We start from the raw sequence: 112,745 nt of genomic DNA, 5'->3' as shown, positions 1-112,745 counted from the left end.
TAAGCGCGGCGAAACGGATGCTGTGCATCGCGCATGCGCTCGAACGTGAACACGACGTCGTCGGCGTTGAATTCGCGCGTCGGCGTGAAGTAGCCAGTCGTATGAAACTTGACGCCGTGGCGCAGATAAAACGTGTATTGAAGGCCATCCGGCGAGCGTTCCCACGACTGCGCGAGCCCCGGCTCGATATCGCCGTTTTCCCGATCGAACTCCACGAGCCGGTTGTAGACGGTATAGCCCGCCGCGCTCGCTTCGATCGACGACGTGAATTGCGCATCGTCGAATCCGGCGGGGCTGGCTTCGGAGCAGTACACGAGGCTTTTGTCGGGCACGCGCTGCTGCGCGGCGGCGAAATCGGCGATGCAGGCTTGCGCGACCAGCAGCGCATGAATCGCCCGCCATGCGTGCTTGCTTTTGCCTGTCATATGCGTGGCCTCGCAGTGTGCCGATGGCGAATGCAGTATAGGCAGCGCAGCACGCTCTTACAATTTGCGCACGGCATGCGCGCTTCGCATGACGAACGTTCGACCATCGCGCATGAGCGCGCGAGTCGGTATAGCATGCATCGCATGAAGATACTGTTGACCGGACCGGCGGGGCTGTTTCGCGAGGGCGTCGCGGCGCTCCTGCGGGGATTCGCGCAGGATGCCGAAGTGCACGCGGCCGACCGTCTTCCCGATCGATGGCCGGACGAACGCAAGCCCGATTGCATCGTCATGGACGGCGATCGTCTGAACGATGTCCGCGCGCAACTCGACGCCGCGCGCGAACGTGTCGGAACGACGCCCGTGATCGTGCTGTTGAGCATGGCCACGCGCGAGCAAGTCGATGAACTGATCGCGACGGGCGTCGCGGGATGTGTCGAGAAATCCGCTTCGGCAGAGCTTCTTTTTGGTGCGATCGGCCTCGTGCTGGCAGGCGGCGTTTCGCTGCCGCGCTCGCTGCTTTCGTCGGAGAGAAGCGAATTGCGCATGCCGTCCGGAAACGTCGCGCCGGACCCGAACCTGCATCTGACGCCGCGTCAGCTCGAAGTGCTCGCGCTGCTCGCTCGCGGACGCTCCAACAAGACGATCGCGCGCGAACTCGATGTCGCCGAGGCCACGGTCAAGACGCATCTCACGACGATATTCAAGGCGCTGAACGTATCGAGCCGTGGCGAAGCGAGCGCGGTTGCGGCGCGCATGGCGAAGATCCGCGAGACGCAGGTCGATCACGCCATCAGCGGTCAGCTTCCGGTCGCGCGCCTGCTCGCCAGAATGGAAAGCCAGCGTTTCCGGCCCGGCGAAGTGCTGTTTCGCAAAGGCGATCCGAGCGGCCAGATGTTCTACGTCGAGAAGGGCACGGTGCGGCTTTCGGAGCTCGGCATCGAACTGGGCGCGGGCACGGTGCTCGGCGAAATCGGGCTCTTTTCGCCGGAGCATCGGCGCACGTCGACGGTGATCTGCAAGACGGACTGCGAGATGCGAACCGTTTCCGCCGCCGATGCCATTCGGCTCTACTATCAGGAGCCCGAATTCGCGCTTTATCTGGTCCAGCTCATCGCGAGCCGGCTGCAGGCCGACAAGGATCGAGGCGCTTAGGAACGCTTCCGTACATAGTGCGGAAAAGGCGCCTTGCTATTCACCGATGCAATGACTACGTTATGGTGTGCGGCAGACATTTCGTGACCCGAAACATCGGACGCGAGTAAAAGATGCCGGGCGTCGCGGCCATTCAAATCATCATCAAACACCGCGCGAGACCCGCGTCTGCCGTCCTGCTGCGCTTGATGCGATCCCTCGGTGAGAGCATGGGCCATCCGTTATCGAACGGACGCGCCGTCGATCGGTCTTGAAAGTATGAACGCGGAACTTGCCGGTACGGCCAATGTGTTGCAACGCGTCGTGCGTACGATCCTGTTCGCCGATCTCGTCGAGTCGTGCCGGCTCGCCGAAGCGGACGAAGCGGGAACGGCCGCGCGCTGGCGCAATCTGCGCGCGGTCATTGAAAACCGCATCGTGCCGGAGCATCAGGGGCGGCTGATCCGCACCGAAGGCGACGGCCTCATGATGCTGTTCGAGCACGCGTTGCCGGCGGCGCGTTGCGCGCTCGACATTCAGGCGGCGTGCAGGGCGAGCGCGGCCGATCGCGGCGACGGCAACGCCGCGGCCGAGCCGCTCATGTTGCGCGAGAGTCTGCACGAGACCGAGCTTTTCGCGGACGAGCGCGACGTCTACGGACGCGGCGTGAATCTGGCCGCGCGTCTCTACAACCTCGCCGGACCCGGCGAAATCGTGATGTCGGATTGCGTGCAGGCGCGGCTCGCGGGCGTTTTCGACGCGTGCATCGAGGATCTCGGCGAGTGTCATCTGCGGCATCTGGCGCATCCGGTGCACGCGTTCCGTCTCGGCGGACCGGGGCCGCGTCCGGTGATCGCGCCTAACGCCATCGGCGCGGCGGTGCTGCGGCCTTCGATCGCGGTGATTCCGTTCGCGTCGCGCTGCCTCGACGCGAGCCATGACGTGCTCGGGGAGATTCTCGCCGACGACATCATCATCGGTCTCTCGGGCAGCGACGAACTGCGCGTGATCTCTCGGCTATCCACGAGCGCGTTGCGTGACCGGAGCGCGAACGCGTCGCAGGCGGGCGCGCTGCTCGATGCGCGCTACGTGCTGTCGGGCGCGTATCGCACGCATGGCGGCAAGATCGTGCTCGCCGTCGAACTCGCCGATACCAAACTCGCTTGCGTCGTCTGGGGCGAAACGCTCACCGACAGCATCGACGCCGTCATCGCGGGCGAAAGCACGCTCGTCGCGCACATTCATACGTCGGTTAGCACGCGGATCGTGTCGCACGAGCTCGAACGCACGCGCAGCCAGTCGCTGCCGACGCTCGAAAGCTCGACCTTGCTGCTCGGCTCGATTGCGCTGATGCATCGCGGCGTGCGCGACGAATTCGAGCGCGCCGGCCAGATGCTCGACGTGCTCGCGGAACGCGCGCGCGGCCAGGCGACGCCTTACGCATGGCTCGCGAAATGGCATGTGCTGCGCTTCAATCGCGGCTGGACGACGGACCGCGTCGGCGAGGCGCATTCCGCGCTCGCCTGCTCGCGGCGCGCGCTCGACGCCGATTCGCGCTCGTCGATGGCGCTCGCGGTCGAAGGTTTCGTCCGCACGAATCTGCTCAAGCAGCTCGATGCCGGCGAGGATTGCTACGAGCGCGCGCTGGAGGCGAATCCCAACGATTCGCTCGCGTGGCTGCTCAAGGGAACGCTTCATGCATTCAAGGGCGAGGGCGACGAAGCCGTCGCGGCGACGGGACATGCGCTCGCGCTCTCGCCGCTCGACCCGCTGAAGAGTTTCTACGAGTCGCTCTGCGCGACGGCGGCGCTTTCCGCGCGCCAGTACGAGCGCGTGATCGAACTCGCGGAGCATTCGCTGCGCAACGGGCCGAATAACACGTCGACCTTGCGCGCGCTCGCGATCGCGCAGGCGGAACTCGGTCTCGTCGACGATGCGCGGCTCACGATCCGCAAGGTGCTCGCGATCGAGCCGCATCTCACCGTGCGCGGCTTTCTGGAGCGTTCGCCGAGCGCGGCGTTCGAGACGGGCCGCATCTGGTCGGACGCGCTGCGGCGCGCGGGTTTGCCGTTGCAGTAGCCCGCAGGCATTCCTGACGAAGCAAAGAGGTGAACAAATGGCGACTCTCGGCGGAGTGGGCGGCGTAGGTGGTGTCGGTGGCGTGGGCGGCGTCGGTGGCGTGGGCGGCGTCGGGGGAGTGGGAGGCGTCGGCGGAGTCGGCAGCGCCGACATGCTCGGCGGCGCCGAATCGCAGACGATGGGTCTCATCGGCCATCGCGACGGCATCTGCGGGCCGTGGCAGCCGGGTCAGCCGTTTGGGATCAATCCCGAAGAGGACGAATTCCGGACGGACGCGAACGGCAATCCCGTTCGCAATCTCGACGACAACGGCCAGCTCTGGCGCTGGGACGACTGGGTGCGGGCGAGCGTGTTCGACTTCGAACTGGTGTCGAATCTCGCCTTCACGCTCTCGCCAAAGGATGCGGAAGAGGAGGCTGGCGGGACCGGCGTGACGCTGTGGGATCGCGGTTTCAGGATCGACCCGAACGACACCGCGCCCAAGTTCGATCCGCCCAAGCTGATCGTTCAGATGCATCGGCCGGGCAAGGACGTGTTCGTCAAGCAGCTCACGTTCATGGATCGCTACTCCGACCTGCGCGCCGAACGGGCCAACGAAACGCTGCTGCAGATGGGACCGCAAGCAGCCTTCTGGAGCTCGATTCTTTTCCTGAGTCCGCAGCGCACGCCGAAGACGCTCGAACTGCTCGCGACGGCGGTGCGTTTCGCGATCGCCGTGGAAATGCGTTTCAAGCACGCGCTCGCGTGCAGCCGCGCGATCGACTATTCGCCGCAAGTTCAGCCGATGATCCCGACGCCCGGCCACGGCTCGCTGCCGAGCGGACATTCGACGCAGGCGTACATCGTCGCGGGCGTGATGAACGATTTCTTCCGAGATTTACGCAACGCGCCGATGGCGACCGGCGCGCAGCCGTCGACGGCGCTGCACACGCAGCTTTACGCGCAGGCGCGGCGCGTCGCGCTCAACCGCACGATCGCGGGCGTGCACTTCCCGGTGGACACGGCGGCGGGGCATCTGCTCGGGACGACGCTCGCGGAGTATTTCGTGCATCGCTGCAAGATTGACGGCGATCGGGGCACCTTCACGCCGCGCACGTTCCGGGGCGACCAGTTCGACGGCGAAGAGGACTTCAACGATCAGGAGCCGCTCCTCTGGCCCGCCAACGCCACCGCCGCGCAGCAGTCCGATCCGCCGACGATGGTGTCGCCCGATTACCCGCATATCTGGCTCGGCAAGCCGAAGCCGACGGGCGCAGGCTCGCCGATTCTCGCCTGGCTATGGAACGAGGCGAAGAACGAGTGGAACGGCAAGGGCTTGAGCGGAAATCGCGTGCCGACATGAACGCGATCTGGCAGGTCCATTCGGATGCCACGCCGCTGCTGGACGAAACCGAAGCCGGCGTGCTGGGCGTAACGCGCGCCGATCCATACCTCGTGTGGGCCGTTCTCACGCGATTCGCAGACCTGGGCGGCCCGCCGCCGGGCTTCGTGCCGATCGCCATCGAGACGGCGCAGGGCACGACGGCGCGCAAGCTCGCCGAGACGGTGCAGGGCAAGAGCGGGATATGGATGTCGGCGCTCTATCGTCATCCGGCCGCGGGTCTCGAAAACACGCGCTTTTGCACCGCATTCGTGACGGCGGCGTTTCTCGATCATCTGAAGACCGATCTCGCCGGCATGATCGAGCGCTTCACGCTCGCGATGCCGGTGCTGGCCGGCGAGCCGCCGCGCAGCGATCCCGTGCCGGTCACGAATCAGGACAAGCTCGCTCACGCGCCGCGTCGCCATGGCGCGCCCAAGGTCGTCGTGGTCGGCGCATGCGACGACGCCATCGCGTTCGCGCACGCGCATTTTTACGCCGATGCGGCCGGCACGGACTCGCGCGTGCGCTGTTTCTGGAATCAGGACGATCCGGCCAACGACGCGCAAGGGCTCGGATACGGGCGCGAGTTCCTCTCGGCGGACATTCACAAGCGGATGAACGACGCGCGGCGCGACGGCGTCATCGACGAAGAGGCGCTCTATCGCGATGCGGGCGCGACGGCGCTCGCCCGCGGATGGACGCACGGCACCGCGACGCTGGACCTCGCCGCGGGCGTCGATTTGCGGCGGCCCGATCTTTCGGCGCCGAATCCGAATCGAGCGCCGGATCCGCCGCCCGAACTGGTCGCCGTGCAATTCCGTCAGCCGGGCCGGACCGTGCGCGACACGTCCGGCCTCTGGCTCGACGCGCAGGCGCTCGATGCGTTGCGCTACATCATCGCGCGCACGCGGGACATCGCCGGCGATGTGAGCCGCGCGTTCATCAATATGAGCTATGGCTATTTCGCCGGTCCGCACGACGGCACGTCGATGCTCGAATGCGCGATGGACGAGCTCTCGCAAACGCAAGCCTGCTCGATCACGCTCCCGGCGGGCAACAGCAATCTCGACCGCTGTCACGGCACGCTGTCCATCGCAAAGGACGCGACAAAAGAACTGCGCTGGCGCGTGTTGCCCGAGTGTCTGACGCCGAGTTTCGTCGAAATCTGGCTGCCCGATATCGGAGATTCGAACATCGAAGTCGCGGTGCGGCCGCCCGGCGGCGGCGCGAGCGCGGGAATCCAGCCCGGCAGCGTCGCCGCCTGGACGCTCGGCAGCGAGCGCCTGTGCACGGTCGTGCATCTCGGCCGCGGCGCGCGCGGCAAACCGCCGATGATTCTCGTCGCGCTCGCGCCGACGATGACGCGCGACCCGAACCGGCGTCCCGCGCCGAGCGGCGACTGGATGATCGAGCTGAAGAATGCCAACCAGAACAGTGACATCGAAGTCCAAGCCTGGGTGCAGCGCAACGAGACGCCCTTCGGCTTCCCCGTACGCGGACGCCAGTCCCGCTTCGACGACGATGCTTACGTGCGCTTCGACAAATACACCGCGCCACAGGACTACGACGGCCCCAATCCGCCGAGCTGGATCCGTCGCGAGGGCACGCTCAGTTCGATCGCGACGGGCTTTCAGACGTGCGTCGTCGGCGGCTATCGCAAGCAGGACCTGGCCACCGCGCCGTACTCCTCGTCGGGCTTCGACCGCGCGGGCAAGCCGCCCGATCGCGCCGGGCCCGACGTGGCCGCCGTATCGGATCGCTCGATCATCCGCAAAGGCGTGATGGCGGCGGGCACGCGCAGCGGCTCGGCGCTTGCGTTCGAGGGCACGAGCGCCGCCGCGCCGCAAATCCTGCGCAAGATCGCGGTGTCGCCGCCCCAGGGCGCCACCTTTTCGACGACGCCCCGTCAAGACACGCGCAACAAGGCGACGTTGCAGACGATCACGTCCGCCGGCGTCACCGAGCAAGGCCGCAAGCTCGACGCGGACGAGCGGGGCCGGCGCGTGTCGCAGGGCAACGTCGGCGCGGGCATCGTGAAAACGCCGCCGACGGACATCGAAGACCGCTGACGCCCGCTCATTCGTGCGCTTCTAGCGCGAGCAGATTCAGCACGATCAGGATCGCGTCGCGGTTCTCCGGCGCGATCGCGATGCCGAGCGTGTCCTCCATCCAGCGGCCGATTTTCGTCGCGGCGAAGGATTTCGGCGTCGCTCTCTTCTTCATCGTCACGCCGAGCTTGCGCGCGCGATAGTGATACGACGGCACCTCGTACCGGTCCGCGACGGCCTTGAGCCCGCCCTTGCGTTCGCCGCACGCGCCGAGACTCCCCGCGAGGACGATCCGGTCCGGCGCATCGAGCGCCGCGACGAACGCGCGCGCGAGACCGCGCACGTCCGCCTCGCTCAGACCGAATTCGGCGAGCGCGGCTGCCACCGGATCGTCGGGAGCGTGCGCGCGCGAATCGACTTCGGCCTGCACGCCGTCGATCTCGATCGACAGATTGCGCTGCAGGCTCGCGCTGCGCAGACAGTCGATCAGGAAGCGGCGAAAGTACGCGCACAGCGCATGCGCCGTGGACGGCGCGCTCTCCGGCGACGCGTGCGACGGGCGCTGCTCGAAGTCGAGCCGCAACACGCGCGAGAAGAAGAATTGCGAGATCAGCTCCTCCTTGTCCTCGGGCAGTCCGCGCAACTCCGACGGGTAATAGCCGCGCAGCGCCGCCAACACCAGCTTGTAGATCTGGCCGATTTCGCTGTCGGAGAGACTCGTCCGGCGATGCCACAGTTCGGCGAGCGTCGACGTTTCGAGCGCGAAGGCGCTTGCGTCGCGATGAGTCAGCGCGTCCATGATGACGCTCCCGTTCCCCTGAATCCTCTGTGCGTGAACATGGCCCCTCCTGCGTTTGCTGCGCCGCCCGGCGCGTGGCCCGAGGCGTGTCGGCTTTTCAGCCGTTCCTGCGAGCCGGCGCTTTCAAATTAGTCACGGCGGGGCGCGCGCAAAATCGGCTGGATGGCCTACATCGAAAGTCGTAGAAAGGGGATGGCCATAAAGTTTTCGGCTGACCGGCCGATAGCGCATGAGGAATCGAGCGCCGGGCGTCATCTCGGCGTGGGCCTGAGGCGGTCGAACCGCAAGAAAAAGCAGTCGCAAAAGACTGACAAGAAACGAGAGAGGGCCGATGACTGGTGTCTACAATCCGCTGCTGGTCTGCCTGTCGCTGGTGGTCGCGTTCCTCGCGTCCTACACGGCGATGGAGCTGTCCGGCGGCCTGAATGCGCTTGCGAGCGCGAAACGCCGCCCCGCCTGGCTTGCCGGCGGCGCGGTGTCGATGGGCGTCGGCATCTGGTCGATGCACTTCATCGGCATGCTCGCGTTCTCGCTGCCGATTTCCGTCGGCTACGACGTGTCCATCACGGCGGCGTCGCTCGTGCTCGCGATCGGCGTGTCGTTCATCGCGCTCGCCACCGCGAGCCGGGGCGCGCTATCGTGGCCGCGCCTCGTCGTCGGCGGCACGATCATGGGCGTCGGCGTCGCGGCGATGCACTTCACCGGCATGCGCGCGATGGAGATGTCGCCGGGAATCGACTACACGGTCTGGAAAGTGGCGCTGTCGGTCGCGGTCGCGATCTTCGCGTCGATGGCCGCGCTCTGGCTCGCGTTCACGCTGCGCGCGTCGAACGTGGAGAACCGCGTCGTCAAGCGGCTCGGCGCGGCGATCATCATGGCGGTCGCCATCACCGGCATGCACTATCTGGGCATGGACGCGGCCAATTTCGCGCCGGGCAGCCTCTGCCTCGCCGATGCCAAACTCGACGCGAACTGGCTCGCGCTCGTCGTCACGGCGATGTCGTTCACCGTGCTCGTCGGCACGCTCGCGCTGTTCGCGCTCCACACGAGCAGCCTGTCGATCTCGCTGAAGCGCGCGAACCGGCAACTGCGCTATCTCGGCACGCACGACGCGCTCACGAGGTTGCCGAACCGCCAGCAACTCACGCTGCGCATCGCGCAGGCGATCGAAGACGGCGCGCGCCGCGCGTCGCCGTTCGCGGTGCTCTTCATCGATCTCGACGGCTTCAAGTCGATCAACGATTCGCTCGGTCATGGCGTCGGCGACGATCTGCTGCAGGTATGCGCCGAGCGTCTGCGCGAGGATTTGCGCCATACCGACATGGTCGCGCGGCTCGGCGGCGACGAATTCGTGATCGTGGTCGGGAACGCGGCGGACACCTCGGCGGCAATGACGGTCGCCAATGGCGTGCTGGGGCGTCTCTCGCAGGAGATCGTCGTCAACGGCTTGCCGCTGCGCGTGAGCGCGAGCATCGGCATTGCGTTTCATCCGCGCGACGGCGCGAACGCCGACGAACTGCTCCACAGCGCCGACGCCGCCATGTACGCCGCGAAGCAGAGCGGGCGCAATACGGTCCGCGTGTTCGAGCCGCAGATGAATCACACGGCGCTCAGGTCGCTGATCCTTCAACGTGACCTGCATCGCGCGTTGAGCGACGACCAGTTGAGCCTGTCGTTTCAGCCGAAGTTCAGCGTCGCGTCGCAATCGGTGACGGGCGTCGAGGCGCTGATTCGCTGGCGTCATCCGGAGCTCGGCGAAATCGCGCCGCTCGAATTCATTCCGATCGCCGAGCGCTCCGGCCTCATCGTCGAAATCGGCGACTGGGTGTTGCGCGAAGTGTGCCGCAACATCGCGCGATGGGACGCGGACGGCCTGCCGGCGATCTCGGTCTCGGTGAATCTGTCGCCGATCCAGTTCAACGTGCCCGATCTCGTCGCGCGCGTCGATGCGCTGATCGCCGCGTCCGGCGTCGATCCGTCGCGCCTCATGTTCGAGATCACCGAATCGACGGCGATGCAGAACATCGAACGGACGAGCCGCACGATCGAGGCGCTGCAAGCGCGCGGCTACGCCGTGGCCATCGACGATTTCGGCACCGGGTATTCAAGCCTCTGTTATCTGCAGCGCTTTCGTTTCGATCAGATCAAGATCGACGGCTCCTTCGTGCGCGATCTCGATTCGTCCGGGCAGCGCGGCAGCGCGTTGCTGTCGGCGGTCGTGACGCTCGCGCGCGCGTTGCAGATCGAGGTCGTCGCGGAAGGCGTCGAAACGCAGTCGCAATTCCGCACGCTCGGCGAACTCGAATGCGATCAGATGCAGGGTTTTCTGCTGAGCCGGCCGATGCCCGCGGCGGAACTTCCGGGCTTCTTGAGCAGCATGGCGGGACGGATCGTCGCGTCCGGCCGCGCCTGCGCCGCGCCTATCGGCTGACGCGCGGCGCGCCCGCCCACAACGCGATCGCGCTCAGATTGTCCGCGCCGGCGGGCGCGTTGCGGCGCGCACGAGCCGCGAGCGCGGCGAGCCAGCTTGCGGCGTCGCCGGCATCGTCGATCGAATCGATCATCGACGCTTCGTCGAGATGTTCCCAGAAGCCGTCGCTGCAGACGAGAAACGCGTCGCCATCCTCGATCGGAAAGGGCACGCGCGCGGCTTCGATCTTCAGTTCGTCGTCGGTGCCGAGCGCCGTGTGCATCACGCTGCGCAGCCGGTATGGCTGCGCGCTGCCCTGATCGAGCGTCTGCAGGACGATGCGTCCGTTCCTGAAACAGTAGATGTGCGTGTCGCCGCAATGCGCCCAGTTCGCGTGTGCGCCTTGCGGGTCGATCGTGAGGATCGCGGCGGTCGAGCGCATGCGTTCGCGCGTGCCGCCGGCCGATTGCGCATCGACGATCGCGCGGTTCGCGGCGAGCATCGCATCGGCGAGTTGTCCCGTTTCGACGCTCTCGCCGCGCGTCGCGCAATCGCGCAGCACGTCGCGCATGGTGTCGACGACGAGTTGCGCCGCGACGTCGCCGCCGCCGAGACCGCCCGCGCCATCGGCGACGATGCCCGCGATCAGCCGGCGATGCGCGACCAGCACGAGCCGGTCTTCGTTGCTGTTGCGACCGCCCGGATCGGTGAAGCTGGCGAGATCGAATCGCATGGGGCTACCTTGAAGGCTTGTCATGGTTGGCGAACGTCGATGAGCGATGCGCGGGCCTTCCGCGCGGGCTACGCGATCAAGACGAACGCGCGTCCGCGCTTTTGAAACTCAAGGCGCGAGCCAGCCACGGCGAATCGGCCACGACGCGGCCTTGCGATAGAGCGCAATCAGCAAGCGCATCAGCGCTTCTCCGGCACGCGCCCAGAGCGGCGCGACGAGCGCATACGCGATGCACGCGACACCGATTGCGCCCGCCATATCGAGCGGAAAATGCACGCCGATGCGGACCCGCGCCCACGCGACCGCGACGCCCGCGAGCGCGGCAAGCAGGCCGTCATGCCAGAGACGCGCAAGCAGCAATGTCAGCGCGACGCTGGCGAAGAGCGTCCCGTGATCGCTCGGAAACGACGAATCGGGCACATGCTCGATGAACGTATGGCCGAGGCCGATCATGAACGGCCGCGGATGCATCCACAGCATGCCGATCAGCTGATTGAGCCCGAGCGCGAGGAACGTGACGCAGCACGCGCGCACGGCCGCGCCGCGTTGAAGGCGGCCGCCGAAGAGCCACATGAACGCGAGCAGCGCGGGAATGAGATAAACGAGATCTTCGGCGATGGCGATGGCAACGTCGATTTGCCATAGCGGCGTGGCGGCTCGCGCGTTGATCGCAAGGAACCACGCGCGGTTGAGCGCTTCGAGTGCATTCATGCGGCAGTTTCGCTGGTTACGATGATCCGGCCGATCGTATCCGGCGAAACTTATGCGACCCTTAGCCGTGGCTCGCGCGCGCTATTTGCCCTTTGAATTCTGCGCGATGGCTTCGTCGGTTTCCCAGCCGCCGCCGAGCGCGCGAAAGAGGTTGACCTGATCGATCGCGACCTGACCTTCGGCGGCCGCGACCTGCGCCGCGACGCCGGTGAGCGTGCGCGTCGCATCGAGATCGTTGAGGAAGGACTCGCGTCCCGCGCGATACAGGCGATTCGTCTCATCGGCGGATTCGATCGCCGATTTATACGCGGTGCGCAATGCATCGGCGCGCGTGGTGTCGGATGCGTAGGTCGCGAGGCTGCTTTGCGTTTCCTGCAGCGCCTTCAGCACGACGCCGTCGAAATGCGCGAGCGCGCCGCTCGCCGATGCTTCCGCCTGCGTCACGCGCGCGCGCTGACCGTTGATCGGAAAGCTCCAGCTGATGAGCGGCCCGAACGCCCAGCGGTTCGTGTTCGCGCCGAACAAGTCTTCCGCGATGCCGACGGAACCCACCGATGCGCCGAGACTCACCGACGGATACAGCGCCGCCGTCGCGACGCCGATGCGCGCCGTCGACGACGCGAGCTGCCGTTCGGCCTGACGCACATCGGGACGGCGCTTCAGCAGCGCAGCGCCATCGCCGACCGGAATCGGCGCGCGCAGCTTCGGCAGCTTCTTGCAGGCGAGCGCGGCTTTGGGCAAGTCGGACGGCGCGCGCGCGAGCAGCATCGCGAGCCGATACTGCGCGACGCGGCGGCGCGCGACGAAGCGCGGAATGTCGGCGGCGAGCGTATCGGCCTGAGTCTGTCCGCGCGTGACTTCCGACTGATTGCCGCGGCCCGCGTCGCGCAAACGCTGCGTGAGCTTCACGCGCTCTTTCTGCAGGTTGAACGACTTCTGCGCGATCTCCAGCTCTTCGCCCGCGGAGCACGATTCGACATACGCGCGCACGACATCCGCGACCACCGTGATGCGCGCGAGATGCTGCGCGGCCTCGACGGCTTCATCGTCCGCGTTCGCTGCTTCGACACCGCGCTTCAGCTTGCCGAAGAGATCGATCTCGTAGGAAATGGACAGATCGAGCGCGCCTTCGTTGACGACCGGAAGCTTCTCCGACAACAGATATTGCTCGGCCGATTCCTGCGCGCGCTGAAACGCGGCCGAGGTCTTGCCGGAGAATCCGCCTTGCTTGTTCGCGAACTCGACTTCGGCGCGCGAACGCGCGAGATTCGCGGCGGCGACGCGCAAATCCGTATTCGATGCGAGCGCCTGCGTGACGAGCTGATCGACGACGGGATCGTCATAGAGACGCCACCATTTCGCGGGCACTTCGCCTTGCGTGACGGGCGCGCGATCCGCGCCGTCGATGGCCGCGTTCGCGTAGGGCGCCTTGATCGCGGCGTTATCGGGCAGCGTGTAGTTCGGTCCGAGGGTCGTGCAGCCGAAGAGCGCGAAGGCCGACGAAGCCGCGATGGCGATCGCTTTCATGATGCGCGTGCCGTTCATCGCGATGTGCCCGACGTGCTCGAAGTCGGCGCGGGCGCCGATGCGGGCGACGTCTCCGACGCCGCGCGCTTGCCGATCTTCGGCCCGATGCCCCGCACCGAAACCGTCGCCGTGCGTCCCGCGATCATGCGGAAGTCGGCGGGGATCTCATCGAGCGTGACGCGTACCGGAATGCGCTGCGCGAGACGTACCCAACTGAACGCGGGGTTCACGTTCGGCAGGAGACTCGGGCTTTGCTGACGGTCGCGGTCTTCGATCGCCGCGACGATGCTCTGCACATGACCGCGCAAAATGTTGGCTTCGCCCATGACCTTGATATCGACGGGCTGGCCGATATCGATGCCGCCGAGCTTCGTTTCCTCGAAGTAACCCTCGACGCGGAACGATTGCATGTCCACCACCGACAGCACCGCGCGTCCCGCCGACACGAATTCGCCGGTGCGCGGCGCGCGATCGTTGAGATAACCGTCGACGGGACTCACGATCTCCGTGCGCTGCAGATTCAGGCGCGCGGTATCGATGGCGACTTCGGCATCGGCGAGGGCGGCTGTCGCCTGCTCGACGCGCGAATGCGTTTCCTCGACGACTTCGCGCGCGACGAGATTGCCGAGCGCGCGATTGCGCGCATCTTCGCGACGCGCCTGATCGAGCGTGGCGCGGCGTTGCTGCGCGGTCGCCTGCGCATTGCGCAGCGCGAGCGTGTAGCGCGCCTGATCGATCACGAAGAGCACGTCGCCTTTCTTCACCTGCTGATTGTCGGCGACCTTCACGTCGGTGATAAGGCCGGACACGTCGGGCGCGACTTGAATGACATCGGCGCGCACGTGGCCGTCGCGCGTCCACGGCGCGAACATGTAGTAATCGACGAGCTTCCACAACACGACGCACGCAATCGCGACGACGATGAGCGTAAGCAGAATCTGTCCGAGAGAGAACCAGGTTTTTTTCACGAGATGAGCCGCTGCGAAACGATGACGACAACGCCCAGCACCAGAACATAGATGCCGAGATCGAAGATGGAACGGTGCCACACGAAACGATAAAAGCCGACGCGCGCGAGCACGTTGCGAATCGCCAGATTCAACAGATAGGCGATGAACATCAGCACGAGCACGGCGGGCACGAAGACGCCGAGAATGTCGATTTCGCCGATCATGTATGGCGTTCCGATGAAGAATGAGTGACGAAGATCATGCCGGCTCTTCCTGCGTCGCGGGCGGATGCAATGAGAGCCGCATGCCGACGAGCGCGTGCAGCGTGTCGCGCAGCCATCTTTCCGCGGCCGCATTCTGCGACTGCTCGAGCGCGCGCGACGTGACCTGAGCGCTCGTCACATCGATGCTGCGAATCAGCTCGGGCGGCACCGGCTGTCGTGCGCGCCGCGCGATGCAGGATTCGAAGTAACGGCGCAGTGCGTCGAGCGTATCGTCGACGGATGTCTGTATGTCCAGCGGCAGCTTGCGGCGCGTGCGGCGCAGATCGAGTGCATTGAGCGCGACACGAAAATCGCGAAAGCTTTCGATCGACGGATGACGATGCGAGTCCGTCGCGGCATGACGCGGCAAGAGCTGCATCAGACGGTCGAGCATGCGTGCGTAGAGATTGCGCTGATCCGCGATCAGCACCGAAGGCGACGCGCTCAGCACGATATCGGCCCACGCCGAGCGCGTGAGACGCGCGGCCGCGAGTTCGGCGCCGAACGGACGCGTCATGCGCGTCCAGATGAATGCGAAGAGCAGGCCCCCGACGCCCGCGAGATTGCTGTTGGCGAACACGAAGAAGTCCGCTTCGTAGGCGCTCTGGATGCTGATGAAGGTTGCGGTGTTCACGGCCGTGAGCATCGTGACGAGCGTGAAGCGCGGGCGCGGAATCAGCGTGCCGATGATAAGGAACGGCACCGCGAAAATCACGACGAGCATCGGGAAATCGTGTACGTGCGGCAAGACGGCGAACACGTAGAGTCCGGCGAGCACGACGCTCAGACACGTCGCGAGAAAGAACGTGAACACTTGCGGCGCGGGCTCGTCGAGCGCGGCGAAGAAGCAGCACGCGACGGCGGCGAGCGTCACGGCGGCCGCGCCGTCGTTCCATCCCGATTCGATCCACAACCCGCATGCAACGATGATCGCGCTCACCGCGACGCCGGTCGAAAAGAGCATCATGCCGCGATCGAAAAAGCGCGCGGTGCCGCCCAAACGCCAGTGACGGAAGTGCGGACGCCATTCGCTCGTCTCGTTGAGAATGGCCGCACGCAACGCGCGAATGTCCTGCCATACGTCGATGACCTGACCGAGACGCCACAGCGCATTCGAGAGCAGCGCGCCGTCCGCGCTCGCGAGCGCTTCGACGGGCGGACGCATCGCATTGATGCGCTCGCGGAAGGCATCGGGCGCACGGTCGTTTGCGACATCCTCTTTGGCGCGCGGCGTGGGCGAGCCGACCCACGCGGCGACGTCCTTCAACAGCGCTTCGAGCCCTTCAGGATGCTCGCCGTGCTTCCCGATCAGTTCGATGAGCGGATCGGCCATCGATGAAATCAGCGGCAGAAAGATCTGCATGCGTCCCTGCAACGCGCGCGCACGCCGGATGATGTCGGGCCGCGTGTGATCGTAGGTCAATTGGCTCAGCAGGAATTCGAGTCCGTTGACGGTCGCCGCGAGCCGCTGCCGCGCCGCCGATATGGAGGCGCCCGCGATATGCCCCGAGAGCGTTTCGCTCGCGTAGAAGGCGGCGTCGCGGAACCATGCGTCCGTTCGTTCGATGAGCGTCGGCGCGAGGCGGCTCGGAAACACCACGCTGCCGACGACGCTCGCCACCACGATGCCGAGCAGGATCTCTTCGGTGCGCGTGATCGCGAGATCGAAGACGGCCGTCGGATTCGTGACGGCGGGCAGCGCGATCAGCGGCAGCGTGTAGCCCGCGAGCAGAAACACATAGCTGCGCGCGCTGCGGTCGAACATCGAGAGAAAGAGCAGCGTGCCCGTCCACAACGCGACGCTCACGCTGAAGAGATACGGCGATTCGACGAACGGCGGCACGATCAACACCGCGCCCGCCGCGCCGATCATGGTGCCGAGCGCGCGATACAGCGCCTTCGAGCGCGTCGCGCCGACGAACGGATTCGACACGATATAGACGGTCGCCATCGCCCAATAAGGACGCGGCAATTCGAGTCTGAGGCCGATGTAGAGCGCGATCATCGCGGCGGCGAAGGTCTTGGCGGAAAAGAGCCACTCGCGCGCGGATGGAAAGGACATGGCGCTATGCTCCGCGCTTTGCGGCGGACCGCGCCGGCTTTGCGGTTTGATCGCCGGCTTCGAGTGCCGCGAGCAGCTTCGCATCCGGCGACGCGCTGAACACGTTCAGCACGCGCAATGTCGTTTCCAGGTCTTCGCGGCTCACGCCCTTCAATAACCGCGCGCGCAGCGCGACGAGACGCTCTTCCATGCGCGCGGTGACGGCGCGGCCTTCGTCGGTAAGCGTGATGGTCTTGGCGCGCTTGTCTTCGGGATCTTCGTCACGGCGCACGAGTCCGGCCGCGCAAAGCTGATCGAGCAGCCGCACGAGCGATGGCCCTTCGATGCCGACATGCTCCGCGAGCGTCACCTGACGCACCGCCTCGCCGAGCCGGTTGGCCGTGAGCAGCGGCACGGCGCATGCTTCCGACACGCCGTACGAGGCGAGCACGCCGTGGCTCGTGCGGCGCCAGCGTCGCGCGGCAAGCACGAGCGTGCTGCTCACGGAGCGGCGCAGAAAGTCGAGATGAGTCATGCGGCGGGATTATAGCGAGAACTCTATTCGTTAGCATGCTATCGACTTATGTTTTTTCTTTCAGATTGCGTACGGTAGGCATGCCCGGAGAGGCAAATTGGCGTGCTATCTTTTCGGCTCGATCATCCTGCCCGAGCCGCCATGCCGATTGCCTATATCCGTGGCTTGACTTCGCCCAGCCGCACCGATTCCGCCAACCGGCGTCTAGGCTGCGCGCTCGCCTTCGTCGCGGGCGCCGCGAACGCGGGCGGCTTTCTCGCGGTCGGACAATACACGTCCCATATGTCGGGGCTCGTTTCATCCATCGCCGATAACCTCGTGCTCGGCCAGATCGCCTTGGTCTTTTCCGCGATCGGCGCGGTCGGCGCGTTCCTCGGCGGCGCGGCGACTTCCGCGGTGCTCATCAACTGGGGACGGCAGCGGCGCGCGCATAGCGTGTTCGCAACGCCGCTTTTGCTCGAAGCGGCGCTTCTGCTCGTGTTCGGCATGCTCGGCGCCAATCTGGAGACGCATCGCGTGTGGGATGTGCCGTTGACCGTCGCGCTGCTTTGCTTCGTGATGGGCCTGCAAAACGCGATGATCACGAAGATATCGAAGGCGGAGATCCGCACGACGCATGTGACGGGTCTCGTGACGGACATCGGCATCGAGATCGGCAAGAGCCTTTACTGGAACCGCGGCGTCGCGCGCGACGATGCCTCTTATGTGCGCGCGAATCACGCGCGTCTCGCGCTGCTGAGTTCGCTCTTCGCGATGTTCATGCTCGGCGGTTTCGCGGGCGCGATCGGCTTCGCGCATCTCGGCTTCGCGACGACCGTGCCGCTCGCCGCGTTGCTGCTGCTGTTCTCGTCCGTGCCGCTCGCGGACGATCTCGCGGCAGGCAGACGCCGCCTGCGCCGCTAAACGGCCTCGGCCGCTTCCCGGACGATCCAGTCGCGAAAGAGCTTCATGCCGTGCGAAAGACGCCGTGACTTGAGCCACGTGAGCCAGTAGCTGCCGGTTCTCACTTCGACATCGAACGGACGCACGAGCAGCCCGGCCTGCAACTCGCGCACGAACATGCGCGGCGGCGCGAGCGCGACGCCCGCGCCTTGCACGGCGGCTTCCACCATCAGGCGCGACGAATCGAAGACGGGACCGTTCATCGTCCATGCGTCGAGGCCCGCGGCGTCGAACCAGTCGCTCCAGTCGTCCGCGCGATAGGAGCGCAGCAACACTTCATTGACGAGATCGGATGGCGTGTAAAGACGCCGCGCGATGTCGGGCGCGCACAGCGCGGCGAGCGGCGCATCGAGCAGCAGCGCGTTATGCGTCGCCGGCCAGACGCCCGCGCCGAAGCGGATGGCGAAGTCGAGCCCTTCGGATGCGGGATCGACGAGATTGTTATGCGTGAAGAGCCGCAACTCGACGAACGGATGCGTCTCGCGAAACGCCTTCATGCGCGGCATCAGCCAGCCGACCGCGAACGTGCCGACCACGCCCACCGTCAGCACTTCGTGAAAGTGTCCCCCTTCGAACTGCTTGAGCACGGCTTCGATGCGGCCGAACGCATCGCTCAACACGGGCAGTAACGCGCGCCCTTCGTCGGTGACGCTGAGGCCGCGCGGGAGGCGTCTGAAAAGCGGCGTGCCGAGCCGTTCCTCCAGCGCGCGCACTTGCTGGCTGACGGCCGCCTGCGTGACGTTCAATTCCTGCGCGGCGCGCGTGAAACTCAGATGCCGCGCCGACGCTTCGAACGCGCGCAACGCATTCAGGGGAAGATGAGGTCGCATGGCTCGCATAAGTTTTTCTATTGCCAGCGGCAAATTATCCTCGATTGTCGAGGCGCGAAAAAGAGCGGATATTTCGCTTCGTTCCAATCATGCAAACCAGAACGAAGGATCAAGACAATGAAGTTTCGCGCGCTGAGTCTTTTGGCAGCAGCCATTTTTTCTTTTGGCGCGATGTCCGGCGCCGCCTATGCCGACGATGCAGCGAGCATCAAGTCGACCGTCGATCAGACCATCGAGCCGTTGATGGCGCTACACGGCATTCACGGCATGGCCGTGGGCGTCGTCGTCGACGGCAAGCCTTATGTGTTCGAGTACGGCGTGGCGTCTAAGGCGACGAAGCAGCCCGTCACGCGCGATACGCTCTTCGAACTCGGCTCGATCAGCAAGACGTTCACCGCGACGCTCGCATCGTATGCGCAGATCGAAGGCGATCTTTCCTTGAACGATCCGGTGAGCAAGTATCTTCCATCGCTCGATGGGACGGAGTTCGGCAAGGTGACGTTGCTGAATCTCGGCACGCACACGCCGGGCGGCTTGCCGCTGCAAGTGCCCGACGAGATTCACGACAACGAGCAACTGATGCAGTACTTCAAAACATGGCGTCCGGCCCGGCCGCCCGGCACGATCCGCACGTATGCGAATCCCGGCATCGGCACGCTTGGCCTCATCACGGCGAAGAGCATGAAGCAGGACTTCGCAGCGCTGATAGAGACGCGTCTCTTTCCCGCGCTGGGACTGAAGCAGAGTTACATCAACGTGCCCGCTTCGAAGCAGCGCGATTACGCGCAAGGCTATACGAAAGACGACGCGCCGATACGCATGAAAGGTGGCGTGCTTTCGCCGGAGGCTTATGGCGTGAGATCGACGGCTGCGGACATGACGCGTTTTCTGCAGATCAACATGAACCTGGTGCGTATCGATCCGGCGTTTCAGCGCGCCGTCGATGCCACGCACACGGGCTATTTCCAGGCCGGCCCGATGACGCAGGATCTCATCTGGGAACAGTATCCGTATCCGGTCGCGTTACAGCCTTTGCTCGATGGAAACTCGTCGTCGATGATCCTGAACGCGACGCCCGTCACGCGCATCGATCCGCCGCAAGCGCCGCGCGACGACGTGTGGATCAACAAGACCGGCTCGACCAACGGCTTCGGCGCCTATATCGCGTTCGTGCCGAAAGCGCGCGTGGGCATCGTGATGCTCGCGAACAGGAACATCCCGAACGAAGAGCGTGTGAAGGCGGCGTATGCAATCATCACGTCGTTATCCGGCGGACGATAAACACGACAGCCATGCGAATCGATCCCTACAGTCTCGAACTCTTCATCGCGGTCGTCGAGGAGGGATCGATTGCGCGCGCCGCGAGCCGCAGTCACATCGCGCCATCGGCGTTGAGCAGGCGCATCGCCGATCTCGAAGCGGCCATCGGCGTCGCGCTGCTCATTCGCTCGCCCTCGGGCGTGCAACTGACCGAAGCGGGGCAGCATGCTTATGCGAGCGCGCGTTCCATTCATGGACAGCTCGAGAGCATGGCGCGCGAAGTTCAGTCGATGAGCGGCCAGATCGCGGGCGTCGTGCGGCTCTATGCCAATGCGTCGGCGATCGTCGGCTTTCTGCCTGAACGTCTCACGTCGTTCAAGGCGCGCTATCCGCTCGTCGAGATCGCGTTGACGGAACAGATCAGCGATGAAGTGATTCGCGCGTGTCTCGACGATCGCGCGGATGTCGGGATATCGGCGAGCACGAAGGCGCATGCGGGTCTCGATACATGGCGCTTCGTCGACGATCCGCTGATGGTCGTCCTGCCGCCCGGTCACGAACTCGCGCAAGCAGACGCGTTGAGCTTCGCCGAAGTGACGCGCTTTCCGCTCGTCGCGTTGCAGGCGGGCGGTTCGCTCGATCAGACCTTGAAGGAACACGCCGATGCCGCGCGCGTGCCGCTCAACGTGACCGTCACAGTCAACAGCTTCGATGCGCAATGCCGCATGGTCGAAGCGGGACTCGGCATCGGCATCGTGCCGACGAGCGCGGCGTCGGCGTTCGCGGGTTCGCGCAATTTCGTGCGCGTGCCGTTGCGCGAAACGTGGGGCAGCGGACGATGCCTGCGCGTTCATGCGCCGCGCAAGTCTTCGCGGCTGAAGGCGGTGCAGGCGCTGATCGATACGCTCATCGGCGAGGGTTAACACGGACATCGCGTCTCGCGATGGCCCCAGTGCCGAACGAACACTTCATGCACGCGCGCGGGTGCGTCTAGATTGGCGTCGAGGAGAATGCGATGGCCAATCTGAATGTAAGCGGAAGAATCCTGTTTCTGAGCGCGGACGCCGCGAAGGTCGAGCAGCAACTCGCCGGCGAGGATCTCACGCTCGATGAAGCGGGCGCACTGCGCGACGATGTGTCCACCGACGAAATCACGCCGATCAGCGTGCTCACGCGTTTCGACGAGCGGCTCGGTCAATGCCCGTATGTCGGGTTTCATGCGGGCGGGCGCAATCCGATCGGCCACGATGCCGTGCGCGCGGGCCGCTTTCAGGTGACGGTCGCGGGCAATCGCTATGGCAAAGGCTCGTCGCGCGAACATAGCCCGCTCGCCGAATATCACGCGGGCATACGGCTCGTGATCGCGCGGAGCTTCGAACGCATCTATCGGCAGAACGCGGACAATCTCGGGCTTTTCACGTCGACGGATTTCGGCCTGATCGAACGCATCCGGCGCGGCGAGGCTATCGATATCGATGAACTCGTTGCGGATCGCGATCCGTTGGCGGCGGCGATCCTTACGAGCGGCGGACTGTTGCGCTATGGAAAGTTGCATATGCAACGAGTCAGCATCGGCGAAGCATCGCACGATGAAGCGCCGCGCACGCTCGTAGAGAAAATTCTCGCGCGTCACACATTGACGACCGATGTGACCAACGCATCGCTCGAAGCGGGCAACGGCATCTTCGTGCGCGCGGACTGGCGCTTCATCCACGAGTACTACACGGGCATGGCCGCGCATATGCTGCACGCGGCATTCGGCCGCCCGCTGACGCTGCACGAACCGCGCAGCATGCTCGCGTTCGAGGATCATCTGTCGTATTCGCATCGCAGCGAACTGCATATCGGGAACGGGCTGCTGCCGAACGTGCGCGAGTTATCGGACGCGCATCGCACGTTCGCGCATGACTACGATGTGCGCAATCACGGCTATCTGAGCGAAGCGAACAGCGAGCTCGACGAAGGCTCCGAAGGCATCTCGCACGCAATGATGGCCGAGCGCTACGCGTTGCCCGGCCACGTGATCGTCGGAACCGATTCGCATACGCCGCATAGCGGCGCGCTCGGATGTGTCGCGTTCGGCGTCGGCACGACGGACATGGCGAACGCATTCGTCACCGGCGCGGTTCGCATGACGGTGCCGCAATCGTTGCTCATCGAACTATCGGGACCGATTCCCGCGGGCGTCACCGCGAAGGACATCGTGCTTCACTTGCTTGCCGATTCGCGCATACGCGCGGGCGCGGGCGTCGGCAAGGTGTTCGAGTTCGCGGGCACGGCCATCGCGAGCCTCTCGACCGATGCGCGCACGACGCTCACCAACATGACGGCCGAGTTGGGCGGCTTCACGGGCATCGTCGCTCCCGACGATGAAACCGTGCGCTTTCTGAAGGCGCGGCGCGGCATCGACTTCAAGATCGAGCCATGGATGCGAAGCGATGAAGGCGCGCGCTACGCCGATGTCATCGCGATCGATTGCTCGCGTCTCACGCCGATGCTCGCCGCGCCCGGCGATCCGGGCAACGGCATCGCGCTTGAAGCGCTCGATGAAAGGCCGGTCATCGATATCGCGTATGGCGGTTCGTGCACGGCAGGCAAGCGCGAGGACTTCGATCATTATCACGAAGTGCTTTCGTGGGCGGCGAAGCGCGGCTTGCGCGTGCCCGGCAATGTGACGCTCTATTTGCAATTCGGCACGCAGGACGTGCGCGACTATTGCATCGCGCAAGGCTATGTCGATGCGTTCAAGCGCGTCGGCGCGATTCTGCTGCAACCGTCGTGCGGTGCGTGCGCGAACTGCGGACCAGGTTCGTCGACACAGGCCGAACAAGTCACCATCAGCGCGATCAATCGCAATTTTCCGGGCCGCTCGGGTCCGGGGAAAGTATGGCTCGCAAGCCCGCCGACGGTAGTTGCAAGCGCAATTATCGGCCGCATCGCATCGTTCGCGGAGTTGCAAGAACGCTTCACGCAGTAAGCACGCAGCATGACAGAGCCGCCATCGATGCGGCTTCAAAATACATTCAGGAGACAAGCAATGGCCATCATGCAGGGCACTTCGCGTCTGCACGACGCCGCCGGCAGCGCGTTCACGGACGCGCCCGCCATCGCGGACACGGCGGGCATCTCGGCACGCCTCGACCGGCTTCCCGCCACGCGCGCGGTGTGGAAACTCGTCTTTCTGCTGAGCCTCGGCTTCTTCTTCGAGCTATATGATCTGCTCTTCACCGGCTATATCGCGCCGGGTCTCGTGAAGAGCGGCATTCTCACATCGACGACCGCGGGTCTCTTCGGCACGACGGGCGTCGCGAGCTTCATCGCCGCGCTGTTCTGCGGCTTGTTCATCGGCACGATCGCGTGCGGCTTTCTCGCCGATCGCTACGGACGTCGCGCGATCTTCACGTATTCGCTGCTCTGGTACGTCGCGGCGAATACCGTGATGGCGTTTCAGGACACGGCACTGTGGCTCAACTTCTGGCGCTTTGTGTCGGGGCTCGGCATCGGTGTGGAACTCGTGACCATCGGTACTTATATGTCCGAGCTTGCGCCGAAACATCTGCGTGGAAGGGCGTTCGCCGTGTGTCAGGCGATCGGCTTTTCCGCCGTGCCGGTGGTCGCGTTCCTTTCGTATCTGCTCGTGCCGCGCGCGCCGTTCGGCTTCGATGGCTGGCGCTGGGTCGCATTGGCGGGGGGCGTGAGTGCGCTGTTCGTTTGGTACTTCCGGCGCAATCTGCCGGAAAGCCCGCGCTGGCTCGCGAGCAAAGGCCGCATCGACGAAGCCGACGAAGTGCTGCGCCGTCTCGAAGACACGGTCGCGCTTCAGTACGGCAAGCCGTTGCCCGCGCCGGGTCCTTCCGATCCCATTGCAAGAAAGGCCGGGTTCGCCGATATGTGGAAGCCGCCGTATCGCAAGCGCACGCTCATGCTGATCGTCTTTCATATCTGTCAGACGGTCGGTTTCTACGGCTTCGCGAACTGGGTGCCGACACTGCTCGTCAAGCAGGGCGTGACAGTCACGTCGAGCCTGCTCTATACGACGGTGATCGGGCTTGCCGCGCCCATCGGTCCCTTGCTCGGCTACTGGATCGCCGATCGTTTCGAACGCAAGCATGTGATCGTGTTCATGGCGGCCGTGAATATCGTCGCGGGCCTGCTGTTCAGCCAGGCGTCGGCGGCGGTGATGATCGTCACGCTCGGCGTGTTGCTGACGCTCGCGGGCAACATCATTTCGTTCACGTATCACACGTATCAGCAAGAGCTTTATCCGACGACGATCCGCGCACGCGCTGTCGGCTTCGTGTATTCGTGGAGCCGGCTATCGGCGGTGTTCAGTTCGTTCGTGATCGCGTTCGTGCTGAAGGAAGCGGGCGTGACCGGCGTGTTCGGCTTCATCGCGGGCGCGATGCTGATCGTGATGATCTGCATCGGATCGATGGGACCGCGCACGCTCGGGCGATCGCTCGAAAGCATTTCGCATTGAGTTCGAACTAAGCACCACAGGCATGAATCAGGAACTGCTGCACGGCGGTCGACGGGGCGCTCAACGTCGCGCCCTTGCGCCAGATCATGCCTGCTTCCATATGAGGAATCGCGTCGTTGACGGGCCGCGCCTCGATGCGCTTGCCTTCGAGCGACCACGGCCGAAACACCATATCCGATAGCACCGTGACGCCGAAGCCATGCGCCACGAGTCCGCGCAGCGCTTCCATCGAACTCGTGCGAAACGCGATGTTCGGTTCGATGCGCTTCTTGTGCCAGTAGCGCATCGTCGATTGCTCGCCTTCATCGACGGTAATCAGAATGTAGGGATGCACGGCGATATCCTTCAGCGATACCGCGTGCTGCTGCGCGAGCGGATGCATCGGCGCGACCCACAGTTGCCGGCGCGAACGCATCAAGACCTGGCTGTCGAAACGATTCGGACGCTGCAGATTCGATAGCAGCACCACGCCGATATCGACATCGCCATTCGCGACTGCTTCTTCGATTTGCGGCCGCTCCATGTCACGCAGATCGAAATCGATGAACGGATACGTCGCACGAAAGCGCGCGAGCAGTTCCGGCAAAAAATACCCGAGCACCGTATAGGACGCCGCGATTCGCGCGACGCCGCGCATGTCGTGCGCGCGAAACGGCGGCATGTGCATCGCATCGCGCGCGGCGTCGAGCACGCGGCGCGCATGGTTATGAAAATCCTGACCGTCGGGCGTCAGCGCGACGCCTTGCGGCAGGCGCTCGAACAGCTTCGTGCCGAGCGCGCTTTCGAGCGCGAGCACCGCATTCGTGATCGCCGACTGCGATACGTGTTCGTTGGCCGCCGCCATCGAGAACTGGCCCGTTTGCGCGGCGGCGACGAAGTAGCGCAACTGCCTGAGCGTGAGATCGAACGCCATCTGATTTTCAGATACCGGAGTTGTGTATTCGTGATTTTACGATCGCAAATCGGCTTCCTATACTCGGCAAAAAAAACTAATTCCCGAATTCCGGAGACATGCCCTCATGAACGCACCCGATCGCGCCGCACTAGCCGCTGCAACCGTAACGCTCGACGATAAATACACGCTGGAGAAAGGCCGCGTCTATATCAGCGGCACGCAGGCGCTCGTGCGTCTGCCGATGTTGCAGAAAGCGCGCGACCGCAAGGCGGGGCTGAACACGGCGGGCTTCGTTTCGGGCTATCGCGGATCGCCGCTCGGTGCGCTCGATCAGTCGCTATGGAAGGCGAAGGCGCATCTGAAGAATAACGACATCGTGTTTCAGCCGGGCGTGAACGAGGATCTCGCGGCGACGTCGATCTGGGGCACGCAGCAGATCAATCTGTGGCCGGGCGCGACACGCGATGGCGTGTTCGGCATGTGGTACGGCAAGGGACCGGGCGTCGACCGCACCGGCGATGTTTTCAAGCACGCGAATTCCGCAGGCACCGACAAGCATGGCGGCGTGCTTGTCCTCGCTGGCGACGATCACGCGGCGAAGTCGTCCTCGGTCGCGCATCAGTCGGATCATGCGTTCATCGCGGCGGGCATTCCGGTGCTGTATCCGTCGAACGTACAGGAGTATCTCGACTACGGTCTGCACGGATGGGCGATGAGCCGCTATTCGGGCCTGTGGGTCGCGATGAAATGCGTGACCGATGTGGTCGAATCGACGGCATCGATCGATCTCGATCCGGATCGCGTGGAGATCGTCACGCCGGACGACTACGCGATGCCCGAAGGCGGCCTCAACATTCGCTGGCCAGATTCGCCGCTCGCGCAGGAAGCGCGTCTGCTCGACGAGAAGTGGTACGCGGCGCTGGCCTACGTGCGTGCGAACAAGCTCAATCGCGTCGTCATCGATTCGGACAAGCCGCGCTTCGGCATCATCACGGCGGGCAAGGCGTATCTCGATGTGCGTCAGGCGCTCGTCGATCTCGGTCTCGATGATGACACCTGCGCGCAGATCGGCCTGCGCGTGCTGAAAGTGGGCTGCGTGTGGCCACTCGATGCGCAGGACGCACGCGCGTTCGCGACCGGTCTCGAAGAGATTCTCGTCGTGGAAGAGAAGCGGCAGATTCTCGAATACGCGCTGAAAGAAGAGCTTTATAACTGGCGTGAAGACGTGCGCCCGCGCATCTACGGCAAGTTCGACGAGCGCGACAACGAAGGCGGCGAATGGTCTGTGCCGCGCGGCGACTGGTTGCTGCCGGCGCATTACGAGCTATCGCCCGCGTTGATCGCGAAGGCTATCGCGCGTCGTCTCGCGCGCGCGGATCTTCCCGAAGACGTGCGTGCGCGCATGTTGTCGCGCGTCGAAACGATCGAAGCGAAAGAGCGCGAGGCGACCAAGCCGCGCGTCGATGTCGAGCGCAAGCCATGGTTCTGCTCGGGATGTCCGCATAACACATCGACGCGCGTGCCCGAAGGATCGCGCGCGCTCGCGGGCATCGGCTGCCATTACATGTCGATGTGGATGGACCGCAAGACCGAGACGTTCAGCCAGATGGGCGGCGAGGGCGTCGCGTGGATCGGCCAGATGCATTTCTCCGGCGATAAACACGTCTTCGTCAATCTCGGCGACGGCACATACTTCCATTCGGGCCTGCTCGCGGTGCGCGCGGCGATTGCGGCGAACGCGAACATCACGTACAAGATTCTCTATAACGATGCGGTTGCGATGACCGGCGGCCAGCCCGTCGACGGCATATTGACTGTGCCGCAGATCGCGCATCAGGTCTATGCGGAAGGAGCGAAGCGCATCGTCATCGTGACCGACGAGCCGCAGAAATACGATGCGAACGTTGCGTTGCCCCAGGGCGTGAACGTGCATCATCGCGATGAGCTCGATCACATTCAGCGCGAGTTGCGCGATACGCAAGGCACGACCATCCTCATCTACGACCAGACTTGCGCGACGGAGAAGCGCCGTCGCCGCAAGCGTGGCACGTATCCCGATCCGGCGCGTCGCGCGTTCATCAACGATGCGGTTTGCGAAGGCTGCGGCGATTGCTCGGTGCAATCGAACTGCCTGTCGGTCGAGCCGATGGACACGCCGCTCGGCACGAAGCGCAAGATCAACCAGTCTTCGTGCAACAAGGATTTCTCGTGCGTGAAGGGCTTTTGCCCGAGTTTCGTCACCGCTGAAGGCGCGCAGGTTCGCAAGCCCAAGGCGGCCGCAGGCGTGAAGCCGGACTTCGATGATCTGCCGATCCCTTCGTTGCCTGCCTTGTCGAAGCCTTACGGCATTCTCGTGACGGGCGTTGGCGGCACGGGCGTGGTGACGATCGGCGGATTGATCGGCATGGCCGCGCATATCGAACGCAAGGGCGTGACCGTGCTCGATATGGCGGGTCTCGCGCAGAAGGGCGGCGCGGTGCTGAGTCACGTGCAGATCGCGCCGAAGCCGCAAGCGCTGCATGCGACACGTATCGCAACGGGCGAAGCGCGGCTCGTCATCGGTTGCGATGCGATCGTGTCAGCATCGAACGATGTGCTGTCGCGCACGCGTCACGGCATCACGCACGCGGCGATCAACAGCGGCGCGACGCCGACCGCCGAGTTCGTCACGAATGCGCAATGGACCTTTCCCGCTGCGCAGACGGAGCAGGCGTTGTCGGAGAGCATCGGCGCGGGATGCGAGTTCGTCGATGCCAATGCGCTCGCGTTGAAACTGCTCGGCGACACGATCTATTCGAATCCGCTGCTGCTTGGTTTCGCGTGGCAGAAGGGCTGGTTGCCGCTCGAACTCGCGAGCCTCACGCGCGCGATCGAACTGAACGGCGTGGCCGGCGAGAAGAACGTGCTCGCGTTCAACTGGGGCCGCTTCGTTGCGCAGAACGGCGCCGGCGATCTGCTCAAGTCCACGCAGCGCGCGGTCATCGTGAAGATGCCGGAGTCGCTGGAGAGCGTGATCGCGACGCGCGAAGCGTTGCTCGCGGCGTATCAGAGCGAAGCGTATGCGCGTTCGTATCGCGATGTCGTCGAGCGCATTCGCGAGAAGGAAAAGCTGCTGAACGCGAAGTTACCCCTTACGCGCGCCGTCGCGGTGAATCTCGCGAAGCTGATGGCTTATAAGGATGAGTATGAAGTTGCGCGTCTCTATGCCGATCCCGCGTATCTCGACAAGCTGCGTGAGCAGTTCGAGGGCGAACCGGGCCGGGATTACAAGCTGATGTTCCATCTCGCGCCGCCGCTTTTCGCTAAACGCGACGAGCGTGGCCATCTCGTGAAGCAGCGTTTTGGTGCGTGGATGCTGCCGGCGTTTCGCGTGCTCGCGAAGATGAAGGGTTTGCGCGGCACATCGTTCGATGTGTTCGGCAAGACGGAAGAGCGCCGCACCGAACGCCGGATGATCGCGGATTACATTGCGCTCGTCGATGAATTCGTTGCGACGCTCGATGCGCGACGATGCGATGCCGCGTTGAAGCTTGCGAAACTACCTGATGAAATCCGCGGCTTCGGGCATGTGAAGGAGCGCAACATCGCGGCCGTCGCGAGGAAGCGCGAACGGTTGATCGAAAGTTATCGCGCGCCGGTGGAGGTGGCGGCGACTGCGTGAGCGGGCGATAGGGTATCGCGAGGTGACGAATCGGAAGCTGTATCGCGGATTTGTCACCGTAACTTCAAGTGACGAATCAATTCGGATGGGAAAGTATTCTGTTAGCTCGCTATGTTCGAGAGTCAGAATATGCAATCGTCGTTGCCGTATAGCAGAGACGAGCCGTCGTTCGATTGGAAGCCTGCAAAGAAGCCGATTGAGGTGGGTCGCTTCGAAATCCGTCCACCGTCCGTGCCCTTCAATGCGAAGCCAATCTATGACGCGGAGCTGGATGCCGTCATTGACTATCGCGAGGAAAACGCGGGCGTATCGCGCATCTATGCGCTCGACGGGCGAATCGCGATAAGCGAGAGGCGTATAGAGTCGCCGCTTACCGTCGTTCGAGAGCGCGACTACACCATTCTTCACTTCGCTTACAGACACATCCTATGAAGCAGCCCACCGTTCATACCACGGCGCATATTGATTCCAGTGCGACAGTGCAATGGGACAGCGATTGCTTCACTGTGCGCTGCGCAATCGAGTATGCGGCTTCGTCCACTTCCGTCGAAAGACGGTCAACCTAAGCGAAGAGATCGACCGGCGCTGCGATATCCATCCGCCGGTGTATGTCATTACTGCGGGAACGCTATCGATGGTGTTAGATTCGGATAAGCGTCTCAAGGGGTTCGACCTCTACACAATCCCGAAAAGTGGGTTGCATGCTCGCTGCCTTTGCGCGGCGCGGTTCAGGAAACGCCGCATATCGAGACGTCGTTCGATGCAAACGGTCACGGGAACGGGCATCGGGGTCGATGAGAATCTGGCGCAGATTTGCGTAGAGGGTTTATTTCTGAAAATAACGAAGCCGAAGCATGAAACGCTTTGGGCCACGCTGTTCGGCCGCGGTCACGCGGAAACGTGATGCGGTTCCACGGAAAGGAGGAGACATTCGCATGAAAGCCGTACACAAGCTCGCCGTCGTCGGCATCGGCAAGATCGCGCGGGATCAGCACTTGCCCGCGATCGCTGCGCAGCCGGGGTTCGAACTCGTCGCGTGCGCGAGCCGCAATGCAAGCGTCGAAGGCGTGCGCAACTATCCGGATATCGGCGCGCTGCTCGCCGCCGAGCCGTCGGTCGATGCAGTGTCGCTCTGCGCGCCGCCTCAAGTGCGTTATGCGCAAGCGCTCGCCGCACTCGACGCAGGCAAGCACGTCATGCTCGAAAAGCCGCCAGGCGCGAGCGTGAGCGAAGTCGAAGCATTGCGCGACGTTGCACGCGCGAACGGCTGCACGCTCTTCGCCTCGTGGCATTCGCGCGCGGCGAGCGCAGTCGAACCGGCGCGCGCCTGGCTCGCGTCGAAGGAACCGGGCGCGATTCGCTCGGTAGAAGTGCGATGGAAGGAAGACGTGCGGCGCTGGCATCCGGGGCAGCAATGGATCTGGGAGCCGGGCGGTCTCGGCGTATTCGATCCGGGCATCAACGCGCTATCGATCGTCACGCGCATCCTGCCGCATGAAGTCGCGCTGCGCGCCGCCACGCTCACGATGCCGGCCGATACATCCACGCCGATCGCCGCCGAACTCGATTGCGTCGCGACGAACGGCGCGCCGGTGCGCGCGGTGTTCGATTGGCGTCACGGTCCCGTCGAGGAATGGGACATCGACATCGAAACGGACGCGGGCCGCCTCTCGATGCGCGAAGGCGGCAAGCGTCTGTCGATCGCGGGCAAGGAGATCGATGTCGAAGCCGAGCGCGAATATCCCGCGCTGTACGAGCACTTTCACACGCTCATCGAAACGAAAACGAGCGATGTCGATGTGCGACCGCTGCGACTCGTCGCCGATGCATTCCTCACCGGACGGCGCATCGAAACGGAAGCATTCGGCCGCTGACGCGCGCGCATCACGAAGCGCGATACGTCGCGCTTCGAATCGCATTGATCGCGAATACATCGCCCTCGGGCGCGGCGCTCACGTTCCCGTGCCGCGCGACGAGCGGAATGCGACGCGTGCTTCCCGGCGCGAGATGAAACCAGTCGATGCGTGCGAAGTAGTTCGGATCGGCGATATGCACCCAGCGCGCGAGCTGCGCCGTTTCGACAATGAGACTGAAGCCCTCGTCGTCCTTCTCGACGGTGACGCTCAAGCCGATATCGCGCCGCTCCCCAATCGACGGATCGGGGAAGTGGAACGCTTCGGACAGCACTTCGTTCGTGTCCGCGTCGCGCAGAACGACATGCGTCGCATCGTGCGCGCGCGGGCCGAAGCGATACGCATATGCGATATCGAAGAATGCGCCGATCAGCGCATTCGACGACACACGTTGTACGCTGCGCGGTTGCAATACGACATCGCGCGAACCGCTCGCGACCTTGATCGCGCCTTCACGCAGGCACGCCAGTTCGACCCGTGCGCGAATCTCGCGCGCGGTATCGTTGACGAGATGAACGTCGAGTCCGTCGAGACCTTCATCGAGGATCAACGCCTGCACGGGTTGAAGCACGCGCGCGAGTCCATGCAGCGCGCTCTTCGGTGCGCCGAGAACGTCGATGATGCCCCAGCCCGCGCCCGGACGCACATCGAGCAGATTCCATACGATGCCCCCCGCACAACTCGATCCTTCGCGACGCCATTCCGAGAACACCGCGCCGATCACATCCGCGACGACCGCGCGCGACAGTTCCAGATAGCGCTCGGGATTTTCATAGCGCAAACGCGGCACGTCCATGCGATAGAGCGATCGCATGTAATGCTCGCGTACATCGTCGAAATCCCACGCCGAGCCGGGATCGCGCGGCACGCCTGCTTTCCAGCGCGGTTCGTGCGCGCGCGCATTCGGTATCGCGCGCAGGGCGACATCGTCGGGAACGTTGGCGAACGCGAGACATTCGGAGGCGAAGCGCACTTGCGCGCGACGCACATCGTCGAACGGGCGCTGATACGCCGGCACGCCGTAGTAATGCGTAATGCCGCCGCGCGTGCCGAAAGGCATCGACTCCTTGTCGCCGGGCGCCGCGCTCGGCGAGTTCACGACATACGCGACGTCGGGCCGCTGCGCTGCAATCGCATTCGGCAAGAGTTCGGTGAAGAGGCGCTGCTGATACGCGTCGAAGGGCAGGCCGAGCATCGCCGCCTGCTGATGCACTTCGCTTCCGCCACACAGCACCGCGAGCGATGCGAAGCGTCGCGTGCGTGAAAGGAACTGCTCGGCTTCGCGTTGCGCGCTCTCACGAAATGCTTCGTCGTCCGGATAATCGAAGTTCGCGAACGCGAAGTCCTGCCACACGAGCACGCCGTATTCGTCGGCGAGTTGGTAGAACGTGTCGGATTCATAGAGCGTGATGCCGCTCACGCGAATGATGTTCAGGCCCGCATCGCGAATCAGGCGGAAGACGTTCTCGAGTTTCTCGCGCGGCGCATCGAGCGCGACGATATCGGCCGATGTCCAGCACGCGCCGCGCGCGAATACAGGCACGCCGTTCACGACGAGCTGAAAGCCTCGGCCGTCCACACCACGATCGACTTCTATCGTGCGAAAGCCGACTTCGCCGAGATCGATATCGCCGAGCTTCACGGCATAGCGCGATGGCTCGCCATGCGTGTGCGGATACCACAAGCGCACATCGGGCACGCGCACGCGGCCTTTGAGCGTGCGCGCGTCGTGCCATTCCAGCGTGGCGTGCGCGTCGCCACATTCGATGCGAACCGGCGCCTGTTCCTGTGCATGAAAGTAGCGCACGGTGACATCGAGCATGCCATCGTTGCCGTCGATGCTCGTGCGCAGATCCACGTTGTCGATGCACGCGCGCGTTTCGCCGATCAATTCGATGGGGCGCCACGGACCCGCCGGTTGAATCGTCGGACACCATCCGGACATATGCCCGAGCAGCGTCGTGCGAACGTTGCGCAACGTGGCGGGTTGCGCGAGCTTCGGACGCCAGCGCGCACGTCCGCGTTTGGCGGCAAGCGCGGGCGCGATCGAACGGAAGCATAGATGAAGCGTATGCTCGCCGTTGAGTTCGACGTCGAGATCGTGCGCGACGAACATCGAATCCGATTCGAGCAGCTTGCGATCGTCGAGCCATATTTCGGCGATGGTCGCGAGCCCATTGAAGCGCAAGCGCCGCTTGCCGTCGCCCGCGAGCTTCACGCGATACCAATGATCGGAATGCGCGAACGGCTGCGCGAGCGCTTCATCGCTGACGCCTTGCGCGCGCAATGCGGATGCGATCGTGCCCGGCACGGGCGCGTCGATCCACTGCGTGACGGTGTCGAGCGATGCGGGCATCGCGCATGAGCCGGCGGGCGTGCTCACGCATTGCCAGCCTTCTGAAAGACGCCGCGCCGCGTGCGCGCACTGGTCGTGCATGAACCTACCTCGTCGATGGAATGCGAAGAACGACGCCAAAGCCGCGCGGCATGTGCGCGGCTTCGGCGTTCACAGAAAGCGCGCGGCGAGCGGCTCGATAACCTTGTCGTACGAAGCCTGCATCGAATCGAGGCAGTCTTCGCACAGGTCCGAGCGCGAGCGCATGCGGGCGCGCGCGAGTCGAAACTGCATGACCATCGCTTCGCTCGCGATCGCTTGAGCGCTCGTCTGAATATCGCTCGATACTTCCACGCCGTGCCGGTTCAGCCAGCCGAGATACTTCGACAGCAACTCGAAGTTCGAGCCGAGCTGACGCATCACGTTGAACGTGTAGAGGTGATAGTACGCGGGATCGCGTTCGAGCAACGCACGCAGATGCTCGGGAAATTCCGCGCGCCATTGCGCAACGGGATTCACCGCGGGACGTTCCGCGAGACGCAGCTTGAGCAGCTCGACCGAGCGTTGCACCATCGCATCGCCTTCGAGCGGTGCACGCGCGCGCTTCACGAACTCGACGTACGGGAAGAGCGCGTGCACATCGCTTGCGAGGCCCGGCATCAGACGGAACACGCCATCGTAGTCCTCGCCCGCCAACGCGAAGTAACCCGCATTATGGAAGTACGTGATGCGCTTCGCTTCCGTGTCGATGGCGTCGATCGCGATGGTCGTCTTCGTATGCGTCTGCCGATACGCGGTCGCGCGTGTGTCGGGCAGATAGTACGAGTCCATCTCGACCACCACGATCTGCCCGCGGCGCGTCTGCTCGCGTACGTGCGCTTCCAGCGTGTCGTAGATCGCGAGCTCTTGCGCCTGCAGGCCATAGAGCCGCGCGATATCGTCGAGCGAGAACTTCGGGAACGTGAACTGATCGCCCTCGAATGCCTGCGTCACCGTGAAACCGAGCGCCGCATGCGGATCGCAGCCGTAGTGATGCAGCAACTCGATCCACAAGTCGACATAGCAGTTCGTCTCCAGCCAGACGCGCTCTTCGCGATGCAGCGCGTGCTGGATGTAGGCGGTGTCCGCAGGCATGGACGTGTCGGTCACGGCTTCTGCCGGCGAGCGTGCGTTCATGCCTTGTTTCCCAGGTTCGCGAGGCCTTCCTCGATGAGCGGCGCCTTGTCGCCCCAAAGCAACTGACGCACTTTCTCCGGCCACGCCTTGACATCGAGACCGTGGTGACGGAAGAGCGCGAGCGTCGTGCGCTCCATGCCGAAACCGACACACGCGGTATGCGCGACCTGATCGTCGGCCTGACGGATGTGCCACAGCTCGCCGAAGTGGTCCTGGTGATAGTTGAACGACAGGCACGCGGTCGGACGGTCGGGCGTCGCGACGGGAACGAGCAGTTCGAACTTCAGTTGCTGCGCGCGCTGGCTATCGGCGACGATCATGCCGCCGCGACCGAAGAACGGATCGTTGGCGAGATCGATTTCGAAAGGCAGTTGCAGCAGATTGACGAGCAGCGAACCGCGGTCGATCCACTTCTGACGGAACGCCATCACTTGCTCGGGGCTGCCGACGCGGATGTATTCGCGCATCCGGAACATCTGCATGCGGCCCGGATCGATCGACGGCTCGTGGCGGAAGCAGTACGAGAACGCATCGAAGATCGCGCCGTCAGCCGCGAGATTGCCGCGCTTCGCGACGAGCGGATAGATCGGATAGCACGCGGCCGGCGTGAGCACGAGGCGCGTCGGCTTTTGCTGATCCATCCATTCGTCGGAGCGCTCTTCCTCTTCACCGATATGCACGATCTTGTCGAGCGCTTCGAGCAGGCGATGATGCCCGCGATCGTTGCCCTGGAACGAGTGGATCGTGCCCGCCAGATTCGGGAAGCTCTTCAGATACTCGCTGTCCTCGAAATCGCGGCGGCGCATCGCGGGCGGAAAGCGCAGCACTTCCGCGTGTTGATCCGCGCCGAGCATCGTGATGGCCTGATTGAGCCGTTCGACGACATCCTCGAATACTTCGCTGCGGCCATAGAGACCGTCTTCGCCGGTATCGAGCAGAATGCCCGCTTCGATCAGGCGATCGCGCAAGGTCAAGTCCGATTTGTCGTACGGTGCCTGTGTCTCTTGTGATTGTGCTTGTGCTTCGGCCTGCATCATGGCGGCCTGTTCCGTCGGCATGTTCATCGTCAAATGGTCCCCGTTGCGGCGCGCTGCGCAAGCAGCAGGTTCGCCGTGTTCAATTCGATGCGATCGTTGCTGATCATGAGCGGCGCCGAATGCAGATCGCGCAGATGGCGCCCCACGCTGAACGGCGTGTCGTTCTTGTAGCCCGCCATGCCGCAGATCATCAGCGTCTCTTGCACGACATGCAAAGCCGACTGCGAGATCGCCAGCTTGAGCATGTTCAGATCGGCGTTGATGCCGATCGACGCCGCGAGCGGTGCGTCGTCGTCATTGCTCTGGTTCGCCTTGCGCGCCGCGCGTTCGGCCTGCGCCGCTTCGACATTGGCGAGCGATTCGCGCAGCCGCGCCTGCATCATCTTGATGAGCGTGAGCACTTGCGAAAGGCGCGCGGCCGAAGGCGGCAACGCGGGCTTGCCGCGCGCCTGATTGCGGAAGAACTGATGCCCGCGATTCGCCGCGTCGCTCGCGATGCCGCACCATACCGACGACCACAAGGTATGGGATACGGGCAGCATGCTTTCGTCGGCGATCTTCGAGAACGGCGTCGGCAGAATCTGTTCCGCGATGCCGCTCGCGACCAGTCGATGTCCTTCGCTGCATGTCCCGCGCATACCGAGCGTGTCCCACGTCCCACGCTGCTCGAGCGTGAACGTTTCGCGCGGCGCGACGATCAGCACCTGATCGGAGGGCGGCGCGTCCGGATGACGGCGCGCCGTCACGAGAATGGCGTCGGAATACTTGCCGTACGAAATGGTCGGTGCGAGCTTCTCGATGCGAAACGCGTTGTCGACGAGATCGACCGCGCACGCGCTCGTACGCATGTTGCCGCCGATGTTCTCTTCCGACGTCGCCGATGCGAGCAGCAACTGTTCGTTGACCATGCGAGCAAGGAAAGCGCGCTGCCACGGCACGTTCACGCCATGATCGACGATGCAAACGACCTGGCTCTGATGCATCGCATAGATCATCGCGGACGATGCGCAGCCTTGCGCCAGTGCCTCGCACAAGCGCGCGACGCCGGTGAGCGACAGACCGTCGCCGCCGTATTCCGTTGGGATCATCGCGGAGAAGAGACGCTCCTTGCGCATCGCTGCAACCGCTTCGGCGGGAAAGCGCGCTTCGCGATCGACCGCGTCGGCGTACTGGGCCGCAACGGCCGCGACGCGCTTCGCGGCTTCGATCAGTTCGCTTTCGCTACGCAAGATTGCGCTCTGCGCGAGCTCGGCGACTTCAAGCTCCTGAGCGGGCGCGTTCATGCTGCCGCCTGCGAACGACGCAGTTCGTCGACCGCCGATGCGAGCGAATCGACGCTCGAAAAGAGACGGCGCGTGAGCATGTGATCGGGAATTTCGATGCCGAACTCGTCTTCGATCGCCAGCATCACATGGACCGTGGCAAGCGAAGAGAGACCGGCGGCGTAGAGATCGTCGCCGTCGGCGAGCGTATCGATGGGCACGTCGAGACGAGCGGACTCGGCGAGGATGCGGCGCAATTCAGTTTTCATTGTCTATGTTTTCCCTTGTACCCGGCCATTGGTGCAACTAACCCGGGTCGCGACGATGAGTTCTTATCGAATGTCGCTAACCCCGGTGCGAATCGGCAGTGGTGTTGTTGTTGTCTCGCGAAGACGGTTCCACGAGAGCCCTCGCACGCACTGTTTTCTTATAGCTATTGTTTGATCGTATTTAACGAATTTGCGGGCCTATGCGTCCGTGCGATGGCGCACGGAGGGCTTCGTCGAGAAAGCATCGTTTTGTGCGATATCAAGCACGTCGCGATCGGATGCGATGATTCACACTCACGTCAGCGCTTCATATTCGATAAATAGGTAACTCCTTCGCATGGTCGAATGAGTGATAAGCAAAAACGATGCGTACACTGAAAGCATTTTGAAACGATAACTTTCCGGAGTGAATTGATTGGTTCTGATATCGCTGCTGCTTCTATTCATCGCGCTGTTCCTCGTTTGGAGAAAACGGCGCGGCATGATTCTGGTGATGACGGCTATCGTCTTCTGGGGGCTCGGAAGCTGGTTTCCGGGGCCGCTCGTGCGGCTCGCGAACGATCACTACGCGTCGATGAAGGATCCGACGTTCGGCCCGCGCACGGCGATCATCGTGCTGGGCGGGGGGACCTGGTACGACCATAACCGGCGTCTCGTGCCCAAGGGTGACGCGATGACGCGCATCGATCTTGCGGCGTCGCTCTATAAGCGTTGCGTCGAGATGGAGAAGGCGTGTTTTGTCATCATGAGCGGAGGCAACCCGCAGCATCACGAGCAAAGCGAAGCAGACTTATATGGAAGCCTGCTTCTCGACGCAGGCGTGAAGCGCCAAGATCTCATCCTCGAAAATCAGAGTCTCGACACTTATGAGAACGCGCGCAATACGGAGAAGATACTGCGGTCGCGGCCCTACGATACGTCGGTTTTGATAACGTCGTCGCTTCACATGCGTCGCGCGATGCTCGCGTTCGAAGCCTTCGGTTTGCATCCGCAGCCGACCGTCGCTTATGTTCGTCCGCAGTTCATGTGGTGGCGTCCGCATCGAAGAGGATGGTTCGATTCGAACAGCGCGTTGCATGAGCTGGTTGGTATCGTGCGGTTTTATGTATGGAGGTGGGTCGGGTTGTATTGAGACTGGCGCGTCGGCGCAAGACCTATACTTCCGGTAAAGACGACACGGAAGGCCATCCAGTGAATCAACTCATCCACGCCGTCGCGTTCGCGGCCGACAAACATCGCAAGCAGCGCCGCAAGGATGCGGACGCGTCGCCGTACATCAATCATCCGATCGCGCTCGCTCATGTGCTCGCGAACGAAGGCGGGGTCGAAGACGAGCGCGTGCTGATCGCCGCCATATTGCACGACACGATCGAAGACACGGACACATCGCGCGATGAACTCGTGCGGCGGTTCGGCGCGGAGATCGGGCGCATCGTCGACGAAGTGACGGACGACAAGTCCTTGTCGAAGGCCGAAAGGAAGCGTTTGCAGGTCGAACACGCGGCGCATATCAGTCACGGCGCGAAGCTCGTGAAACTCGCCGATAAGATTTGCAATTTGCGCGATATTCTCGCCGCGCCGCCGTCCGGCTGGAGCGATGAGAGAAAGCGCGAATACTTCGATTGGGCGAAGCGTGTCGTCGATGAATTGCGTGGCACGCACCGGGAACTCGAAGCCGTGTTCGATGAGGTCTATCGCAAGGGCATTCCTTCAGGACACGTGGTCGCCTGAGGCCAGCGCGTCGCTCAAATAACGCGCCGTGCGGCTTGCAGCATGTTCGGCGATACGTTGCGGCGTGCCCGTCGCCACGATCCGGCCGCCATCTTCACCGGCGCCCGGGCCGATGTCGATGATCCAATCGGAAAGCGATGCGACGCGCATGTCGTGCTCCACGACGACGACCGTATTGCCCGCATCGACGAGCCCTTGCAGTTGCGCCATCAGGCGATCGACGTCTGCGGGATGAAGCCCCGTCGTCGGCTCGTCGAGAATGTAGAGCGTGTCGCCGCGATGCGCGCGCTGCAGTTCGGTTGCGAGCTTGATGCGCTGCGCTTCTCCGCCTGATAGCTCCGTCGCGGGCTGCCCGAGCCGCAGATAGCCGAGGCCGATGTCGCGCAACACGGCGAGCGCGCGCATGACGCTGGCTTCATCGGCGAAGAAGTCGCATGCGCTATCGACGGTCATGCCGAGCACATCCGCAATGTTCTTCCCATGCCATTCGATTTCCAGCGTCTGCGGGTTATAGCGCGATCCGTGGCATGTCGCGCACGACGTGTAGACGCTCGGCAGGAACAGCAACTCGACGCTGACGAAGCCTTCGCCTTCGCATGTCGGGCAGCGTCCTTGCGCGACGTTGAAAGAGAAGCGTCCTGCGCCATAGCGGCGCTTGCGCGCGGCCGGCGTGTCGGCGAAGAGCTTGCGAACGTGATCGAAGAGGCCGGTGTAGGTCGCCAGATTCGAACGCGGCGTGCGGCCGATCGGCTTCTGGTCGACGCGCACGAGACGCCGGATCGTCTCCATGCCTTCGACGATGCGTCCGCCCGCCGAAGCGTCGGCTCGAGCGAAGAGCGGGTCCTGCTCGTCTTCTTCTGCATCGTCGAGCGCGCGTCCGAGCCGCTCCGCGACGAGTTCCGGCAACGCCTGACTCACGAGGCTCGACTTGCCCGAGCCCGAAATGCCGGTGACGGTCGTGAAGGCGCCGAGCGGAAACGCGGCATCGATGCCATGCAGGTTATTGCGCGTGATGCCTTCGAGCCGCAACCATCCGCGCGGTTCGCGTGCGACGCGTTCGATCGTTTGCTTCGGCGCGAACAGATGCCTGCGCGTCTGCGATTCCTCCACCGATGCGAGGCCTTCCGGCGGCCCGCTATACAGCACATGTCCGCCTCGCTCACCGGCGGCCGGACCGACATCGATCAGCCAGTCCGCGCGCCGCATGGTGTTCAGATCGTGCTCGATGACGAACAGCGAATTGCCTGCTGCCTTCAATCGCTGCAACGCGGCGAAGAGCGCTTCGCTGTCGGCCGGATGCAAGCCCGCGGATGGCTCGTCGAGCACATAGACGACGCCGAAGAGCTGCGACGCGAGTTGCGTCGCGAGCCGCAATCGTTGCAGTTCGCCGGATGAGAGCGTCGGCGTCGCGCGATCGAGCGAGAGATAGCCCAGGCCCAGATCGATGAGCGTGCCGAGCCGCTCCAGCAAATCCGCCGCGATGCGCTCGGCGGCGGCGCGTTTCTCGTCGGAAAGATTGGCCGTGCGACGCACGTCCGGCGCGGCCTTGTGCGCCGAGCCGCCTGCCGCGACGCGCTCGGCCGTCGCCGCGATGCGGTCTTTCCTCGCGAGCGCGGGAGCCGGCGCTTCATCACTGGCGGGCCATTCTCCGCGTGCGATGGGCGCAAGTAGATCGGCGAGTCGGATGAGCGGCAGACGCGCGAATTCGGCGATGTCGAGCCCTGCGAACGTCACCGATAGCGCTTCCTTCTTGAGCCGCTTGCCGTGACATGCCGGACAATCGCTGCCGACCATGAAGCGCGACACGCGCTTTTTCATGAGCGCGCTTTGCGTGTGCGCGAAGGTATGCAGCACGTAGCGGCGCGCGCCGGTGAATGTGCCCTGATAGCTCGGTTCGGCGCCGCGTTTCAGCGCGGCTTGCGTCTCTTTCGGCGTGAGACCGGCGTACACCGGCACCGTCGGCTGCTCTTCGGTGAACAGAATCCAGTCGCGATCCTTCTTCGGCAAGTCGCGCCACGGCGTGTCGACGTCGTAGCCGAGCGTCACGAGTATGTCGCGCAGATTTTGTCCGTGCCACGCGGGCGGCCAGGCCGCGACGGCGCGCTCGCGGATCGTGAGCGAGTCGTCGGGCACCATCGACTTTTCCGTGACTTCGTAGACGCGGCCGAGGCCATGGCACACGGGACACGCGCCCTGAACCGTGTTCGGCGAAAAATCTTCCGCGTACAGCATGGGCTGCTTCGGCGGATAACTGCCGGTGCGCGAATAGAGCATACGCACGAGGCTGGAGAGCGTCGTCACGCTGCCCACCGACGAGCGTGCATTCGGTGCGCCACGCTGCTGCTGAAGCGCGACGGCGGGCGGCAAGCCTTCGATTGAATCGACCTGCGGCACGCCGACTTGTTCGATGAGCCGCCGCGCATACGGCGCGACCGATTCGAAATAGCGGCGCTGCGCCTCGGCGTAGAGCGTGCCGAATGCGAGCGAGGACTTCCCGGAACCGGATACGCCGGTGAAGACGACGAGGGCGTCGCGTGGCACGTCGACATCGACGTTTTTCAGGTTGTGCTCGCGCGCGCCGCGCACGCGCACGAAACCTGCTCTCGATGCAGGCGCGGCATCGTCGCGATAGGCGGATTCGCGTTGGGTTTTGCGGGCATCCATGAGTCGGGCGGGTTGTCTGGCCGGGCGCGGCGGCGGAAGTAAGGAATTCGCATGCAGCATGCCATATACCAGATGGCATTTTGAATTACGCATCATGCATGCGATTGCATTCAGACCGGTGGTGAACCTGATCGACGAGGGAAAAAATGAGGACAATGCCGGTGCGGGTTCCGGTCGCGCTGACGGCAGGTGTGACGATAGGCGGGTCGGGCGTTGCGATGGCGCAGTCGGGCGGCAACGGCAATGGCGGATCGGGCAGGGGCAACGCTCACGGCGCGGCAAACGGCCGGGCCGACCGTCGGCGGCGACAACACGTCCACGCCCGGCAGTACGCGCCCGGGCAGCTTCCACTCCAAGCACAAAAAGAAAGCGAAGCCCGCGACGACGACCCAGTGACGGGCCGATCGTAGCGGCGGGCGTTGCCGATCAGACCGCGACGCTTTCGATGTCGATATCGTCGGTGCCGAGGCGCGAGAAGATGTCGCAAACGGCCCGCATCTCCGCTTCGTCGCGAATGCTCACGATGACGCGTGTAATGCTGCATGCCACGTCAGCGTCGCCGCCGTCCGCGCCGAACGAGGGGAGGATGTCGTCGCTCGACATGTCGAGTCCGTAGGGATAGTCGTGCGTATCTACCACGCCCAGATGTTCCCCGTGCCCCGCGTATTCCGCCGCGATCCATTGTGTCTGCGCATTGTTGCTCTGCGTTTGCGAAGTATGGAAATCCGCGAAGCCGCTCATGCTCGCCACGCGCACGCGGTCGGCCGCGATTCCTTCCGCGCGCAGGTCTTCGAGTGCTTCATCCAGCTTACGGGAGCCGTAGAACGCTCCGCTTACTTCACGCATCATTTGCTCGTCTCCTTGCCTGCCAACCTCGATGCCGCGTCTCAGTATCGCTGTGAAAATTGCGAATGTGAATACGGATGTCCACCGGTTGAGCGCCTGTCCGATGAGTGACTTGCGCGAGAGGCGAAAGACGTGTGGTGCAACGCATAGACATGCGTGGCGATTAACCGGTGAACCGCTGTGATCGGGCTCGCGACTGCGCGAGTCGATGGCGAATCCAACGGATGCGGCATGGACTCGCGAGCCGGACGATGAAGCGAACCGCCAATGCGCGGACAAAAAGGATATTTGCCGACGTTCGGCTGATGCCGTCTGGCGGGCGCGTTTCACTTCATGCGGTACATGAACTTTACGCCGCAACGAACGGTTTATCAACGCTTTGCTTTGTCCCTATTCGGACGTTTTCGATAGGGATTTCCATCATGACCGGCACAGCGTCGAACAGAGCTCGCCGCGTCATGCGGCTCGCTCAATGAAGCGATTATTGGTTCTAGAAATTGCCTCGATGGAACGTCGAATTTCGCGCTGAAAACGATAGTCATCGTACAAGCTGTCCCGCGCCCTATAATTGCTCATCGAGCATACAAAGATCGGCCTTTCAATGTCCCAAGCACTCGCGTCCGGCGCGCTTCGCCGCTCCCGAAATCTCACCGAGGAAGTCGTCGCCGAGTTATCGGAGCGGATTCGCAGCGGCGCGCTTCAGCCCGGCGACAAGCTGCCGACCGAATCGGAAATCATGGCGCAACTCGGCGTGAGCCGGACTGTCGTGCGCGAATCCATTTCGCGATTGCAGGCTGCGCGCCTCGTTCAGACGCGGCACGGCATCGGTACATTCGTGCTCGAAGCGGGCGATCAGGAGCGGTTCCAGATCGAGGCCGCCGGCGATCTCACCGTGCGCGACGTGATGGCGATTCTCGAATTGCGCATCAGCCTCGAAGCCGAGGCGGCCGGTCTCGCGGCCATGCGCCGCACCGATGAAAACCTCGCGCAGATGCGCCGGGCGCTCGACGAATTCGAGCGGCTCATCGAAGCGGGCGAAGGCAGCGCGGTCGCGGCCGATGTGGCCTTTCATCTCGAGCTTGCGAAGGCTACCGGTAATCGTTACTTCCATAGCATCCTGAGCCAGCTCGGCAACACGATCATTCCGCGCACGCGCGTCAATTCGGCGGCGCTTGCGCATAACGATCCTTCTGGCTATCTCGATCGCGTGAATCGCGAGCATGAAGATATTTTCGATGCGATCGAACGCCGCGATCCCGAAGCAGCACGCGCGGCCATGCGGATGCATTTGTCGAACAGCCGGGAGCGGCTGCGGCGCGCGCATGAGGCGGCATCGAAGAATGACTGATCGCAGTGGCGTCGTTTAATCTTCTTCGAGCATGACCGAAAGCGTGCCGGCTTCGCTTTGCACGCCGGCATCGAGATCGATCTCGTGCGGCGCCATCCTGGCAATCGCGCGCAGAAGACGCGGCGAGAAGCGCGCGCCGAAACGCGCGATCTCGGCTTCGCGTGTAGCGTCATCGGCATGTGAGAGCGCGCGCAACTCATTCAGCGGCAAGCCAACGAACAGATCGAGCGCGTAAGGCGGCGCATCCGAAGCGGCCGTCGTCCGCGACGAATCCGGCGCGCGTATGCGCAGGCCCGGTTGCAAATGCGATTCGAGCTCCATCGTCACTTCATAGTTCGCTTCCAGCTCGAGTGCCGCGTGCGCTTCGTTTCGTAAAAACGGCGCGACGGATTGCAAGCGGGCCAGTTCATTGTCTGAGAGCAGCATGATTTTTTCCTCCGGATATCGGTTGAAGTTATCACGCTCGAATGATGCTTGCCGGCCGAGAAAAATCGACCGAAAGACGGCGTTGCGGTTCGTTCTAAACGCGCCTAATTACTGTTGCGATGGGTTGTCGAGCTATCGTCCAAAAGGCTTGCTTGAGCGCGTGCGCATCAAACGTTTGCGCAATCGGCCCAATTCTTATCGCATGCTTAAGCACCCGCATGTCCGACGGGTTAGTTCGGAATCCCCCAATTCCACGCTAGGATCCGAATAGCTAAGCTGACGAAATTGCCAGCTACGAGTCAACCGAACGCGTAAGTGAGCCGTTAGCCTTTCACGCACTCGGTTCACTTCGTCGAAGAATCGTTATCGACGGATCGCCACTTCGGCGCGCGTTCATCTGCTTGCATTCTTTCTTTCGATAAGCCTCGTTCGAGGCCATATCAAATTCCTTGCGTTTTTTTACGAATCGCCAAGGCCAGTAAGGTAATGTGAATATTACGAAATATTTCCGACAGGAATGTGTCGGACGTGGAGACCAGGCGTTTGAAGATCCTACATAGCGAGTCCTCGAAGGGATGGGGCGGTCAAGAAATACGGACGTTGAAGGAGATGGTCGCGTTGCGCGAAAGCGGCCATACCGTCGAGCTGATTTGCCCGAGCGATGCGCGGCTCGGGCAACGTTGCGCCGAACTTGGGTTCGCCGTTCACCACGCGCGCATGCGCAGTGGCGGCGACATGCGATCGATTCTGGCCATCAAAGCGCTTCTGCGTCGCCGCGCGTTCGACGTGCTCAACACGCATAGTGGCCACGACAGTCTCGTTGCCGGCGCGGCGGGGCGGCTGGCGCGCACGCCGCTCATCGTGCGTACGCGGCATCTGGCATTGCCCATCTCGTCGCTCGCAACTTATACATGGCTTCCGCATCGCGTGATCGCCGTGAGTCATTACGTGCGCCGCTATCTGATTTCGGCGGGTGTTGCGGAGAAGCGCGTGCAGACTATTTACGATGGCATTCCGAAACCTCAGCATGTCTCGCATTCGACTTTGCGCGCGGAACTCGGTCTCGGTGAGGACGCATTCGTTGCGTGCATGGTTGCGATCATGCGCGACAAGAAGGGACATGAAGATCTTATTGCGGCAGTGCGCCCGCTCGTCGACACGCATCCCAACCTGCATGTTGTGATGGCGGGCGATGGTCCTTTGTTCGAACGCATCAAGGGAATCGTCGATAGCTTCGGCCTCGCCGATCGCATTCACCTGCTGGGCTTTCGCACCGATATCCCCAATATCTTTCGCGGTTCCGATCTATTCGTTCTTCCCACGCATCAAGAAGCGCTGGGCCAGGCTTTCATCGAAGCAATGGCGGCGGGCTTGCCGGTCATCGGCACGCATGTCGATGGCGTGCCGGAACTGATCGAAGACAACGTGAATGGACTGCTCGTGCCGCCGCACGATCCCGTTGCATTGCGTGCGGCGATTGTCCGCATGATCGACGATCCGGCGTTGCGCCAGCGTCTGCGCGACGAGAGCCTTCGCATCACCGAACGTGGCTTCACCATAAGCGATATGGCGGACGAAACGGCCAGTTTCTATCAGCGCGCATTGCACGAACGAGGTCATCGCAGATGAGCGCGAAGTATGCACGCGCCGTTCCCGTGCTGATGTACCACCACGTCAGCACATCGCCCGGCATGATCACAGTGACGCCCGATAACTTCGCCGCGCAAATGGACTACCTTGCGCGCGCGGGTTATCGCACCATCGGCGCGGCGCAACTCGCAGGTTTTCTGAGCGGCGAGGACGTGCCCGCGAAATCGTTTGTCATCACTTTCGACGATGGTTATCTCGACAACTGGGTGCACGCGCATCCGGTATTGAAGCGCCATGATTTTACGGCGCTGTGCTTTCTTGTCAGCAGTTGGCCCGGCGAAGGCGGCGTTCGTCCGAATGCATCGGATAACTTGGCAACGATGCCGAGATTGCTCGATCATCGTGCGGGGGAGCGCGCAATCGAAAATGGATACGCCGATGATGTGATCCTGCGCTGGTCCGAAATCGAAGCGATGCGTGAAGCCGGCACGTTCGAATTTCATAGCCATACGCATTCTCATGTGCGCTGGGATCAGGTTGCGGGTTCGCGCGACGAGAAACGCAAGGCGTTGCAGAACGATCTGAGCGCCGCGCGTGGCGCACTGCGCACGCGTCTCGGCGAAGTATCCGATCATCTGTGTTGGCCGCAAGGTTATTACGACGACGACTATCGGGAAGTCGCGTTGAATGCGGGATTCAGGCACTTCTACACATGCCACACTGGAACGAACGTCGGCGCGAATCCGCTGGATCGCGCTGCATCCGACGATACCGAACGTACGATCAAGCGGCTCGAAGTGCGCGACCGGCCGGCTTCGTGGCTGGCATCGCGTTTATGGGTGCATACGCGGCCCGCGATAAGCCGAGCTTATCTGAAGATCAAACGCTGATTCACTGCTGATGCGTTCGCACGAAAGCGGCGATCGCATCGTTCACTGCATCGGTCGCATCGCGATGCGGCGAGTGGCGGCACTGCGGGAGCTTGACGAGCTGCGCGTGCCCGACAGCCGCCGCGATCTTGTCGAGTTGCAGCATCGACGCATATTCGTCGTCCAGGCCTTGAATGGCGAGCAATGGCCGTTTGATCGACGATATTTGTTCCGTGATGTCCCAATGCAAGAACGCGGGATTCAGCCACGCATCGTTCCATCCGTAAAAGGCTGAATCCACATCGTCGTGATAAGCCTCGAGCTTTTCTCGGAACGACGTCGTTTCATACATTTCACGCGCCTTTGTGATGCCTTCCACGGTCATCGGTTCCACGAACGAATGCGGAGCGAGGACGGCGAGACCGGCAAGCGATTCGGGAAATGCTCGGGCGTAGAGCAGGGCGATCGTGCCGCCATCGCTATGCCCGACGAGCCACATGCGCGCACGTTCCCGTGCGTCGATGTGGAGCGCATCGAGCAATGCGGGCAATACTTTTTGCGCTTGCAGATGCAGAAACTCGACCGGCCACTTTTCTTCGGCGCGCCGTGGCGTGGATCGGCCATAACCTGGCCGCGAATAGACGAGTCCCCTGCAGTTCAGGCGATCGCAAAGCATTTGCGGCCAGCCTTTCCATAGCGCGATCGAGCCCAGTCCTTCATGCAGGAACACTGCGATAGGCGCATCGGCGCGCTCCGGATTCAGCCACTGATATTCGATGCGCACCGAAGAAGCGGCGCCATTCAGTTCGACGAAGCGCGTCGTGTCGATGCTTGCTGCAGGGTCGGTCATCTGTTTGCGAATGCTGAGCGTGAAGTACAAAGATTATCAGACGGCGCGCCTGCAGCTTTGAACCCACTGGCGAATGCATCATTGGTCCTGCGCGATCTTTCAAAAAAAATAAATTTATTTGTCTGTTTTTTTCTCTGGACAGCGCTGAACTTTTTCTGCGAAAGTTATTCGTAAGAATCTCGCTGCACTGCAACGCAGATGCGGCCCTTATTCGAATACTTGCGTGTGCAACTATGGCGCGCCCGTTCTGGAGAGATCTGCATGAATCGACCGAAACGAATGCTTCTGGAAAACATTGCCTGGGCGCGCGAGACCGCGCACGCCGACGCGCAATTTTTTCCGCGTCTCGCCCAAGGACAGAGCCCTAAAGTGCTGTGGATAGGCTGCGCGGATAGCCGCGTGCCCGCCGAGACTGTGACGAACGCCAATCCTGGCGACCTCTTCGTACATCGCAACATCGCTAACCTTTTTTCTCCATCCGATGACAACACGTTGAGCGTGCTCGAATACGCGGTGCGCGTTTTGAAGGTCGATCACGTAATCGTTTGCGGCCATTACGGATGCGGTGGCGTGCGCGCCTCGCTCCTGCCGAAATCGAGCGACCTGCCGCATGTGAATCGCCGGATCGCGCCGCTGTGCGCGCTGGGCGAACGGCATCGGCACGAACTCGATTCATTCGGCGAGCTCGACGCGCGCGCAAATCGACTCGCCGAACTGAACGTGCTCGAACAAGTGCGGCTTTTGCGAGAACACGCCATCGTGCGAGAGCACGACGTGCCGCCACGCGTTCATGGCTGGATCTTCGGCCTGCACGACGGGCTCATCAAAGTGCTCGCTTCGGGCTATGCCGAAGAGAGCGACAGTCGCGACATTGCGAGCGCGCAGGTCACATCGCTTCGGGCCGCCTAAGCCCGCTCATTTCCAACGATCGCTTATCGATGCGAGGTCGCTTTCGCGACATTCGCAGGACCCAACTCGTTCGAAAAAAACCATGAACTCGCATAACCGTCTAGCCACTTTTCCGCGAGACATGTTCGCGGGCACTGTCGTGTTTCTCGTCGCGATGCCCTTGTGTCTCGGCATCGCCAATGCATCCGGCGTGGAGCCGTTCGCCGGTCTGCTGTCGGGCATTATCGGCGGCCTCGTCGTCGCGTTGCTGAGTGGCTCGCAATTGAGCGTGAGCGGCCCTGCCGCGGGCTTGATCGTCATCGTCGTCGATGGCATCGCCGGGCTTGGCAGCTTCTCCGCGTTTCTGCTCGCGGTGCTGCTTTCAGGCGCGATTCAATTCGGCTTCGGCATGTTGAAAGCGGGGCGCTTCGCGGCCTATGTGCCTTCGTCGGTTATCAAAGGCATGCTCGCGGCTATTGGCCTATTGCTCGTCATCAAGCAGATTCCGCTTGCTGCGGGATTCGCGAATGCAGGCGCGACTGCAGCGAACGGTCCGGGCATGCTCGACACGCCCTTCGGTCCGATATCCGCAGCGGCGTGCATTGTCGCCGTAGTCTCGCTTGCGATGCTCGCAGGCTGGGAAACACGCTCGATGCGTCGCTTTGCGCTCGTGCGCGCCGTGCCCGCGCCGCTCGCAGTGGTCGCGTTCGGCATCGGTGCGACTCTGCTGCTCGATCTGTTCGCGCCTGGCTTCGCACCGCCCGCGCAACATCGCGTCGCGCTGCCGTCGCTGGAGTCGTTCACCGCGTTCACGAATGCGCTCGAATTGCCGAACTTCTCGCAGTTCGCGAACCCCGATGTGTGGCGGCTCGCATTCACGCTTGCTATCGTCGCAAGCCTCGAAACGCTGCTGAGCCTCGAAGCTGTCGAGCAACTCGATCCCAAGAAGCGCGCGGCGCATCCGGATCGCGAGCTGAAGGCGCAGGGCATCGGCAATATGATGGCAGGTGCGATTGGCGCGCTGCCGATAACTTCCGTCATCGTGCGCAGTTCGGCGAACGTGCATGCGGGCGCGCAGAGCCGATGGTCGTCGTTCATGCATGGCGCATTGCTACTCGTGAGCGTGTTCGCGCTGACGAGCGTCATCAACCTGATTCCGCTGGCCTGTCTCGCGGCGATCCTGATCTTCACGGGTCTCAAGCTCGCCAAGCCTTCGTTGTTCGCAGCGGTCGCGAAACAGGGCATCGAGCGCTTCGTGCCGTTCATCGCGACGATTGCCGGCGTGCTGTTGACCGATCTGCTGATGGGCATTCTGCTCGGCATTGCATGCAGTCTTCTGCTTGCCATGCGCGCGAACCTCAGCCGTCCCATTACGATTGCGCAGCACGACGATCACTATCTGGTGTCGTTCAGAAAAGACGTTTCATTTCTTGGCAAGGTCACGCTGAAACATCATCTGCGCACGATACCCGACGGCGCGACGGTGATCTTCGACGCTTCACGCGCGGACTATATCGACCCCGACGTGCGCGAGGAGATCGACAGGTTCGTGGCCGCGGCGGCTTCGCGCGACATGCATGTCGAATGCAGAAAGCTGCCGCATCCTCGCTCGCAAAGTGGTGCGCCCGCATTGCGAGGCAGATGGCTCGGCTTGCGCAGGCAGGAGATGTCGTCGGAGTAAGAGGAAGTCGAACGAGGCGTCTCGATGCACCAACCGTTGCGGGCGCCGTTCACGAGACGATCGAGATCGAGAATCCGTCCCACCCTTTGCTGCCGACCGTTTGAATCGCCGTGGACGTCACGTGGGTATCGGCTGCGAGCATGTCGAAGAACTTGCGCACGCCGATGACGTCGGGGTCGGCGCTGCCGACGTCCGCCACGCGGCCACTGCGGATCACGTTGTCCGCGACGATCACCGTGCCGGGCCGGCTCAGGCGCAACACGAGGCGCAAATAGGCGGGATAACTTTTCTTGTCGGCGTCGAGAAAGATGAAATCGAAAGGCGGAATGCCGTCGCGCACGAATGATTCGAGCGTATCCACAGCGTCGCCGACAATCACCGACGCAACGCCCGACAATCCGGCGCGTTCAATGTTCTTGCGCGCGACGGAAGCATGGTGCTCGACGGCTTCGAGCGTGATGAGCGTACCGTCCGCAGGCAGGGCACGCGCGAGCCAGATCGTGCTGTAGCCGCCGAGCGTGCCGAGTTCGAGAATGCGTCGCGCGCCGCGCAACTGCGCGAGCATCTGCAGCAGCTTGCCCTGGTTTGGCGCGACGTTGATCGCAGGCAGCCCTTCGTCCGCGCTGGATTTCAATGCGGCTTCGAGTGCGGCGTCCGGCGTTTGCGTTCGATCGCACAGGTATTCGTCCATCGCCAGCCATTGCTGTTCGTTCATGGCATCTCCTTGCCGTTGCGGTTATCGCGTTCTCTCGAACGATACAACACGAATGGAGCCCAGTACAAAACGCGTCTGCGCGATAAACAATTCAGATGACCTTGAAAGCAGTTCGCAATCAAGGTGACACATTTGCGCCGACTGTCTTGACGATACTGCGCGACTCGCGCCGCAACTCATGCCCGAGTTGATCGACGGTCAAGCGGATTGCGTCGATCAATGCACGCGCGGCCGGCGAGGGCGTGCCGCCTGCGCGCATCGTAAGCCCGATCTCGCGGCGCGTGGCTTGCAGCGGAATGTCCATTACGGTTAGCTGACCCGACTCGCATTCGTAGTGCAGTTGTTGTGCGGATACGGCAGCGAGCATGTCGGTATGCATCAGGAGCCCGCGAATGACCGCGAGATCGGCGGTCTCGACGGTCGGCATCGGCGGTTTCAGTTTCCATCGCTTGAACTGCGCTTCGAACATTCCGCGCGCGGGTGCCTGGCTACGCGGCAGAATCCATTGTGCAGCGATCAGGTCCTTGAGCGTCAGGGCACTTCGCGCTGCAAGCGGATGCCCGCGACGCGCGATCACGACGATATCTTCCGACATGAGGCGCTCATTGACGAGTCCGCTCGACGCATCGTTCTGACGCAACGCGCCGAGCACGAAATCGATATCGCCGGCACGCAGTCCCGCGACCAGCGTTTCATACGAGCTCTCATCCGTCACGACGCGCACGCCTGGATATTGCGCGGCAACGCGCGCGATCGCGCCAGGCAGGATCAACGTTCTGCCAAGCGGCAGCGCGCCGACCGTGACATAGCCTTGAATCGTGCCGCGCAGCGCCGCGAGATCATCAGGAATGTGGCGCAGTTCGTTCAGCGCGCGCCGCACATGCAGCACGAAAGTTTCGCCTTCGCTGGTGAGCAGCAACCCGCGCGGACTGCGATAAAACAGTTGCATGCCAGCGCCGGTCTCCATGATGCGGATCGCGCTGCTGACGGCCGGTTGACTGAGCCCCAACGTCTGCGCTGCGCTCGGCATATGCCGATGGCGCGCGAGTGCCGAGAACAACTGAAGCCGCCGTGTATTGAGCAGAAAGGCCGGGAGCGTGCCGCCTGTCGCGGTCCGACGCCGTGACTGGCGCGTGGCGCACCACTGCGCCAGTTCTTCGAGTTCGGCGAAGATGCGCTGGCAGCGCAACAGCACAGCGCGTCCCGCAGGCGTGGGCAACATGCCCGACGGACGACGCTCCAATAAAGTTTCCCCGACCGCCGCTTCGAGTTCCTGCAGCGAGCGTGTGACCGCCGATTGCGCGCGGAACAGCGCCGCTGCGGCGCGCGTGGCGCTGCCCGTTTGCGCGACGAGCCGAAATGCGCGCAGATACGCGAGATTGAGCAGTTCCCGATTGTCCATGTGAAGGTGCCCGATGGCATCAGTTTGATTTATCGCATCGTACAGGCTCGTGCGCTTCGCGCTCACTTTCCCCTAATTGTCGTCGCCGATCATGATGTCATGCATAGAGCGATGGATGTCATCGATTGATCGGAGGGTTGCGCCATGTATCGACATATCCTCGTCGCAGTGGGCGCGAGTTTCAGCGAAGCCGCTCTGTCGACCGCGATTGCGCGGGCGCGCGAAAACAACGCGCGTCTGACCGTGCTGCATGTGATCGAATCGTCGCCGTGGTGGGCGGGATGGCAGATGGAATGTCTATCGGACCTGCCCGCGCTCGTGAATCAGCTCGCGCTCTTGATTCGCGGCAGCAGCGAGAAGATGCTTCGGCGTGCGGGCATCGATGCGGACTGGCAAACGCGCACGTTGCCGCGAGACGGGCGCAGCGTCGGCCGCATCATCGCCGATGAAGCCAATCGCCTCGATGCGGATCTCGTCGTGCTCGGTGCAAGGAAGCGCGGCGTCTTCAGCTTCGGCATGGACCGTGTTCGTAACGTGGTGTGCCGCCATACGAATCGGGAGGTGCTGATCGCAACCGCATGCGTCGCTGATTCGGCGGACGTGATTGAGATTCGCGGCGCGGCGTTGCAAACGCATCACGCCTGATGCGCTTATGCGACGGTATCGGAAACCGCATCACCCACGCGTAGAGAAACGCGTGCTGCGATATGTCGCGGTACAACCAGAAGTGGCTGATCGACAACCCCTCGGAGAGCGTTGATAATCGCATCGCTTCAATTTTTGCGACGACTTCGTTTTAAGAGGGATAGGGAGTGCGTAGTTTCTGTTTGGGCCAGCGCCGTTGGAAATGGCTGGCTGTAGGTGTCGTGGCTGTGCTGGCGTTAGGCGCGCTAGCCGCAAGCGTCAATGTCATGCCTTCTGACGCGGCGGCAAATGTATCGATGGAAGCGGTCGCGTCGAGCCCGGTGCTCGCTTCGGATCCCTTGAAAGGGCTGTCTGTAGTCGATGCAATCGAGGTGATTCAGGCTCAGGCCAGTGCATCGTATGCTGCGAATCCAGCCATTGAACCTCACGATGGAAAGACGGCCGGCCCCGTCGTCCCGGATGGTTTCAGCTTCGATACGGCACCGACACCCGCATCCACGACGGTGCCTTCCATTTGCTCCAAAGCCAAGCACATCATTTGTGTCGATAAGACGACTTTCACCGCAACGGTTTATAAAAATGGCATAGCGCAGTGGTCGTATTATGTGCGTCCCGGCGATGCCCGCGGTGCGCGATATGCCACAGGCGAAGGTCGCGGACGCATAGCTTTCAAGAGCCGCCATCACATTTCAAAGGCCTATGGAACGCCCATGCCCTATGCGATGTTCATTGCATGGGACAGGGATCAAGACAAGCACTCCGGTCAGGCCTTCCACCTCTCATACGATTTTCAGAACCAAGGATATGAGGGCGCCAGCCATGGCTGCATGGGAGTAGGATCAGAGGCAGTCATGCAGCGACTGTGGGAGACAAGTCCTGTGGGCACGCAAGTGTATGTCTATCGCAGTTCCAAAGATCCTTCGGAAGCCGTGGCTGACGGATCGAGTCCCGGTTGAAAAAAAGGCCACGCTCAAGTGGCCTTTCGAGCCTATCGGCGCGGTATCACCCCGCGGGTCTGCGTAGCTCGAAGAAAGTCGAAGTCGACGCCTTTGTCCGCCTGGGTGACGGTGTCATAGAACAGCTTGCGATAACCGCGATCCGCAGTGGGAATCGTGACCGGCGACCCTTTAGCGCGCGCTGCGAGTTCTTCATCGCTGATGAGCAGACTGATCTCGCGTTTCGATACGCTCAGGCGAATGCGGTCGCCCGTTCGAACATGCGCGAGCGGACCGCCCACCGCCGCTTCAGGCGTCACGTGCAACACGATGGTGCCGAACGCAGTACCGCTCATGCGTCCATCCGAGATGCGGACGATATCCTTGACGCCCTTTACCGCGAGCTTGCGCGGGATAGGGATATAACCCGCTTCGGGCATGCCCGGCGCACCCTTCGGCCCGATGTTCTTAAGCACGAGGATATCGTCGGGCGTGACATCGAGATCATCCGAATCGATGCGGGCCGCGAGATCGGCGCCGTTCTCGAACACGACCGCGCGCCCTTCGTGTTCCATCAACTTCGCATTCGCCGCCGATTGCTTGATGATCGCGCCGCCCGGCGCGAGATTGCCGTCCAGCACCGCGATGCCGCCTTGCGGATAGATCGGCTTGTCGAAGGGGCGCACGACATTCTGCGCGAAAGCGGGGCCCGCAGCATCGATCTCTTCGCCGAGCGTGCGGCCCGTCACCGTCAGCGCGTTCAGGTTCAATAGCGGCTTCAATTCGCGCAACAGCGTAGCCATGCCGCCGGCCTTGTGAAAGTCCTCCATGTAATGCGATCCGGACGGCTTCAGATCGACGAGCACGGGAGTCTCGCGTCCCATGCGATCGAGCGCTTGCAGATCGATGTCATAACCCATGCGTCCCGCGATCGCCGTGAGATGCACGATGCCGTTGGTCGAGCCGCCTATCGCGAGCAGCACGCGCATTGCGTTCTCGAATGCTTCAGCCGTGAGGATCCTGTCGATGGTGAGATTCTCGCGCGCCATCTGCACGGCCTGCGTGCCAGTGAGCTCGGCAACGCGCATACGATCCGACGTCACCGCAGGCGGCGAGGCGCCGCCTGGCACGGTCATGCCGAGCGCTTCGGCGATGCACGCCATCGTGCTCGCCGTGCCCATCACGGAACATGTCCCCACGCTCGCGACGAGTCGATTGTTCACCGCTGCGATTTCCGCTTCGTCGATCTCCTCCGCGCGAAAGCGGCCCCAATAGCGCCGGCAATCGGTGCATGCGCCGACGCGCTCGCCGCGATGGGCTCCTGTAAGCATCGAGCCGGTGATGAGTTGAATCGCGGGAACGCCCGCCGATGCCGCGCCCATCAACTGCGCGGGCACGGTCTTGTCGCATCCGCCGATCAGCACGACCGCGTCCATCGGTTGCGCGCGGATCATCTCTTCGGTGTCGATCGACATCAGATTGCGCAGATACATGCTCGTCGGTTGCGAGAACGATTCGGCGATCGATATGGTCGGGAAATCCATCGGCAAGCCGCCCGCGAGCATCACGCCGCGTTTGACGGCTTCGATGAGTTGCGGCGCATTGCCATGGCACGGGTTATACGCGCTGCCCGTATCGACGATGCCGATGACGGGCCGATCGAGCGCACTATCGGTATAACCCGCGCCCTTGATAAACGCCTTGCGCAGAAAAAGCGAGAAGCCATTGTCGCCATAGCTCGTCAGCGATTTGCGCAGGCCGCTCGGTTGCGCGGGTTCGTCATCGGACTTTTTCTTGAACGTGTCGGTCATGGTCGCCCTGCCGTGTGATAAGCGTTGAACGTCTCCGTGCCTCGATTATCACCGGTTTATCGTCGGGCGATCACGAATCAACCGTCGATCGTTTCGTGCACGCCTTGTTCGCCGCGTTTCCAGTAAGCCGAAGCGCGAATGCGTTTCTTGTCGATGCCGCGTTCGTCGCATAGCAGCTTGCGCACTTCGCGCATGAGCGTGGCTTCGCCCGCCGCCCACACATAGCCTTCGCCATCGGGCACATAGGTTTCGCGAAGGGCGAGCAGCAACGCGCCGCCGGGATGTGAGCTTTCGTTGCGATAACGCCATTGCGCGTACAGATCGGCGCGCGTGTCGAATTCGATACGCGCGGAAGGATCGGCCACTTCGATGAGCGTCGCGACGCGCGTGCCTTCGGGCAGTTCTTCGAGACGACGCGCGATGGCGGGCAGCGCGGTTTCATCGCCGATCATCAGATGCCAGTCGAAGTTAGTTGGGATGACGAACGAACCGCGCGGTCCACCGATACCGAGATGCTGACCGGGCGCGGCCTGCGCGGCCCAGGCCGTTGCTGGACCGGCTTCGTGGAGTGCAAATTCGATATCGAGCTCGCGCGCATCACGGTCGAAACGACGCGGCGTGAAATCGCGCGCAATCGGACGCGGTTTGGCCGGATCGAACTCGGGACCGTTCGGACCCGCTTGCGGCAGCGCGGGCAGGGTCTCGCCCGGCGCGGGGAAAAACAGCTTGACGTGATCGTCGAACGATGCGCTGACGAAATCGTCGAGCGAGTCACCCGTGAAGGTCACGCGCACGAAGTGCGGATTGAGCGCCTGGACGCGCGTGACTTTCAGCAGCCGAAACTTGAGCGCGTGGCGCACACGCGTGACTTCGAGATCGGGCCGGTCTTGCAGGATGGAATCGGTCATCGTCTTTGGCTCCTTACGCCTGCTTCGGCGCCGGGTTTTGTTCGATTTCGGCCGTCGCGCGCGCGAGGATCGCGGCGATGCGGCGTTGTTCTTCCTGCGATGCGTCGGTGCGCAAGAGCAGCGCCTTCTTCAGCGCGCGGCGAGCGGCGATCAGCTCGGGCGCCCAGCCGTTGTCGGCGGCGGCGTCGTCGACTTCTTCGCCCATGTACGCGCGGCGCACGAGATCCATCTTGCGGGCGAAATGCGTGAGCTTCGCGAGCATGATGTCCACGCGTTCGCGATTGGATGCGAGGTATTCGCGGCCCGCGTCGGAAAGGGCATAGCGCTTGCGGTTGCCTTCCAGCTCGACGGTCGTATAACCGAGCTCTTCGAGATAGGTGAGCGCCGGATAGACCATGCCGGGACTCGGCGCGTAGAAACCGTTAGAGCGGTCTTCGAGCGCCTTGATGAGTTCATAACCATGACGCGGTGCTTCGGCGAGCATTGCGAGCAGCAACAGTTGCAAGTCGTCCGACGAGAACTTGCGGCCGCGCGGCATGCCGTCTTCGCCGCCGAACCCGCCCATGCCACCGGGGCCGCCGCCGAAGCGACCGCCGCCGCCATGGCGATGACGGCCGATCATTCCCCAACGTTCGAAAGCGAATCGTTCGTGCCACTCTGGGGCGTCGAACGCAGAACCATCAAAGCCGAATGCGCGGAAACCGCCGTCACGCGCACGTTGAAAGCAGCGGGATTTCATAGGGAACACTCCAGATATGTCGTAAAACATATCTAAAGATATATATCGTAAGAGTGTCTGTCAAGAAGATCTTCTTAGGATCGATCGGCGGACGCGCGCATTTTGAACGCCGCATACAATGGCCCGCACTGTCTTTTGCACACATAAAACCATGAGCCATTTCCGTCCCGTCAAGCTGGAGCACGCCAGCCGCCTTATCAACCACGGTCCGACCGTTCTCGTCACCAGCGCGCACGGCGCGCGCCGCAACGTGATGGCCGCCGCCTGGTCGATGCCGGTGGAGTTCACGCCGCCGCGCATCGCCGTCGTGATCGACAAGCGCACCTACACGCGCGAGCTCGCCGCCGCGAGCGGCACGTTCGGCATCGTCGTGCCGGGTGCGGCGATGATCGATCTCACGTACGCCGTCGGCTCGACGAGCGGGCGCGAGATCGACAAGTTCGAGGCCTTCGGAATCGACATCGTGGAAGGGCCGGTGCTCGGTCTGCCGCTCATCGAAACGAATTGCGCGGCTTGGCTCGAATGCAGGCTGATCGACGAGAAGCACACGGAAGACGCCTACGACACCTGTTTTGCCGAAGTCGTCGCAGCCGCTGCCGATTCGCGCGTGTTCGTCGACGGCCACTGGATCATCGACGAATCGAATCAGCCGCTACACACGATTCACCATCTCGGCGCGGGGAAGTTCGTGCGCGCGTCGTCGATGGAGCAGGCGAAGCCGCTTGCGCGCTGACGCCGTCGATGCGCCCCTGGACACGGCTAGCAAACCTTGCCGCGCGGCAGAAACGGCATCGAATTATGGTATTAAGCACGTTGCATCCAATATTCAAAACCGTTCCATGCATTCGAGCTCCCAGGCCGCGCTCCTTTTGCTCGGCATCGTCATCATCCTGATCACGCCCGGACCGACCAACACACTGCTCGCGACCGCGGGCTTGCGTCGCGGCGTCAGGCGCGCCACGCCGCTCATGGCCGCCGAGCTCGCCGGCTACCTCATCGCAATTTCCGTCTGGGGCTATCTCGTCACGCACGCGGCCGGCTTTCTCACTTGGCTCCCGACATTTCTGCGCGTCGCGTGCAGCGTCTACATCGCCTATCTCGCCGTCCTGATGTGGCGCACTGCCGTCTCCCTGCCGACGTCCGCGCAAAAGACGGTCGGCATGCGCACCCTCTTCGTCACCACATTGCTCAATCCAAAGGCGATGCTCTTCGCGAGCGCGATCTTTCCGGCCAGCGCCTTCGGCAATGCCGTCGTTTATCTTCAGACGATGTCGATCTTCGCCGCCGCGCTGATTCCGATCGGCTTTCTGTGGATCACCTTCGGCGCGGCGCTCGGCACCGGGCGTCTCGCGTGGCTGAGTCCCGAGCGCGTTCAGCGCGGGGCATCGATCGTGCTGGCCACGTTCTCCATCGCGCTTGCGTGGACGACGCTCCACTGAAGCGATAAAACGAACAGCGAAATCTGGAGACTGAATGACCTCTCATCGGCGCGATCCCCTCGACAAGAAAGCCCCGCACGAGCCGCTCACCTCCTACTACGCCGACGAATCGAAAAGGCGCGTCTGGCTGCGCGGCATCTTCGACCGCACCGCATCCGACTACGACGCGATCGAACGCGTGATGGCGCTCGGTTCCGGTTCGTGGTATCGAAATCGCGCGCTGCGATCGGCGGGACTCGCGCGCGGCATGCGCGTGCTCGATGTCGGCATGGGAACGGGGCTCGTCACGAGGGAAGCCGTCGCGATCACCGGCGATCCGGCGCTCGTGACCGGCGTCGATCCGAGTCCGGGCATGGTCGGCGAGGCGCATCTGCCGATCGGCGTGCAAACGCGCATCGGCACGGCGGAAGATCTGCCGTGCGAGAACGCCGCCTACGATTTTCTGAGCATGGGCTTCGCGCTGCGTCATGTAAGCGATCTTTCGAAGGCCTTCGACGAATACTTCCGCGTGCTCGCGCCCGGCGGACGGCTCTGCGTGCTGGAAATCACGCGGCCCGGGCATGGTATCGGCATCGCTGCACTGAAGTTCTATATGCGCGGCGTCGTGCCGACGATCGCGCGCATCGTCGGCAAGAAAGGGGAAAGCGTCGAGTTGATGCGCTATTACTGGGACACGATCGAGGCCTGCGTGCCGCCCGCCGATGTGATCGCCGCGATCGAGCGCGCCGGTTTCATCGACGTGCGCCGCGACGTCGAGCTCGGCATCTTTTCCGCTTATTGCGCGACGAAACCGGCGCGCTGAGCGGCGTCGAGAATCACCGCAGCGCGGCCGCTCAGCAGCAGCCGGCCTGCGCAGTGAACGGTGAAGCGGTAGAGCACGGTGTTGTCGTCGCCGCCCATGCGTTGGGCTTCGATATCGAGCGGGGCGTCGAGCGTGTCGAGCCGGTCGATGTGCGTTTCCACGCCACGCACGCTGGTCAGCATCCCGACGCGCGGTCTCGCTTCGTTCGATGCGACGAGCGCGCCATGCGCCGCCATCGCCTGCGCCGCGTATTCGATGCCGCATACCGACGCGAGACGTCCCTTCGAGCGCAAAGGATTATCCGGCGAAACATGACTCGTCGCGGTGCAGCGGATGCGCTTTGCATCCCACGCGACGACGCCATCCAGCAGACACATGGAGCCGCTATGCGGAATGCGCGCGGCGATCCAGTCGCGGCCGAACATCATGACGGCTCGACGCTCACGGCGAGCTGCGTGCCGTCGAGATAATCCAGCACGACGTTCGCCGCCCGCCGATGCGCCAGCGCGTCGAGCAACGGCAGCGCGCGCGCGGCGGGATTCGACAGGCGCAGCGCTTCGAGACCGGCATCGGCGAAAGCGGAAGCGTCCTCGTCCGACAGATGCGCTTCGATGCGCCCGAGCGTCCGCTCGCTCTCATGCGGCGCGAGCACCAGCGCGACGCCGAACGCATCGACGATGGGACGCACTTGGCGCAACGGCTCGGGATAGTCCGTGTCGTAGGCGACGAGCAGCGTCGCGGCGCCATCGACGCTCACTTGCGCGAGGCTTTCCAGCAAGCCGGCCGCGAAGCTGCCGTCGTACGCGCACAGCACATTCGACGCGGCCATTGCGCGCGTCGCGATGCTCCAGTAGCCCGCGGGCGCGTTGTGGACCGAGTTGTGGAAGCGCGTCGGCGAGAGCTGCGGTTCGGCGCTCGCGAGGGTTTCGCAGATCGCGTGGAAATTCCCGCCATCGCCGCCGGATGCCGCGAACACGGCAGCGAGCGTCGCGGCGTCGCGGCCGCTCTGCGCGACCGCTTCGTGCGCGGCAGCGAGCGCCGCGCGCACGACCGGCCCGGTGCGGCGGCGTTCGGCCGGCGGCAGACCGGCGGGCGCGGGCAGCACGGTTTGAGCGGCGTCGCGAACGGCGCGCTGCGTCAGCACGTCGGCGGCATGGGGCCAGCCGGCCAGGCCCGGACCAATCACGCCGATGCCTTCGATAAATGCACGCAATGGAGTCATGCCGATGCCGCTCCCTTGCGTCCGAACACGAGACTGCAGTTCGTCCCGCCGAAGCCGAACGAGTTCGACAGCACAGCCCGCAACGGCGCGGCGCGCGTCGTCAGCACGTAGTCGAGGCCGAGCGCCGGGTCCGGCTCGGTGGTATTGGCGCCTGCGGGAATCATCTGGTGCTGCAGCGTCAACGCGGCGATCACCGCTTCGAGCGCGCCGGCCGCGCCGAGCGTATGCCCCGTCGCGCCCTTGGTCGAGCTGCACGGCACGCGCGCGAACAGGCTCGTAAGAGCGCGGCTTTCGGCGGCGTCGTTGCTGGGCGTCGCCGTGCCATGCAGATTCACGTAGCCGATGTCGCTCGCATCGAGACCGGCGCTCGCGAGCGCCTGTTCCATCGCGATCCGCGCGCCGAGTCCCTCCGGATGCGGCGACGACATGTGATACGCATCGCTCGATTCGCCGATGCCGAGCAGGCGGATCGCGTCGTCATCGGCGGGATCGGCCAAATCGCGTTCGAGCAGCGCGAACGCCGCCGCCTCCCCGATCGAAATGCCGTCGCGCTTCACGTCGAACGGCTTGCACGGACCCGGCGCGAGCAGTTCCAGCGAATTGAAACCGTAGAGCGTCGTGAGACAGAGCGTATCGACGCCGCCGACGATGGCCACATCGATCACGCCGCTTTCGAGCATGCGCCGCGCCGACCCAAACACCTTCGCGCCCGACGAACACGCCGACGACACCGACGCCGCCGGCCCGCGCAGCCCGAAATAGGCGCGCACGAAAGCGGCGAGCGAATAGGGGTTGTGCGTGTTGGCGTAATTGAAATCGGCGGGCAGCGCGCCCGTCCGGGTGTCGCGACGCCGGTAGGCGAGTTCGGTTTCGAGGATGCCCGCCGTGCTCGTGCCCATGAACACGCCGACGCGCTCCAAGCCGTAACGCGCGATCGCTTCGCGGACGCGGTCGTCGAAGCCGTCCTGCGTCATCGCGAGTTGCGCGAGCCGGTTGTTGCGGCAGTCGAACGCGGCGAGATCCGCGGGCACCGGCGCATCCTCGATGCCCGCGACGCGGCCCGTATAAGTGGCAAGCGCGGCGCCCTCGAAGTCGCACGGCGCGAGTCCGCTGCGTGCGTCCGAGAGCGCGGCGAGCGTCGCGTCGAGCCCGCGGCCCGCGCAACTCGTCGCGGTGAAATGCGTAAGCAGAAGAGGATTCACTACGGGCTCGTTTCCCTTGAGTCGGGAGCGTTCGAAAACGATGAATTGTAACAAACGAGGCCTTTGGACGATGCCGCCAATCAGCCGACGGGACGCGCAATCAACAGACGATTGGCGTCGTGCGCGCCGTGGCCCATCTGACGGATGGAGACCGCGAATCGCAGATCGCCGAGCAGCGCGAGCCATTGCGCCTCGCTGCGGACCGTCAGACCGTTCGCGCGCCCCGAACGCGCGATCTGCATGCCGAAATCGATGGCGCGATCGAGGCGCGCGTGCCAGCCCGCGGCGGCATCGCTGACGCGCAGCAGGAGCACGCCGTTCGCCGCGAGGCCGGCGCGCGCGCGGCGGAGGATCGACACCTGCGCGTCGGCATCGACGTAATGGAGCATATCGCAGGCGACGACGACATCGGCATCGGGAAACGGCGCCGCGCGAATGTCGTCGCACACGAATCGGATGCGCGCCTCGTGCGCCTGCAACGCGATGCGCGCCCAGGCGACGTCGCGCGGCGTCAGATCGATGCCGTGAATCGAGCGCGGCACGGGCGGCGCGGGCCAGCGCGCGGGCCACGCACGCTGGGCGTGTTCGCGATGCCACGCGTGCGCGCCGACGAGGCACGCGGCGAGCAAGCCCTGGCCGCTGCCGAGATCCAGGATGCGCGCGCCATCCGGAATCAGGCCGTGCGCGAGGATATGGGCGAAGAACGGATCGCGACGCAGCTTGGCCGATGCGAAGTGCCACGCGAACCGGCCCGCCGCGCGGTAGGGGCGGCTGGCGGTTTCGATGAGCGCGGCGGGCAGCATTCGGGCGAGGGTGAGTTCACGTATGCAACGGCCCCTGACGGGTCAGCCCTCGACTATAGATTCAATCTTTCGAAAGCGCCGGAGATCGTTGAACATGTTCGAGTCTGAACACGTTGTTTTTTTCCGCATCGCGACGAAGCACATCCGCGCGCGGATCGATCGTTGCGCGAAGATTTCGGCCCTCACAGACCGTCTGCGCTCGCGGGATTCTCGAAGTGATCGACGCAAAAGAACCTGACGTTTATTCCGTTTCGCGACGCGTCAAGTGCAAGTTGCACGCGGTTTTCGACGGTCCTGCTAACCGCGGTCGTTGCTTGCTCGACTGCCGCGTCTATATCCGCTTGCGCGGCCCGTTTTTGCGTGGCCAGCATCCTGAGCGAGCTCCGCAGATGCAAGAGATCCGCCTCGGCTCTTGCGAGATATCCGTGACTTTGATGCAAGCGTTCAATGATGCTGTCGAGCTCAGGCGTCGCTTCAAGTATGGCGACGGCTTTTGCGTCGAGCAAAGACCACAGCCTCGCTTCGGCGACGGCATCCGGATTCTGAACCACGTTGCCTCGAGTGCGAAGGGGCACTGGAAATCGTGATGCTTCTTGCGCTGGCACCTTTCATTCTCCTGTTTCGGTTTTGGCTTCGAAAAATTCGCTGACTGAAGGTCTTCGCTCAAATAGGACGTTGTCTATCGATCGTTCTTGGATGTTTAGAATTGCGAAGATTTAATAAAGCGAAGCGTGACACGCTACGGCACACAAATTGGTGTCTCATACATCAGATACTTCGGGTTGACGGAGAAAACGCTGCTGGATACCGTGTTGTCAATATTAAATAGGTATGTTGACCATTCGATATTCGGGAGGCATTTTTGGAGCGTCAGGAATTTGGGCCGCAGGTCATTCGAACGGTGATGTGGAAGATCGTGCCGTTCGCGTTCATTCTTTACTTCTTCAACTATCTCGACCGGGTGAATGTCGGTTTTGCGGCCCTGCAAATGAATCGGGAGTTGGACATTTCCCCGACCCAGTTCGGCACGATCGCATCGATGTTTTTTGCGTCGTATCTGCTGTGCCAGATTCCGGCCAACTTCGCGCTTCAGCGCCTGGGCGCGCGCCGCTGGATCAGCTTCATCGTCATAGTGTGGGGCGCGGTTACAGCACTGACATTCTTTGCCCAGACTGCGACCCACGTCGCGATCGCGCGCCTGCTGCTCGGCGTGTTCGAAGCGGGTTTCTTCCCCGGCATGATCTTCTATCTCGCCTGCTGGTTCCCTGCTCGCGAGCGAGCCAAGGTCACGTCGCTTTTCATGATGGCGATTGCCTTTTCCTCGGTCGTCGCGGGGCCGATGTCCGGCTGGATCGTCGAGCACGTCCACATGGCCGGGTATGGCGGCTGGCGCTGGCTATTCGCGATCGAAGGCGTGCCGACCATTCTGCTGGGCGGTCTGGCTTTCTTCATTCTGGTCGACGCGCCTGCGGATGCCAAATGGCTGAACAAGGATCAAAGAGCGTGGCTCGTAGCGGAGTTGCAGCGGGAAAGAAGCGCGCAGGGCGCCGACGAACAGCCGACGCTGAAGATGGTGTTGGGCAATTCGACGATCTGGAAACTGGCGCTCTCATACATGCTGATTCAAGCGGCCTCGCAAGCATCGAATTACTGGCTTCCGGGGCAGGTGAAGGGATTCGCGGCGTCCCTGACCGATACGCAAACCGGGCTCATCATGGCGCTGCCGTATGTCTGCGCGATGATATCGATGCCGCTTTGGGGCGCGCACTCCGACCGCACGGGCGAGCGCAAATGGCACGCCGCGCTACCGATGCTGCTTGCGGGTGTCGGCTTCTTCGTCATCGCGAGCGTTCCGTCCATGTCGCTTCGCATGGCTGGCATGGCGTTGTTTGGCGTTGGCATTCTGAGCTTCTACGGCCCGTATTGGGCCATTCCCCCTGCAATGCTGTCCCCGGCCGGTCTCGCGTTGAGCATCGCTTTTATCAACTCGTGCTCCAGTCTCGGCGGCTTTCTCGCGAACCAGGCGCTCGGACATGTCTCTCAGGCTTACGGATCATATGGCGTGTTCATGGTCGAGGCGGCTTTGTGCGTCGCCGCGTTCTGTGTGCTGGTCACGATGAGCATTCCTCGCCAGACACCGAAGGTCGGTCCGTCGGCGCAAACCGCGAACGCTTGACATCGTCGCATCGGGCTCCATCGAAGTCTCTCTGGAATATTGATAAATGAAAATAACGAACGTCGAAATATTCGATTGTGAAGTCAGCCGAACCGATCCGCGCATGGCGCGCTTCAATCCGGTCCTTATCCGTATCAATACCGATGAAGGAATCAGCGGCATCGGCGAAGTCGGCCTGGCCTATGGTGCGGGCGCAAAGGCGGGCGTCGGCATCGTGCGCGACCTGGCCCCGCGCATCATCGGCAAAGATCCGATGAAGGTCGAAGCCATCTGGGAAAACCTGTTCCGCGCAACGTTTTGGGGCATGGGCGGCGGAAACGTCTTCTACGCGGGCATGAGCGCGATCGATATCGCTCTGTGGGACATTCGCGGCAAAGCCCTGCGCGCGCCGGTCTATCAGTTGCTCGGCGGCAAGACAAACGAGCGGTTGCGCGCCTATGCCAGTCAACTTCAGTTCGGTTGGAGCGACACGCATCAAATGCTCACACGCCCCGAGCAGTACGCCGACGCAGCACGCAAAGCCGTCTCGCAGGGTTATACGGCGATCAAGGTCGACCCGTTGCAAGTCGACCGCAACGGCGGCCCGCCGCTCGATTGGGAAGTCAACCAGAACTACTTCGGGCTGTTACGAGCGGACCAGTTGCGCATGGGTGAGGAACGGATCGCGGCCATGCGCGAAGCTGTCGGGCCGGACGTCGACATCATCATCGAAGCGCATGCGCTGCTTGGGGTCAACGCAGCAATCCAGTTCGCGCGGACTGTCGAGCCGTACAACATCCTGTTCTATGAAGAGCCGGTTCATCCGCTCAACATGGACAACATGGCGATGGTCGCGCGCAATACGTCAATCCCGATCGCAACCGGCGAACGCTGCTATACGCGTTGGGGTTATCGCGATCTGTTCGAAAAACAGGCCGTGGCCGTGATACAGCCGGACATTTGCCTTTGCGGCGGACTGACGGAGGCGAAGAAAATCTGTGACTATGCAAACCTGTACGACGCGACGATGCAGGCGCATATCTGCGGCGGGCCGGTCTCGACTGCGGCAGCGCTCCACCTCGAAGCCGCGGTACCGAACTTCATCATTCACGAGCATCACACGCACAGCCTGAAGGATTGCGTGCGCGAGTTGTGCATTCACGACTATCAACCCGAGCGCGGCGACTTCTCAGTCCCGGATTTGCCGGGGCTTGGGCAAGAACTGAACGATGACGTCGTGAAGCGGTATCACGCCTTCACGATCGAATAAGCGCACCACGCGCCCAGCGTTACTGCATTCGCGCGATGTCTGTCAACAGACGTCGCGTGCGCTCCGTGAAGCCACAGTTGACGTGTTCTGCAAGAATGATGCAGGCTCCGTCGACATCGTTTTCGACCAGCGCGCGGGTGACTGCACGATGCTCGTCAATCGATTTATTGATGTACTCGCGCGAGAACGTCAGGCGATTGCGCATCGCCAATACCTTCGTGCTTATCGTCGAGTAGCAATCGATCAGATAAGGGTTGTCCGAATGCCTGACGAGAATCTGATGAAACTCATGATCGAGCGCGCGATACGTTGCCAACTCGAACGTTGCGTGCAAGGCGCGTGCAGCGTCGAGGTTCCGGTTCAGTTCTTCCATGAGGCGGGCAGCGTTCTCGCGCATGGCGGAGCGAATGGCGGCCTGTTCGAGCGTAATGCGTAGCGTACTGATGTCGCAGATGTTCTTGTCCGTCAGCGAGAACACATACGTTCCCGACCGCGCTTTTATCTCGACGAGGCCGGCAATGCTCAATCGAAGGAGCGCTTCACGGACGGGCGTTTTGCTCAAGCCAAAAAGGTCGGACAGCCTGGATTCCGTGACTTGTTCCCCAAACTCCAGTTCTCCATTGACGATCAACTGTCGTAGCCGCTCCTCGGTGATCTCCGCCAGTGACTTCGGTGCATCAAAAGCAATTCGTTCAAGCCCTCTCACAGTCACCCCTTATCTTCGTCATCCGACATATTGTTTACGGAAAAAGACACATCGCTTCGGATCCAAGCATACTTTGCGACTGTGGCTTTTCTCTTCCGGAAGATTCTTATTTGCAATCCGAAATAATAGTGTGCGCGGAGTGAATGGGGTGCTCACCAGAATCGAGCGGAGGGGCCGCGCCGTCTATCCGACGATCGCCTCGCGCAATGTGACGGTGACAAGCCCGCGATCCGCCGCCGCGCGCAACACGGTGTCGAGCGCGGCGAGCAGGACGGGCGCGCCGTTTGCGTCCCTTGCGGCGTGGCCATCGTGGACGAGCAGAATGTCGCGCGCAGCGAATCCGTTCAGCAAACGTCGCGAAACGAGCGATGCGTCGCCGGTGCGCGTATCGAAACCGCGCCGCGTCCAGCTGGCGAGCTGCAGGCCGAGCGCGCACAGCACCGGTTCGAGAAACGGATTGCGCAAGCCCGCTGGCGCGCGAAAGAAGAGGGGCCGCGTGCCTACGATTTCCTCGAACGTGGCTTGCGCAGCGTCGATCTCGCGCCGCAACGCGCCCGGTCCCATCAGCGAAAAATCATGCCGATGCCGCTGGCTGTGATTCTCGACGGCATGTCCGCGCGCGACGATTTCCCGAACGATGTTCGGATAGGCGCGCGCCCGCTCGCCGATGCAGAAGAACGTCGCCCGTGCCCGATGCGCGTCGAGCAGATCGAGCACGCGCGGCGTCACGTCGGGATCGGGGCCATCGTCGATGGTGATGGCGATGCACGCACCCGCCGATTCGGGGAGCGTCGTCCAGTTGTGGCCGAGCAGGGCGCTTCGCGGCCAGAGTCCCGCCGCCGTCAGCGCGAGATGCGACGCGATCACGCCGCCCGCCGCCCACGGCCAGGTCGCGGGCGCGAGGATCAGCGATGCCAGCGCGCCCGCGTGCACGGCCGCCGCGCCGCCGATCAAGGGCGTCGGCGTCCAGCGGCGCGGCTCGCCGGGCGCGTTCATCGCGACAATCCCGAGCGCGGCGCGAGAATCGCCGAGAACAGCAGCGCCAGAATCGCGCCGGGACCGACCGTCAACCCGAAGGTCTTGAGCATCGGCACGTTCGACAGCGCGAGCAGCCCGAAGCCGAGCACGGTCGCGAGATTCGCGATCACGAGCGAGACGAGCGTCTGCGGCGAAACCGCGTCGTTTTCGGCGTGCGCGCGATAGTTGAAGAAGAGCGCGTAATTCGAGCCGACCGCGACAATCAGCAGCATGCCGATCAGATGCAGGATCGTCAGCGACTTGCCCGCGAGCGCGAGGCTCGCGATCACGACGATCACCGCCGCGACGAGCGGCGCCAGCGTGCGCGCCGCGCGCAGCGGTGAGCGCAGCGCGAGCACCAGCAGCACGACGATCGCGGCGAATCCGCCGAGCGACAGGCGAATGTCCTCGTGCACGTAGTTCCGGTAGAGGCGATCGGCTTCCGCTTTCATGTCGACGAAAAGCGCGTCCGGCACGCGCGCCGCCGCGACCGCCGCGCGAATTTGGTGCACCTGCACGTCCGAGCCTTCGGCCGCGCGCAAAGGCAGCATCGCGGTCCAGCGGCCGTCGCGTTCGGTGAGAAGCGAATCGACGGCGAGCGCCATCGACGTGCCGCGCAGATCGGCGCGTCGCAAGAGCGGCTGCGCGCGCGCGGCTTCGACATCGGCGATGAAAGGCTCGAAAACCTCGGGCTTTACCTGGATCGTCTGATTGCGCAAAGCGGGCGCGAGACGCGCGCGCAAGGTATCGGCATCCGGCAGGCTCGCGATGCGCGCGCGCTGCGCGGCGTCGCTCGGCAGATACGTCGCCGGGCTTTCGAAACCGGCGATCACGCGGGCATCGACGAGCGGCTGCAATTGCCGCGCGACGGCTTCCGCGCGCTCGAGCGCGGCCTGCTCGCTCGCCGCCGACACCACGACGAGATAGCGCACGTCCGGCGCGCCGACATCCGCGCGCAGGCGTTCGTCGAGATCCTGGCTCGCCTTCGGAACCGGGCTGAGCGACGACAACTCCTGGCTCCACAAGCCGTGCCGCTGCATGAGCAGCGTCGCGAGCGCGGCGAAAAGCAGCACCGCGAGCGCCACGCGCAAGTGCGACGCGCGCGCGGCGAAACGCGCGAGCACATTGCCGAGGCGCGAGACATCGCGAATCGCGAAGCCTTGCGGCAGCAGATGCGGCAGCACGAAGCGCGTGACGATGCCCGCCGTCGACAAACCGACGATCGAATACAGCCCAAGCTGCACGAGGCCCGGAAAGCCGGAGAAGAGCATCGAGGCGAAGCCGCAGATCGACGTCAGCACGCCGAGACGGATCGTCGGCCAGAAGCCCGCGACCCAGTCCTTCAGCGATTCGCGCCGTTGAACGCCCGCCGATTGCACGAAGAGATAGATCGAATAGTCGACCGCCTCGCCGATGAGCGTCGTGCCGAAACCGAGCGTCAGACCGTGGACCGTGCCGAACGCGAGGCTCACGGCGGCCACGCCCGCCGCGACGCCGGAAAGCACCGGCATCAGGCCGAGCAAGAGCGTCGGCACCGACCGATACACCGCGAGCAGCAGCACGACGATCAGCACGATGCTCGCCGCCGACAGCCAGCGCACGTCGCGCATGATCGTGTCGCGCGATTCGACGGCGATGACGCCCGGCCCCGTCAGCAGCAGGCGAAAAGGCGTCGCGCCCGGCGCGGCCTTGTCGAACGCGGCGCGGATCGCGGCCATCGCGCTCGCTTGCGCGTCGGTGTCGGAACCGGGGCTCGCGGTCTGCGCGAGCAACACGGCGCGCTGGCCGTCGCGCGATGCCCACACGCCGCCGTGCATCGCGGGCTGCGCGCCGCTGTCGAGACGGCTGACGAGCGCGGTGACTTCGCCGGTCGGATCGTGCGGCAGCAAGTCCTTCGTCATCATGCCCGCGGACGAGGCGAGCAGGTCGAGACTGTCGGCGAGCGCGTCTTTCAGGCCGGATTCGCTGAAGCGCTCGGGCGTAACCGATGGACTCAGCCGATAGCGATGCTCGAACACGAAGCGCTCGTCGCGCGCCTGTCCGACCGGCTCGCCGTTGTTGATCGCCGAAAAGCGCTTGTCCTCGCGCAGCGTCGCCGCGATTTTGCGCGAGAGTTCGGCGCGCGCATTAGCATCGCCGCCCTCGATGCCGACGAGAATCAGCCGCGACACGAGCCCGTCGCGCAACTGCTCGACGAGCACGCGCTGCTGCTCACTCGGCGTGCGCGGAAGGAAAGCGGAGAGATCGGCGGAAAAGCTCGCGCGCGCGATGATCGCCGCGCACGCCGCGAGAAAGCACAGCCAGACGATGACCGCCGGCTGACGCAAGGACCGCGAGACCGCGCGCATGCCGCGGTCAGTGCGCCGACGCGTCTTGCAGGCGCATCAGCGAGCGGTCGCCGTCGGCCTGGCGAATCTCGACGCGCGCGAGCGCCGCGCCCGTGCCTGCGAGCGTGATCGAGCTGACTTTCTGCTGCATGCGCGAATCGATCGGCACGAGCGTCATCGTCCAGTCGTTGCCTTTGCCGTCGATCGAAACCTTGTACGCATTTTCGAGCGCGAAGCGGTTGCCCGCGAGCGTCGCGCGAATGCTTTCGATGAACGCGCCCAGTTCCGGATAGTTGCGCAGCGGGATCGTGATTTTGCGGCCGTTGCGGTCGACGGTGAGCATGTCGCCATCGACGACAAGATTCTCCGGCTTCGGACTCGTCGTGTGCTTTTCCAGATGATCGGGCGCGACGAACACGAGCTCGCCCGACGATTCGAGCGGCGCCTGCGCGATCTTCAGATAACGCGTCTCGGTGAAATGCGCGCGGCCCGATTTCTTCGCGCCGAGCGTGTTCATCAGGCGATCGAGCGTCCAGGGGGCGTCGGCGGCGACACTGATCGTCGATGCAGCCGACAGCAAGGCGGCCGTCAGAACGGCGGCGAAAATTCGCATGAGTTCAGGAATCCCTCGTCGCTTCCCGCAGCGGCGCCGCGCTCGCGGGCGCGTGGTCCTGCGCGGCGCTCGTCTGCCAGAAATCGAAATAGTTGAACCAGTTGTACGGCGCGGCGCGGCAATACTTGTCGAGCAGCGCGACATAGCGCGTGAGCGCGGCATCGACGGCGGCGGCGCGCTCGCCGCGCTCGATCGTCGAGAAATCGGCGAGCGTTTCGAAATGGATGTCGTAGCGATTGCCGCCGAGATACAGCCCCGTCATGAAGACGACCGGACGGCGCAGCACCGCCGCCATATGCAGCGGCCCGAGCGGAAACGCGGCGGGCGCGCCGAGAAAGTCGCGTTCCCTGAGCGCGTCGCCGGCCTGGGGCAGCGTGCGGTCCGCGAGAATGCCGACGAGGCTGCCCGCATCGAGCCGCTCGCGCACCTTGAGCATCGCATCGACTTTGCCGAGACCGATCACATCGTGATGCGCGGCCGGATTCACGGCGGCGAGGATCGCGTTGATCTTGCGCGCGTTCTCTTCATACATCGTGATCGCGATGCGGATATGCGGCTGCGCCCGCCCGATCGCGCGCACCACTTCGAAGCTGCCGAGATGCGCGCCCATCAAGAACGCGCCGTGTCCGCCGGCGAGCGCCGCTTCGACATCCTCGACGCCGTGCGTGCGGATATCGAACAGATCGAAGCGCTCGTTGAGCAGATAGATGCGGTCGTGAATCGTCGATGCGAACGAAAACACATGCCGATACCCGTCGCGCCAGCCCGCATGCCGCCCGAGCGCGCGATTCAGATAGCCGCGCGACGCACGCCGCGCGCGCGGCGCGAACACGACGAAATACGCGGTGATGATCCGCAGCAGCACGCGCCCGATGCGCCGTCCGAAGCGCAGCGATATCCACGTCATGAAGCGCAGCAACGCGAGGTTGCTGCGTTCCTGGCGGTCGGCCCAGTCGTCGCGGTTGCGCGGCTTGTTCACGATGCTCGGGCGTCCCCGGCGGACGGCGCCGCGAGCGCGCCGCTCGCCACCGCGCGTGCGCCCGCGCGAATCGTGAAGCGGATCGCGCCGCTCGCCGCCGTTTCGTAGGCGATATCGAGCGCCTCGCCCGGTTTCGCCGGACTCAGGAATTTCGCCGATTCGATCCTGCACGCGTCAGCGCTCGTGCCGAGCGCGGCGCCGATCGCGTCGAGCGCGTGATCGAGCAGGACGACGCCCGGCACGATCGGATGGCCGGGGAAATGTCCGGCGAGCGCGGGATGATCCGGCGGCACGGTGAAGCTCAACGCCGCGCGCCGCTTGCGTTCCTGCTCGATCAGTTGCGTGAGCACGTCGCGCGGCAGCTTGCCGGTCGCGTTGCGCGGCAGCGTTTCGACGAACAGCAGCGGACGCGGCATGAACGCGGCGTCGATGCGCTCGCGCAACGCGCGCTGCAAGTCCGCCACGGCGAGCCTCGGCGCGACGACGAGCGCCATCAGACGGCGCACGGGTTCGCTGTCGGCTTCCGTTTCGTCAGGCATGTAGAACACGCCGTCGACCACGCCCGGCACCGCGTTCAGCTGATGATTCAAATACGCGAGCGACGTGCGCTTGCCCGCGATGTTGATGAGATCCGCCTTGCGCCCGTGCAGCAGAAAATGCGTCTCGTCGATGAGTTCGAGCGCGTCGCCCATCGGCACCGGCGTTTCGACGTGTCCGCCCGACGCCCACATCGTCGGTTCGCCGGGATCGTCGGCATCGTCGGCGCGTGGCGTCAGCGCGATGTCGGGAAACAACTCCCACGCGGCGGTGCGCGCAGTGCGGCGCGTCGCGATCTGGCCCGTTTCGGTGCTGCCGTAGATTTCCATCAGCGGCGCGTCGAGGCGCGCTTCGGCGTCGAGCGCGAGTTTTTCCGAAAGCGGCGCGGTCGCCGACAGCACGAGCGATGCGCGCGGCAACGCTTCGTCGTTGGCAAAGAGCGCGCGCAGATGGATCGGCGAGCTGACGAGCACGCGCGGTTCCGGCACGGCGTCGAGTTCCGCGCGGATATCGACGGGATAGAACGGCTGACGGTTGCTGAACGCGAGGCCGCCGATGAGCGCGAGCAGCACCGTCGATTCGAAGCCGTACATGTGCTGCGGCGGCACCGTGCCGATGAGCGTCGCGCGGGCTTGCCCGAGCAGGCCGAGCCGGTCGGCGGCGGCGCGCACGTTCTTCACGAGAAAGCCCCACGTCTTGCGATGCGGCACCGGCACACCGGTCGAGCCGGACGTGAACACGTACGCGACGACGCGCGCCCCGTCGATATGCGGAACCTGCGCTTCGCCGGAAACGTCCACGTGCGCAACCTCCGGATAGCGAAAGCGCGGCAGATCGATCGCGCAATCGTCGCTGTCGTGCAGGCAAAACGCGTCGGGCGCGAACGAGGCGAGGGCGCGCACCATTTCCGGCGTGTGTGTCGAAGGCAGCAGGCTCGTCTTGCCCGCGACGAGCGTCGCGCACAGGCTCACCGTGAAGCGATACCGGTCCGTACACACGTTGAACACATGCCCGCCTTCGGGAAGCGCATCGGCGAGCGCGCGGACATCGGCGAGAAAGTCGCGCACGGAGACGCTCGCGCCGTCGCGCCAGGCGATGGTCTGATCCGGCGATGTGTGGAAAACCAGCGGAAAAGTCTGCATGTGCGATGAATTCGACGGCATCACTGCGCTCCGCTGCGACGCATCTGCATCGAATGCGCGTAGGCGCGAACGGCGTCCATGATGCTCGACGGCTCCATGTCCGGCAGCGCGATGCGCCGGCACGCGTATTCGGCGACGAACATGAGCCCGACGAGCGGCAGCGCGAGATAGTTGGCGAACGTGGACCACGTGACGATCGATGCGAACGCGAACAGCATCGTCGATACGAACGCGGTCGCGACGAAGAAGAGCGTCCATGCCAAGGTGACACGCCGCGTGTAGCGCGCGACGCGCGACTCCAGCTTGCCGTGGACCATCGTCGCGAACTGCGTGCAGAGCGGCTCGCGGCCCGGTCCGAGCGTGCGGCCGAACATCCACGCGAGCGCGAGATTGAAGCTCGTGTGTTCGATCCACAGCCCCCAGCCGAAATGCGCGGTGAGCGGCGCACGCGCGAGCCAAAGCGCCATGCAGCCGAGCGCCCAGAGCGGCAAGAGCCACGCGCGCGCGTTCGAGCGCACGGCGGCGTTCAGCGCGATCAACAAAAGGGGTGCGAGCACGAGCGCGAGGCCGAGTCCGTGCGCGCCGGGCGTGGACGCGGCATGGTGCGCGCCAAGCTGATACGCGACGATCGCGGCAACGACGCCCGCCGCGCGCAGAAAGCGGGTGGCGTTCATCGGCGCGCTCCCGCGGGAGGCGACGGGCGCTCGAAAACCGCTCGTCGATGAAAAAAGGTACGCAACATGGGATGCGGCTGCGGCGCTCTTTAGTGAACGCTCGGTTGTTGAAGAAAACTCGGCAGTCGCCCGCCTGACGATCATTCTCCCGCGCCGGTGCGCGGGCGGTCTGTAACCGATTGTTCGATGATCTTACATTCGTCAGACGCGCGAATTTTACCCTACCGACGCAGGGGTCCCGTCACGCGGCGAACTCCCTGATTTTTCTCAAAATTACACCGGTGCAGGATGCCATGCGGCCAGTTACCTTTCCTACTAGGCGTCCCAAGGGGCATCGTCTAGAATTTCGCCACTGCAATTATCTCGATAACAGGCAGCCGACGACGTGCGGATAAGCGGGGCGCACATTTTCCGAGCCGCCCTTGGCGCCTCCCTGCGCTGGCCTGTACACACGATGAATGAACTGGAAAGAGAGCTCGCCGAGCTGATCGTCGCCGAACTGAATCTCGAGGACGTCGATCCCAAGGCCGTCTCGGCCGATACGCGGTTGTATGAAGAAGGTTTCGGGCTCGATTCCATCGATATTCTGGAGATCGCGCTCCTGATCTCGAAGAAGTACGGCTTCGAACTCCGCTCGGACAATCCGGACAATCAGAAGATTTTCGCGAGCCTCGGCGCGCTCGCGGCGCACGTCGCCGCGCATCGCACGCGATAAGGCCATGCGCGCGCTCGTGACAGGCGGCAGCGGCGCGATCGGACAAGCCGTCGGCCGGTCGCTCGGCGCGGCCGGACACGAAGTCTGGATTCACGCGAACGGCGGCATCGAGCGTGCTGAAAGCTGCGTGCAAGCCATTCGCGCGGCGGGCGGCACGGCGCATGCCATCGGTTTCGACGTGACCGATCCCGACGCCACCGACGCCGCGCTCGCGCGCATCCTCGCGGACGGCCGGGTGCAGATTCTCGTGAACAACGCGGGCATCCACGACGACGCGCCGATGGCCGGCATGACGCGTGAGCAATGGAAACGCGTGCTCGACGTTACGCTCGACGGTTTTTTCAACGTCACGCAGCCGCTTCTGATGCCGATGATCCGCACGCGCTGGGGACGCATCGTCAACATGTCGTCGCTGTCGGGTTTAATGGGCAATCGCGGGCAGGTGAACTATGCCGCCGCGAAGGCCGGGCTGATCGGCGCGACGCGTGCGCTGGCGCAGGAACTCGCGTCGCGCGGCATCACCGTGAACGCGGTGGCGCCCGGCGTCATCGATTCGCCGATGCTCGGCAGCGCCTTTCCGCCCGAGCGCATCAAGCAACTGGTGCCGGCGCAGCGCGCGGGCACGGCGGAAGAAATCGCGGGCATGGTCGCGTATCTGGTGTCGGATGCGGCGGCTTATGTCACCGGGCAGGTCCTGTCGATCAACGGCGGGATCGCCTGACCAGCACACCGAGGGACGCAGATGAGTGAAACGACGCAAACCTGGGATGTCGTCGTGATCGGCGGCGGACCGGCCGGATCGACCGCCGCGACCCTGCTCGCGGACCGCGGCTATCGCGTGCGCGTGCTGGAGAAGGCGCGGCATCCGCGTTTTCATATCGGCGAATCGCTGTTGCCGGCGAACTTGCGGCTGTTCGAAAAGCTCGGCATCGCGGATGAAGTGCGCGCCATCGGCATGGTCAAGCTCGCGGCCGAGTTCGTATCGCCGCAGCACGACAATCGCATGCAGCGTTTCCTTTTCGCCGATGCGTGGGACAAGTCGATGCCGAGCGCGTATCAGGTGCGCCGCTCCGAGCTCGACGACATCCTCTTGCGCAACGCCGCGAAGCACGGCGCGCAGGTGAGCGAAGGCTGCCGCGCGCGCGATGTCGCGTTCGCGCCGGATGGTTCGAGCGCGACGATCGACGCCGAACACGACGATGGCCGCATCGAGCACGTGCGGGCGCGTTTCGTCGTCGATGCTTCGGGGCGCGACACGCTGCTCGCGAATCACTTCAAGACGAAGCGCCGCAACGAACGGCACAACTCGTCGGCGCTGTACGGCCATTTCCGCAACGCGCGCCGCAACGAAGGCGAAAACGAAGGCAACATCACCGTGTTCTGGTTCGAGCACGGCTGGTTCTGGTTCATTCCGCTCGCGGACGGCGCGACGAGCGTCGGCGCGGTCGTGTGGCCTGCGTATCTGAAGCAGCGTCCGAAGGGCACGTCGGTCGAGACGTTCTTTCGCGAGACCATCGCGATGTGCCCGCCGCTCGCCGCGCGCCTGAAGGATGCCGAACTGATCAGCGAAGTCCACGCGACCGGCAACTACTCGTACACCGGCGACATGACGCACGGACGCAACTTCCTCTTGCTCGGCGATGCGTTCGCGTTCATCGATCCGGTGTTCTCGTCCGGCGTGATGCTTGCGATGCAGAGCGCGTTCGCGGGCGCGGATGCGATCGACGCCGCGCTGACGAATCCCGCGACCGCCCAAGCCGCGCTCGCGAAGTTCGACCGCGACGTGCGTCACGGTCCGCGCGAGTTCTCGTGGTTCATCTATCGCATGACCTCGCCGACGATGCGCAATCTCTTCATGGGCCCGAGAAATCCGCTGCGCATGAAGGAAGCGCTGCTGTCGCTGCTCGCGGGCGATATCTTCGGCTCGACGCCGATCTGGCATTCGCTGCGTGCATTCAAGGGCATCTATTACATCTCGGCCGCGCTCGACTGGCGCAATTCGCTGCGCGCGTATCGTCAGCGCCGCCGCAATCTGCGCGATGCGCAACGCGCGGAGCTATCGGCCAATTGATGATGCTCGATCGGGTGGCGCGATGAGTGACGCTCATCGGAAATTCGGCGCGGCGGACGGCAAGGGTTCGCTTGCCGGCGCGCTCGAATCCGCATGGCAATGCGTGGCGTTCTATTTCGCGCTCGTCGTGCTCGCGCTCGTCTGTCTCGCGTGGTTTCCGTTCGCGTGGATTCTGCGCCGCGTATTGAGCGTCGATGCGGGCCGGCGCGTCGGACGAGCCGTCGTGCAGCGCGTGTGGCACGGCTATTTCGTGCTGCTGCGCACGCTCGGCGTATGCCGCTTCGATCTCTCCGGACTCGATGCGCTCGCGGGCCAGCCCGCGATGATCCTCGCGCCGAATCATCCGTGCCTGCTCGATGCGCTGCTGATCGCGTCGCGCGTGCCCGACACCTGCTGCGTCATGAAGGGCGATGTCGCCGGCAACGTGTTTCTCGGGCCGGGCGCGCTGCTCGCGGGTTATATCGTCAACGATACGTCCGTCGGGCTGATTCGCGCCGCCGTCGCCGAACTGCAGCGTGGCAGTCCGCTGTTGCTTTTTCCCGAAGGCACGCGCACCGAAAGCGCGGCGGTGAATCCGCTGAAGGGCGGCATCGCACTGATCGCGGCGCGCGCGCAGGCGCCGGTCCAGACGTTGGTTATCGAAACGGATTCCGGTTTTCTCGGCAAGGGCTGGCAGATCTTCAGGAAGCCCGCGCTGCCGATCACCTATCGCGTGACGCTCGGCCGCCGCTTCGCGCCGCCGGGACGCGATCACGCTGCGCTGCAGGCGTTCATCGCCGAATTGCAGCGCTTTTATGCGGGCGAACTCGATGCGCATCGCATCCGCGACTGAAAGCATCGGCATCGGCAGACTTTAAAATTCGTCGCAACTCATTCCGCTTTTTTTTGCAATGCCTTCCACACGCGCATCGTCCACGCACTTCGTCCTCATTCCGAGCTACAACCCCGGCGAGAAAGTCGATGAAACCGTGCGCGGGGCGCGCGAGCAGTGGAATCCGGTGTGGGTGGTCGTCGACGGCAGTACCGACGGCAGCGCCGAACGCCTCGTCAAAATGGCCGAAGCCGACGACGGGCTGCGCGTGATCGTGCTGCCAGAAAATCGCGGCAAGGGCGCGGCAATTCTCGCGGGCATCGACGAAGCGGCGAAGCTCGGCTTCACGCACGTCCTCACGATGGACTCGGACGGACAACATCCCGCCGCGCTGATCCGCACGTTCATGGAAACGTCGATGAAGGCGCCCGATGCGATGATCCTCGGCCGCCCGAAATTCGATGCGAGCGCGCCGCAACTGCGCGTGCAGGGACGGCGCATCTCGAACGGCTGGGCGAATCTCGAAACGCTGTGGATGGGCATCGGCGATTCGCTCTACGGCTTTCGCGTCTATCCGATCGCGCCGCTCGCCGCGCTGATGCATGCGCAGACTTTCATGCGCCGCTTCGACTTCGATCCGGAAGCGGTCGTGCGCCTGTGCTGGCGCGGCGTGCGCCCGATCAACGTCGACGCGCCCGTGCGCTACTTCACGGCCGAGGAAGGCGGCGTCTCGCACTTCCACTACGGCCGCGACAACGCGCTGCTGACATGGATGCACATGCGGCTTTTCCTCGGCTTCCTCGCGCGCCTGCCCTGGCTTGCGTGGCGTCGTTTCAGCGCGCGTCGCTGACTGTCGAGTTCATCGCGACGCCCGCGATCAGCGTGTTCGCAAGCACGATGTCGTGAACGTTGTACGCGTAGATCGGGCCGGGCGTCGTCGCCGTTGCGGGTCCGGCCGCGACCGGTGTGCCGAAATCGCAATCCGTGATCGTGACGCCGGTGATCGCCGGAATCGCGGGCGTCGGCGCGGGGCCGTTGTAATCGAACGCGACCGGGCCTTGCGCGACGATTGCCTGAAAACACGATCCGCTCGCGCCGTTCAGCGACACGTTGCTCGCCTTCAGGTTCGAGATGTTCACGTTCTGCACGAGCGCGGGCCGCGTGCGGATCGCGTCTTTCGACGGCTGATAGTCGCAATCGAACGTGATGATGCCGCCCTGCGCCGCCGATGGATTCGCCGCCGTCGCCGTCGCCACGCCGAGCGGCACCGTCGCGTTGATCGGGCTGCCCGCGAGCAGACTGCTGCCGTAACCGGAAGGCGTGAGGCTCACGCCGTTGGGCAGCGTCACGTTGTCGACGTAAAAGTCCTTCACGAAGCCGCCGCGATTCATGTTCGTCTTGATGCGGATCGCGATGTTCAGCGAATTCGTCGCCCAGAACTTGTTGAGCATCTGCAGGTTGCGCGCGTAGATTTTCTGCACGCCGCCGCCCATTTCGCTGCCGAGCGTGATGCCGCCGTGGCCGCTGTTCATCGTGCAGTTCTGGATGACGTGGTTCTGCGCCGGGCCGTACTGCGTGTCGAGATCCTTGCCCGACTTGATCGCGATGCAGTCGTCGCCGGTGTTGAACGTCACGTTCTCGCAGAGGACCGTGTCGCAGGCGTCGGGATCGAAGCCGTCATTGTTCGGGCCGATGCTGTCCACCGTCACGCTGCGCATCACGACGTTGCGGCAATCGGTCGGATGATGCTGCCAGAACGGCGTGTTGTTCGTGCGATAGCTTTCCATCAGCACGTTCGTGCAGCCGATGAATTCCACCATGCACGGCCGCAGATAATGGCCGATGCCGAAGATGCGCTTTTCGATGGCGACGCCCGCTTCCGATAGCGCCGGCAGATAGTTCTGGTCCTGCTGCCACGGCGTGGCCGGATCGGTGAGCTTGGTGTAGAGCGCATCGGCGATGCCGGGCACGGCGGTCTTCAGGTCGACGTTGTTCGCATTGACCGATGCCTGCGATGGCGTCGACGAATTCACGCAGCCGTAGACGCCGCTATTGCCCTTCCACGTCCACCAGCACGTCGCGGTGTTGCCGCTGCCGGCGAATGGCGTCATCGCCTGGCCGTTGAGCACGGAGCTGTCGCCTTCGCCCGTCACCGCGATGTTCGTCTGATTGCGCGCGTAGACCGGCGGGCCGTAGTTGAGGCAGTCGTTCGCCTGCCAGCGGCTGTAGTAGAGCTTGCCGTTCGCGCCGCAATCTTCCGGGCCATCCTTCGCGTAGTCGGCGGGATTCGGGCTGAAGTAGATCGTGCAGTTCGCGGACAGATGAAAGTCGACGTTCGACAGCAGCACGATCGGTCCCGCGCAATACCACGTTCCCGACGGCACGACGACGTGTCCGCCGCCCGCCGCGTTGCAGGCCGCGATGGCCGCGAGAAACGCGGGGCGCGAATCGAAGGAGCCGGGCGCGTGGGTCTGGTCCGCGCCGGTGCTCAATGGCGACTTCGCCGGATCGGTGTATGGATTCGCCGCCGCGACGACCGCGCACGTTTTCGCGCCGTAATCGGTGACGAGGAACTGGCGGCTCGGAAACATCGACGTCGAGACGCTCTGCAGCGCGTTGACGATCTGCGTCGCGGAGCCGGACGGGCCCCAGATCGGGTCTTGCGCGGCGGGCGGCGTCGGCGAGCCGGAGGCGGAATCGGAGTCGTCGTGGCCGCCGCAACCGGCGAGCGCGCCGAGTGTGCTCATCGCGCCGAGCAGCGGGGCGCCCGCCGACAGCCCCGCGAACTTCACGAACGCGCGGCGCGCGCGGTTTTGTGGGTGCTTCATCGATCGTCTCCTGATCGTTTATTTATCGGATGTCGTATCAGTTTGCGTACAAGGCAAACGTTATCCAACACGCAGGAGACGCGTCAACTCGGTGCAAACGCGTAAGGAAATATAAGACGTCGTATGTGATGGATCGGAAAAAATGTCTCAAGCGGTCTTCTTGAGCGCGAGCCGCGCTTCGAGCCCGCCGCCTTCCCGATGATGCAGCGTGAGCGACGCATCCATCGCGAGCGTGAGCTGGCGCGCGATCGCGAGCCCCAGTCCGGTGCCGCCCGTTTGCCGGTTGCGCGAATCTTCGAGCCGCACGAAGGGCTCGAACACCGCGTCCAGCGATTCTTCCGGAATGCCCGGCCCGCGATCGAGCACGGAGATGACGGCGCGTCCGTCGTCGCGCGTCGAGACTTCGATTTCCGCCTCGCCGGCATACTTGATCGCGTTATCGACGAGATTGCCGATAACGCGCTTCAAGGCCTGCGGCGGCGCCATCAGTGCACCGCCGATGTTGCCCGACAACCTCACCGATTGTCCTGCATCGAGATAATCGTCGACCATGGTTTCGATGAGCGCGTCGGCATCGATGCGGCGCGGCGCTTCGTTCGTGCCGTGCAGCGTGCGCGCGTAGGTCACGCCTTCCTTCACGAGCGATTCCATCTCCTTCAGATCCTGCTGCAGCTTCGCGCCGGTCGATTCGTCGTCCATCACGTCGACGCGCAGCCGCATACGCGTGATCGGCGTCTGCAAATCGTGCGTGATCGCCGCGAGGATCTGCATGCGTTGGGCCATGTACATCGAAACGCGGTCCTGCATCGCGTTGAACGCTTTGGCGGCGCGCGCGACTTCCTCCGGTCCCGATTCCGGCAGACGCTCGGCCTTGAGATCCGGGCCGAGCGTATCGGCGGCTTTGGCGAGGCGCTTGAGCGGGCCGGTTGCGAGGCGCACCGCGAGCCAGCAGCACGCGCCGAGCACGATCAACTGCAACGTCAGCACGAGCGGGAGCCAGCCGGACATCGGCATGCCGGCGACCGGACGCATGTCGATGGTGAGCGGCGAGCCATCCGACAGCTTCAGATGCACCTGAAAACGCTCCCTGGGACCGGGAACGGCATTGACCGTCATCGGATAACGATTGGCGATGCCCGCGCCGATCGAGTTCGCGAAGCGTTCCGACAACTCTGCATCCGGCTTCGCGCCGGTCTGATCGCCCGGTCCGAGGATGAACTCGTAGCTGCGACGCGCGAGACGCGGCAGCCACTGCGCACGCTCCTCCGGCGGCAGATGATCGAGCAGCGCGACCGAGCTCGCGACCTCGCGCTCGACGTAACCGACCATCATGTTGGTCATCGATTCGTCGCGCTCGCGCATGGTCAGAAGAAACGAGAATGTCTGGGCGAGCGCGAGCCCGACGACGAGTATCAGCGCGAGGCGCGCGAACAGCGTGCGCGGCCAGTGCAGCGGTGAACTGGAGGAAACGGTGCTCATTGAGAAGACTCGACCGGTTTGACTTCGGCGGAGAAGACGTAGCCTTCGCTGCGCAAGGTCTTGATGTAACGCGGCTCGCGCGCGGTGTCGCGCAGCCGTTGACGCAAGCGCGACACGAGCAGATCGATGGAGCGATCGAATGCATCGGCCTGGCGGCCTTGCGTCAGGTTCAGCAACTGATCGCGCGTGAGCACGCGCTGGGCGTTGTCGAGAAACACGCGCAGCAGGCGGTATTCCGCGCCCGAGAGCGCGACCATCGTGCCTTCCGCGTCGAGGAGATGGCGCGCGGTCGTGTCGAGACGCCAGTCGCCGAATCCCAGCATCTGCGAGGTTTCGGTGACTTCCATGCCCGGCGGCAGCATGCGCGTGCGGCGCAATACGGATTTGATGCGCGCGAGCAATTCGCGCACGGCGAAGGGCTTGGGAAGGTAATCGTCGGCGCCCATTTCGAGGCCGAGAATGCGGTCGGCTTCCTCGTTGCGCGCGGTGAGCATCAGCACCGGCACATGGCGGAACTTGCCCGCGCGCAGCTCGCGGCACAGCACGAGGCCATCCTCGCCGGGCAGCATCAGATCGAGCACGATCAGATCCGGCGCGCCTTGCTGCTCCAGCACGGCGCGCATCTGCCGGCCGTTCGCGGCGAGCGATACACGCATTCCGTTTTTTTCGAGGTATTCGGCGAGCAGTTCGCGGATGCCGCGATCGTCGTCGACGATCAAAACGTGATCAGTGGTTTCCATCGATGGATCGTTGTCGTTGACGCTTGAGTTGCATCCGGCTCGGGCTGACCAGCAGACACTGAACCGGATGGGCCATTTCCGTCGCGATCCCGCCGATGAGAAAGGCGAAGACCGCCAGCATGCGTTTCATTCGAAGCTCCCGCCGATTGCGATGACTGCGTTATAGCGCGCTTCGGCGGACGTTTTGTATCGCAGTGTATCCCGCATGTCGCGCGATACATAACATTGCGCAGCGCGCCTTTATCCGACACAAGCGGGATACGCGCGCGCAGTCCAATGCGGTCATGCCGATGCGAACGTCGGCCTGCCGGAGCGATGTGGCGATCTCACCAGCCATCTCACGCCGCTCCGATATTCACCGCATTCAAGAGGACTTCGTCATGCTCGACGCCATCAGAAACGCCGCCGTGTGCGCCGGAATCGCCGCGTGTGCGGCCATCGCGCCCGCGCAGGCCGCCGCACCCGCAAGCGCTCACACGAGCGACAACGTCGCGCCGGAATTCGCCGGCATCGACAAGTGGATCAACAGCGAGCCGCTCTCGCTCGCGCAATTGCGCGGCAAGGTCGTGCTCGTCGATTTCTGGACCTTCGCGTGCGGCAATTGCCTCAACACGCTGCCGGCCGTGAAATCGTGGAATCAGAAGTACAAGGACAAAGGGCTCGTGGTCGTCGGCGTGCATACGCCCGAGTTTCCGTTCGAGCGCGATACGAACAACGTCAAGCGCGCGATCGAACGCAACGGGATCACGTATCCCGTCGCGCTGGATAACCGCTACGCGACGTGGGCCGCGTACGGCAATCAGTACTGGCCGGCGTTCTATCTGATCGACAAGCACGGGCGCGTGGCCTACACGCATTTCGGCGAAGGCGATTACGCGCAGACCGAAGCCGCGATCGGCAAGCTGCTGGCCGAGCGCTAGGCGGGGTTCTGTATCGCAATGTATCTGCAACGTGCGCGATACAAAACATTGCACAAGACCCGCATCGCCGACACAAGCCAGATACGTGCGGGCCTTCAAATACACACAACGACGGCTCACGAGTGACACGCAAGACCGACACCCGCGATGCCCGATCGCCGTAACTCACTCAACCGACCGAATCATCAGCATTCAAGGAGAAACACCATGAAATCCACGATCGTTGCTTTCGCTCTCGTCGCCGGCGCCATGACCGGTGTTGCTCACGCCGCCGTGAAGAACGTGCCGCTGAACGTGCAGTCCCAACAGGCCGTCGCGAACCACGCGTATGCCGGCAAGACGCGCGCCGAAGTGAAGGCCGAGCTGGCACAGGCACAACGCGATGGCGAGATCGCGGCGTTGCGCAGTCTCTATCAAGGTAGCTAATCCATTTCCTGAATCACGCAAACGAGGTTCGAATCATGATCAGGCAATTCGTCACCGCCGCAGTCTTCGCCGTCAGCGCCGTCGCCGCCGGTTCCGCCTTCGCCAGCAGCGGCTACGGCCCCGCGCCGCACTACGATCCGCTTGCCGGCGCGCCTTCGTCGCAGCGCGGCGTAAGCGCGCAGACCATCGCCAGCGAAAGCGCCGCCGCGCCGATGCAGGCATACGGCGGCATGAGCGACACGGTTTCGCAATCGGGCGCGCGCGGCGTGGCCACGAACGACGTCGCCCGGCTCTTCGCGCATCACTAAGCCAGTCAACTTTTCGAATCCAAAGAGGAACGCATCATGACCCAGATCGACACCGTCCTGTACACGGGCAAAACGCGCGTCGTCGGAGGCCGCGAAGGCCATGCGAAGAGCACCGACGGCCGTCTCGACGTCAAACTCTCGCCGCCCGGATCGGCCGGCGCGGGCACCAATCCCGAGCAGATGCTCGCGGCGGGCTGGTCGGCGTGTTTCATCGGCGCGATGGGCAAGGCCGCGGCGAAGCTGAAGACGCGCCTGCCGGCCGACACCGCCGTCGATGCGGAAGTGGACCTCGGCATGAACGGCGATGCGTATCTGCTGCGTGCGCGCCTGAACGTGAGCCTGCCGGGAATCGAGCGCGCGGTGGCGCAAGAGATCGCGCAGATGGCGCATCAAACGTGTCCGTACTCGAAGGCGCTGAAGAGCAATATCGATGTGACGATCACGGTGGTCTGACGCGTTCATCCACGCGATGCGGTCCGGTCGACCGGTGCTTGATCGATCAATCGAAAGCACTGGGCCGACACGGGCCGAATCGTTGCGGCTGTCAGCCTCGCGTGTCGATCCATTCGCGCGCCCATCGGCGCGAGAATTCGACCGCCTCGCTTTCCTTCGCGAAATAGTCGAGCGAGTAGAAGCGATACTGCGCATCCGTCGGATGTTCGCTCGAACGCTCGAGCATCAGATTGGCTGAAAACGTCTTGTCGCGGAGCCGATGCGCGGACGCGTGCACCGTATAACCACGGTAGTGATTGAGTGATGTCATTTTAGTTTTAGATGTAAATGCTTTGCGGCCAGATGCCGAAAGCGCAGGAGCGATGCGCGCTGATAACGCGATCGTCGAAAGGCTGTCAGAGCCTGGGAGAGAAAAGGCGGGAAACGGAGGCGGACAACAAGAGCGCGGAAACCGGCGTTGCGGTTCCCGGCGTGATGCGGATCTACAGCGCTACAGCGGCAGATTTACAGCGGCTTGATGTTCGAAGCCTGCATGCCCTTCGGGCCGCGCTTCGTTTCGAAGCTGACCTTCTGACCTTCGGCCAGCGTCTTGAAACCGTCCGAACGAATTTCCGAGAAGTGCGCGAAAAGATCGTCGCCGCCATTATCCGGGCTGATGAAGCCAAAACCCTTGGTGTCGTTAAACCATTTAACCGTACCGGTGTCCATAAAAATCCTGAAATGAATAGATAAGTTGCTCGATCGAGCGGGATGAAGCGGCAAGGAGGGGAATGGACAACGAATACCGGGGAAAATCGGACTATTGATGAGCAGCAATCGACTTCTTGTACTTCAACGACCATTATGCCAATTCCAAGAGAAATGGTCAACTATTCGTTTAGAAGCGAAGGCGAGCGGAACGATTCGTGCATCGCGTGTGCATCTCGTCATCGAGTTGGCACATGCGTTTTCGTCAGAAGAAGACAGCGCTCGACGTCCGCATGTCCGGCGCCGCGCGGCCCGCGCATTCATGGGCGGCGGACGTCGGACCGGGCCTCGTCACGATTGCATCGGATAACGATCCGAGCGGCCTCGCCACCTATACGCTCGCCGGCGCGTGGTACGGATTCGACCTATTGTGGGTGTGCGTGCTCTCGTACCCGTCGACCGTCGCGCTTCAATCGATCGCCGCTCGCGTCGCCGCCATCACGCGACGAGGCCTGACGACGAACATGCGCGAACACTATTCGCGGCTGTTCTTCTACTTTGCGGTCGCGCGTTTCGTGATCGCCAACACGTTCAATATCGCGGTCGATGTTCTCGCCATGGGCATCGCGCTCAGTTCGCTCGTCGGCGGTTCGCTCCTGTGGCTCACGCTTGCTTCGGGATGCGCTTCGCTCGTGTTGCAATGGAGCGTCGCTTATGCGCGATACGCGCGCGTCCTCAAGTGGCTGACGCTCGCGATGTTCGCGTACGTCGGCGTGATCCTGCTCGTCGACGTGCCGTGGCGACTGGTTGCCATCCGCTCGGTGATTCCACGCGTCGAGTGGACGGAGGGCTACATGTCGATGCTGATCGCGGTGCTCGGCACGACCGTCAGCCCTTACTTGATGTTTGCGCAAGCGGAGCAGGAGGTCCGCGACGCACGAGAGCGCGGCGATCGTGGAGAAGCGTTGGAGCGGACTATGCGCGGCGTGCGTCGCGACACGCTCTGGCGAACGGCGTGCTCGAACGCGGTTGCGATCTGCGTGATGATCGCCGCGGCCGCGACGCTCCATCTGCTCGACCATGCATCCGTCGGCGATACGGTCTCGATGTCGCGTGTACTCGAGCCGCTCGCGCACGGTTACGCGCGGCAGGTTCTCGCACTTGCGCTTCTCGGATCGGCCTTGCTGGCGCTGCCGCCGCTCGCGGGCTCGGCGGCTCAGGCCGTAGCCAGTTCGTTCCGCTGGAAACGCGGCGAACGGCGAGACCGGCGGATCGCGTATGTGCTCGTCGCCACGATCGCGCTCGGCACGATCGCAGCAGTGGTCCTCACGCACTATCACGTCGACCCGGTGCGCGCGCTCTACTGGAGCGCGGTGGTCAACGGCATGACCGTGACGCCGGTCCTCGTGCTGCTCGTGCTGCTCAGTTCGAAGCGCGAAGCCGTGGGCGACCTCGCCGCGCATTGGGCGCTTCGCGCGCTGAGTTGGCTCGCCACGATAGCGACCGCGGCGGCGGTGATCGCCCACTTCATACTCGAAGTGCAGTGACGGCATTCGCGTAAATCTCCGCCCCTACCATCCGAAAAAGTCATGCGAAGGGCGTCGCTTAGGGGCATTCCCTAGCGTCGCTTTCGAGCGGTCTCGCGGCAAACGGCGGCCACGCGCGCGCCCGTCGCCTGCAAAGCCGCGCCCGTGCTGGCTCTACGGCATTCACGCTGCGTTCCGTTTTTTTCAGGCATCGAATGCGACGGGCACATGCATTACCAGAAGTATCGAAAAGGGCTCAGAAAATGTCGGTGGATGATCGAAATTGGCCATGTACGCTTCATTCAACGCAAAGAACGCCGGGTTGTTTCCGGCAGCGACAAACTCCTTTTTGAACCTGCTAGGTGGAATGACCCGATGATTCCCAACCTGACGCTCGCACCGAACGAAGTCACGAGCACGGCTTCCGCGCAGTCCGGCACCGTATCGCCGGCGCGTCCTGTCGCGGCATCCACGACCGAGATTCTCACGGTCAAGAACCTTTCGAAGATTTTCGGCGCGAAGCCCGAGCGCGCCCAGGAGCTCTTGAAACAAGGCCTCGGCCGAAACGAAATCTTCGCGCAGACAGGCAATATGGTCGCCGTCGACGATGTCAGCCTTGCCGTCAACGCGGGCGAGATCTTCGTCATCATGGGCCTCTCCGGTTCCGGAAAATCGACGCTCGTGCGTCTGCTCAATCGCCTGATCGAGCCGACTTCGGGGCAAGTGATTCTCGAAGGCCGCGACATCGCGCCGATGAGCACGCCCGAACTGCGCGCCGTGCGCCGCGAAAAAATGGCGATGGTGTTCCAGTCTTTCGCGCTGCTGCCGAACCGCTCGGTCATCGACAACATTGCTTACGGGCTCGAAGTCGCGGGCAAGAAAAAATCGGAACGTTATGACATCGCACGCGCCGCATTGACGCGCGTCGGCCTCGCTTCTTACGAGAAGCTGCTGCCGAGCGAGTTGTCGGGCGGCATGCAGCAGCGCGTGGGTCTCGCGCGCGCGCTGGCGGTGAATCCCTCGGTGCTCTTGATGGACGAAGCGTTTTCCGCGCTCGATCCGCTCATCCGCTTCGAAATGCAGAACGAGTTGTTGCGTTTGCAGAAGGAAGAGCGGCGCACGATCGTCTTCATTTCGCACGACATCGAGGAAGCGGTGAAGATCGGCGGGCGCATCGGCATCATGAAGGACGGCCGTCTGATTCAGGTGGGCACGCCGGCAGAACTCATCCAGTCACCCGCCGACGCCTACGTGCGCGATTTCTTCCGCAACGTCGACGTGTCGCGCTTCCTCGAAGCATCGAGCCTGATGACGAAGGTCGAGCGCGGTCTCATCGCGTGCAATACCAGCGCGCCTTCCGAGCGCTATCTGAACAGCCTCATCGACAGCGGCGCGGAGTGCGGATACGTCTGCGATGAAGCAGGGCGCTATCAGGGTTGCGTGACGCCTGCATCGCTGCACAAGAGCGGCAAGCGGCCGATCAGCGATGCATTGCTTCGCGATGTCGCGGCGGTTCCGCTGACAGCCGATCTGCATCAGCTCGCATCCATTGCACTGCGGCAGGAGCACGACGTGCCGGTCACGGATGAACAAGGCAGGCTCGCGGGCGTGGTGTCCTGCCGCACGATTCTCAAGCAGGTCATGGAGCGGAGAGCAGCATGAATTCCTCGATTTTTGGACGATTCGCCGAAGACGCGGTCAACTTCCTTTTCTCGCACTTTCGCGGCGGCTTCGATGCCTTCTCGGCTGCTCTTGGCGCGGTCATCAAGCTCCTCGAAGACGGTCTCGGCGCGGTGCCGTTCATCGCGATGCTCGTGATCCTCATGGCGCTCGCGCTGTGGAGAAAGGGCGTCGTGTTCGCGGTGTTCGTCGGCGCGGCGCTCTATGTCATCAACTACATGGGCCTGTGGGCGCAGACGGTATCGACGCTCGCGCTCGTTGTCGCGGCGACGTTCTTCAGTCTCGTGATCGGCGTGCCGCTCGGCATCTGGGGCGCGCGCAACAGGCGTGTCGAAGTCGTGCTGCGTTCGCTGCTGGACTTCATGCAGACGATGCCCGCGTTCGTGTATCTCATTCCCGCGGTCATTCTCTTCGGCCTCGGCCGCGTGCCCGCGGTGATCGCCACGATCGTGTTCGCGATGCCGCCCGTCGTTCGATTGACGACGCTCGGCATCCGCCAGGTGCGCGAGGAATTGCTCGAAGCCGGCCGCTCGTTCGGCAGCACCGATGCGCAACTGCTCTGGAAAATTCAGTTGCCCAACGCGCTGCCTTCGATCATGGCGGGCGTGAACCAGACCATCATGATGGCGCTGTCGATGGTGGTGGTCGCTTCGATGATCGGCGCGGGCGGCCTTGGCGAGTACGTGCTGAGCGGCATTCAGCGGCTCGATATCGGCATCGGTTTCGAGGGCGGTCTCGGCGTGGTGCTGCTTGCGATCATTCTCGATCGCCTGACGGAAAGCTTCGGCGTGAAAGCGAAGAAAAAGAAGAAGGTCATCTCCACGCCGGCAAAGCCCGCCGCGGCGCAAGCGAACGCGCAGACCTGAGCGATACGAGCATCGATTACTCAACCACAATGCTATGAAAGATACGGAGTCCGTAATGAAAAACAACCTGATCAAATCCTTGATCGTCAAGATAGTGACGCCGGCCATTGTGGCGTTCGGGGTCGGCGCGAGCCCGGCGATGTCCGCCGAGCCGATCAAAGTGGCGGTCACGAACTGGGCCGACGTGCTCGCGGTCGCCAATGTCGCGAAGTACGTGCTGGAGACGAAGCTTCAGCAGCCGGTGCAATTCGTTCAGGCGGATATCGGCATCCAGTATCAGGGCGTATCGCGCGGCGATCTCGACATCATGGTCGGCGGCTGGCTGCCGGTGACGCACGGTCAGTATGTCGCGCGCTACAAGGACACGCTCGACGACGTCGGCATCATCTATACGGGCGGCAAGAACGGCTGGGCGGTGCCCGCGTATGTGCCCGAGTCGCAGGTTTCTTCGATCGAGGATCTGAAGAAGCCTGAAGTGCAGAAGCAGCTCAACGGCGTGATCCAGGGCATCGAGCCGGGTGGCGGTCTCATGCAGGCGTCGGAGAAAACCATCAAGGCGTATGACCTGTCGGGCTACAAGCTGCAATCGGCGAGCGAGGCCGGCATGCTCGCGGCAATCCAGCGCGCATACGGATCGAAGCAATGGATCGTCGCGACCGTTTGGAGCCCGCACTGGTTGTTCCAGAAGTGGCAGATGCGCTATCTGAAGGACCCGAAGGGCACGCTCGGCGGCGAAGAGCAGGTCCATGCATTCGCCTCGAAGCAGTTCGCGGGCAAGTTCCCCCGCGCAGACGTGTTCTTCAAGCATTTCAAGCTGACGCTCGCGGACGTGGAATCGATCGAATTCGAAGGCAATTCGACCAACGACTACGCGACGGCCGCGAAGAAATTCGTCGACGCGCATCCGGACAAGGTCAAGGCGTGGCTGACACAGTGAAGGCGTACTGCAGGACGCTTGCAAAGCGCACGTTCGACGTGCGCCGCGCATGACTTCGCACGATCCATCCATCAGAGAGACAAACATGAGCTTCGAAGGCGTACATACACCGCTCGTCACCCCGTTCAAGGCCGACGGCGAAATCGATCACGACATGCTCGGCAAGCATGCTCAGAGTCTCGTTGGCCGCGTTACGGGCATGGGCGTCGGCGGCACGACCGGCGAATACTATGCGCTCAGTTTCGAAGAGCGTGTGAAGACGCTCGAGACGGTAGCGTCGGCGGTCGGCGGCAAGACCTATCTCACCGCTGGCATCAACGCGACGACGACGAAGGAAGTCGTGCGTCTCGGTAACGAAGCGAAGCGCGCGGGCTACGACGCATTGCTGGTCGCGGCGCCTTACTACGTGCAGCCGACGCAAGACGAGCTGCTCGATCACTTGCTGAAGGTCGACGACGCGCTCGACATGCCGATCATGCTCTACAACTTTCCGGCGCGCACCGGCACGGCCATTGGCGATGAAGTGCTCGACAAGCTGCTGCAACGCCCGAACTTCGCCGCGATGAAAGAGAGCACGGGCGACATCGCGCATCTGCATCATCTGGCCACGCAACTGCCGGAGCGCTTCGTTCTCAGTTGCGGCATGGACGATCAGGCGCTCGAATTCTTCGCATGGGGCGCGCGTAGCTGGGTCGCGGGCGCGTCGAACTTTCTGCCGGAAGCGCATACGGATTTGCTCGAAGCGTGCGTTAAACGCGGGGATTTCAGCACCGGCCGCAAGCTGATGACGCAGTTGCTTCCGGTGCTCGAATTGCTGGAGCGCAGCGGCAAGTTCATCCAGTACGTGCGCTATGGCTGCGAGCTCGCGGGCACGAAAGTCGGCATCGCGCGTGCGCCGCTCGGCACGTTGAACGACAAAGAACGCAGCGCCTTCGCGAGGCTCGTTCAACCCTTGCTGCGCAACGCTCAGTAACGCGATACGTGAATGGCCTCGAAACTGGATTTCATGCGGCTTCCCGCACCTGATGGCGTCAACGGATGGTGGGAAAGCCTGCCGCCCGCCGCGCCCGCGAACCGCGTGACGGGCGAGCTGCGCTTCGACTACGTAGTGGTGGGCGGCGGCATCACCGGTTTGTGCGCGGCGCGGCGGCTCGCCGAGCTTGCGCCGGATGCATCGATCGCGCTCGTCGAGGCCGATCGCATCGGGCGCTCGACGGCGGGCCGCAATTCCGGCTTCTTCGTCGATCTGCCGCACGACATCAGCAGCGAAAGCTATTCGCGCAGTGTCGAGGCAGACAAGGCGGACGTGCGCTTGCAACGGCACGGCATCGGCTATGTGCGCGATACGGTGAAGCGGCACGGCATCGATTGCGACTGGCGCGACGACGGCAAGTATCACGCGTCGGTCAACAAGAAAGGCCACACGGCGCTGACGCATTTCGCGGACGGACTCGCGCGTATCGACGAGCCGTGCGAATGGCTCGACGAAGCCGCGATCGCGAAGGTGACGGGCACGCGCTTCTATCAAAGCGCGCTCTTCACGCCGGGATGCAGCACGGTTCAGCCGGCGGCACTCATGCGCGGTCTCGCGGCCACGCAGCCGTCGAACGTGACGGTCTTGGAACTGAGCGCGGTGAAGAACATGGAAGCGCGCGGCCAGACGAAGCTGCTGACGTTCGCGAACGGCAGCATCGAAGCGAAGCGCGTCGTGCTCTGCACCAACGCGTATGCGGCGACGTTCGGCGGCCATCCGAATGGCTTGCTGCCGGTCTACACGTTCGCGTCGATGTCGCGCGTGATGACCGACGATGAAATCGCGCGGCTCGGCGGAACGGATTCATGGGCGCTCATTCCCGCGGACCCGATGGGGACGACCGTGCGACGTCTCGCGACCAACCGTATTTGCGTACGCAACCATTTCGCGTTCCGGCCGAATCTGTCGGTCTCGGAACATGATCTGACGAAGGCGAAGCATCTGCATCGACGTTCGTTCGATCGACGTTTTCCGATGCTCGAGGATGTCGAGCTGCAATACACGTGGGGCGGCGCGTTGTGCCTCTCGGCGAACAATGGCGCGCTCTTCGGCCAGCGCGACGACGGCGTGTACGAAGCAGTCGGCTGCAACGGACTTGGTTTGAGCCGCGGATCGGCGGCGGGCAAGCTCATCGCCGAACATGTGCTCGGGCGCTCGAACGAGCTGATCGATCAACTGCTGAAACAACCGCATCCGCGTTCTCTGCCGATGCGGCCGATCGCGGACGTGGCGGTATCGGCGGCAATCTGGATGAAGGAATTCTCGGCGGGCGCCGAGCTTTGAATCTTTGAGGACATGACATGACGACGCATCAGGAATGGAAACGTCAGGCCGAACATCTGTCGCTCGATGGCCGCGCGTTCATCGCGGGCGCACGCTGCAACGCGGCATCGAATGAAACGTTCGATACGTTGAATCCGTCGACGGGCAAGGTGCTCGCGCAGATCGCCAGGTGCGAAGCGAAGGACGTCGATCGCGCGGTCGTCGCGGCGCGCGAGGCGTTCGAATCGGGCGTGTGGTCGAAGGCCGGGCCATCGCAGAGAAAGGCCGTCTTGCAGCGTCTCGCGCAACTCATCGACGACAACGCCGAAGAACTCGCGCTGCTCGAAGCGCTCGAAGCAGGCAAGCCGATCAGCGAATGCATGGGTCTCGACATTCCGGAATCGGCGGCGTGCATTCGCTGGCATGCCGAGGTCACGGACAAGCGTTACGACGCGCTGTCGCCATCGGGGTCGAGCGTCGTGAGCATGATCACGCGCGAGCCGATTGGCGTCGTCGGTGCGGTGCTGCCGTGGAATTTCCCCGCGCTGATGCTCGCGTGGAAGATCGGGCCGGCGCTGTCCGTGGGCAATAGCGTCATCGTGAAGCCCGCGGAGCAGACGTCGCTATCGACGCTGCGTATTGCCGATCTCGCGCTCGAAGCCGGCGTCCCGCCCGGCGTGTTCAGCGTCGTGACGGGCTTCGGCGAAAGCGCAGGGCAGGCGCTCGGCACGCACGCCGATGTCGATCTCATCGCGTTCACGGGTTCCACTGAAACGGGCAAGCGCTTCCTGCGCTATTCCGCCGAAACCAACATGAAGCGCGTCGTGCTCGAATGCGGCGGCAAGAATCCGCAAGTCGTGTTGCCCGATGTCGCCAATCTCGATGCCGTCGCGGAGCAGGCCGTCGCCGCCGCGTTCTGGAACATGGGCGAGAACTGCAGCGCGGGATCGCGCATTCTGGTGCATTCGAGCCACAAGGCCGAACTGCTGCAAAAGATGCAGGCCGTGCTCGAAGGCTGGAAGACGGGCGATCCGCTCGATCCCGATGTCAAGCTCGGCTCGCTCATCGAGGAAGCGCATTACCGCAAGGTGCTCGGCCACATCGAGAAGGCGAAGGCAGAAGGCGCGCGCGTCGCTTGCGGCGGCAACGCGACGCTCGCGGAAACGGGCGGCTGGTTCGTCGAGCCGACCATCTTCGATAACGTCACGCCGGACATGAGCATCGCGCGCGACGAGGTCTTCGGCCCGGTCGTGTGCTTTATCGAATATGCTGACGTCGACGAGGCCGTGCGGATCGCAAACGATACGTGCTACGGACTCGCGGCTTCGCTGTGGACCGACAACGTGAACCAGGCGCACAAAGTGGCGGCGCGCATCCGCGCGGGCACCGTGACCGTCAACTGCTTCGGCGAGGGCGATCTGTCGACGCCGTTCGGCGGCTTCAAGCAGTCCGGTTTCGGCGGACGCGACAAGTCGGTCTACGCGCACGACCAATATTGCGAGCTGAAGACGACCTGGCTGAAGCTCGACTGATTATCGGACGAGGCAACATGCGTATTGGCTTTATCGGCACGGGCACGATCACGGAGGCGGTCGTGACCGGCATGATTCGTTTCGATGTTCCCTTCGAGCGGGTCGCGCTGTCTCCGCGCAACGCGCAGACCGCCGCGCGTCTTGCGAAACTCGACGCGCGCATCGAGGTTTGCGCCAGCAATCAGGGCGTGCTCGATGCATCGGATGTCGTGTGTCTCGCGGTCTTGCCGCAAATCGCGGCAGACGTGCTGGGCGAACTCACGTTCGATGCGCGGCATCACGTCATCAGCTTCATCGCGGCCAAGTCGCTCGATGAGATGCGCGCCCTCGTGCGCCGCGCGGCCAAGGTCGTGCGCGCGATTCCGCTACCCGCTGTTGCGTCGGGCAAGGGCAGCACGGCGCTCTGTCCGCGCGATGAGATCGCACGCGCGCTCTTCGCGCCGCTCGGCGAAGCGGTCGAAGTGGACGACGAACACCAGTTCAATGCGTTATCGGCCGCCACCGCGACGATGGCGGCGTTTTTCGCGTTGCTCGAAGAGCAGGCGTCGTGGCTCGCGCGGCAAGGCGTGCCGTATGCGTCCGCGCGTTCGTTTTTGTCGGGCTATCATGTGGGCCTCGCTCATGAAACGACGCTCGATACGCAACCCTTCTCGTCGATGATCGGGCGTGTCAGCACGCCAGGCGGCCTCAACGAGCAGCTCAATCGCGAACTGTCGGAGCGGGGCACCTACGCGCACTACTCGAAGGCGCTCGACGCGATCATGCGCCGCGTGCAAGGGCGCGAGTGAACACGAAGAACAAGCGCTGATCGCGAGCCCTCGAAGGTGAGTCACATGCAGAAGAAACAGCAGTTCGCGGACAGGCTTCTCGCCCAGATGCCGTCGCTGCGCGCGCTTCGGTGCTTCGTCACCGCGGCGCGTTACGAGAGCTTCACGCAAGCCGCCGAAGTGCTGTGCGTCACGCAGGCGGCCGTCAGCCGGCAGATCAAGGAGCTGGAGGACACGCTGGAGGTCGCGCTCTTCGAGCGCACCGGCAGGCACATCGCGCTGACCGACGCCGGCCGCATTCTCTACAACGCGTCGTATCTGTCGATCATGAACATCGCGGAGGCGGCGCAGGCGGTGCGGCGCGTCGACCGGCATGCGCTCACGCTCTGCATCTCTCATACGTTTTCGGCGCTCTGGCTCTCGTTCCGATTACCCGCGTTTCGCCAGCGTTTTCCGAACATCCGCCTGCATGTGATGGTGACCGAGCACTTCATGGAGCTCGACGATCTGATGGAGCCGGATGTCATCATCACGAAGAATCCGCCGCGCGAAGCGGAGTACGAAGTCGAGCCGCTTTTTCACGACATCGTTTATCCGGTATGTAGCGTTCCGTTTTTCGAGCGCTATTTTCATGGCCGTGCGTTAAAGCCGCTCGATCTGCTCGCGCATCCGACGCTGAGCCTGTCGCTGCTCGGGCGCGCGCAGGTGTGCGAGCACGTCGACTGGCGCGTGTGGAAAAACTGGTATCAGCAAGGCGACGGTTCCGAGCGGCTCGATCAGCACGACGATTTCGAAAGCAACGACTATCGCCTGCTTGTGGCTCAGGCCGAAGCGGGCGAGGGCACCTTGCTCGGCTGGCATCACCTCGTGCATCGTCAGGTGGAGCAGAAAAAGCTGGTGCGTCCCGTCGACGATGCGCTGGTGTTCCACGATCGTCATCACTACATCATCACGCATCGCAACGCGAAAGCACGCCCGGAATACATTCAGTTTCGCCAATGGCTCGACGAGGAAATCGGCACGATGATGCAGGGATGGCCGGCCGCCGAATCGAAGGCCGTTCTATGAGCGCCGCATGAAACCGGCAACCGAAAAAACGAAGGGTTATCGGCGGCTCATTCCGTCGGTGACGGCGCTGGTGGAGTTCGAGGCCGTCGCGCGGCTCGGCAGCTTCACGCTCGCGGCGCATGAACTGGGCGTTACGCAGGCCGCCGTGAGCCGGCAGGTGCGCTTTCTCGAAGAGACGCTCGGCACGCGGCTATTTCGCCGTCTGCATCGCGCGATCGAAATGACCGACGAAGGCGAGGCGCTGTATCGCGTCGTCGCGGAATCGATGCAGAAGATCGCGAGCGTGTTCGATCGCCTCGCGCGCGGGCCCGTTCAGCAGGAACTCGTGCTCGCGGCGACATCCGCGTTTTCGCATTTTCGACTGCTGCCGCGGCTTGCGTCGCTCAAGGCGTTGCAGCCCGACCTGCAGCTGCGGCTGTCGACGCAGATGTTCACGGCCGACTTGCGGCACAAGGAAATCGACGTCGCCGTGCGCTTCGGCAACGGGCTGTGGCCGGACGGCACGGCGACTTTGCTGTTCGACGAGGAGGTGTTTCCGGTCTGCGCGCCTTCATGGCTCGAAAAGCAGCCCGCGCCCGCGACGCTCGACGAACTGGCTGGCGCGGTGCTCGTCGAGTCGGATTCGACGACCGAAGGCTGGATGGGCTGGGAAGAGTGGTTCCACGCGCTCGGATGCCGGCCGATGCGCCTGAACTTCGCGCTGCGTTGCAGCCTCTATACCGATGCGATCCAGGCCGCGCGCTACGGCCAGGGCGTCGCGCTCGGATGGGGCCGGCTCGTTCAGGATTTCATCGAGAGCGGGGATCTCGTCAGGCTGGAAGTGGCATCGTTCAGGCCGACCGATTCGTACTTCGCCGTGGTGCCGCATGGCCGCGCTTTCACGCCTGCCATCGGCGGTCTGATCGAATGGCTGCGCGACGGCGCGCTCGCATAAACCAAAGTCATGCGACACCGAAAATAAAGCGCATTGACGCTATTTTTCAGCGATCCAATACTCGAAATATGGCGGGACCATTCGAAGTCCCGATACCCTGAACGTTGGAGAGCGACGATGTCCGAAGTGCAAATGAAGACGCATGGCGAACTGATCCGCAGCCGCGAGCCCGGGCATGGCTTGCCCGGCGAGCTGTTCGGACGGCAGGACGTGTTCGAGATGGACGTCGAGGTCTTCTTCCAGAAGCACTGGATGCTGGTCGGCGTGACGGCGGACGTGCCCGAGCCGGGCGATGTGTCGACCGTCGATATCGGCCGGGCTTCGATCATCATCGTTCGGGATGACGACGAGAACATCCGCACTTATCGGAACGTCTGCCGGCATCGCGGCGCGCGCCTGAAGGAACCGGGGAAATCGACCGTCGGCATGCTGGTCTGCCCGTATCACCAATGGACTTACGATCTCGACGGCAGCCTGCGCCACGCCGCGCACATGGGCAAGGATTTCGACGCGAAGTGCCGCAGTTTGTTGCCGGTGCATACGCGGATCGTCGGGACACATATTTTCGTGTGCCTCGCCGACGAGCCGCCGGCGGACATCGCGAAGCTCGAAGACACGATGGCGCCGCGCTTCGCGCCCTACGACCTCACGAACACGAAGATCGCGTTCGAATCGGAGATCATCGAGAACGGCAACTGGAAGCTCGTGATCGAGAACAATCGCGAGTGCTATCACTGCGCCGCGACGCATCCGGAACTCACTGCCTCGTTTTTGCCCGAAGATTTCGGTTTCTGTCCGGAGAATCTCAGCGAAGAATCGCTGCTCGAAATCGAAGCCTATAAAAAACGGAACGCGGCGTGTCAGGCGAGTTGGGAGAACGACGGCTTCACGAGCGCGACCGTCGAATGGCTGGACGAAGATGCGGTCACGCAATTCCGGACGCAACAACTCGTGATCGCGGGCTACGGCGAGTCGCAGACGATCAGCACGAAGGTCGCGAGCCAGAAGCTGCTCGGCAATCTGCAGCGCCGCGATCTCGGCGACACGCATCTCTGGACGCACAACTCATGGACGCACGTCATGAGCGATCATGCGGTGATTTCGTACATCATCCCGCTCGCGCCGGATAAAACGCTCGTGCGTTCGAAATGGCTCGTGCACGCGGATGCCGTCGAAGGCGTCGATTATCAGCTTCAGGATCTGACGGAAGTGTGGGTCGCGACGAACGCGCAGGACAAGCATCTCGTCGAAATCACGCACGAAGGCACGCAGGATCCGGCGTATCGGCCAGCGGTGTTCTCGCCGTTCACGGAAAGCTACGTGGAGCAGTTTTCGCGCTGGTATTCGGCGCGCCTGAGCGCGCATGGCGTTTGAACATCAGTGATCCGTGACGAAGGTCGGGTGGCGCGTGCGGATCTCGTCCACCTGACTGAGCGTGCCGGAAAGATGCTTGCGCAACGCGGCATCGGCGGCATCGGCATCGCCTTTTTCGATGGCATCGACGATTTCCGTGTGGTCGCGCACCACGGCCATCGTCTTGCCCTCGACCGGCAGATGCAGCCGCCGCAACCGGTCGATATGCCCGCTGAGTCTGCGCACGAGATCCCACAACTGCGGCACGCCCGCGGCTTCATACATCTGCCGATGAAACGCCTGATCGAGCGCTGAGAACTGCTCGACGTCCTGCGGCTCCATCCATTCCATCTGTTCCGCGATCGTCGCGCGCAGCCGCGCGATCAGCGACGCCTTATGCTCCCGCGCGAGCGTGCGCACGATTTCCAGTTCGATCGAGCGACGCAGAAAGTGCGCCTGCATCGCCGATGCCACGCTGATCTGGCTTACGACCGTCGCGTGCTGCGGAAAAATATCGACCAGTCCTTCTTCGCCGAGCTTCATCAGCGCGTCGCGCACCGGCGTCTGGCTCAGGCCGTAGCGCGTCGCGAGTTCGGTGCGCGACAGCACCGTGCCCGGTTCCAGTTCGAGCGACAGGATCATGTCGCGCAGCCGCTCGAACACCTGCGGCGCGGCATGACGAGAACGGTCCAGGCGATGCACGGAAGCGGAATTATTCATTTCGAATTGGAAGGAAGGCGACTGAAACATTAGTACTATAGCCGCGCCCATGCCCGATGAGTAAGCCGTTGGCGGGTCGGCGTTTACCCGACTGACACACTAATATATTAGTGCTTTACCATTCGGACATTCCATTAATTTTCGGAACGCCCGACATGACCCGCGATATCGCCATCACCCAGATTCGAATCACGCCGATCGCATTCCGCGATGGTCCGTTGCTCAACGCCGCGGGCATCCACGAACCGTGGGCGTTGCGCGCGATCGTCGAACTGGAGACGAGCGACGGACGCGTCGGCATCTCGGAGACTTACGGCGACGAGCCGATGCTGCGGGTGCTCGATCAGGCGAAGGAGCTCGTCATCGGCCTGTCTCCTTTCGATCTGAATGTGATGGAAGAACGCGTGCGCGCGACGATCACCGCGACGCCCGGCGCGGTCGAATTCGAACTCGCGCCCGGCTCGCACGCCGCGAAAAACGCGCCCAAGGTCATCAGCACGCTCGAAGTGGCGATGCTCGATCTGCAAGGCCAGATCGTCGGCGCGCCGGTCGTGGACTTGCTCGGCGGCAAGGTGCGCGACGCCGTGCCCTACAGCGCGTATCTGTTTTTCAAGTACGCCGAGCACATCGACAAGCCGTATGCGCCCGATGCGTGGGGCGAGGGCATCAGCCCGGAGCAGATCGTCGCGCAGGCGCAGCGCATGATCGACCTCTACGGTTTCCAGAGCATCAAGCTGAAGGGCGGCGTGTTCGAGCCGGCGCATGAAATTGCGTGCATGCAGGCGCTCGCGAAGGCGTTCCCGGGCATGCCGCTGCGTCTCGATCCGAACGCGAACTGGACGCTCGAAACCAGCATTGAGGCCGCGCCGCAGCTCGATGAAATTCTCGAATACTACGAGGATCCGTGCCCCGGCCTCGAAGGCATGGCCGAACTGCAGAAGCACACGAAACTGCCGCTCGCGACCAACATGGTCATCACGACGATGGACGACTTCCGCCGCGGCTGCAACATGGGCTCGATCAAGGTGCTGCTTTCGGATCATCACTACTGGGGCGGCCTGCGCGCCACGCAGACACTCGCGCGCATGGCGAAGCTCTGGGGCTTCGGCATGTCGATGCATTCGAACTCGCACCTCGGCATCAGCCTGATGGCGATGACGCATGTCGCCGCGAGTGTGCCGAACCTCACCTACGCATGCGACACGCATTACCCGTGGCAGGAAGAGGAAGTCATCAAGGGCGGCCGCGTGAAGTTCGATAACGGCGCGGTGCGCGTGCCGACGACGCCCGGTCTCGGTGTCGAGCTCGATCGCGAGAAGCTCGCCGAATTGCACGAGCAGTACAAGACGTGCGGCGTGCGCAATCGCGACGACCTTTCGCAGATGCGCAAATATCAGCCGGAATTCTCAGGCAAGAATCCGCGCTTCTGAGCCATAGAACAACAACACAAGGCATTCAAGGAGACACCCTCATGAGCAGTTCCAGCGCGCTGTCGAGCGCCGTTCGCAAGATCAAGTGGCATGTGCTGCCGCTTTTCGTCGTGATGTTCATCGTCAATTACATCGACCGGGTGAACATCGGATTCGTGCGTCAGCATTTGAGCGCGGACCTCGGCATCGGCGCGGCCGCTTATGGCCTCGGCGCGGGTCTGTTCTTCGTGAGCTATGCCGTGTTCGAAGTGCCGTCGAACATGCTGATGCAGCGCTTCGGCGCGAAAGCGTGGCTCACGCGCATCATGATTACGTGGGGACTCGCGGCCGTGGGCATGGCCTTCGTGCAGGGCGAGACCTCGTTCTATGCGATGCGTCTCTTGCTCGGCGCGGCCGAAGCGGGCTTCTTTCCGGGCGTCGTGTTCTATTTCACGCAATGGCTGCCGCGCGATGAACGCGGCAAGGCGATGGCCGTCTTCCTGAGCGGTTCCGCGCTCGCTTCCGTGTTCTCCGGCCCGATCTCGGGCGGGCTGATGCTGATCGAAGGCGCGGGCCTGCGCGGCTGGCAGTGGATGTTCATCATCGAAGGCATGGCGTCGGTCGTGCTCGCCGGCTTCGTCTGGTTCTGGCTCGATTCGAAGCCGCGCGATGCAAAGTGGCTCACGCGCGCCGAGCAGGACGCGATCGTCACGGAGATCGAAGACGAGCAGCGCCGCCGCGACGCCGCGCATGTGAAGACGCCGTCGTCGTGGAGCCTGATGCGCGATCCGCAGATCCTGATCTTCTGCCTGATCTATTTCTCGGTGTCGCTGACGATCTATGGCGCGACGTTCTGGCTGCCGAGCATCATCCGCAAGATGGGGCACCTGAACGATTTCCAGGTCGGATTGTTCAACTCGATTCCGTGGCTCATTTCCATCGTCGCGATGTATCTGTTCGCAGCGCTCGCGGCGCGCTTCAAGTTTCAGCAGGCATGGGTCGCGTGCGTGTTGCTCATCGCGGCCGCCGGCATGTACGCAGCGGGCCAGGGCAGTCCGGTGTTCTCGTTCGTTGCAATCTGCTTTGCCGCTATCGGGTTCAAGGCTGCATCGTCGCTGTTCTGGCCGATTCCGCAAGGCTATCTCGATGCGCGCATCGCCGCGCCCGTGCTTGCGCTGATCAATTCGATCGGCAATCTCGGCGGCTTCGTCGCGCCGGCCACCTTCGGCTTTCTCGAGCAAAAGACGGGTTCGATTCAGGGCGGCCTGACAGGCCTCGCCGTGATGTCGATTCTCGCTGCGGGCGTCGTGTTCCTCGCTCGCATGACGCCTCGCGAAGGGCGCGACGTCGCGGCGCTGCGGCCGGGCGTGCAGAAGTAAGGGAGGCATACAAACTGCTGGCCGTCTTCGATCGGTACATCGATCGGAGACGACAATGGCGACGAATCAGCGCCACAGACTGGGCGAATGGCTCCCGCGCGAAGAGCAGGCGATCGCGCGCTTTCGCGAGACATTCGCCGAGTACGCCCGGCAGCGCGCGGGCAAGACGAAACGCAACAGCGTCATCGAAGAGATGGCGGCTTTCATCCACGACGATCCGGTCGTGCGCATGGACTTCACGCGCGCGATCCGTCAGGCGCATGAAGCCGGATTCAAGCTCGGTTATGCGAGCATCGACGAATTCATCGTATTGCTCGATGCGATGCTGACGTACGCGCCGCCGTTCAGCGAATCGAGCCTGATCCATTGCCCCATCAACGCATTGCTAGACTGGCCGATGGTCATGCCGTCGGGCTATGCGCTCTTTCGCGATCCCGCATTCAACGCGCATCTGAAGCGCGTGCTGAACGTGTGGTCCGGCTTTCTCAGCGGACCGTATTCGCGCACGCATCTGAACACCGACGCGCCCGATGGCTGGTTCAGCAAAGAGGCCGATAGCAAGATCGGACTGCACCAGTTTCTCTGCGATCCGCATAAGCCGTATTGGGGCTTCGCGTCGTGGAATCATTTCTTCACGCGCGAATTCAAGCCTGGCGCGCGGCCTGTTGCAGAGCCGGATAACGCCAAGATCATCGTCAGAGCGTGCGAGGCTTCGCCCTATAACGTCCAGGACGATGTGCAACTGGAAGACTCGTTCTGGATCAAGTCGCAGCCTTATTCGCTGATGGACATGTTCACGGCGAAAGAAGCGGAACTCGCGAAGCGATTCGTCGGTGGCACGGTGTATCAGGCCTTTCTAAGCGCGTTTTTCTATCATCGCTGGCATGCGCCGGTGAGCGGCACGATCGTGAAGGCATATCTCGTCGACGGCACCTACTTCTCGGATGCCGACTCGGAAGGCGAAGATCCCGGCAGCCTCAACGATTCGCAAGGCTATATCACTGCGGTCGCGGCGCGCGCGGTCATCGTCATCGATTGCGACGATCCGGACATCGGCGAGGTTGCGTGCGTGTTCGTCGGCATGGCGGAAGTGTCGTCATGCATGATTGAGGCGTTGCCGGGCCAGCGCGTGCGCAAGGGCGAAGAGCTCGGCTACTTCCAATACGGAGGTTCCACGTATTGCCTCGTCTTCAGGCCGGGCGTGATCGAAAGCTTCGAGCGCCAGAAGCCATTCGATGACGATGCGCCGCCCGTGCAGGTCAACGCGCATCTTTGCACGGCGCGCTGAATTGCGGCCAGGGAACTGCGTTCGCTTAAGCAATCAGAAAGGAACGGCAATTGCTCGCGCATCAGGCAAATACATGCAGATAAACGCACAACGCGCGAGGCAAAGACATGGCCGAATCAGACAATGCCGTTCGCAAGAACGACGCTTATCCCTATTCGTCGGGCGGTTGGGGTTCGCTCAAAGCCGTCACCGGCGCGCTCGTTCACGAGAAGGTGCCGCTCAAGGCGAGCACCGTGCTCATGAAGCAGAACAAGCCCGAAGGCTTCGCGTGCGTGAGCTGTTCGTGGGCCAAGCCCGCCGATCCGCACACCTTCGAGTTCTGTGAAAGCGGCGCGAAAGCAACCGCATGGGATCTGACGGCGAAGCGCATGACGCCGCAGTTCTTCGAGCTTCATACGGTGACGCAGCTATGCGCGTGGCATGACCACGATCTCGAGGACGCGGGACGTCTCACCGCGCCGCTGCGTTACGACGCGGCCACCGACAAGTACGTGAGCGTCTCGTGGCAGGAAGCCTTCGAGGACATCGGCCGCGAACTGCGCGCGCTCGATCCGAAAAGCGTCGTGTTCTATGCATCGGGCAGAGCATCGCTGGAAACGTCGTACATGTATCAGCTTTTCGCGCGCATGTACGGCACCAACAATCTGCCCGACAGTTCGAACATGTGCCATGAAAGCACGAGCGTCGGACTGAAGGAAGCGATCGGCGTGGGCGTCGGCACCGTCAGGCTCGAGGACTTCGAGAAGACCGACCTCATGTTCTTCCTCGGACAGAACGTCGGGACCAACAGCCCGCGCATGCTGCATCAGCTGCAGGAAGCAAGAAAGCGCGGCGTGCCGATCATCACGTTCAATCCGCTGCGCGAGCCGGGACTGCTGAAGTTCGCCAACCCGCAGTCGCCCGTCGAGATGATGACGCCCGCGCATACGCTCATCAGCACGCAATATCATCAGCTGAAAACGGGCGGCGATACCGCTGCGTTGCTCGGCATCTGCAAGGCCGTCATTCACGCCGACGACCGCGCGAAGGAAGCGAACGAACCGCGCGTGCTCGATGTCGATTTCATCGAAACGCATACCGTGGGCTTCGAAGCCTTCGCGAATTACGTGCGCGCTGCATCGTGGGACGATATCGAGCGCGTGGCGGGACTGCCGCGCGCTGACATGGAAGCCGCCGCCGACGAATACATGCGCGCGAACGCAGTGATGGCCCACTACGGCATGGGCATCACGCAGCACAGGCAGGGCGTGCAGAACGTACGCATGCTGTGCAATCTGCTCTTTCTGCGCGGCAATGTCGGCAAGCCGGGCGCGGGACCGTCGCCGGTGCGCGGGCATTCGAACGTGCAGGGGCAGCGCACGGTCGGCATCACCGAGAAGCCGGAGCTCGCGCCGCTCGACAAGCTCGCGAGCCAGTTCGGTTTCGAGCCGCCGCGCGAAAAGGGCATGAATATCGTCGAAGCGTTCGAAGCGATGCTCGATGGCAAGGTCAGCGCGGTCATCAATCTTGGCGGCAACCTCGTGCGTTCGGTGCCCGACCGCATGCGCATCGAACCGGCGTGGCGCGGTCTGAAGCTCACCGTCAATGTCGCGACAAAGCTCAATCGCAGTCATCTCGTGCATGGCGAGAAGTCGTACATTCTGCCGTGTCTGAGCCGCATTGAGATCGATACGCAAGCGAGCGGCGCGCAGGCTGTCACGATGGAAGACAGCACCGGCTGCATTCACGGTTCGCGCGGCGTCGCGGAGCCCGCGTCGCCGGATGCGCGCTCGGAGCCGTATATCGTCGCGGAACTGGCGAAGCATACGCTCGGCGATCGATCGACCATCGACTGGGATCGCTGGCGCAACGACTATGCGCTGGTACGCGATGAAATCGCGAAGACGTATCCCGAGAGCTTTCACGACTTCAACGAAAGAATGTGGACGCCCGGCGGTTTTCCTCGCGCTCTGCCCGCGCGCGAACGCAAGTGGCAGACGAAGAGCGGCAAGGCGGAATTCTTCGTGCCGGAAACGCTCGGCGAAGACCCGGACATGCCCGAACGCGAACCCGATTCGCTGCGCCTCATGACGCTGCGCAGCGACAGTCAGTTCAACACGACGATCTATAGCCACGACGATCGCTTTCGCGGCGTCAAGGGCGATCGCATGGTGATCTTCATGTGCGAAGCCGACATGGCGCGACACGGCCTCAAGAAAGATGACCGCATCACGCTGCGCACCATTGCCGACGATGGTTTCGATCGGCGTGTGGCGGGCCTGCGCATACATCCGTATGACATACCGGAAGGATGCATCGCGGGTTATTACCCCGAGTGCAATCCGTTGCTCCCGCTATGGCATTGCGCGAAGGAAAGCAAGGTGCCGGGCGCGAAGTCGATTCCGGTGTTCATCGTCGAAGTCAACGGCGCGCCGCGCGAACACTGAATCATGCAGATCGACGGATGCGGCGCGCGGAAGCGGGCCGCAAGCAATGCGCGATCGCAAGCGCGCCAAGGGACATCACGGCGAGCGATGCGAGCGGAAACGTTCCGAACGTATTCGCCGCAATCGCAGACGGACGACTCTGTGCGACGAGTTGCATGCGGCGCTTTGTCATGCGCGCACCAAGTTCCGACAACTGCGAAGCGAGCGCGCGTTCGGCAGTGGGCAGCAAGACGGTTTCCTCATCGGCGACGTGATGCATCACTTCACGCATGAGCTGCATGAAACGCGCGTCGTAGGCGGCGTCCTGCGGACCCATCGCGCGCAGCTTCGCGATGTCTTCGCGCATCTGGTCGTGCTCGGGCTTGCTTTTGGCGAGACGCTCGTCGCCTGCCATTGCCTCGCTCAACGCGGGATAAAAGATTTCTTCCTCCAGTTGCGCGTGAATTTCAAGTGCAGTACACGCAAGCTCGACGATCGCGCGCTTTCTCCACCACGATGTCTCCGCGTGATAGCGATGAAACGCCGCCATGACATGCGTGTGATCCATGCGGATCATCGTCGTGATGGAAGGGGAACAGGAAGGCATATCCACGGTGACTCCTTGGCGGCTTTGCAGCTCTGCTGTGGTGGTGGGGAAAGACGCGTTATCGTGCTCGCTCCGGCACGACATGCGATCAGCAAGCGTTATTCCGCATCGCATGCGCGGCGGTAGCGGCACGGGACTTGCATCGTTCGTGAACTCACTTCTGAAGGAGGGGCCATGAGTATTTTTTCCAATATCCTGAACAAGATCTTCCACCACGACAGCGCACCGGCGAGCACCGGCACGGGCACGGCTGCGGGTCAGGCGGCAGCGCCGGCCGGAGGCGCTGCCGCCGCGCCGACGACGTCCACCGCCGCGTCCACGCCCGCACAACCGGCCGCACAAGCCGCCGCGCCGATGCAGGAAGTGGACGTCGAGGCCGTGCTGACGAAGATGCAGGCGAATCACGGCGAGCAGCTCAACTGGCGCACGTCGATCGTCGATCTGATGAAGCTGCTCGGTCTGGACAGCAGCCTGTCCGCGCGCAAGGAACTGGCTGCGGAACTGCACTACTCGGGCAACACGGAAGATTCCGCTGCAATGAATATCTGGCTTCATAAACAGGTCATGCAGAAGCTCGCGGAAAACGGCGGCAAGGTGCCCGACGAACTCAAGTAAGCGACGCTTTTCATCAGACGGAAGACGCGCGCGATGGCAGGTCGAAGCGTGCGTCGTCCGCCAGACGGTCGAAACAACAAGAAAAAAACGATACGGACGACGCATTTCCGGGAAGGCACGACGCGTCCATCGAAAGGCACGGTAGCTCGAACCTTTCTTTTGCAGTATGCAGGGGAGAAACATGAACGACAGAGACCAGATTTCCGACGCGGCGCCGCTGGACACGGTGCCCAACACGTCCAGCCCGGCCTATGCGAACGCACATCCCGTCACTCGCGCGTTCGATGCTTTCGCAAGCGCAGTCACGAGATGGGCCGGCTCGCCGGTCGCGTTCGGGCTGGCGGTCATTTGCATCGTGGTCTGGCTGATATCCGGACCGCTATTCAAGTTTTCGGACGGGTGGCAACTCGTCATCAACACGGGCACGACCATCATCACGTTTCTGATGGTGTTCCTGATTCAGCAGAGCGCGAACAAGGACAGCGTGGCGATGCATCTGAAGCTCAACGAGTTGCTCGCGTCGCATCGCACGGCGAGCAATCAGCTGATCGGTATCGAAGATGCAACGGAGGAAGAACTGCGCAAGCTGGCCGCCGCTTATTTGCAACTCGCATCGGAAAAGCAGGGCGGCGAAGCTCCGGCGCGGACCGACGACGGCGCGGCCGCCGACATCGCGCGGCGTCTCGCGCGCGCTCACGCCAAGACCGCGGCCAAGCGGACACGATGAAGTTGCGTTGCGCTGGCATGCACACTGCTGTTGGTCATCCGTAACACTCCGTTTCGACAAAAACTCGCCGGAGAAGTAACGATGACAATTCAGAGAAAAATCGCCAACTGGCGCAGGGTCGGCCATTTCTGCACGAGACGCCTCGTCGACTACGGCGAGTTGATTCCGATCGAACTTGCTGAAACCAAGAAGCGCGTGCTGCATGAAGTCGTCGCACTCGTCGCGCTCGCGATCGGCGCGCTGTTCACGCTGTCGTTCGTATCGATCGCGGTGATCGTGACGGCTGTCGGCACGCCGCATCTCGTGCTGACGGCGTGGTGCGTCGCGGCTGCGTGGCTCGCGGTCGCGGTGATCGCGGTCATCGTGATGATGTCGCGCAAGCCGGCCGAGCCGTTCCAGTTGCTGCGCAGCGAGTTGCGCCGCGACGTCGATGCCATCAAGGAGGCGACGCAATGAAGCACGCCGAAGCTCAGAGCGTCGTGCTCGCGCGCATGGCGGAATCGCGCGCGGAGCTGATCGCCGCGCATATGGCCGACGAACCGATGCGAATCGCGCGTGCGCCGCGCCGCGCACTGCCGGCGAGTGCCCGTCCCGCGCCATGGTTTCTGCGCACGCCCAATGCGGAACTCGTCGCGCTCGCGCTGGTGGGTGTCGCGATTCTTGGCTTGCGTCGCACGGTGCAGACGGCGGTCGGCGCGGGATTGAGCGCGTCGACTCACCGGGCGTTCGGCGATCTGCTCAACGCGCTGCGCGAATGATCGTTCGCGGATGAATGGTGTTCAACGCCGCGCGCGCCGCTTCTTCGGCTTGCGCGGCGGCGTGAGCGCGGCCGTCAAAAGAGTCGACGCTCGCCGTTTCGCTTGCGTGGTCGCGCGGCCGCGCGTCGCCCCGATGACCGCGTTCGCACCGGAAAGCCACATGCTGAGGAAAGGGTTCTTCTTCGCCCAGGGGTTTTTCATGATTCGGCTCCGGTGCGCGCTCAAGAGCGTCAATGCAGGCGCATCGTGTTATCGCCTGCGTCCTTCGGGATTTTCGCTTCGAGCTGTTCCTTGCGCTGCATCAGCTTGCTGCCGAGCGCGTCCAGATCGGCTCCGGACTTGCGCAATTTCGGAAACAGTTCCGATTCTTCTTCTTCGATATGGTGATTCACCATTTCGGACAGCACCTTGAACGTGGCGTCGAAACCCTTGTCGGACGGCTTCAGCTGCGTGAACTTCTCGATCAGCACCTTGACGAGATAGTGCTCGACGTAAGCCTCTTCGACATCGGGCCGGTCGTCTTCGTCCAGCGCTTCCTGCGCGGCCGGGTACAACAACTCTTCTTCGATCATCGCGTGAACCGTCAGTTCTTCGCAGGCGCGGCGCACGAGCGTGGCTTTCGCGTCGAGATCGTCTTTCTCCGCTTTTTCGAACGCGTCGAACAGCTTTTGCACGGCGCGATGATCGTCGGTCAGCACCTGAATCGCGTCCTGGCTGCGGGCGGCGCCGGACGGGGCGGTGGTCGTCGGCTGGGTGGAGGGTTGGCGCGGCATCGTGATCTCCTTTTCGGAATGTGGGGTGTCACGATGACGAGCAAAGAGCGGGCCTACGACGCATCGCGGGCGATGAAACCAAAAATCGGAACGATGCGTTCAGGCCGCGGGTTTGGCCAGCGTGCCGCGTTCCACGACGGGCGCATCGAGCACGAGCTCGTTGTCGCCGTCCTTGCCGTCGATCAGCGCCATGAGATGCCGCGCGGCGCGCGTGCCGATCTCCAGCGACGGAACGCGTACCGTCGTGAGCGGCGGCTGGGTGAGCCGCGCCTGTTCGATATCGTCGAAGCCCGTTACCGAGAGATCGTCGGGAACCCGAATGCCCTTCGCGCGGCATTCGTCCAGCAGACCGATTGCCTGTAGATCGGTGCCGCAGATGACCACGCTGGGCCGCGCTTCGCCGTCCCACAGTTCGCGCAGCGCCTGCCTGCCGCCTTCAAAGGTGAACGGCGCTTCGACGATCCATTCGGGTCTCAGATCCAATCCCGCTTCCCTGAGCGCGGCGCGCGTGCCGGCCTGCCGTGCGCGCACGCGTTCGTTGCCGAAGGTCGAGCCGCCGCACATCGCGACATGCCGATGCCCGAATCCGACGATGCGTTTCGCCAGCCGGTAAGCCGCGTCGAAATTGGAAAAGCCCACGCAATGCGGATACTGCGTTTCATCCACCGACCACGTCAGAACATAAGGCAACGCGTACAGGCGCGTGAGTTCGAAAACTTCAGGCGGATGATCGGTGCCGACGAGCACGAGCCCGTCGACGCCGCGTTCCAGAATCGCACGGAGCAATTCGAGTTCGCGCGCCGGTTTGTATTCGTGACTCGCGATCAGCAACTGATACCCATAACCCCATAACGTCTGCTGAAGCGCCTGAATCGAATCGGCGTAAATGGGATTGTTGAGCGTGGGATAGATGGCCGCGACCGTGCGCGTCTTGCGCGAGGCAAGCGCCTGCGCCGCGCCGTTGCGCACGTAGCCGAGCTGTTCGACCGCGCGCTGCACATTGGCGAGCGTTCGCGGCTTGACCTGATCCGGCACGGACAAGGCGCGCGACGCGCTGCCGAGCGAGACGCCCGCCAGCCGCGCGACATCCGCGAGCGTAGCGCGCGTGGGTTTCATGATGGGCTGCGCGCGCGTCCATAGGCATCGGCGCGGGCGATGCCTTCGATCAGCCGCGCAGCCGTCAGCGGCGGCGACATGTGCCGGCTATAGCGCGTGGCGAGCGTGGCGTTTGCGATGAGCGTTTGCTGTGCCGATGTAAGCGGGGCGTGCTGCCCCAGTTGTGCGAGCGTGAGCGGCAATCCGGTTGCGGTCATGAGCGTGGCCAACGGTTCGATCTCTTCGGGCGATGTATCTTCGACGAACAATTGTACAAGCGTGCCGAAGGCGACCAGTTCGCCGTGCATCATCGAGGCCATCGCGGGAATCGCCGTGAGTCCGCGGATCAGCGCATGCGCGAGCGACAGGCCGCCGCTCTCGAAGCCGACGCCGCTCAACAGCACGGTCGCTTCGATCACGCGTTCGACGGCATCGGTGAGTTCGCCGCGCCGGATGTCGGCGTAGGCGCGCGCGCCGTCTTCGAGCAGGATCGCGAGCGTCGCGCGCGTGAGCAGCAGCGCGCCCGGCAGCGGCGGCGTGCCGTACGAGTTCAGGCCATCGGCGCGTTGGCATTGCGCGGCTTCGTACTTCTTGCTGAGCGCATCGCCGATGCCGGCCGCGAAGAGACGCGCGGGCGCGGCGGCGATCAACGCGGTATCGACGATCACCGCGTCCGGATTGCGCGGCAACATGTCGATGCCCGCGACGCGATGCGCGTCGTCGTACAGGATGATGAGGCGGCTCGTCGGCGCATCGCTCGAAGCGGCGGACGGCGCGATCACGATCGGCACGTTCAGCGCCCGGGCGACGCCTTTCGCCGAGTCGATCGTCTTGCCGCCGCCGATGGCCACGACGGCATCCGCGTTGAGTTCGCGCGCATCGTCGCTCAGCTTCGCGATGACCGCGGCCGTGCATTCGCCGGGAAACGTGACGATGTGCGCGTCTTCGATCGATCGCGTGACTTGCGCCGACACGCGATCGATGACCGCGCCATCGACGAGCACGAACGCGCGTCGCGCGCCGAGTTCCGCGAGCGTCGATCCGAGCGCGGACAACGCGCCCGGCCCTTGCGTGTATCGCCCCGGAAAGCCGATGGTTCTCAACGGCGCGTGCGTCGTCATGTCATCAGCCATCCGCCGGCCACGTCGATCACCTGGCCGGTGACGAACGCGGCTTCATCGGATGTGAGGAACAGGCACGTCGATGCCACTTCGTCGGGCGCGCCGAGCCGCCGCAACGGCGTTTCTTGCGCGACCTTTTCGTTGGCCTCCCGCGCGACGCCGCGAACGAGCGGCGTATCGATGCGCCCCGGCGCGATCGCGTTCACCGTGATGCCGTGCGGCCCGAGCTCCCCCGCGAGATGCCGCGTCATGCCGATCAGCGCGGCTTTCGTCGTGCTGTAATGCGCGGCGACGATGTCGAGGTACGCCTTGCCCGCCACCGACGACATCGACACGATGCGTCCGAAGCGCCGCTCCACCATGCCCGGCGCAAGAATGCGGCAGAAGTTGAAGACGCTGTTCACGTTCACGTCCATCACGCGGCGCCATTCGTCGGGCGACATCTGCCAGACGGGCATCGGCTTGCCCGCGTGTTTCGGCGAAATGCCCGCGTTGTTGACGAGCGTATCGACCGGACCGAGCGCGGCCTCGATCGCACGGCACGCGGCTTCGCACGCGGCGAAATCGCCGACGTCGGCATGGGCGAAATGCACGCGCAGGCCCGCATCGGCGAGACGTCTTGCGAGCGCCGCGCCTGTTTCTTCGTTGACATCGACGATGCCGACGGCCGCGCCATCGCGCGCATAGCGCTCGACGAGCGCCTCGCCGATGCCGCCGCTGCCGCCCGTCACCAGGACCACACGCTTGTCGTGCCGCACGTTATTGGTCTCCCACTTTTAGCATGATTTTGCCGATATGCCTGCTCGATTCCATCAGCGCGTGCGCGGCCGCGACGTCGGCGAGCGGCAGCACGCGATGAATCACGGGCAGCGCGCGGCCCGCTTCGAGCAGCGGCCAGACGTGCGCGTGCAGCGCTTTCGCGATCGCCGCTTTCTGTTCGATGCTGCGCGCGCGCAGAGTCGATCCGGTAAAGGTGAGACGGCGCAGCATGATCGGCATGGCATCCAGTTCGATGCGGCTGCCTTCGAGAAACGCGATCTGCACGAGCCGGCCTTCGAGCGCGAGCGCGCGGATATTGCGCGCGATGTAGTCGCCGCCGACCATGTCGAGGATGATGTCGACGCCTTTTCCATCGGTGAGAGTCGCGATGGCATCGACGAAATCTTCGTCGCGATAGTTGATCGTATGATCCGCGCCCGCTTCGCGACAGGCCTGCGCTTTTTCCGCATTGCCGACGGTCGTGACGACGCGCGCGCCGAATGCGTGCGCGAGCTGGATCGCCGTCAGTCCGATGCCGCTCGATCCGCCGTGCACGAGAAACGTTTCGCCCGCCTGCAGGCGGCCGCGCTCGAACACGTTGGTCCAGACGGTGAAGTACGTTTCGGGCAAGGCCGCGGCCTGCAGCAGCGTGAAACCTTTGGGCAGCGGCAGACAATG

General features: G+C 63.3%; 107 protein-coding genes (2 of these 107 cut by a window edge). 56 read left to right on the top strand and 51 right to left on the bottom strand.

The genetic code is table 11. From position 1 onward, the window contains the following. Positions 1-425, bottom strand: the start of a protein-coding gene (locus NCT05_RS23760; RefSeq protein WP_250503312.1) for an ABC transporter substrate-binding protein. Its footprint begins 1,201 nt before the window's first position; only the first 425 of its 1,626 coding nucleotides appear in the window; it begins with the start codon at positions 423-425; the stop codon falls past the left edge of the window. Between the two features lie 144 nt (positions 426-569). Here NCT05_RS23760 and NCT05_RS23755 point away from each other — a divergent pair, with 144 nt between their 5' ends. The 4 genes from NCT05_RS23755 (at position 570) to NCT05_RS23740 (ending at position 7,070) form a co-directional block, all read left to right on the top strand. Further along, positions 570-1,580, top strand: a complete 1,011-nt coding sequence (locus NCT05_RS23755) for a LuxR C-terminal-related transcriptional regulator (protein WP_033536286.1) — start codon at positions 570-572, stop codon at positions 1,578-1,580. Between the two features lie 258 nt (positions 1,581-1,838). Further along, on the top strand, positions 1,839-3,638 hold the full coding sequence (locus tag NCT05_RS23750) for an adenylate/guanylate cyclase domain-containing protein (RefSeq protein WP_250503311.1): 1,800 nt from the start codon (positions 1,839-1,841) through the stop codon (positions 3,636-3,638). 37 nt (positions 3,639-3,675) lie between these two features. Then, a complete protein-coding gene (locus tag NCT05_RS23745; RefSeq protein ID WP_250503310.1) occupies positions 3,676-4,980 on the top strand; it encodes a phosphatase PAP2 family protein in 1,305 nt (434 codons plus the stop codon). Beyond that, a complete protein-coding gene (locus NCT05_RS23740) occupies positions 4,977-7,070 on the top strand; it encodes a S8/S53 family peptidase (RefSeq protein WP_250457321.1) in 2,094 nt (697 codons plus the stop codon). The genes NCT05_RS23745 and NCT05_RS23740 overlap by 4 nt, the downstream gene beginning before the upstream one ends. 7 nt (positions 7,071-7,077) lie before the next feature. On the opposite strand, the gene NCT05_RS23735 is transcribed toward NCT05_RS23740, so the two are convergent. Further along, positions 7,078-7,848 (bottom strand): hypothetical protein, encoded by a 771-nt coding sequence (locus NCT05_RS23735; protein ID WP_250503309.1) that lies wholly within the window; start codon positions 7,846-7,848, stop codon positions 7,078-7,080. A 331-nt stretch (positions 7,849-8,179) separates the two neighbouring features. Here NCT05_RS23735 and NCT05_RS23730 point away from each other — a divergent pair, with 331 nt between their 5' ends. After that, complete coding sequence (locus NCT05_RS23730) at positions 8,180-10,279, top strand: putative bifunctional diguanylate cyclase/phosphodiesterase (protein WP_250457322.1); 2,100 nt, start codon at positions 8,180-8,182, stop codon at positions 10,277-10,279. Here NCT05_RS23730 and NCT05_RS23725 read toward each other — a convergent pair. The 7 genes from NCT05_RS23725 to NCT05_RS23695 form a co-directional block, all read right to left on the bottom strand. Continuing rightward, positions 10,269-10,991 (bottom strand): PP2C family protein-serine/threonine phosphatase, encoded by a 723-nt coding sequence (locus NCT05_RS23725; RefSeq protein ID WP_008348376.1) that lies wholly within the window; start codon positions 10,989-10,991, stop codon positions 10,269-10,271. The genes NCT05_RS23730 and NCT05_RS23725 overlap by 11 nt on opposite strands. Before the next feature lie 108 nt (positions 10,992-11,099). Beyond that, positions 11,100-11,702, bottom strand: coding sequence for a phosphatase PAP2 family protein (locus tag NCT05_RS23720; protein WP_175981113.1), 603 nt, complete (start codon positions 11,700-11,702; stop codon positions 11,100-11,102). An 81-nt stretch (positions 11,703-11,783) separates the two neighbouring features. Further along, a complete protein-coding gene (locus tag NCT05_RS23715) occupies positions 11,784-13,229 on the bottom strand; it encodes an efflux transporter outer membrane subunit (RefSeq protein WP_502800894.1) in 1,446 nt (481 codons plus the stop codon). Between the two features lie 14 nt (positions 13,230-13,243). Beyond that, positions 13,244-14,197, bottom strand: coding sequence for an efflux RND transporter periplasmic adaptor subunit (locus tag NCT05_RS23710; RefSeq protein ID WP_008348371.1), 954 nt, complete (start codon positions 14,195-14,197; stop codon positions 13,244-13,246). Next, positions 14,194-14,403, bottom strand: coding sequence for a DUF1656 domain-containing protein (locus NCT05_RS23705; RefSeq protein ID WP_008348368.1), 210 nt, complete (start codon positions 14,401-14,403; stop codon positions 14,194-14,196). Before NCT05_RS23705 ends, NCT05_RS23710 begins: the two co-directional genes overlap by 4 nt. A gap of 34 nt (positions 14,404-14,437) precedes the next feature. Next, complete coding sequence (locus tag NCT05_RS23700) at positions 14,438-16,504, bottom strand: FUSC family protein (protein WP_250503307.1); 2,067 nt, start codon at positions 16,502-16,504, stop codon at positions 14,438-14,440. Between the two features lie 4 nt (positions 16,505-16,508). Next, positions 16,509-17,018, bottom strand: coding sequence for a MarR family winged helix-turn-helix transcriptional regulator (locus tag NCT05_RS23695; RefSeq protein ID WP_008348365.1), 510 nt, complete (start codon positions 17,016-17,018; stop codon positions 16,509-16,511). Between the two features lie 141 nt (positions 17,019-17,159). Here NCT05_RS23695 and NCT05_RS23690 point away from each other — a divergent pair, with 141 nt between their 5' ends. After that, the gene (locus NCT05_RS23690) at positions 17,160-17,921 is read left to right on the top strand and encodes a YoaK family protein (protein WP_008348363.1); all 762 of its coding nucleotides are present in this window, start codon (positions 17,160-17,162) and stop codon (positions 17,919-17,921) included. Here the strand turns inward: NCT05_RS23690 and NCT05_RS23685 are convergent. Next, on the bottom strand, positions 17,918-18,799 hold the full coding sequence (locus NCT05_RS23685) for a LysR family transcriptional regulator (RefSeq protein ID WP_008348361.1): 882 nt from the start codon (positions 18,797-18,799) through the stop codon (positions 17,918-17,920). The genes NCT05_RS23690 and NCT05_RS23685 overlap by 4 nt on opposite strands. A 108-nt stretch (positions 18,800-18,907) precedes the next feature. Between NCT05_RS23685 and ampC the strand changes: the two genes are divergently transcribed. From ampC to NCT05_RS23665, 4 genes are all read left to right on the top strand, one after another. Further along, complete coding sequence (ampC, locus tag NCT05_RS23680; protein WP_250503306.1) at positions 18,908-20,071, top strand: class C beta-lactamase; 1,164 nt, start codon at positions 18,908-18,910, stop codon at positions 20,069-20,071. Between the two features lie 11 nt (positions 20,072-20,082). After that, complete coding sequence (locus NCT05_RS23675; protein ID WP_008348356.1) at positions 20,083-20,973, top strand: LysR family transcriptional regulator; 891 nt, start codon at positions 20,083-20,085, stop codon at positions 20,971-20,973. A gap of 92 nt (positions 20,974-21,065) precedes the next feature. Continuing rightward, positions 21,066-23,027: an aconitase family protein gene (locus tag NCT05_RS23670; protein WP_250503305.1), complete on the top strand. Its 1,962-nt coding sequence runs from the start codon at positions 21,066-21,068 to the stop codon at positions 23,025-23,027. Positions 23,028-23,087: 60 nt separating this feature from the next. Continuing rightward, on the top strand, positions 23,088-24,530 hold the full coding sequence (locus NCT05_RS23665) for an MFS transporter (protein ID WP_008348352.1): 1,443 nt from the start codon (positions 23,088-23,090) through the stop codon (positions 24,528-24,530). 7 nt (positions 24,531-24,537) lie between these two features. Here the strand turns inward: NCT05_RS23665 and NCT05_RS23660 are convergent, their stop codons facing one another. Beyond that, positions 24,538-25,443 carry a LysR family transcriptional regulator gene (locus tag NCT05_RS23660; protein ID WP_008348350.1) on the bottom strand — a complete coding sequence of 302 codons (906 nt, stop codon included), beginning with the start codon at positions 25,441-25,443 and terminating at the stop codon, positions 24,538-24,540. A 106-nt stretch (positions 25,444-25,549) separates the two neighbouring features. Between NCT05_RS23660 and NCT05_RS23655 the strand changes: the two genes are divergently transcribed. The 4 genes from NCT05_RS23655 (at position 25,550) to NCT05_RS23640 (ending at position 30,960) form a co-directional block, all read left to right on the top strand. Then, positions 25,550-29,086, top strand: a complete 3,537-nt coding sequence (locus NCT05_RS23655; RefSeq protein WP_250503304.1) for an indolepyruvate ferredoxin oxidoreductase family protein — start codon at positions 25,550-25,552, stop codon at positions 29,084-29,086. A 129-nt stretch (positions 29,087-29,215) separates the two neighbouring features. Then, positions 29,216-29,518 carry a hypothetical protein gene (locus tag NCT05_RS23650; protein WP_250503303.1) on the top strand — a complete coding sequence of 101 codons (303 nt, stop codon included), beginning with the start codon at positions 29,216-29,218 and terminating at the stop codon, positions 29,516-29,518. 52 nt (positions 29,519-29,570) lie between these two features. After that, the gene (locus NCT05_RS23645; RefSeq protein ID WP_250503302.1) at positions 29,571-29,990 is read left to right on the top strand and encodes a hypothetical protein; all 420 of its coding nucleotides are present in this window, start codon (positions 29,571-29,573) and stop codon (positions 29,988-29,990) included. A gap of 31 nt (positions 29,991-30,021) precedes the next feature. Beyond that, positions 30,022-30,960, top strand: coding sequence for a Gfo/Idh/MocA family protein (locus NCT05_RS23640; RefSeq protein ID WP_175981093.1), 939 nt, complete (start codon positions 30,022-30,024; stop codon positions 30,958-30,960). A gap of 10 nt (positions 30,961-30,970) precedes the next feature. Here the strand turns inward: NCT05_RS23640 and NCT05_RS23635 are convergent, their stop codons facing one another. The 5 genes from NCT05_RS23635 to NCT05_RS23615 all read right to left on the bottom strand — a co-directional run bounded on the left by NCT05_RS23635 (position 30,971) and on the right by NCT05_RS23615 (position 37,078). Further along, positions 30,971-33,436 (bottom strand): glycosyl hydrolase 2 galactose-binding domain-containing protein, encoded by a 2,466-nt coding sequence (locus NCT05_RS23635; RefSeq protein WP_250503301.1) that lies wholly within the window; start codon positions 33,434-33,436, stop codon positions 30,971-30,973. A 69-nt stretch (positions 33,437-33,505) separates the two neighbouring features. Then, positions 33,506-34,510, bottom strand: a complete 1,005-nt coding sequence (locus NCT05_RS23630) for a DUF1839 family protein (RefSeq protein ID WP_008348339.1) — start codon at positions 34,508-34,510, stop codon at positions 33,506-33,508. Beyond that, entirely contained in the window at positions 34,507-35,574 is a 1,068-nt protein-coding gene (locus NCT05_RS23625; RefSeq protein WP_033536223.1) for an amino acid--[acyl-carrier-protein] ligase, read from the bottom strand. The genes NCT05_RS23630 and NCT05_RS23625 overlap by 4 nt, the downstream gene beginning before the upstream one ends. Positions 35,575-35,576: 2 nt before the next feature. Then, complete coding sequence (locus NCT05_RS23620; RefSeq protein ID WP_175981087.1) at positions 35,577-36,830, bottom strand: acyl-CoA dehydrogenase family protein; 1,254 nt, start codon at positions 36,828-36,830, stop codon at positions 35,577-35,579. After that, a complete protein-coding gene (locus NCT05_RS23615) occupies positions 36,827-37,078 on the bottom strand; it encodes an acyl carrier protein (RefSeq protein ID WP_008348335.1) in 252 nt (83 codons plus the stop codon). The genes NCT05_RS23620 and NCT05_RS23615 overlap by 4 nt, the downstream gene beginning before the upstream one ends. Positions 37,079-37,493: 415 nt before the next feature. Between NCT05_RS23615 and NCT05_RS23610 the strand changes: the two genes are divergently transcribed. Continuing rightward, positions 37,494-38,210, top strand: coding sequence for a YdcF family protein (locus NCT05_RS23610; RefSeq protein ID WP_175981084.1), 717 nt, complete (start codon positions 37,494-37,496; stop codon positions 38,208-38,210). A 59-nt stretch (positions 38,211-38,269) separates the two neighbouring features. Then, positions 38,270-38,809 carry an HD domain-containing protein gene (locus tag NCT05_RS23605; protein ID WP_008348331.1) on the top strand — a complete coding sequence of 180 codons (540 nt, stop codon included), beginning with the start codon at positions 38,270-38,272 and terminating at the stop codon, positions 38,807-38,809. On the opposite strand, the gene NCT05_RS23600 is transcribed toward NCT05_RS23605, so the two are convergent. Together NCT05_RS23600 and NCT05_RS23595 are read right to left on the bottom strand one after the other, a co-directional pair. After that, positions 38,789-41,473, bottom strand: a complete 2,685-nt coding sequence (locus tag NCT05_RS23600; RefSeq protein WP_250503300.1) for an excinuclease ABC subunit UvrA — start codon at positions 41,471-41,473, stop codon at positions 38,789-38,791. The genes NCT05_RS23605 and NCT05_RS23600 overlap by 21 nt on opposite strands. A 426-nt stretch (positions 41,474-41,899) precedes the next feature. After that, positions 41,900-42,322 carry a hypothetical protein gene (locus NCT05_RS23595; RefSeq protein WP_008348325.1) on the bottom strand — a complete coding sequence of 141 codons (423 nt, stop codon included), beginning with the start codon at positions 42,320-42,322 and terminating at the stop codon, positions 41,900-41,902. Between the two features lie 598 nt (positions 42,323-42,920). On the opposite strand from NCT05_RS23595, the gene NCT05_RS23590 reads away from it, so the two are divergent. Further along, entirely contained in the window at positions 42,921-43,667 is a 747-nt protein-coding gene (locus tag NCT05_RS23590) for a FadR/GntR family transcriptional regulator (protein WP_008348324.1), read from the top strand. Between the two features lie 15 nt (positions 43,668-43,682). Here the strand turns inward: NCT05_RS23590 and NCT05_RS23585 are convergent, their stop codons facing one another. After that, positions 43,683-44,093 (bottom strand): hypothetical protein, encoded by a 411-nt coding sequence (locus NCT05_RS23585; RefSeq protein ID WP_250457341.1) that lies wholly within the window; start codon positions 44,091-44,093, stop codon positions 43,683-43,685. 543 nt (positions 44,094-44,636) lie between these two features. On the opposite strand from NCT05_RS23585, the gene NCT05_RS23580 reads away from it, so the two are divergent. Together NCT05_RS23580 and NCT05_RS23575 are read left to right on the top strand one after the other, a co-directional pair. Beyond that, entirely contained in the window at positions 44,637-45,722 is a 1,086-nt protein-coding gene (locus tag NCT05_RS23580; RefSeq protein WP_175981077.1) for a glycosyltransferase, read from the top strand. Then, the gene (locus NCT05_RS23575; RefSeq protein WP_250503299.1) at positions 45,719-46,573 is read left to right on the top strand and encodes a polysaccharide deacetylase family protein; all 855 of its coding nucleotides are present in this window, start codon (positions 45,719-45,721) and stop codon (positions 46,571-46,573) included. The genes NCT05_RS23580 and NCT05_RS23575 overlap by 4 nt, the downstream gene beginning before the upstream one ends. A 1-nt stretch (position 46,574) precedes the next feature. Here the strand turns inward: NCT05_RS23575 and NCT05_RS23570 are convergent, their stop codons facing one another. Next, on the bottom strand, positions 46,575-47,402 hold the full coding sequence (locus NCT05_RS23570; protein ID WP_250503298.1) for an alpha/beta fold hydrolase: 828 nt from the start codon (positions 47,400-47,402) through the stop codon (positions 46,575-46,577). A gap of 261 nt (positions 47,403-47,663) precedes the next feature. Here NCT05_RS23570 and NCT05_RS23565 point away from each other — a divergent pair, with 261 nt between their 5' ends. Next, entirely contained in the window at positions 47,664-48,311 is a 648-nt protein-coding gene (locus NCT05_RS23565; protein ID WP_175981073.1) for a carbonic anhydrase, read from the top strand. An 82-nt stretch (positions 48,312-48,393) separates the two neighbouring features. Beyond that, positions 48,394-49,971 carry a SulP family inorganic anion transporter gene (locus NCT05_RS23560; RefSeq protein ID WP_250503297.1) on the top strand — a complete coding sequence of 526 codons (1,578 nt, stop codon included), beginning with the start codon at positions 48,394-48,396 and terminating at the stop codon, positions 49,969-49,971. A 49-nt stretch (positions 49,972-50,020) separates the two neighbouring features. Here the strand turns inward: NCT05_RS23560 and NCT05_RS23555 are convergent, their stop codons facing one another. Both NCT05_RS23555 and NCT05_RS23550 read right to left on the bottom strand, forming a co-directional pair. Further along, positions 50,021-50,686, bottom strand: coding sequence for an O-methyltransferase (locus tag NCT05_RS23555; RefSeq protein WP_008348315.1), 666 nt, complete (start codon positions 50,684-50,686; stop codon positions 50,021-50,023). Between the two features lie 118 nt (positions 50,687-50,804). Further along, on the bottom strand, positions 50,805-52,088 hold the full coding sequence (locus NCT05_RS23550) for a LysR family transcriptional regulator (protein ID WP_175981069.1): 1,284 nt from the start codon (positions 52,086-52,088) through the stop codon (positions 50,805-50,807). Between the two features lie 144 nt (positions 52,089-52,232). On the opposite strand from NCT05_RS23550, the gene NCT05_RS23545 reads away from it, so the two are divergent. Continuing rightward, a complete protein-coding gene (locus tag NCT05_RS23545; RefSeq protein ID WP_250503296.1) occupies positions 52,233-52,733 on the top strand; it encodes a universal stress protein in 501 nt (166 codons plus the stop codon). Between the two features lie 167 nt (positions 52,734-52,900). Further along, positions 52,901-53,689, top strand: a complete 789-nt coding sequence (locus tag NCT05_RS23540) for a L,D-transpeptidase (RefSeq protein WP_250503295.1) — start codon at positions 52,901-52,903, stop codon at positions 53,687-53,689. Between the two features lie 32 nt (positions 53,690-53,721). Here NCT05_RS23540 and NCT05_RS23535 read toward each other — a convergent pair whose 3' ends face one another. The 3 genes from NCT05_RS23535 to NCT05_RS23525 form a co-directional block, all read right to left on the bottom strand. Beyond that, the gene (locus NCT05_RS23535; RefSeq protein ID WP_250503294.1) at positions 53,722-55,479 is read right to left on the bottom strand and encodes an IlvD/Edd family dehydratase; all 1,758 of its coding nucleotides are present in this window, start codon (positions 55,477-55,479) and stop codon (positions 53,722-53,724) included. A gap of 77 nt (positions 55,480-55,556) precedes the next feature. Then, a complete protein-coding gene (locus NCT05_RS23530) occupies positions 55,557-56,387 on the bottom strand; it encodes a siderophore-interacting protein (RefSeq protein ID WP_008348310.1) in 831 nt (276 codons plus the stop codon). 13 nt (positions 56,388-56,400) lie between these two features. Further along, positions 56,401-57,156: a PadR family transcriptional regulator gene (locus NCT05_RS23525; RefSeq protein ID WP_502800892.1), complete on the bottom strand. Its 756-nt coding sequence runs from the start codon at positions 57,154-57,156 to the stop codon at positions 56,401-56,403. 121 nt (positions 57,157-57,277) lie between these two features. Between NCT05_RS23525 and NCT05_RS23520 the strand changes: the two genes are divergently transcribed. The 3 genes from NCT05_RS23520 to NCT05_RS23510 all read left to right on the top strand — a co-directional run bounded on the left by NCT05_RS23520 (position 57,278) and on the right by NCT05_RS23510 (position 59,367). Then, complete coding sequence (locus tag NCT05_RS23520) at positions 57,278-57,859, top strand: flavin reductase family protein (RefSeq protein ID WP_008348308.1); 582 nt, start codon at positions 57,278-57,280, stop codon at positions 57,857-57,859. A gap of 106 nt (positions 57,860-57,965) precedes the next feature. Continuing rightward, on the top strand, positions 57,966-58,565 hold the full coding sequence (locus NCT05_RS23515) for a LysE family translocator (protein WP_250503292.1): 600 nt from the start codon (positions 57,966-57,968) through the stop codon (positions 58,563-58,565). Between the two features lie 34 nt (positions 58,566-58,599). Continuing rightward, complete coding sequence (locus NCT05_RS23510) at positions 58,600-59,367, top strand: class I SAM-dependent methyltransferase (RefSeq protein WP_175981054.1); 768 nt, start codon at positions 58,600-58,602, stop codon at positions 59,365-59,367. Here the strand turns inward: NCT05_RS23510 and NCT05_RS23505 are convergent. The 5 genes from NCT05_RS23505 to NCT05_RS23485 all read right to left on the bottom strand — a co-directional run bounded on the left by NCT05_RS23505 (position 59,340) and on the right by NCT05_RS23485 (position 63,145). Beyond that, entirely contained in the window at positions 59,340-59,792 is a 453-nt protein-coding gene (locus NCT05_RS23505) for an ApeP family dehydratase (RefSeq protein ID WP_008348304.1), read from the bottom strand. The two genes, NCT05_RS23510 and NCT05_RS23505, sit on opposite strands and share 28 nt — an antisense overlap. Then, the gene (locus tag NCT05_RS23500; RefSeq protein ID WP_250503290.1) at positions 59,792-60,589 is read right to left on the bottom strand and encodes a beta-ketoacyl synthase chain length factor; all 798 of its coding nucleotides are present in this window, start codon (positions 60,587-60,589) and stop codon (positions 59,792-59,794) included. The genes NCT05_RS23505 and NCT05_RS23500 overlap by 1 nt, the downstream gene beginning before the upstream one ends. After that, the gene (locus tag NCT05_RS23495) at positions 60,586-61,791 is read right to left on the bottom strand and encodes a beta-ketoacyl-[acyl-carrier-protein] synthase family protein (protein ID WP_033536216.1); all 1,206 of its coding nucleotides are present in this window, start codon (positions 61,789-61,791) and stop codon (positions 60,586-60,588) included. Before NCT05_RS23495 ends, NCT05_RS23500 begins: the two co-directional genes overlap by 4 nt. 80 nt (positions 61,792-61,871) lie before the next feature. After that, positions 61,872-62,594 (bottom strand): class I SAM-dependent methyltransferase, encoded by a 723-nt coding sequence (locus NCT05_RS23490; protein ID WP_250503288.1) that lies wholly within the window; start codon positions 62,592-62,594, stop codon positions 61,872-61,874. A 182-nt stretch (positions 62,595-62,776) separates the two neighbouring features. Then, entirely contained in the window at positions 62,777-63,145 is a 369-nt protein-coding gene (locus NCT05_RS23485; protein ID WP_175981049.1) for a hypothetical protein, read from the bottom strand. A gap of 353 nt (positions 63,146-63,498) precedes the next feature. Between NCT05_RS23485 and NCT05_RS23480 the strand changes: the two genes are divergently transcribed. Beyond that, the gene (locus tag NCT05_RS23480; protein ID WP_250503286.1) at positions 63,499-64,770 is read left to right on the top strand and encodes an MFS transporter; all 1,272 of its coding nucleotides are present in this window, start codon (positions 63,499-63,501) and stop codon (positions 64,768-64,770) included. Between the two features lie 46 nt (positions 64,771-64,816). After that, positions 64,817-66,019, top strand: coding sequence for a mandelate racemase/muconate lactonizing enzyme family protein (locus NCT05_RS23475; RefSeq protein ID WP_175981046.1), 1,203 nt, complete (start codon positions 64,817-64,819; stop codon positions 66,017-66,019). 19 nt (positions 66,020-66,038) lie between these two features. On the opposite strand, the gene NCT05_RS23470 is transcribed toward NCT05_RS23475, so the two are convergent. From NCT05_RS23470 to NCT05_RS23440, 7 genes are all read right to left on the bottom strand, one after another. After that, positions 66,039-66,725 carry a GntR family transcriptional regulator gene (locus tag NCT05_RS23470; protein ID WP_160172879.1) on the bottom strand — a complete coding sequence of 229 codons (687 nt, stop codon included), beginning with the start codon at positions 66,723-66,725 and terminating at the stop codon, positions 66,039-66,041. A 183-nt stretch (positions 66,726-66,908) separates the two neighbouring features. Further along, the gene (locus tag NCT05_RS23465) at positions 66,909-67,721 is read right to left on the bottom strand and encodes a polysaccharide deacetylase family protein (RefSeq protein ID WP_250503284.1); all 813 of its coding nucleotides are present in this window, start codon (positions 67,719-67,721) and stop codon (positions 66,909-66,911) included. Beyond that, complete coding sequence (locus NCT05_RS23460) at positions 67,718-70,090, bottom strand: MMPL family transporter (protein WP_250503283.1); 2,373 nt, start codon at positions 70,088-70,090, stop codon at positions 67,718-67,720. Before NCT05_RS23460 ends, NCT05_RS23465 begins: the two co-directional genes overlap by 4 nt. A 7-nt stretch (positions 70,091-70,097) precedes the next feature. Next, the gene (locus NCT05_RS23455; RefSeq protein ID WP_250441020.1) at positions 70,098-70,682 is read right to left on the bottom strand and encodes a LolA family protein; all 585 of its coding nucleotides are present in this window, start codon (positions 70,680-70,682) and stop codon (positions 70,098-70,100) included. 4 nt (positions 70,683-70,686) lie between these two features. After that, entirely contained in the window at positions 70,687-71,589 is a 903-nt protein-coding gene (locus NCT05_RS23450) for a lysophospholipid acyltransferase family protein (RefSeq protein WP_051079015.1), read from the bottom strand. A gap of 68 nt (positions 71,590-71,657) precedes the next feature. After that, positions 71,658-73,340 (bottom strand): ApeI family dehydratase, encoded by a 1,683-nt coding sequence (locus NCT05_RS23445; RefSeq protein WP_250457429.1) that lies wholly within the window; start codon positions 73,338-73,340, stop codon positions 71,658-71,660. A gap of 20 nt (positions 73,341-73,360) precedes the next feature. Then, complete coding sequence (locus NCT05_RS23440) at positions 73,361-74,014, bottom strand: COG4648 family protein (protein WP_008348278.1); 654 nt, start codon at positions 74,012-74,014, stop codon at positions 73,361-73,363. 454 nt (positions 74,015-74,468) lie between these two features. Between NCT05_RS23440 and NCT05_RS23435 the strand changes: the two genes are divergently transcribed. The 5 genes from NCT05_RS23435 to NCT05_RS23415 are packed head-to-tail and all read left to right on the top strand — an operon-like array spanning position 74,469 to position 78,461. After that, the gene (locus tag NCT05_RS23435) at positions 74,469-74,729 is read left to right on the top strand and encodes a phosphopantetheine-binding protein (RefSeq protein WP_008348277.1); all 261 of its coding nucleotides are present in this window, start codon (positions 74,469-74,471) and stop codon (positions 74,727-74,729) included. Between the two features lie 4 nt (positions 74,730-74,733). Beyond that, complete coding sequence (fabG, locus tag NCT05_RS23430; protein ID WP_250503281.1) at positions 74,734-75,450, top strand: 3-oxoacyl-ACP reductase FabG; 717 nt, start codon at positions 74,734-74,736, stop codon at positions 75,448-75,450. A 21-nt stretch (positions 75,451-75,471) separates the two neighbouring features. Then, positions 75,472-76,800, top strand: a complete 1,329-nt coding sequence (locus tag NCT05_RS23425; protein ID WP_250503280.1) for an NAD(P)/FAD-dependent oxidoreductase — start codon at positions 75,472-75,474, stop codon at positions 76,798-76,800. A 22-nt stretch (positions 76,801-76,822) separates the two neighbouring features. Further along, positions 76,823-77,632 carry a lysophospholipid acyltransferase family protein gene (locus NCT05_RS23420; protein ID WP_250503279.1) on the top strand — a complete coding sequence of 270 codons (810 nt, stop codon included), beginning with the start codon at positions 76,823-76,825 and terminating at the stop codon, positions 77,630-77,632. Positions 77,633-77,690: 58 nt separating this feature from the next. Beyond that, the gene (locus tag NCT05_RS23415; protein WP_250457363.1) at positions 77,691-78,461 is read left to right on the top strand and encodes a glycosyltransferase family 2 protein; all 771 of its coding nucleotides are present in this window, start codon (positions 77,691-77,693) and stop codon (positions 78,459-78,461) included. Here the strand turns inward: NCT05_RS23415 and NCT05_RS23410 are convergent. The 4 genes from NCT05_RS23410 to NCT05_RS23395 all read right to left on the bottom strand — a co-directional run bounded on the left by NCT05_RS23410 (position 78,445) and on the right by NCT05_RS23395 (position 82,788). Beyond that, on the bottom strand, positions 78,445-80,439 hold the full coding sequence (locus NCT05_RS23410; RefSeq protein WP_250503277.1) for a glycoside hydrolase family 28 protein: 1,995 nt from the start codon (positions 80,437-80,439) through the stop codon (positions 78,445-78,447). The genes NCT05_RS23415 and NCT05_RS23410 overlap by 17 nt on opposite strands. Before the next feature lie 147 nt (positions 80,440-80,586). Then, the gene (locus NCT05_RS23405; RefSeq protein ID WP_175981026.1) at positions 80,587-81,918 is read right to left on the bottom strand and encodes an ATP-binding protein; all 1,332 of its coding nucleotides are present in this window, start codon (positions 81,916-81,918) and stop codon (positions 80,587-80,589) included. Continuing rightward, entirely contained in the window at positions 81,915-82,658 is a 744-nt protein-coding gene (locus NCT05_RS23400) for a response regulator (RefSeq protein WP_008348266.1), read from the bottom strand. The genes NCT05_RS23405 and NCT05_RS23400 overlap by 4 nt, the downstream gene beginning before the upstream one ends. Continuing rightward, a complete protein-coding gene (locus NCT05_RS23395; protein ID WP_167561844.1) occupies positions 82,645-82,788 on the bottom strand; it encodes a hypothetical protein in 144 nt (47 codons plus the stop codon). The genes NCT05_RS23400 and NCT05_RS23395 overlap by 14 nt, the downstream gene beginning before the upstream one ends. 250 nt (positions 82,789-83,038) lie before the next feature. On the opposite strand from NCT05_RS23395, the gene NCT05_RS23390 reads away from it, so the two are divergent. From NCT05_RS23390 to NCT05_RS23375, 4 genes are all read left to right on the top strand, one after another. Further along, on the top strand, positions 83,039-83,578 hold the full coding sequence (locus NCT05_RS23390) for a thioredoxin family protein (RefSeq protein WP_008348264.1): 540 nt from the start codon (positions 83,039-83,041) through the stop codon (positions 83,576-83,578). A gap of 207 nt (positions 83,579-83,785) precedes the next feature. After that, positions 83,786-84,004, top strand: a complete 219-nt coding sequence (locus NCT05_RS23385) for a DUF4148 domain-containing protein (protein WP_008348262.1) — start codon at positions 83,786-83,788, stop codon at positions 84,002-84,004. 35 nt (positions 84,005-84,039) lie between these two features. After that, positions 84,040-84,312 (top strand): hypothetical protein, encoded by a 273-nt coding sequence (locus NCT05_RS23380; RefSeq protein WP_250503276.1) that lies wholly within the window; start codon positions 84,040-84,042, stop codon positions 84,310-84,312. 36 nt (positions 84,313-84,348) lie between these two features. Beyond that, positions 84,349-84,765 carry an organic hydroperoxide resistance protein gene (locus NCT05_RS23375; protein ID WP_008348258.1) on the top strand — a complete coding sequence of 139 codons (417 nt, stop codon included), beginning with the start codon at positions 84,349-84,351 and terminating at the stop codon, positions 84,763-84,765. A gap of 91 nt (positions 84,766-84,856) precedes the next feature. Here NCT05_RS23375 and NCT05_RS23370 read toward each other — a convergent pair whose 3' ends face one another. Together NCT05_RS23370 and NCT05_RS23365 are read right to left on the bottom strand one after the other, a co-directional pair. Continuing rightward, a complete protein-coding gene (locus NCT05_RS23370) occupies positions 84,857-85,075 on the bottom strand; it encodes a hypothetical protein (RefSeq protein WP_008348256.1) in 219 nt (72 codons plus the stop codon). Positions 85,076-85,269: 194 nt separating this feature from the next. Further along, positions 85,270-85,473, bottom strand: coding sequence for a cold-shock protein (locus NCT05_RS23365; RefSeq protein WP_008348254.1), 204 nt, complete (start codon positions 85,471-85,473; stop codon positions 85,270-85,272). 233 nt (positions 85,474-85,706) lie between these two features. Here NCT05_RS23365 and NCT05_RS23360 point away from each other — a divergent pair, with 233 nt between their 5' ends. From NCT05_RS23360 to NCT05_RS23310, 11 genes are all read left to right on the top strand, one after another. Beyond that, complete coding sequence (locus NCT05_RS23360; protein WP_250503275.1) at positions 85,707-86,999, top strand: NRAMP family divalent metal transporter; 1,293 nt, start codon at positions 85,707-85,709, stop codon at positions 86,997-86,999. Positions 87,000-87,353: 354 nt separating this feature from the next. Beyond that, positions 87,354-88,640, top strand: a complete 1,287-nt coding sequence (locus tag NCT05_RS23355) for a quaternary amine ABC transporter ATP-binding protein (RefSeq protein ID WP_250519966.1) — start codon at positions 87,354-87,356, stop codon at positions 88,638-88,640. Further along, complete coding sequence (locus NCT05_RS23350; RefSeq protein WP_250503273.1) at positions 88,637-89,524, top strand: ABC transporter permease; 888 nt, start codon at positions 88,637-88,639, stop codon at positions 89,522-89,524. The genes NCT05_RS23355 and NCT05_RS23350 overlap by 4 nt, the downstream gene beginning before the upstream one ends. Before the next feature lie 55 nt (positions 89,525-89,579). Next, a complete protein-coding gene (locus tag NCT05_RS23345) occupies positions 89,580-90,461 on the top strand; it encodes a glycine betaine ABC transporter substrate-binding protein (RefSeq protein WP_008348248.1) in 882 nt (293 codons plus the stop codon). A gap of 85 nt (positions 90,462-90,546) precedes the next feature. After that, a complete protein-coding gene (locus NCT05_RS23340; protein WP_008348245.1) occupies positions 90,547-91,434 on the top strand; it encodes a dihydrodipicolinate synthase family protein in 888 nt (295 codons plus the stop codon). Positions 91,435-91,446: 12 nt separating this feature from the next. Beyond that, positions 91,447-92,778, top strand: coding sequence for an NAD(P)/FAD-dependent oxidoreductase (locus NCT05_RS23335; protein WP_250503270.1), 1,332 nt, complete (start codon positions 91,447-91,449; stop codon positions 92,776-92,778). A 17-nt stretch (positions 92,779-92,795) separates the two neighbouring features. Then, positions 92,796-94,289, top strand: a complete 1,494-nt coding sequence (locus tag NCT05_RS23330; RefSeq protein ID WP_008348241.1) for an aldehyde dehydrogenase — start codon at positions 92,796-92,798, stop codon at positions 94,287-94,289. 17 nt (positions 94,290-94,306) lie between these two features. Continuing rightward, positions 94,307-95,077 carry a pyrroline-5-carboxylate reductase gene (locus NCT05_RS23325; protein WP_250503269.1) on the top strand — a complete coding sequence of 257 codons (771 nt, stop codon included), beginning with the start codon at positions 94,307-94,309 and terminating at the stop codon, positions 95,075-95,077. A 45-nt stretch (positions 95,078-95,122) separates the two neighbouring features. Then, on the top strand, positions 95,123-96,124 hold the full coding sequence (locus tag NCT05_RS23320; RefSeq protein WP_008348237.1) for a LysR family transcriptional regulator: 1,002 nt from the start codon (positions 95,123-95,125) through the stop codon (positions 96,122-96,124). Positions 96,125-96,131: 7 nt separating this feature from the next. After that, positions 96,132-97,058 carry a LysR substrate-binding domain-containing protein gene (locus tag NCT05_RS23315; RefSeq protein WP_250503267.1) on the top strand — a complete coding sequence of 309 codons (927 nt, stop codon included), beginning with the start codon at positions 96,132-96,134 and terminating at the stop codon, positions 97,056-97,058. Between the two features lie 117 nt (positions 97,059-97,175). Continuing rightward, entirely contained in the window at positions 97,176-98,432 is a 1,257-nt protein-coding gene (locus tag NCT05_RS23310) for an aromatic ring-hydroxylating oxygenase subunit alpha (protein ID WP_250503266.1), read from the top strand. A gap of 3 nt (positions 98,433-98,435) precedes the next feature. Here the strand turns inward: NCT05_RS23310 and NCT05_RS23305 are convergent, their stop codons facing one another. Then, positions 98,436-99,131: a GntR family transcriptional regulator gene (locus NCT05_RS23305; protein ID WP_033536277.1), complete on the bottom strand. Its 696-nt coding sequence runs from the start codon at positions 99,129-99,131 to the stop codon at positions 98,436-98,438. A 155-nt stretch (positions 99,132-99,286) separates the two neighbouring features. Between NCT05_RS23305 and NCT05_RS23300 the strand changes: the two genes are divergently transcribed. From NCT05_RS23300 to NCT05_RS23285, 4 genes are all read left to right on the top strand, one after another. Further along, on the top strand, positions 99,287-100,561 hold the full coding sequence (locus NCT05_RS23300) for a glucarate dehydratase family protein (RefSeq protein ID WP_008348230.1): 1,275 nt from the start codon (positions 99,287-99,289) through the stop codon (positions 100,559-100,561). Positions 100,562-100,602: 41 nt separating this feature from the next. Continuing rightward, positions 100,603-101,919: an MFS transporter gene (locus NCT05_RS23295; protein ID WP_250436614.1), complete on the top strand. Its 1,317-nt coding sequence runs from the start codon at positions 100,603-100,605 to the stop codon at positions 101,917-101,919. A 55-nt stretch (positions 101,920-101,974) separates the two neighbouring features. Further along, positions 101,975-103,207: a phosphatidylserine decarboxylase family protein gene (locus NCT05_RS23290; protein ID WP_250503265.1), complete on the top strand. Its 1,233-nt coding sequence runs from the start codon at positions 101,975-101,977 to the stop codon at positions 103,205-103,207. 107 nt (positions 103,208-103,314) lie between these two features. Further along, positions 103,315-105,633, top strand: a complete 2,319-nt coding sequence (locus tag NCT05_RS23285) for an FdhF/YdeP family oxidoreductase (RefSeq protein WP_250503263.1) — start codon at positions 103,315-103,317, stop codon at positions 105,631-105,633. Between the two features lies 1 nt (position 105,634). Here the strand turns inward: NCT05_RS23285 and NCT05_RS23280 are convergent, their stop codons facing one another. After that, a complete protein-coding gene (locus NCT05_RS23280) occupies positions 105,635-106,219 on the bottom strand; it encodes a hemerythrin domain-containing protein (RefSeq protein WP_033536212.1) in 585 nt (194 codons plus the stop codon). 174 nt (positions 106,220-106,393) lie between these two features. On the opposite strand from NCT05_RS23280, the gene NCT05_RS23275 reads away from it, so the two are divergent. From NCT05_RS23275 to NCT05_RS23260, 4 genes are all read left to right on the top strand, one after another. Next, positions 106,394-106,834 (top strand): DUF3597 domain-containing protein, encoded by a 441-nt coding sequence (locus tag NCT05_RS23275; protein WP_034470889.1) that lies wholly within the window; start codon positions 106,394-106,396, stop codon positions 106,832-106,834. Positions 106,835-107,015: 181 nt separating this feature from the next. After that, positions 107,016-107,561, top strand: coding sequence for a low affinity iron permease family protein (locus tag NCT05_RS23270; RefSeq protein WP_008348216.1), 546 nt, complete (start codon positions 107,016-107,018; stop codon positions 107,559-107,561). A gap of 81 nt (positions 107,562-107,642) precedes the next feature. Continuing rightward, positions 107,643-108,017: a phage holin family protein gene (locus NCT05_RS23265; RefSeq protein WP_008348214.1), complete on the top strand. Its 375-nt coding sequence runs from the start codon at positions 107,643-107,645 to the stop codon at positions 108,015-108,017. Next, entirely contained in the window at positions 108,014-108,319 is a 306-nt protein-coding gene (locus tag NCT05_RS23260; protein WP_175981002.1) for a hypothetical protein, read from the top strand. The genes NCT05_RS23265 and NCT05_RS23260 overlap by 4 nt, the downstream gene beginning before the upstream one ends. A 21-nt stretch (positions 108,320-108,340) precedes the next feature. Here the strand turns inward: NCT05_RS23260 and NCT05_RS23255 are convergent, their stop codons facing one another. From NCT05_RS23255 to NCT05_RS23230, 6 genes are all read right to left on the bottom strand, one after another. Next, entirely contained in the window at positions 108,341-108,520 is a 180-nt protein-coding gene (locus NCT05_RS23255) for a hypothetical protein (protein WP_250436606.1), read from the bottom strand. Between the two features lie 29 nt (positions 108,521-108,549). Then, on the bottom strand, positions 108,550-109,092 hold the full coding sequence (locus tag NCT05_RS23250) for a hemerythrin domain-containing protein (protein WP_250436603.1): 543 nt from the start codon (positions 109,090-109,092) through the stop codon (positions 108,550-108,552). A gap of 99 nt (positions 109,093-109,191) precedes the next feature. After that, a complete protein-coding gene (locus tag NCT05_RS23245; protein ID WP_250503262.1) occupies positions 109,192-110,208 on the bottom strand; it encodes a LacI family DNA-binding transcriptional regulator in 1,017 nt (338 codons plus the stop codon). Further along, positions 110,205-111,308, bottom strand: coding sequence for a glycerol dehydrogenase (locus NCT05_RS23240; RefSeq protein WP_008348204.1), 1,104 nt, complete (start codon positions 111,306-111,308; stop codon positions 110,205-110,207). Before NCT05_RS23240 ends, NCT05_RS23245 begins: the two co-directional genes overlap by 4 nt. Further along, on the bottom strand, positions 111,305-112,066 hold the full coding sequence (locus tag NCT05_RS23235) for an SDR family oxidoreductase (RefSeq protein ID WP_239294834.1): 762 nt from the start codon (positions 112,064-112,066) through the stop codon (positions 111,305-111,307). Before NCT05_RS23235 ends, NCT05_RS23240 begins: the two co-directional genes overlap by 4 nt. Before the next feature lies 1 nt (position 112,067). Beyond that, positions 112,068-112,745, bottom strand: partial view of an NAD(P)H-quinone oxidoreductase gene (locus NCT05_RS23230; RefSeq protein ID WP_250503261.1) — the 3' portion only. 342 nt of this gene lie beyond the right edge of the window; the window shows 678 of its 1,020 coding nt (coding positions 343-1,020); its start codon lies beyond the right edge, outside the window; it ends in the stop codon at positions 112,068-112,070.

Origin of the sequence: Caballeronia sp. AZ7_KS35, assembly GCF_023631045.1 — a bacterium.
In the GTDB taxonomy this organism is placed as follows: domain Bacteria; phylum Pseudomonadota; class Gammaproteobacteria; order Burkholderiales; family Burkholderiaceae; genus Caballeronia; species Caballeronia zhejiangensis.
Note: the sequence above shows the minus strand (reverse complement) of the source record. Positions and strands in the feature narration are given on the sequence as shown.

Excerpts from the sequence above, each read along its gene's own strand:
- NCT05_RS23535 (WP_250503294.1), bottom strand. The coding sequence starts at position 55,479 with ATGACCGACACGTTCAAGAAAAAGTCCGATGACGAACCCGCGCAACCG.
- NCT05_RS23445 (WP_250457429.1), bottom strand. The coding sequence starts at position 73,340 with ATGCAGACTTTTCCGCTGGTTTTCCACACATCGCCGGATCAGACCATC.
- NCT05_RS23400 (WP_008348266.1), bottom strand. The coding sequence starts at position 82,658 with ATGGAAACCACTGATCACGTTTTGATCGTCGACGACGATCGCGGCATC.
- NCT05_RS23330 (WP_008348241.1), top strand. The coding sequence starts at position 92,796 with ATGACGACGCATCAGGAATGGAAACGTCAGGCCGAACATCTGTCGCTC.
- NCT05_RS23460 (WP_250503283.1), bottom strand. The coding sequence starts at position 70,090 with ATGCGCGCGGTCTCGCGGTCCTTGCGTCAGCCGGCGGTCATCGTCTGG.
- NCT05_RS23490 (WP_250503288.1), bottom strand. The coding sequence starts at position 62,594 with ATGCTGCCCGCCGCGCTCATCGAAACCGCCAGCCGCCCCTACCGCGCG.
- NCT05_RS23440 (WP_008348278.1), bottom strand. The coding sequence starts at position 74,014 with ATGAACGCCACCCGCTTTCTGCGCGCGGCGGGCGTCGTTGCCGCGATC.
- NCT05_RS23695 (WP_008348365.1), bottom strand. The coding sequence starts at position 17,018 with ATGACTCATCTCGACTTTCTGCGCCGCTCCGTGAGCAGCACGCTCGTG.
- NCT05_RS23675 (WP_008348356.1), top strand. The coding sequence starts at position 20,083 with ATGCGAATCGATCCCTACAGTCTCGAACTCTTCATCGCGGTCGTCGAG.
- NCT05_RS23355 (WP_250519966.1), top strand. The coding sequence starts at position 87,354 with ATGATTCCCAACCTGACGCTCGCACCGAACGAAGTCACGAGCACGGCT.
- NCT05_RS23565 (WP_175981073.1), top strand. The coding sequence starts at position 47,664 with ATGAATCGACCGAAACGAATGCTTCTGGAAAACATTGCCTGGGCGCGC.
- NCT05_RS23625 (WP_033536223.1), bottom strand. The coding sequence starts at position 35,574 with ATGAACATGCCGACGGAACAGGCCGCCATGATGCAGGCCGAAGCACAA.
- NCT05_RS23750 (WP_250503311.1), top strand. The coding sequence starts at position 1,839 with ATGAACGCGGAACTTGCCGGTACGGCCAATGTGTTGCAACGCGTCGTG.
- NCT05_RS23660 (WP_008348350.1), bottom strand. The coding sequence starts at position 25,443 with ATGGCGTTCGATCTCACGCTCAGGCAGTTGCGCTACTTCGTCGCCGCC.
- NCT05_RS23745 (WP_250503310.1), top strand. The coding sequence starts at position 3,676 with ATGGCGACTCTCGGCGGAGTGGGCGGCGTAGGTGGTGTCGGTGGCGTG.
- NCT05_RS23730 (WP_250457322.1), top strand. The coding sequence starts at position 8,180 with ATGACTGGTGTCTACAATCCGCTGCTGGTCTGCCTGTCGCTGGTGGTC.
- NCT05_RS23255 (WP_250436606.1), bottom strand. The coding sequence starts at position 108,520 with ATGAAAAACCCCTGGGCGAAGAAGAACCCTTTCCTCAGCATGTGGCTT.
- NCT05_RS23475 (WP_175981046.1), top strand. The coding sequence starts at position 64,817 with ATGAAAATAACGAACGTCGAAATATTCGATTGTGAAGTCAGCCGAACC.
- NCT05_RS23720 (WP_175981113.1), bottom strand. The coding sequence starts at position 11,702 with ATGAATGCACTCGAAGCGCTCAACCGCGCGTGGTTCCTTGCGATCAAC.
- NCT05_RS23575 (WP_250503299.1), top strand. The coding sequence starts at position 45,719 with ATGAGCGCGAAGTATGCACGCGCCGTTCCCGTGCTGATGTACCACCAC.
- NCT05_RS23480 (WP_250503286.1), top strand. The coding sequence starts at position 63,499 with ATGTGGAAGATCGTGCCGTTCGCGTTCATTCTTTACTTCTTCAACTAT.
- NCT05_RS23645 (WP_250503302.1), top strand. The coding sequence starts at position 29,571 with ATGGGACAGCGATTGCTTCACTGTGCGCTGCGCAATCGAGTATGCGGC.
- NCT05_RS23500 (WP_250503290.1), bottom strand. The coding sequence starts at position 60,589 with ATGACTCCATTGCGTGCATTTATCGAAGGCATCGGCGTGATTGGTCCG.
- NCT05_RS23345 (WP_008348248.1), top strand. The coding sequence starts at position 89,580 with ATGAAAAACAACCTGATCAAATCCTTGATCGTCAAGATAGTGACGCCG.
- NCT05_RS23755 (WP_033536286.1), top strand. The coding sequence starts at position 570 with ATGAAGATACTGTTGACCGGACCGGCGGGGCTGTTTCGCGAGGGCGTC.
- NCT05_RS23380 (WP_250503276.1), top strand. The coding sequence starts at position 84,040 with ATGATCAGGCAATTCGTCACCGCCGCAGTCTTCGCCGTCAGCGCCGTC.
- NCT05_RS23410 (WP_250503277.1), bottom strand. The coding sequence starts at position 80,439 with ATGAAGCACCCACAAAACCGCGCGCGCCGCGCGTTCGTGAAGTTCGCG.
- fabG (WP_250503281.1), top strand. The coding sequence starts at position 74,734 with ATGCGCGCGCTCGTGACAGGCGGCAGCGGCGCGATCGGACAAGCCGTC.
- NCT05_RS23340 (WP_008348245.1), top strand. The coding sequence starts at position 90,547 with ATGAGCTTCGAAGGCGTACATACACCGCTCGTCACCCCGTTCAAGGCC.
- NCT05_RS23560 (WP_250503297.1), top strand. The coding sequence starts at position 48,394 with ATGAACTCGCATAACCGTCTAGCCACTTTTCCGCGAGACATGTTCGCG.
- NCT05_RS23630 (WP_008348339.1), bottom strand. The coding sequence starts at position 34,510 with ATGAACGCACGCTCGCCGGCAGAAGCCGTGACCGACACGTCCATGCCT.
- NCT05_RS23375 (WP_008348258.1), top strand. The coding sequence starts at position 84,349 with ATGACCCAGATCGACACCGTCCTGTACACGGGCAAAACGCGCGTCGTC.
- NCT05_RS23555 (WP_008348315.1), bottom strand. The coding sequence starts at position 50,686 with ATGAACGAACAGCAATGGCTGGCGATGGACGAATACCTGTGCGATCGA.
- NCT05_RS23690 (WP_008348363.1), top strand. The coding sequence starts at position 17,160 with ATGCCGATTGCCTATATCCGTGGCTTGACTTCGCCCAGCCGCACCGAT.
- NCT05_RS23415 (WP_250457363.1), top strand. The coding sequence starts at position 77,691 with ATGCCTTCCACACGCGCATCGTCCACGCACTTCGTCCTCATTCCGAGC.
- NCT05_RS23295 (WP_250436614.1), top strand. The coding sequence starts at position 100,603 with ATGAGCAGTTCCAGCGCGCTGTCGAGCGCCGTTCGCAAGATCAAGTGG.
- NCT05_RS23320 (WP_008348237.1), top strand. The coding sequence starts at position 95,123 with ATGCAGAAGAAACAGCAGTTCGCGGACAGGCTTCTCGCCCAGATGCCG.
- NCT05_RS23405 (WP_175981026.1), bottom strand. The coding sequence starts at position 81,918 with ATGAGCACCGTTTCCTCCAGTTCACCGCTGCACTGGCCGCGCACGCTG.
- NCT05_RS23635 (WP_250503301.1), bottom strand. The coding sequence starts at position 33,436 with ATGCACGACCAGTGCGCGCACGCGGCGCGGCGTCTTTCAGAAGGCTGG.
- NCT05_RS23390 (WP_008348264.1), top strand. The coding sequence starts at position 83,039 with ATGCTCGACGCCATCAGAAACGCCGCCGTGTGCGCCGGAATCGCCGCG.
- NCT05_RS23725 (WP_008348376.1), bottom strand. The coding sequence starts at position 10,991 with ATGCGATTCGATCTCGCCAGCTTCACCGATCCGGGCGGTCGCAACAGC.
- NCT05_RS23435 (WP_008348277.1), top strand. The coding sequence starts at position 74,469 with ATGAATGAACTGGAAAGAGAGCTCGCCGAGCTGATCGTCGCCGAACTG.
- NCT05_RS23275 (WP_034470889.1), top strand. The coding sequence starts at position 106,394 with ATGAGTATTTTTTCCAATATCCTGAACAAGATCTTCCACCACGACAGC.
- NCT05_RS23300 (WP_008348230.1), top strand. The coding sequence starts at position 99,287 with ATGACCCGCGATATCGCCATCACCCAGATTCGAATCACGCCGATCGCA.
- NCT05_RS23285 (WP_250503263.1), top strand. The coding sequence starts at position 103,315 with ATGGCCGAATCAGACAATGCCGTTCGCAAGAACGACGCTTATCCCTAT.
- NCT05_RS23650 (WP_250503303.1), top strand. The coding sequence starts at position 29,216 with ATGCAATCGTCGTTGCCGTATAGCAGAGACGAGCCGTCGTTCGATTGG.
- NCT05_RS23270 (WP_008348216.1), top strand. The coding sequence starts at position 107,016 with ATGAACGACAGAGACCAGATTTCCGACGCGGCGCCGCTGGACACGGTG.
- NCT05_RS23705 (WP_008348368.1), bottom strand. The coding sequence starts at position 14,403 with ATGATCGGCGAAATCGACATTCTCGGCGTCTTCGTGCCCGCCGTGCTC.
- NCT05_RS23510 (WP_175981054.1), top strand. The coding sequence starts at position 58,600 with ATGACCTCTCATCGGCGCGATCCCCTCGACAAGAAAGCCCCGCACGAG.
- NCT05_RS23350 (WP_250503273.1), top strand. The coding sequence starts at position 88,637 with ATGAATTCCTCGATTTTTGGACGATTCGCCGAAGACGCGGTCAACTTC.
- NCT05_RS23240 (WP_008348204.1), bottom strand. The coding sequence starts at position 111,308 with ATGACGACGCACGCGCCGTTGAGAACCATCGGCTTTCCGGGGCGATAC.
- NCT05_RS23290 (WP_250503265.1), top strand. The coding sequence starts at position 101,975 with ATGGCGACGAATCAGCGCCACAGACTGGGCGAATGGCTCCCGCGCGAA.
- NCT05_RS23655 (WP_250503304.1), top strand. The coding sequence starts at position 25,550 with ATGAACGCACCCGATCGCGCCGCACTAGCCGCTGCAACCGTAACGCTC.
- NCT05_RS23455 (WP_250441020.1), bottom strand. The coding sequence starts at position 70,682 with ATGCGAATTTTCGCCGCCGTTCTGACGGCCGCCTTGCTGTCGGCTGCA.
- NCT05_RS23515 (WP_250503292.1), top strand. The coding sequence starts at position 57,966 with ATGCATTCGAGCTCCCAGGCCGCGCTCCTTTTGCTCGGCATCGTCATC.
- NCT05_RS23525 (WP_502800892.1), bottom strand. The coding sequence starts at position 57,156 with ATGTTTTACGACATATCTGGAGTGTTCCCTATGAAATCCCGCTGCTTT.
- NCT05_RS23325 (WP_250503269.1), top strand. The coding sequence starts at position 94,307 with ATGCGTATTGGCTTTATCGGCACGGGCACGATCACGGAGGCGGTCGTG.
- NCT05_RS23385 (WP_008348262.1), top strand. The coding sequence starts at position 83,786 with ATGAAATCCACGATCGTTGCTTTCGCTCTCGTCGCCGGCGCCATGACC.
- NCT05_RS23665 (WP_008348352.1), top strand. The coding sequence starts at position 23,088 with ATGGCCATCATGCAGGGCACTTCGCGTCTGCACGACGCCGCCGGCAGC.
- NCT05_RS23545 (WP_250503296.1), top strand. The coding sequence starts at position 52,233 with ATGTATCGACATATCCTCGTCGCAGTGGGCGCGAGTTTCAGCGAAGCC.
- NCT05_RS23245 (WP_250503262.1), bottom strand. The coding sequence starts at position 110,208 with ATGAAACCCACGCGCGCTACGCTCGCGGATGTCGCGCGGCTGGCGGGC.
- NCT05_RS23615 (WP_008348335.1), bottom strand. The coding sequence starts at position 37,078 with ATGAAAACTGAATTGCGCCGCATCCTCGCCGAGTCCGCTCGTCTCGAC.
- NCT05_RS23740 (WP_250457321.1), top strand. The coding sequence starts at position 4,977 with ATGAACGCGATCTGGCAGGTCCATTCGGATGCCACGCCGCTGCTGGAC.
- NCT05_RS23280 (WP_033536212.1), bottom strand. The coding sequence starts at position 106,219 with ATGCCTTCCTGTTCCCCTTCCATCACGACGATGATCCGCATGGATCAC.
- NCT05_RS23465 (WP_250503284.1), bottom strand. The coding sequence starts at position 67,721 with ATGAACGCGCCCGGCGAGCCGCGCCGCTGGACGCCGACGCCCTTGATC.
- NCT05_RS23550 (WP_175981069.1), bottom strand. The coding sequence starts at position 52,088 with ATGGACAATCGGGAACTGCTCAATCTCGCGTATCTGCGCGCATTTCGG.
- NCT05_RS23600 (WP_250503300.1), bottom strand. The coding sequence starts at position 41,473 with ATGGATGCCCGCAAAACCCAACGCGAATCCGCCTATCGCGACGATGCC.
- NCT05_RS23505 (WP_008348304.1), bottom strand. The coding sequence starts at position 59,792 with ATGTTCGGCCGCGACTGGATCGCCGCGCGCATTCCGCATAGCGGCTCC.
- NCT05_RS23425 (WP_250503280.1), top strand. The coding sequence starts at position 75,472 with ATGAGTGAAACGACGCAAACCTGGGATGTCGTCGTGATCGGCGGCGGA.
- NCT05_RS23450 (WP_051079015.1), bottom strand. The coding sequence starts at position 71,589 with ATGACGTGGATATCGCTGCGCTTCGGACGGCGCATCGGGCGCGTGCTG.
- NCT05_RS23310 (WP_250503266.1), top strand. The coding sequence starts at position 97,176 with ATGTCCGAAGTGCAAATGAAGACGCATGGCGAACTGATCCGCAGCCGC.
- NCT05_RS23395 (WP_167561844.1), bottom strand. The coding sequence starts at position 82,788 with ATGAAACGCATGCTGGCGGTCTTCGCCTTTCTCATCGGCGGGATCGCG.
- NCT05_RS23585 (WP_250457341.1), bottom strand. The coding sequence starts at position 44,093 with ATGCTGCTCTCAGACAATGAACTGGCCCGCTTGCAATCCGTCGCGCCG.
- NCT05_RS23335 (WP_250503270.1), top strand. The coding sequence starts at position 91,447 with ATGGCCTCGAAACTGGATTTCATGCGGCTTCCCGCACCTGATGGCGTC.
- NCT05_RS23590 (WP_008348324.1), top strand. The coding sequence starts at position 42,921 with ATGTCCCAAGCACTCGCGTCCGGCGCGCTTCGCCGCTCCCGAAATCTC.
- ampC (WP_250503306.1), top strand. The coding sequence starts at position 18,908 with ATGAAGTTTCGCGCGCTGAGTCTTTTGGCAGCAGCCATTTTTTCTTTT.
- NCT05_RS23305 (WP_033536277.1), bottom strand. The coding sequence starts at position 99,131 with ATGAATAATTCCGCTTCCGTGCATCGCCTGGACCGTTCTCGTCATGCC.
- NCT05_RS23570 (WP_250503298.1), bottom strand. The coding sequence starts at position 47,402 with ATGACCGACCCTGCAGCAAGCATCGACACGACGCGCTTCGTCGAACTG.
- NCT05_RS23265 (WP_008348214.1), top strand. The coding sequence starts at position 107,643 with ATGACAATTCAGAGAAAAATCGCCAACTGGCGCAGGGTCGGCCATTTC.
- NCT05_RS23420 (WP_250503279.1), top strand. The coding sequence starts at position 76,823 with ATGAGTGACGCTCATCGGAAATTCGGCGCGGCGGACGGCAAGGGTTCG.
- NCT05_RS23640 (WP_175981093.1), top strand. The coding sequence starts at position 30,022 with ATGAAAGCCGTACACAAGCTCGCCGTCGTCGGCATCGGCAAGATCGCG.
- NCT05_RS23250 (WP_250436603.1), bottom strand. The coding sequence starts at position 109,092 with ATGCCGCGCCAACCCTCCACCCAGCCGACGACCACCGCCCCGTCCGGC.
- NCT05_RS23620 (WP_175981087.1), bottom strand. The coding sequence starts at position 36,830 with ATGAACGCGCCCGCTCAGGAGCTTGAAGTCGCCGAGCTCGCGCAGAGC.
- NCT05_RS23715 (WP_502800894.1), bottom strand. The coding sequence starts at position 13,229 with ATGAAAGCGATCGCCATCGCGGCTTCGTCGGCCTTCGCGCTCTTCGGC.
- NCT05_RS23700 (WP_250503307.1), bottom strand. The coding sequence starts at position 16,504 with ATGTCCTTTCCATCCGCGCGCGAGTGGCTCTTTTCCGCCAAGACCTTC.
- NCT05_RS23520 (WP_008348308.1), top strand. The coding sequence starts at position 57,278 with ATGAGCCATTTCCGTCCCGTCAAGCTGGAGCACGCCAGCCGCCTTATC.
- NCT05_RS23595 (WP_008348325.1), bottom strand. The coding sequence starts at position 42,322 with ATGATGCGTGAAGTAAGCGGAGCGTTCTACGGCTCCCGTAAGCTGGAT.
- NCT05_RS23365 (WP_008348254.1), bottom strand. The coding sequence starts at position 85,473 with ATGGACACCGGTACGGTTAAATGGTTTAACGACACCAAGGGTTTTGGC.
- NCT05_RS23315 (WP_250503267.1), top strand. The coding sequence starts at position 96,132 with ATGAAACCGGCAACCGAAAAAACGAAGGGTTATCGGCGGCTCATTCCG.
- NCT05_RS23670 (WP_250503305.1), top strand. The coding sequence starts at position 21,066 with ATGGCCAATCTGAATGTAAGCGGAAGAATCCTGTTTCTGAGCGCGGAC.
- NCT05_RS23260 (WP_175981002.1), top strand. The coding sequence starts at position 108,014 with ATGAAGCACGCCGAAGCTCAGAGCGTCGTGCTCGCGCGCATGGCGGAA.
- NCT05_RS23685 (WP_008348361.1), bottom strand. The coding sequence starts at position 18,799 with ATGCGAGCCATGCGACCTCATCTTCCCCTGAATGCGTTGCGCGCGTTC.
- NCT05_RS23530 (WP_008348310.1), bottom strand. The coding sequence starts at position 56,387 with ATGACCGATTCCATCCTGCAAGACCGGCCCGATCTCGAAGTCACGCGT.
- NCT05_RS23360 (WP_250503275.1), top strand. The coding sequence starts at position 85,707 with ATGCGTTTTCGTCAGAAGAAGACAGCGCTCGACGTCCGCATGTCCGGC.
- NCT05_RS23735 (WP_250503309.1), bottom strand. The coding sequence starts at position 7,848 with ATGGACGCGCTGACTCATCGCGACGCAAGCGCCTTCGCGCTCGAAACG.
- NCT05_RS23370 (WP_008348256.1), bottom strand. The coding sequence starts at position 85,075 with ATGACATCACTCAATCACTACCGTGGTTATACGGTGCACGCGTCCGCG.